This window comes from Ruminococcus sp. AM42-11, from assembly GCF_003480145.1.
In the GTDB taxonomy this organism is placed as follows: domain Bacteria; phylum Bacillota; class Clostridia; order Lachnospirales; family Lachnospiraceae; genus Blautia_A; species Blautia_A faecis.
The window spans coordinates 1-97,759 of sequence record NZ_QUIO01000017.1; the positions used below are offsets into that span (position 1 = coordinate 1).

The following is a 97,759-nucleotide window of genomic DNA, read 5'->3' on the forward strand; positions in this document are numbered from 1 at the left end:
ACATTAGAAAAGTTAGGGGTAAATGTAATGATTCAGCCGAAATGAATCTCTTTAACTGTATAATTAAGAGAAGGAAATAAGCCCGCCAAAAGGCGAGCTTATTTAGAATACTTGTTTATAGGTTATCGCTGAACTACGTTTTCAGGACAGCTCCTTATTTTGGTTCTTCCAGATCTTCAAAAAATGCATCGAAGGAACAGTTATATAATTTTTTTAATTCTAATAGTACACTGATTTTTACATTGAGCTCTCCATTCTCATATTTGGCGTAAGTTGTGCGACCAATGTCACAGCCATTTCGCTGGAGTATGGCACATAACTTTTCCTGGGAGATTCCGTATTTGTTGCGGAGCTTCTGAAGGTTTGGACCAATGCTGATATCACATCTTAGTTTTTGTTCCATAAACATCCCCCCTTTTTGACCAGTATAGGTGTCAACGTTGATGTTTCTATTTTATGAAAAAAGAAAAATTATATTGTCCGTTATACTGGTCAAAGCAAAGAAAAAGTGATATAGTAATAAAAAATGTGGGAGGGATACAGATAAGTTATTTTACCTGTATATGGAAATGAAAAATGAAATTTGAAGCATTTTATAAGGAAGCATATGATGCAGAAATGGAAGAGCTATTTTCTGATAATGCATCAGAAACAGAAAATAAGCCATCAAAGGATTCCTGTGATTTGTTAATGAAAAAAGCAAATCTGGAATTTTCTCAGTATAAGTTAGTGAAAAGTGAAAAATGTTATGATTATTTGCTGGCAAATCTTTATCCAAAAGCTGCTGAGATTGCAAAGATGCAGGGCGGAAATCTGACATTAGACATTGATGAAGAGAGGCACACAGGAAAACTGGAATACTGGGGAGCTTTTTTGATGAGTACATCGGGAGACACACTTCTAAAGAATTTTCTTGTATCTGCAATGACAATGACAGATCAGTTTTCATTTGAGGTAAAAGACTCTCTTTTACATTTGGAGTTTTTCTTTGAATTATATAATCAGGTAAAGATGAAAGATTATTCCAAGGAGATTGAACAGCTGGGACTAAAAATCAAGGAGTTAAATACACGGTAGTGTTTTGCTATCCAAATGAAGCTATAATGCAACCGTTATGAAATTGACATATGATATCTTAACGAATAGAATAATACTATAAAGTTCTGTGCATGCGGAACCTGGTGCATGAGAGAGCCAGGAACTTTATGAAAGTATGAAAAGACAGCCATTAGAAAAGTGGTTGTCTTTTTTTTCGCCCGGATTGCACAGAAGGACCTTGTAAGAAGCTGATCTTCCGGAGTTTGGTTGAAGGGAGGAAATCTATGGAAAAACAGAAAGTAAAAGATGAAATTGCTGCATGTTTTGGAAAGAAAAACTGGCTTGTAAAAGCGCTTCCAATTGTATACTGTGTGACAGGTGTACTTCTTATGACCGCAGTACCCGTGTATGCGGATGACATTTTTGCAACTGCGAAAAACGCGATGCAGACGGTTTATACGGATGTAGCTGGAATTGCAACTGTGGCGGCGGTGGTTTGTGCGGCAGTATGCCTTTTTTTAATGAATTTTAGCAAATCTGGACGAACTGTGGATGAATCCAGATCCTGGTTAAAAAGGATTGTTATCTGCTGGGCGGCACTTATGACATTGGGTGCGATTGTAACGTATCTGGAAAAGATTATTCCACAAAGCATGTTTACGGGATGATCTGAAGAAAAGAAAAAGCCGGAGCTCTCCCGGCATAAAAGGAGGGTATCTATAATAGATATGAATGAAACATGAGCTGGCTGCTGGATCTTCTGGTAGATGCAGTCAAAGAAATGGTATCTCAGTTTATCATTGATATGATGGGACTGATTACGGATGTATTTACAGATTTACTATCCTGTAACCTCTCCCTGTTTGAAGAACTGTTTTCTGTAGTAGGAAGTTTGTACCAGAATGTGATCGTCCCTATGGGAATTGCGCTGTTGCTTATGATTCTAATCTGGCAGCTGTTCAAATCCATGTTCGGGAAGGTTGGAATAAATGCAGAAGAACCAATCGAGTTAATTGGACGTTCTTCCATCTGCTTGTTCTTTGTGGTTGCCTCAAAGCCTGTTATTAATTACATATTGAAAATTGCGGGAACCCCATATCAATGGGTGATTGGAACTGACATCAAGGTGCAAAGTTTTTCGGAGTATGTAACTGCCTTAGAGGGGATTACAGCACCGCTTGGGCTTGGAACAATCAGCATAGCAATCTTAATGCTCATTATGCAGTTTGTAGTTGCGTGGAATTATTTTAAAATGCTGTTTGTAATTGCGGAACGGTATGTCCTTCTGGGCGTGTTTTCTTATACAGCACCATTGGCATTTGCAACCGGTGGATCTAAGTCCACGAACAACATCCTTGCATCCTGGTCGAAAATGTTTGGTGGACAGGTAGTTCTGATCATCTTAAATGCCTGGTGTTTAAAGATGTTTTTGTCTGGTTATGGAAATATGATGGCAAGCGGTTATGGTTTCACGAAGTTTTTTGTAGCAACTTTGTGTCTGGTGGGCTTTTGTAAAATTACATTCAAGCTGGATTCTTATATGGCGGCGTTAGGTGTGAATCTTGGACGGCCTTCCCCTGGCATGGGAGCACTTGGAGCAGCTATGGCGGCACAGCGTATTTTTTCACAGGCAGGAAGGGTATTTTCTGGAACGGATGGAAGTGGAAACGGTACAGGAAGATCTACGAACATGGGAAACACAGACCCCACAAATGGCTTTACCGGACCGGCGGGGCCTATCCCTATGAATCCCTCTGGTGGAAATGAAGTGGATATCGAATCTTTGTTTTGGGGTGGGGATTTTGATACGGAATATCCAGAAAAGCATGGGAATGCTGCTGGAAGTGTCAAGAGTGTGAATCATTCAAATACTGCTTCAGCAAATGTGCTGGACGAACTGGGAATTCATGCAAATGGAACGGAGTCTTCTGGTACATCTTATGTGTCTGGGACAGCCGCAACTGCTGTAACATCTGCAAGTGAAATTGAACCTGGGATGGAATCCGATGATTTCGTAGAACCGGAAGGGACTGTAATGGATCTGAATACGGGAAGCTTACCAGAATATCAGGAAGCTTCAGGCAGAGAGGCTGTTTCTTCAGAAGGTGTTACTACAAACGAAACTATGGAAGATGGATTCTCCGAAACATTATCAAGTGTAAATGGACTGGGTGAAATGGAGAATCCAGGAGAACCTGATTTCCCGGATGGAAAAACCACAGCCCGGAGTGATTCTATGTCTTTTGAAGCGCAGCCATTTGAAGGAGCATCTGCATTTAGCAGTGATAATGGCATTATGGCAGAACTTGGTGAATATCCAGCTTCGGAGACAGGCATGGGGACTTCGGATTATGCAATGGAAACGGATCTTGGAGGAGGCATTGGTAACAAAAGGCAGGAAGAAGGCAGAAATATTCCTTCTGATGGAAAAGGAGAACGATCTTATTCTGCCAGTGGTTTTGAAGCGGATGTATCTGGCCACTTAAATAGCAAGTATTTAGGTTCAGATAAAAATACTGCTGGTGAAAACGGATTTTCTTTTGATTCCAGAGCGGATTTTGGAATCCTGGACGCTGTGTCTGGAAATGAGAGTGTTCATGCAAGTCCAGATACGGAGGTAAGCTGCGCGAATAGTTTTTCAGAAGAGGTTGGAAATGCTTCTGGTAACGTGTCGGATGTTCCCAAAATGGAAACGCCTACATATTCGGATTCTGGTATTTCCGGGAATATAGAAAGTGAGCAGCAGGTTACAAACATGGGAGAGTCTTCTGCACAATCAGCAGAATCTGGTGACCTTGGAAATTATTCTACAACTGGAGATTTCGCTATAGACGGTTTAAATGGCATAAATGAACCTGAAGAAAGTTATATTCAGGAACCAGACGAATACCTGGAACAGGATAATCTGGATCCAATCGAAGAGGCAAATGACAGCTTTACACTTTCAGAGGAAATAAATGGTATGGAAGAAATCCAGACGGAGGATGCACAAATGCCTATGAATATGGAACTGCTACGCAATCCTCATAGAATCCTGGAAATTCCAAAATCAAGAAGTGAGTTAAGAGGACAGAAACAGGGTACCAGAGATACCGGAAGCTTGGAGGATTAAGCTATGGATGACGAAAGACAAGAGAGTTCCCCTCTTGATGAGGGGAGTGAAATGATCGCTCATTCGGCACAGGCTGCTTATGCGGTATCGGCAGCTGTAAAAGCTGGTGGAACTGCTTCTGGTGTGGCAGCCGGGACTGCTATGGCAGGGCCGCTTGGAACATTAGTAGGAACCTTGGCTGGCAGCAAAACAGTTTGGAAGGTGTTTGGTGCTATATTTCTATTTCTTTTTTTGTGGATGTTTATTATTGCAAACATGATCGGAATTATATTCAACTATCTGGGGTTTGCAACCGCGGATTCCTATGCAAATGAGGCACAGTCCAACCAGCTTGCAAATATCAGGAACAGAGCGGAGCAAATTCTGCAAAACGCAGATTATCAGAATGAGATTTTGCAGATCATAGGACAGCAGAGGGATTTACATTTGCAGGAAATCCAGGCAGACCAGATGAAAAAATATGCGCATGCTACTTTGGTTGTGGTGGATGAGTTTGAGACAAAACTAAAAAGAAGCTTATCCTATTATCTGTCTGTTATGCTCATGGATAAATGCGACAACAGCACCATATCTTCTTTCCTTGGATATTCAAATGTTCTGGGACTTGATATGGACACCAACCTTTCCAGCCCTTATGATGCCTATTTTCAGGAAGCTGCCAGGACCTATAATGTGCCAGTGGCGCTGCTTCTTGCAATCTGTAAAACGGAGTCTGATTTTAATCCGAATGTGGTATCAGGTGCTGGGGCAATAGGCTTAATGCAGCTTATGCCGGAAACGGCGGCTTCCCTTGGAGTATCCAATCCTTATGATCCGTACCAGAATATTATGGGCGGCGCCAAATTCATCAGCCAGCTGGTAGAGCAATTTAAAGGCTATTCCAATGGCTTAGAGCTTGCAGTCGCTGGATATAATGCAGGACCTTATGCAGTTATCAAATATGGTTATCAAGTACCGCCATATTCCGAAACCCAGGCCTATGTCAAGAAAGTGTTAGGGCTTGTCGAGATTCACGATAGTACATCCGGTACTTCCACAGAAATAAAAACAGATCAGGAGTCCCTGGAGAAATCATATCAGGTGTTAAAGGAGGCTGTCGCACAAAATGTGGACAGCTTTTTTTCGTGGACTGTAACAGATGAATGGGAAGGCCAAATGGAACAGAAAGTCTACTGTCTGGATGTGAATGGAAGCCGGGCAGAAACAGATGAACAGACTTATCGGCAGGTCCTGGAGCAGGGAGGCAATGTCTGGGAAGAAAAGAGGACAGTAACGACAAAGGTTGTAGAGTACACTCTGGCATTGATCTTGAACACACAGCTGACAGGAAGCAGCGGCTATCAATATAAATATGTGACAAATGAAAGCACATTCAATTTTGTATTAAAGCTGTTGGAATACCTGCAAGGCGGTGTAGAAGCTGTCAAAAATGCCCTTTACAATGTCTTTCACTGGACGGACTTTCTGACTGGCGGAACCAGTGGGAGTGATACCTATATCGGTAATATTGACGCGACCGGGGATATTATTACCTATGACACGGTGGGAAAGGGTGTCAAAAAAGTTGTGTACTATAACCAGGGAGAAGATCCCTGGGCTACCATGTCTTATGGAGCCAGTACGATCAAAGCCTCTGGATGCGGTCCAACATCCCTTGCTATTGTAATTTCAACCTTAACCGGGCAGACGGTGACTCCGGAGATGACCTGCGCGTTTTCCATTGCAAACGGGGAATATATCTATGGGCTTGGAACATGTCATTCCTTTCCGATGAATGCAGCCCATCACTGGGGACTTAACTGTGAAAGAGTGGGAAAAGACCGAATGGGAGATGTTGTAAATGCCTTGAAAGACGGAAAAATGGTGGTGGAAATTTGTGAGGCCTACACCATCACGGGTAGTGGAAGCGGGCATTTTATTGTTCTGACGGGTGTTACCAAAGATGGCTATATCACCATTGCCGATTGTGCCAGCAGGGAACGTACTGGAAAAGTGTACAGCGTGGAAACGATTGCTTCTTACGGCCGTGACCTGGCAGATGGAGCCTTTTGGATCATTGGGAAATGAGAGGTTTGAGTATGGACGGACACTTGAAATATGGATTGCTTATGGGCCTATATTCTTCTGCATTACTGGCAATGCCAACTACGGTACTTGCAAACACTGACACGCAGAATGCTACAGATCTTCCACAGATTGTATCCTGGGATGGCGGACATGGATATCTGGAAAGTGGAGAAATGCTTCGGAATGACTGGGGCTATGATACCGTCAATCCAGCTGGAAAATATGTGCTCTTTGATGAAGAGGGCGCTATCCTTAGACGCTCGGAATCCATGGAAGCAGGGTTGGAGGATAATTATACAGGTACCGAACAGGTTCCTGCCGTCATTGCATTTCGGGCACAGGTTTTTGATGGATTTACCGGTACGATAGAGGTTGCTTTAGAAGAACAAAATGGGATAATCCAAACTGTATTCCTAAATGCGGACAACTTCTATGAGTGGAATCTGTCCACTGGAAGTGGAACTTATCGGATTCAGTCTGTAAGTGCAACAGCAGGAGATCTGTCTTATGTAACAGAGTTTTCGAATATGTATCTGAATCTTCCAGAAGAAGGTCTCCTGGTGCAAAAGATTACAGTAACAGAAGTCGTTATAGAGAAAATCCCTGCAGCAGGGGAAGAATCTCAGGCTGCAGAGAAAAATGAAAATCCTATTGATGAAATGAATGTGCTTCCGGAGAAAGGACAGGAAGAGGAGACAGAGGGAATTTTAGAAAATCAAGCACAGGAGGTGAATATCGTGGATGCAGTAAAACAGAAGAATCTATTTATACTGCTCGGCGTAGGGGTGGCTCTAATTGCCGCAATCGGTGGCCTGATATGGTCTAAAAAGAGATAACAGGAAAGGAGCTTCACAAAAAATGACACAAAATGACCATTCAGACGTATATATCATTCCACCTAATTTTGTAAGAGATGGAACTTTGTTCTCTGGAAGGGCAGAAGCCCGAAATGTGGTAGAAGCAGCATTTTTGGCACTCGTTGGAATCCGCTTTTTAGTATTTTTAAATCTTGGAATAAAAGGGAAGATTTATGTCGGGATCATCCTGATTCTGCCGCTTGTGATATTGGCAGTAATCGGTGTCCAGGGCGAAAGTCTTTCCTCTTTTCTTATTCAGCTGTTTTCGTATATGGTGAAAAGGCGTGTTTTAACTGCACCAAGCGGTCAGTACCGTTTGAAACGAAACCGCCGTATCCGGAAACAGCAGAAGAAACGCTGCAGACGGGAACATAAAAAGAGAAAAAAGGAGGGTGGCAGAGATCGGAAGCGAAGTCGAAGAACTGAAGAGAAAACTGAAGGAGGCGAAGAAATCCGAGAAACTCGAAAAAAGGGAAAAACGGCAGCAGGAGCGTGAGCGAAAGAATACTGCCAGACTTCAAAAACGCCAGGATGTGCAGGAAGAAAAACTTCGGAAAAAAGAAGACAGATTACAGGCGCAAAAAGAAAAACGGGAAGCTGTCGCCCGGTTCCATGAACAGGAAGCAGAAGAACGCAGCCTCCGGAAAAATCTGGCTGTGCAGACAGAGGAAGAAACTGTAAAGGAAAAACAGCCTATTCCGGTGAAAGATACAGAACCGGTAGAAACAAAAGGCAGGGAAGAGAACGCCGGTGACCTGGATATTCTTCCAGTGACCTGGGCTTCGTCCTATTTGCCAATCAGTCAGATAAAAAATGGAGTGATTCAAACAAAAGATGAAAGGTACATTAAAATCATTGAGATTTTACCTATTAATTTTCTGTTGCGGTCGGCACCTGAGAAAAGAAATATCATCTATTCTTTTGCCTCGTATCTGAAAATTGCACCGCCCAATTTACAGTTCAAGATTTTATCCAAAAAGGCGGATATCAAGGATTACATAGAGAAGATACGAAGAGAAGCAGAACAGGAACCAGATGAACGATGTAGAATCTTACAGGAAGATTATGCAAAGCTCCTGACACAGCTGGGAACCAGGGAAGCCATCACACGGCGTTTCTTTCTCATTTTTGAATATCCGTTAAGCGGAACCAAATCTGTAAATGAAAGAGATATGTTTTTATACTTGCAATCGGCGGTACAGACTGCGAAGAAATATCTTGCCATGTGCGGAAATGTGGTCCTGGAGCATAAAAACGAAACCCGGTTTTGTGTGGAAGTGTTTTATCAGCTTTTAAATCGGGATACGAGCCTTAAAACAACGCTGGATGAGCGGATTGAAAAAGTACGGAATCATTATATTCTGGAAAATGGGAAAGAAAGTGTGGCAAAAATTCCGGTGACAGAGCTGATTGCACCAGATTCTTTGAATTTTAAAAGCTATAAATATGTGATTCTGGATGGCATTTATCATGCCTACCTCTATATTCCATCTGGCAGATATCGTTCCAGGGTGCCTGCTGGATGGCTTTCCCTTCTCATTAACGCTGGTGAGGGAATTGATATAGATTTGTTTTTCTTTCGCCAGGATAAAAATAAAAGCATGGAGCGGATCGGGCGGCGGATCCGTTTGAACCGCTCAAAAATAAAAGATACCTTTGATTCCAACAGTGATTTTGACAGTTTAAGTGAATCCATTCAGGCAGGTTATTACCTGAAACGTGGACTCTCTGGAAGCGAAGAATTTTACTATATGAGCACCTTAATTACCGTTACAGGGCATAGTGCGCGGGAAGTTGAATGGCGCTCAAAAGAGATGATAAAGCTCTTAAATTCGCAGGATATCGGGGTATCCAAGTGTCTATTCGGGGAAGAACAGGGATTTTTGTCCTCTCTTCCCCTGTTGTGCCTGGATAAGAAAATCTATGAAAGATCCAAACGAAATGTTCTAACATCAGGAGCTGCGGCCTGCTATCCATTTACTGCCTATGAAATGTCGGATAAAGATGGTATTTTGATGGGCGTGAATAAGGCAAACAGTTCCCTTGTTCTGGTGGATATTTTCAATACGTCTGTTTATAAAAATGCCAATATGGTTATTTTCGGGACTTCCGGTTCTGGCAAGACCTTCACCATGCAGCTTATGGCACTTCGTATGAGAAGAAAAAATATCCAGGTATTTATTATCGCCCCGGATAAGGGACACGAATTTGCCAGGGCCTGCAACAACATTGGTGGCACATTCATTCAGATTTCGCCAGCATCTTCCAATTGTATCAACGTTATGGAAATTAGGAAGTCTGATAAAGCAACCAGCGAGCTGTTGGATGGATATGTTTCGGAACGTTCAGAACTAGCTGTGAAGATCCAAAGCCTGCATATCTTTTTCAGCCTTCTGGTACCAGATATGACGCATGAGGAAAAGCAGCTTCTTGATGAGGCTATGGTGCTCTGTTACCAGGAAAAGGGAATCATCCATGATAACCAGAGTCTGTTTGATCCGACAAAGCCAGGGGGTTATAGAAAAATGCCAATCCTGGGAGATTTACACGAAGTCCTTCTTCGAAAGGAAGAGTGTAAGCGGCTTGCCAATATCTTAAACCGTCTGGTGAACGGTTCCGCAGCCAGCTTTAACCAGCAGACGAATGTGGATCTGAATAATAAATATGTGGTGCTTGACATTTCTGAATTATCAGGAGATCTGCTGATTGGAATGTTTGTAGCACTTGATTACGTATGGTCTCGGACGAAGGAAGACCGAACCAGAGAAAAAGCAATCTTCATTGATGAAGCCTGGAAGCTGTTGTCCTCTAATGAACTTGCAGCTGACTATATCCAGGAAATCTACAAAACCATTCGTGCTTATGGTGGAGCTGCAATCAGTGCCTCACAGGATCTTGTTGATTACTATGAGTTGAACGGAGGCAAGATTGGAAGAGGAATCTTAAGCAACGCGAAAACCAAAATCATTTTAAACCTGGAGGTGGCAGAGGCAGAGCTGATACAAAAGGAACTGGATTTATCAGAAGCGGAGTTTAATTCTATTGTTCACTTTGAGAGAGGTTGTGGACTTATTTCAACAAATAGCAATAACCTGGTTGTAGAGTTTAAGGCAAGTCAGTTAGAAAAGGATCTGATCACAACAGACCGGAAAGACCTGCAGAAATTAAAAGGCAAAATTCAAAAGTATGGGGAATCCGCTTATGGGAACACGGAATGACACATAAAGGACGTATAGAAAACGTATTGAATACAGCATTCATGACGTATTCGTGTTTGAAAAAAACAGTAAATGTTATTAATGACGTATAGAAAGACACTTATAAGACGTATTATCACAAAAAATGTGAATGTTGTTATAAATGACGTAAAGAAAACGTCCTTTATGCGTCATAGAGATAATTGAAAAGATTGGCTGGAGGTATTAAAAAATGGAGAATAAACAAAGACCTGTCATTGCTGAAACCAGAGAGCTTGTGCAGAAATACCATGTTTTGGAAAAGGCACAGATTTATGCTTATTTTGCATTAGATGGCAGGGATCATTTTGTTGGAAAAGCATTTAAGGCGTTGGAAAAAGAGCGGCAGGTTTTCATTCATCCAGAACTGGAAGTGGTGGCAGCAAGTGAGGAAGCAATTGCTGCTAAGGATCTGGGAACTATGAAGGCTGTCTGGGTACTGGTTGATGTGATGAAAAAGAAACAAGTGGAAGAACACTTTCCTGCTTCGAAGGAAGAGTATCCGGTACGGATCGTATTCTACGGAGAGGGAGAAATCTTTGATATTTTGTATATTTCAGAGGCGGAAGTTACGGTGGTAAACAATCTGTTTTCGCGGAAAAAAATTGACAGTTGCGGACATATTATTGTAGTCGAAAATCCCGATTATATATCGGCTATTCACATAGCGGATGTGATTGGGTATTGTGTTGTGAAAGAAGGTGGGGAAGTCGAGTATTACCAATATAGTCAAGGCGGATCAGAAGAATAGTACTGAGCCGTTTGGAAAAATTAAGGACCAGCTGGATGAGACTCAGGCTTTAAGCTGGCGGATGGAGCAATATATGGCGGAGTCGCGGAATGTTCTTACTTCGTGTGTCCGTTTAAAATCGGAACTTCAATATGATTATTTCACGGAGTTAGTCCTGGAAGCCGCAAAAACATCTGAAAAATTAACCGATAAGCTTCGAAGGCTTACCTTAGAAGTGACAGTTAACCCAGTTCAATACGAAAACTACAAGGCGGAGCTTGTGACCATTCATGGAATCGAGGTGGAATTTTCTGAGGGAATCCTAAAGGTGGCATTGCCACTTCTGGTGCCCCATAGAAAAGATTTTTACACGGATTTTTTATACAAGCCACTGCATACAGCACTTCAGAACTGGTGCTTGGAACGGGTAAAAAAGGCGCTGGAAATCCCATTTTTCGAAGAATGCCTTGTCTGTTTTGTGCATGTTTATAATAAAAATCTGCCTTTGGTAGGGCGTGTTCGGGATCACGATAACATTGAGGAAAAACATGTACTGGACATTGTTTCCAGTTTCTGTATGAAGTCAGATAGTGGTTTTTATGTGGATACTTTTCATACAACCAGGCTTGGAATGGAAGATGGCACATTATTATATGTGATGGAGGCTAAGAAATTTCCAGGCTGGATCCGTGAAAACAGCCAGCTTTTGGATATCGAAAAAGAAGCACTTTAAGATCAGAAAAATTCGATATATAGAATAGGCATTTAAGTGTTTGAAGAATAAGGCATTTTGGGATATGAGAATCCAGAAAAGATACCCAAGTATTCAACATATAGGGTACAGATTCTTATTGATTTTGAGTGGGAGGTGGAAATGAAAAAGGAGGATGTGTTGTTAAGACTGATTGCGATATCAGGGGAATTGCCAGCAGGCCTGGTAGGAGAAATTGTAGAATCAGAATCTTATGCAGCAGCTCTTATTACCAGGCTGAAAAAGGAAAATTATATCTCTGTGAGAAATGCAGGCGGATATAAGGGGTATGTGTTAAGGAGGAAAGGGAAAAGGTATCTTCTGGAGAGGTATGAAGATGACCTTTCCTTTTTTCTTTCTGGATCTGCACAGACCAATCATGTGAAAAGTGAACCGGAAAAGAGGCTGCGGCTTTATCGGATGAGCGAGGTATGGGTCTTTCTTTGGAAGATGGGTATTGAGATTTTTCAAAGCCAGAAGCCAGATCTTGGAAATGGGTTTGAAAAAAGTGGGAAAAAAGCAGTGTATTATGGCAGTCTGGAATACAAAGAGAGCGCAGAAGCAATCAAGGGTTCCAGAGCCTGCGGCGTGCTACTTACCGGGGATACAGCTTATGTCGTTTACAACACCATGGCAAAAAGAATGAAATGGGCGCAAAAGATGGAAATGGCAATGCGTACCTGGACCGAACGTATGCTGTTAATTGGTGGAGGATTACGACAGGCTGATTCGCTTATCTTGGGAAATACTATGGATTTCCTTCTTGAACTTTTAAATAGTGATGGCGGTGTTCGCAAAAATCTATATCAGGTAGATGATGTGTACGAACACTATTATTACATCCCGCGGACAGATAACGCAAAGGTTCAGATGGAGCTTCTATTAACTTCCTGGAAACGGGAGAAGATAAAAAATCTGTTAGCAACATTAGTAAAGTATCCAAGGCGTAAACAATACGCCTTAAGCGAGGGCTTTGATAAGGACATGCAGCTAATCTATTTCTGTCATGAATTGGATATGCGTCATTTGTGCCGCATAAAGCAGGAAATTGGCTGGAAGCAGAAAGGAACAATCATCTGCTTAGATTACCAGGCGAATGTGCTCAGAGCATATTTTGGAGAGGGGGTGAGGGTTCGTGAGCTGAATACAGATAAAATCATGGAATATCTGACTAAGGGCAGGGACGAATAAGCCCACAGTCTAAGTCAGGAGGTGTCTATGAGTAATCTATTTGACACTGGAAGTGAAACAGTAAACAGGATGTGCCGCCTGCAGTTTACGGGAAATGTCATTCCGTCCACCTGGTATCACACAATTAAAAAAGAAACCGGAAAACCAAACTTAAATGCGATTATTATTCTGGCGGACATTGTGTACTGGTATCGGCCTGTGGAAATCCGGGATGAGGCAACCGGGCAGTTGTGCGGATTCAAAAAGAAATTCCAGGCTGACATTCTACAGAGAAACTATCAGCAGTTGGCGGATCAGTTTGGTATCACGAAACGAGATGCGGTGAACGCTATCGTTGAACTGGAAAAGCTAGGAGTGGTAACAAGGGTATTTCGGACAGTCAACATCAAAGGGCAACTTTACTCCAATGTCATGTTCCTAAATCTGGATGTAGATGTATTAATTCAATTAACCTATCCGGAAACGTTGGAAAATGCATTCATAGGGATACCAGATACCCCCTATCACTCATTTGGGGGACAGCCCCCACCGAAAAAAGTGACAGGGGTCACTAATATAAGTGAGAGGGTATCCCCGAAAAAAGTGACAGCTGTCCCCGATTTGGGGGAGACATATACAAAGAATACATACAAAGACTTTAACAAAGATTTCTCCCTCTCTTCATATCGGGAAGTGGAAGATCAGATAAAACGGCAGATTGAGTATGAAAACCTGATATTGGATCATCCACATGATGACAGGGTAGGGGAAATATTGGGATTGATTGTGGATGTGATGACTTCATCCGCAGAGATAATCCGGGTGAACCGGGAAGAGAAGCCAGCAAATGTGGTAAAAGCCCAATTTGCCAAATTAACAAAAGAGCATGTGGATTTTGTTTTATTCAGAATGGATTCCAATACCACAAAGGCCAGGAATATCCGGGCGGTCCTTCTTACAGCACTATATAATGCTGTCAACACAATGAGCAGCTATTACGATAACCTATATCAATATCACATAGTAGAAGAAATGAGAGGTGATGAAAGGAAAAAGGATGTTTAAAAAATTTGATAAATGGAAGTTGATTCTTGTAATCATTGGGGCAGTATTGTTAGCAGGATACATGGGAGGATTTTTATACATTCTTCTTGGAGATGCAAATGTTGACCTTAACCCTATTCACTGTATGGCGGCAGGATGGACCAGCACCGGGGGCAGGATGTGGATCCTGTTCTCGGTTCTGGTACTTTTCTTTCTTACGGCACTCGTGATTTATCGTGGCAGTGAAAACCCATTACAGGATGAGCGTGGTTTTGAGTTGTCCGATCAGGGTACTTACGGAACTGCTGGCTTTATGAAAGAAGGGGAACAGGCAGAGATATTAAGGGCTGATAAAACAATAGACGGAGTAAATGGAATCATATTTGGCAGGGAGCTTGGAACAGGAAAGGTTCTAAGCCTTCCTGTAGATTCCAGGCTAAACCGGAACATTGCTGTCTGCGGCTCCCAGGGTTCTATGAAATCCAGGGCATTTGCAAGAGTCATGGCATTACAGTGCGTGCGCCGTGGGGAGAGCATGTACATTACGGATCCCAAATCCGAACTTTATGAGGACTTATGTGCGTATCTGAAAGATTCAGGATATGTGGTAAAACAATTGAACTTGATTCAGCTGACGCATTCGGATGCCTGGAACTGTTTGGCAGAAATTGATGAGGGAGAGCTGATCGATGTATTTTGTGATGTGGTAATTCGTAACACCACAGACAAATTTGATCATTTTTACGATAATGTGGAGATGGATTTATTAAAAGCTCTTTGCCTGTATGTGTATGAGGAATATCCGCCAGAGCAGCGTACCTTTGCGGAGGCCTATAAACTCTTGCTCAATAAAAGTGTCGATATGCTGGATTCGATTTTTGAAAGACTGCCAACGAACCATCCAGCAAAAGGGCCATATCAGCTCTTTGCAAAAGCGGAAAAGGTAAAAGGAAATGCGGTGCTTGGTCTTGGAACCAGGTTACAGATTTTGCAAAATAAACTGGTACAACAAATCACCAGTCATACGGATATCGATCTTTCACTTCCAGGAAAAGAAAAGTGTGCATATTTTTGTATCACATCCGATCAGGATTCTACGTTTGATATGTTGGCAACTCTTTTCACCTCATTTCTAATCATCAAATTGGTTCGTCTGGCTGATCGGACTGAAGAGCGCGTGCTGCCGGTTCCAGTAAGTTTCATCCTTGATGAGTTCCCCAACATCGGCGTGGTTCCTGACTTCAAAAAGAAGCTTGCAACAGCCAGATCCAGGCGAATTGGCATGAGTATCTTGTTCCAGAACATTCCACAGCTTCAGAACCGTTACCCGGACAATCAGTGGGAGGAAATTCTTGGAGGCTGTGATTTCTCCATTTTTCTTGGCTGTAATGACATGACAACCGCAACCTATTATAGTGACCGGACTGGAGAGATTACGGTGTCAGTAGCTTCTATCAGGAAAAACTATTATACCATACGTGCCACTGACTATGTACCGGAATATTCAGAGTCAAGATCCCTTGGAAAAAGGCAGCTCCTTCTTCCAGATGAGGTGCTTCGCTATCCACTAAACCAGGGAATCTTGATTATTCGTGGCCACAATGTGTTGAAGTTCCAGAAATTAGACTATACCGAACATGAAGATGCAAAGAAGCTCCGTCTGGAAAAAGTTGTGGAACACGTCCCAGAGTGGTACAAAGAATGGGAAAAGGAAAAAACACAGGAACAGCCTTTTTCATATATGGGGCAGGAAGATGATGTATCTACTCAACCTCAGTCAGAAGGTAGTATAAGTGAGACCTGGGAAGAACCTGTTGCACTTGATACAAAGCCCAAAAGAAAACCAGGCAAAAAAACGAATCCTGTTCAAAGCGTAACACGAGTGGAAGATTTATTTACTGGGAGGGAGGTGAAGCCGGATGACAATTGATCTGGCACAGATCAAAGACAATTCCATGGTACGGTATGGTTTTAAGATCCTTCTCATGCGGGAATTTGATATCCACATAAACGAGACGGATGTTAGCAGACTCATAAAAGCGGCAGGATGTATTGAAATATATGATTCTTTAGAAGAATTTCTGGAAAAGAGCAGTTGGAAAAAAGATAATCCAGAGCTGTGCGAAAAGAAGTATTTATTGGATAATCATATTTGCAGGTATATCCAGGGGAAAGTCTGGTATTTTTCCAGGCTTCGGTACGAGAATCAAATGTAGGAAATACAAAGTTGGAATATCTTATAAAGCTATTGATTTTTATAATAAATCATGCTAATATAAAGAAACATAATTTAGTTTTCACTTTTTAATACTTAGGTCTACGGACCGAAAATTCAGGGCTATTTTGCAGAAGAGATTATTCGGATTTTGCAAATAGCTCTGAATTTTTTTATAAAAAAGGCAGCAAAAAGGAGACTCCATAGAGGATAGAAGAGTCTCCTTTTTTGAGGTTCCTATTTTGGGACCAAAGGCCATACTTAAAGCAACAAATTGCAGCTGCAATTAGGGGCGCTGCTAAAAAACATTGTTCTTAAGTAGGAGAAAATGATGAAACAAATAATGAAAAAAAACTTTAAAAGAATATCATCTTTATAATAATTGAAAAATGAAAACAAGTCAATAGATTTTATGAAAATTATAAAAAAATCGAAAACCGGAACCAAAAATCAGAAAATTAAAACAAAATGCTTTAGGAAATATCGTGAGATCCTTTGAGCCAAAAATCTTGACACGGTTTCTCACACTCTCTATAATGAGGATATATTTCGGTTTAGAGTTATAGAAGTAAAGCGGGGGAAGTTTTTTGACAAAAGAGGCAATTTATCAGTATGTAAAAGAGCAATATGGAACAACACCGGAGCATCTTTGGAAGCGGGATCCTAAGTCAGCGGTGCTTCGGCATAAAAACGGAAAATGGTATGCAGTTTTTATGAATGTAGATAAGAATAAATTAGGAATTCCGGAAGAGGGAAGCGTAGACATTATGAATGTGAAATGCAATCCGGAGTTAAATGGGTTTATTGCACGAACCTATGGGATTAGGCCAGGGTACCACATGAATAAGGAGCATTGGATATCTGTAGTATTGGATGGCTCTGTTGGAGATGGTAAAACACTGGATTTTTTGGATATGAGTTATGATTTAATTGATACGGGAAGAAAATAATTTTTTTAAATACCCTTTAGGAATAGAAATAAACCTAAAGGGTATTTTCCTCTTAAGCGATGTACAAGGGAGGATGTATTATTCTTTATCTTAAGAGGGAAGCTTCCTGGTTGCAGTAAATACATCTATATTTTCCACTGGAGGACAGTTTGAAGATGTGCTCACAGTTTGCTTCCGTACTGGTAATGCAGCGGGGATTTTTGCATTTGATTACATTCTTTAACGTTTTTGGCGGAACAGGGTGGTATTTTTTTACCACTTTTCCATCACGGATCACGATCAGCGTGACACCCTCATTTAAGTAACCAAGGACTTCCAGACGCTCAGGCTCTGTAAGCCCCTCTATTTTAATCAGGTCTTTACAGCCGTATTTTTCACTTCTTACAGACTGCAAAAGGGCAACGGACTGTTTCTGGGAGTCCAGTTCCAGAAGCTTGTAAATATCCATTCCTTTTCCAGCCGGGATATGATCGATCACAATTCCGTTTTGGATAGATTCAATCTTTAACATTACAGCACCGTCCTTCCTGTCAGCGGATCCGGGATTTCAAGCAGAGCCATGATCAATGCCATACGGATATATTTTCCGTTCTGCACCTGGTCAAAATAAGCGGCTCTTGGATCCTGGTCCACGTCTGTGGCAATTTCGTCCACCCTTGGGAGAGGATGGAGAACCGGCATATCCGGCTGTGCCAGATTTAATTTTTCCCGGTTTAAAATATAGGTATCCTTTAACCGGACATAATCTTCCTCGTTAAAGAAACGTTCTTTCTGAACTCTTGTCATATAGAGCACGTCCAGCTTGGGAAGGGTTTCCTCCAGGCTGGTGACTTCTTTGTAAAAAGAATGGTTTGGCTTTAAGGTCTCTTCCATCACGTAATCCGGGATCTTAAGTTCCTCCGGGGAGATGAAGTAAAACTCGTTTCCAGGATGACGTACCAGGCTGTTTACCAGGGAATGTACGGTGCGTCCAAATTTCAGATCCCCGCAAAAGCCAACTGTCAGATGATCCAGATGACCTTTCCTCTGACGGATAGTCATAAGGTCAATCAGTGTCTGGGTTGGATGGTTATGACCGCCATCCCCGGCATTAATTACTGGCACTGTGGCATACATGGAGGCACGAAGGGGAGCGCCTTCCTTGGGATGCCGCATTGCAATGATATCTGCATAGCAGCTTACCACCCGGGCGGTATCAGCTACCGTTTCTCCTTTTGTGGCACTGGACTGCTCAGCACCAGCAAAGCCAAGGGCCTTTCCTCCAAGGCTTAGCATGGCAGATTCAAAGGAAAGACGTGTTCTGGTACTTGGCTCGTAAAAAAGAGTAGCAATCTTTTTCCCATTCGCCACATGGCTGTACACTTCCGGATTTTCTGCAATGCGGTCTGCCAGATCCAGAACTTTTGTAGTTTCTTCAAGGGTAAAATCAAGTGGATCGATCAAATGTCTCATAACCAGGCTCCTTTTGTTAAAAACTGATCCCGTCTGGCTCCGACGGAAATAAACTGGATCTCATGGTTCAAAAGCTGCTCCAGGATACGGATGTAGGCTTTGGCATTCTCCGGAAGCTCTTCATACGTCCGGCAGCCGGAAATATCGCATTCCCAGCCCGGGAGCATTTCTACTACAGGGACAAAGCTGTCCAGTTCATCCATAGGGTCAAAATCCATGGTCACAACACCGTCACGTTTGTAGCCTGTGATCACGGGAATCTCTTTCATGGAACTTAAGACATCCATTTTGGTAAGTGCGATCTGATCTGCATTCTGGCATTTTAATCCATAACGGCTGGCTACGGCATCAAACGGTCCCACCCTGCGGGGACGGCCTGTGGCAGCACCATATTCACCGCCCGCTTTTCGAAGCTCTTCTTCCCAGGCATCGGACATTGCCTTTTCTGCTACAAAAGGACCGGCACCAACACAGGTAGAATATGCTTTTAAAACGCCCACCACATGATCCAGGGATTTTCCCGGAATTCCGGCACCGATCGGGCCATAGGCAGAAATGGTAGAGGAACTTGAGGTATAGGGGAAAATACCATAATCAATATCCCTCATGCGCCAAGCTGGGCTTCCAGCACTACCTTTTTGCCCTCTGACAGTGCCTGTTCCAGAAACTCACCCGTGTCTGCAATATAGGAGCCAAAGAGTTCTGCCTGTTCCTCACACCAGGTGAGAAGAGCAGGGTAAGACATTGGCTCCTGATGATAGCAGCCTGCAAGCTCCAGGTTTTTTGCCTCCAGCATGGTTTTTAATCTGGCTTTTACGGAATCCTCTTTTAAATGAAGCAGATCCCCAAGACGAAGGGTTTTCTTACGGTACTTGTCACTGTAGGCGTAGGCGATTCCACGGCGGGTAGAGCCAAAGGCGCTTCCGGTTTTTGCCAGCCGGTTTTCTTCTAACTCATCCTGTACCTTGTGCCATGGCATGGAGATCGTGGCACGCTTTGAAAGCTTCAGATGATCCGGTGTAACCCGGATTCCTTTTTTCTCTATTTCATGGATTTCCCGGGAAGATGTTCCAGATCGACTACCATTCCGTCCCCGAGGACACATACCACACCTGGATGTAAGATACCAGATGGGAGAAGATTTAAGACAAATTTACCCTGGTCGGTGACCACTGTGTGACCTGCGTTGTTGCCGCCCTGGTAGCGGACTACCACATCTGCCTGCTCCGCTAAAAGATCGATCACACGGCCTTTTCCTTCATCGCCCCAGTTTATACCGGTTACTGCTGTAAGCATTTGTTCCTCCTTTGAAAACACGTTCCTGTTTCCCTTTTTTATTCGGGTACATAATACGCTTGACGTAGGAATAAGTAAAAACTATAATTGATATAATTGGAATAAATATATGATATGCCAAAAGAAAAGGAAAAATATTATGGACGTAAATTTCGAGTATTACAAGATCTTTTATTATGTGGCAAAATACCACAACTTTACCAAGGCCGCCCAGGCGTTAAACAACAGCCAGCCTAACATCACCCGGGCCATGAACTGTCTGGAACAGCAGCTGAATACCACTTTATTTATCCGTACTAACCGCGGTGTACAGCTTACCCCGGAAGGAGAGCGGCTTTATACCCATGTGCTTGGTGCAATGGAGCAGTTTCAGGCTGCAGAAGAGGAGCTGGCGGACAGCTCCGGGCTTTCCCACGGAAGTATAGCAATTGGCGCCAGCGAAACTGCCTTGAATATTTTCCTGCTTGATAAATTAAAAAATTTCCATATGACTTATCCGGGAATCCGGCTGAAGCTTTATAACCATTCCACCCCGGAAGCCATTGAATCCGTAAAAAGCGGAAAGATCGATTTTGCAGTAGTTTCCACTCCGGCAGAGGTGGATTCCCCATTGAAACAGATCATGCTCATGCCCTTCCAGGAGATTCTGGTTGGTGGTACCACTTTTACAGCGCTTGGAAGCCAGGAGCTTTCCCTTCGGGAGGTAAAGAACTATCCGCTGATTTCTCTTGGACGGGAAACTATGACCTATAAATTTTACAACAGTGTATTTTTATCCCATGGCCTGGATCTTTCCCCGGATACGGAAGCTGCCACTGCGGACCAGATCCTGCCGCTTGTAAAATGCGAGCTTGGCCTTGCCTTTTTGCCCCAGCCAATGGCAGCGCCCTCCCTTCTGAAAAAAGAAATCGTACAGATCCCACTAAAAGACGAAATCCCGGAGCGTCAGATCTGTCTGGTGTATGACAGCCAGCATCCTATGGGCGCTGCGGCAAGGGAATTAAAAAACACAATTGTAGCTGGGCGGGTTTAAAACCAGCGTATGGAGAAAATTTTAGTGAGTTGTAAAAAACTTGGAGGAGGTTTTCTATGGATTACATCAAAGAAGCAAAAAAACTTGGGTTTTCAAATGCGGCAATCATGGATACACAAAAACTTGTGTTCAAACCGGAATACCGAAAGTTTTGTGAAGAAAATCAGTGTGGATGTTACAACGTGAATCCCGCCTGTCCACCTGAATGCGGAACAGTAGAATCTATGAAACAAAGGGTATTCGCCTATGAAAAAGCGCTTATTCTCCAGACGATACAAAACAAGGATATGGACTACAAAATGGCGAAGCTTGCGCACAATAAACTCACCGAACAGCTGGCCTCTAAAATAATGGAATCTGGAAATACCGACCTGCTGATCATGTCCGCTGGTCCTTACAGGCACCATTCCTGCATGTCCGCCTACTGTGTTGATGCCCAGGAAATGGCAGATGCGGTGGGAATGATCTGCTGGGGGACCGATGATAAGATACGGTATTTTTCACAAATTTTATTTCATGGAAACTTGTAATGGAAAACACATACAACGGTCAATGATATGGCAGACATAAAAATATGATATGAAAGAGAAACCTTTCATCCTATTGCGGTATGACTATAACAATGCTATAATCCCTCCCGAAAAGAGACAAGTACAGCTCTCATCATGATCCAAACAGAAAAAGAGGCGTTTTAGTATGAAAACAGTTTTACCAAGAGAACAGGCTGTAGAAGATATTTTTTCCAAAATCCTGGCTTCCCCGGAGGCATCAAGAAGACTTCGTGAAGTGTTTTACCAGTATCTGGATGATGAACATATGCTGGTGGATGAGGATCCGGACCACTTTTTGCAGGTACTCTTTCACGCTTACCAGAACGGGGATGTAAGTGCCCTTCTTCTGGAATTGTGCGGAAAAAGTATGTTTGATCTGCTCCGCGAAGCCTATCTGATCCCAAGAAAATTCCATGGAAAGGCAGGAGAGAATCCGGTCCTTCTTACCAATGTGGAAGGGAAGCTTCTTAAAGATGTTGGAAAGATGGTTTCCGCCCATGACTATGGAAAATTTAAGGAAACCTTTGACCGGCATGAATGCGTACCAAGATCCAGACTTTATCTGGCAGATGGATATGACATTGTACGCTCTTACATGGATGGATTGGAAATTAAAGAGGAAAAAGAAGAGTGCCAGCGTGGGATTTTAATCCTCTATGCACTTCCGGATACCTGTAAGCTGGGGCTTACAGAAGCGCAGGCTTATGCGGTTGTATGGAAGACTTTCCAGGAGATCCAGCAGGCAGCACCCCGTGCAGTGGTCTTTTACGGACAGGAGACCGGTGTAAAAAAGGAAAATCCTGAGAAACCCTTTGATGAACTTGGCGTTCTGCTTCCCATCCATGAGTTTGAAAAGAAAATGCTCCAGCATATGGAGGAAATTGACGGGATCGTCCTTGCCTGCAGGGAGCGGATGATGGAACTAGCTGGAAATGACAGCCTGAAATTATAAAGGGACTTTTCGGAAGGAAGTGGGCTTATGCAGCCAGAAATGATCAGAAAAAATCACATGGACGTGGAGTGGCATGAATACACCGATGAAAATGGCCAAAATACTCCCGTTATAAATGCAAGCATCACCGAAAAGGCTTCCATTATCGGACGTGTGGGGATCATGTTTTTATCCTGTGGGACTGGAGCCTGGAGGGTCCGAAGCTCCATGAATGCCCTGGCCGAAGCAATGGGAATTACCTGTACCGCAGATATCGGACTGATGTCCATTGAGTACACCTGTTTTGATGGGGAAAATGGCTTTACCCAGTCTTTATGCCTTACCAATACAGGGGTGAATACGTCAAAGCTGAACCGGCTGGAGCATTTTATCCGCAATTTTGAAACAGAGGGAAAAAACATGTCCGGGGAAGAGCTTCACAGCTATCTGGATGAAATTGAAAGGATCCATGGCCTTTATTCCCCGGCTGCCCTGGGACTGGCTGCCGCCATTGCATGCTGTGGATTTACCTTTCTTTTAGGCGGAGGACCAGTAGAGATGTTTTGTGCTTTTATTGGAGCAGGACTTGGAAATTTCCTTCGCTGCAAGCTGACCAAGCATCATTTTACCCTGTTCCTTGGCATTGTTTCCTCTGTCTCCCTGGCATGCTTTGTATATGCAGGATTATTAAAATTAGGGGAAATCCTGTTTGGGATTTCCATTCAGCATGAAGCAGGATATATCTGTGCCATGCTTTTTATCATCCCTGGTTTTCCCTTTATTACCAGCGGAATCGACCTGGCAAAACTGGATATGCGTTCTGGTATGGAACGGCTTACTTATGCACTGATTATTGTTCTGGTAGCCACTATGTCTGCCTGGATCATGGCTATGCTTCTTCACTTACAGCCGGTGGATTTCATAAAGATCCATATGCCTGTTGCAATGTGGATCCTCACACGGCTTATTGCAAGCTTTTTCGGCGTGTTCGGTTTCTCCATCATGTTTAACAGTCCGGTAAGGCTTGCCTGTTCTGCAGCAGTGCTTGGGGCGGTTGCAAATACCCTGCGGCTGGAGCTTGTGGATCTTGCCGCCTTACCTCCGGCAGTGACCGCATTTATCGGAGCTCTGACAGCCGGGCTTCTGGCCTCCCTTCTGAAAAATAAGGTGGGCTACCCAAGGATTTCCGTTACCGTTCCTTCTATTGTGATCATGGTACCGGGGCTTTATTTATACCGTGGATTTTATAATCTTGGAATCATGTCCTTATCTGTGTCTGCCTCCTGGTTTGCAGCTGCACTTCTGATCATTGCAGCGCTTCCGCTTGGACTAATCTTTGCAAGGATTTTAACAGATAAGGCGTTTCGGTATTGTACCTGACAGGTGCAAAAAGCGAGTCACGGAGGGCCAACACCCCTGTTTATGCACCAATCTTAAAAAAAATTACTTTTCCAATCTACAGGGAGGATGCTATAATGGAGGAGACAAAAATAATTCTTTTCTTTTAATAGAGAAGAGTGGAATTTAGAGAAAACAAGAAGTTCTTTATATTGTAAAATGCAGGAGGGTGAAATATGGATTGGGATCTTAAAATAACAGATCTGGAAGGATCTACACCAGAGCACTCTGCTGTAATTGTAAATTTTGTTGCAGCGGTCAGGCACCAGTTAAAAAATAGTACTTGCTATGTATATTCGGATAATGTGCAATACCGTTTCAAAGATAACCAGGGCAATAACAAGATTGTGATTCCGGATGCTTCCATAAACTGCCGTACGAAATCAAGGCGTGGAAACACTTTTACAGATGCGCCACGTTTTGTTATGGAGGTTTTGTCACCATCAACAGAAAATTATGACCGGACAGAGAAAATGCAGCTGTATTGTGAGCAGGAGATTGAAGAGTATTGGATCGTTGACTGGCGTAAAAAAACAGTTGAAATCTATGAACTGGATTATGAGGGGGAGATTCCCAAATACTATCTTTTAAAAACAGTCACAGAAGAAAATAAGGATGAGTTACAACTGCTTCATTTTCCAAAGATAAAGATTACCTTTGACGAATTATTTGAAGAAATTGATTAGTGCTTGTAACCAAGACCGCAATAAATGTGATAGGTGAAATTGCGAAAAAAGGATATTTGATTATAAATAAGAATTGTAAAAGTGATTTGCAAAATAGTGAATCACTTTTTTATTTGAAAATATTTTTTTCAAAAATCCTATTGACACAGAAAAAATCAAATTGCTACATTGGAACTGCAACAGGAAATGGTTTCGAAAATGGAGGGTTTGCGATGAGAAAAGCAAAAAAATGTAACACAGGAAAGAAGAAATTCGTAGTTGTTTGGCTGGCATTGGTAGTTTTGTTCCTTGGAAGCTTTATAAGGCCAGTGGATGTCCAGGCTGCAAAAGTGAAACTGAACAAATCGGCGGTTACCATCTATCGGGGAGCTTCCACGTCGCTGAAAGTATCGGGAAGCAAAAAGAAAGTAAAATGGAGTTCTTCTAAAAAATCCGTTGCATCTGTTTCGGCTTCTGGAAAAGTAACTGGAAAAAAGGGTGGATCAGCATACATCTGTGCAAAAGTGGGAAAACGTACCCTGAAATGTAAAGTGACCGTAAAAGAGCCGAATAAATCCAAACGCCTTAATCTGGCCAAGAAAGAAGCAAAGAAAATCGTAAAAAAATATGTGGCTGCGGATCTGAATGCAAAGGAGCGGGCTTTTGTATTGTTCCGGTATCTGACCGAGCATTGTTCCTGGCAGTTAAACCAGTCTTCAGAAGCCTACCAGAAGAATTATGGAAATGAAGCTTATGCAGCTTTGGTAATGAAAAAAGCAGCCTGCTCAGGATATGCAAAAGCGTACACACTGCTTTGTGAGGCTGCGAATGTTCCGGTACGGCATGTGAATGCCGGCAGCTGGACACACCAGTGGAATGAAGTAAAGGTAAACGGTAAATGGATCAAGGTAGATGCTTATGGTGGAACTTTTGCAGATACCACCGGAATTCGAAAATCCTTAAGAACTTCATCGGAGGATCAGGAACAGTTAGTATTTCATTTTACGATTGAGAGATAATTTCAGAATGAAAATAGAGAAGCTGGGGCAGAAATGGAATATGCCTGTAATAGAAATGGAATATGCCTGTAATAGATGTTGACAAATATAGCATAATAAAATTATAATATGTATATAATATTACTATGAAAGCGAGAGGTGATCTTATGAACATTCGTCCATCAGCTGCTATTAGACAAAATTATAATGAGATTGCAGATCTTTGCCGTAAATCTTCAGAGCCTGTTTTTCTGACAAAAAATGGAGAAGGTGATCTTGTGGTGATGGATATTGAATCCTTTAACCGACGGGAGAAAATGTTGAAATTAAGAGAAGAACTGCTTGCTGTTGAAGAGGATCGTCTGGCAGGAAGAACAGGATGCAGTCTTGATGAATTGGAAAGTTATCTTGATAATATAATAGAAGAGGGCTGAAAATGTCAGAAAGAAGAAAATACAAAGTTATCGTATCGGACCGGGCGAAGCAAATGCTTGGAGTACATATTCGCTTTCTGGCACAGGTAGATAAGGATGCCGCAAGAAATAAGAAAAAAGAATTAATGGAAGCAATGCGTTCATTAGCGTATAGTCCAAATCGTTTTCCTTTTTTGAATGAACCTTATATTCCATGTAATAAATATCACAAAATGTTTGTGAAAAACTGGTATTTGATTTTATATCAAATTGAGGATGATACAGTTTATGTGGATTACATTTTAGACTGTAGAAAAGAGTATAATTGGCTCATCCGTTGAACCAGCAGTTGTACTTATTTGCAACTAAAATGTGACATGATTGCAACATATCTAAAAATGCAGAGATGTATCGCTGGAGGTGAGCATCCCTGCATTTTTTATGGGTACATTGTGATTCAATTGAAATAGTATGAAAGAACTATAAGGGGTATCGGTGGTTCACGGTAATTGCTTGTGTATTAACAAAAGCTTTATACAGATGAATGTAATCACTTAAAAAGGTGCAGGTTAATCAAAAAGATTGTGTTTATTCGCTCTTTTCTGAGCAATTTCATATACTTCTTCGTCTGCTCGGACGCCGATTACAATAATCATCATAGACGATTCGGTACGGCGAAGCTGATATACAACACGCAAACCAGCAGAGCGGAGTTTAATCTTCAGAAGTCCGGCAAGATTAGTACTGCTGTGATTACCAAGCGGTTTTCCATAACCTTGTTCTTCAACAGGCAGTGGATTTTGCTGAACTTTTTTGATGGCCTTCAGAACAAGAATACGCTGACTTCCATCTAGGTCTTTTAAGTCTTTTTCTGCTTCAGGAAGGTATTCTAGTTTCCAATTCATTCAATGTCTACCTCGTCAAAACCGGTAAGATCGTCTTCTGTAATACCAAGACGGCGGTTCATTTCTTCCTCAGAAATTAAAGTGGCAGGATTAAAGTGTGCCATACGTTCAGAAGCAACGGCAAGAAGACGAGCATCATTTACCTCATCCATTAGACGGACGTATTCTTCAGGGGAAATGAGAACACATTCTGCAACGTTGTTTTTCATTACGACTTTAGCACCACTCTGCTTCACATCTTCAAAAATTTTTCCAGCAAGGCCACGGTTAAATTGGCTGATCGGAACCGTATTTTTAATTGCACTCATAACAGATGCCATAATCGTCAACTCCTTTCTTTACTTGTATTATAGCAGATACCTGCAAAATATCAACTAATTAATCAATATATTTACTGACAAATATACGCGAAATGGAATCCTTTAGGTATTGCCTTTCGGGTGATGGTGATTTTATCTCCTAATGATTGAAATATCTTCTAAAAAATAGTGAAATTTAGGAGATAAATAATTACCTGGGAGATTGGTTATAAGAATTTACTGGAATAAAAAATTTATTAGGCTTGAACTTTTGAAGATTTTTGCAGCCAATATTAGCAAGTGTATTTATTTGCAACTAAAATGCGACACGATTGCAACATCCATAATATTGACTTCAGATTCTCTTTATAATAGAATGGTACTCGTAAAAAGAAGGCACGAAAAAGCAGTTTGTTTATGCAGGCTGCTTTTTTTGTGCCTTCTTGTCGTATAAATAATAGGAGGGCAACACATGGCGAACACAAAAAAAGCAATTGAAGAAGTAACGGAAAAAGAAATTCCACGCGCAGCCTATGAAGGTGTCTTAACAATCGACGTTGACGCACAGGTGGAGAGCGCACAGGAGCAGGAGGATACCAGATGGCACCAGCTACTTAATGCACACCGTACCAGAAAGGTACTCACAGGCCAGCTTGGTGGTATTGAGAAGCTGGAAAGCGGCTGGATGGTTGCAGTAACTTATTACAACGGTTTTCGTATTATCATCCCGATGAATGAAATGATGATTAACTTAAGCGGAGACGGCCGGGAGAACGCAGACACCTTAAACCGCCAGGTTCGTATTGCCAACAACATGCTTGGCTGTGACATTGATTTCATTATCAAGGATCTGGATACCAAAAGCCGGAGTGTGGTAGCCTCACGAAAGGATGCCATGCTGAAAAAGCGTCAGACTTTCTACATTGGAGAAGAAGGGGAGAAGCCGCTCCTGTATCCCGGAAGAATCGCAGAAGCCAGGGTGATCGCAGTAGCACCAAAAGCAGTACGCCTGGAGGTGTTTGGTGTGGAAGTATCCGTCCGGGCGCGTGATATGGCCTGGGAGTGGATGCTGGATGCCAGTGAAAAATTCCAGGTTGGTGACCTTGTCCAGGTTATGGTTAATAAAGTAGATGGTCAGGAACCAGAACAGATTAGCGTGGAAGTGGATGCCAAAACCCCGACGGCCAATCTCAATAAAGATAATCTTCGGAAATGCCACCGTCAGGGCAAGTACACAGGTGTGATCACAGAAGTTTATAAAGGCACGTATTTTATGAGGCTTGATATCGGGGTGAATGCCGTGGCACATTCGTGCAACATGCCAACCCTTCCGGGAAAGGGAGATAAAATCGGAATTGTAGTGACCAGAATTAACGATAATTACGAAGTCGCAGAAGGGATTATCACAAGGCTGATTAAAAGATATAAATAAAAATTAAAACTAACGAAAATCCTATTGACACAGAAAATGCGATTTTTTTAAAATCGGGACAAACAGGAAAGGAGACGAATGAAATGGCAAAAATGAAGAAAAAACAGCAGAATGAAAAACTGTATTGTCCCTACTGTGGCGGGCTGGCGGTGCTGCGTCCAGCAGAGTATGTTTATGGTGAGCGTAATTTAAATCCTGATAACTATTTGTATGTTTGCAGTGGTTACCCATCCTGTGATTCTTATATTGGAGTCCATAAAAAGAGTATGCGGCCTATGGGAACTCTGGCAAATGGGGATCTTCGCCATAAACGGATTGAAGCACACCGGGCGTTAAATAAGGTGGTACAGGCTGGCATCATGACCAAACATGGTGCTTATATCTGGCTGCAGAACCGCCTGTGCCTGCGGGAAAAGGACATGCACATTGGAATGTTCTCCGAGTACCGGTGTGAGGAAACTATCCGGGAGTGTAATATACTTATGGAACAATATGCAAAGACGAACCGAATTTCTTCCTGTGAGAAGAAAACGCTGGCAGCATGAGAAATGGAAAAAATATCCTGCGTTTGCAGGCGGATGAGGAAGATGTCTACCACCTGATGGATCTAAGGGAACGGTATTTTGTACTGATCGGAGCAAGCTCCCTTATAGAGGGAATCGCGGCTTATTTTCTGTTTTTCCAGATCCGATGCTGGGATCTCATATATCTGTGTGCGGCACTTTTCCTTGGGATTTTTCTTCTTCTAAGGCAGTCAAACAAAATCAGTAAAAGAATCATGGAAGCGGAAGTCTGTTACATGGAGCTGGATGAATTCAGTCTGGCAGTCTGCCAGCCGGAAAAAAACGGGCATTATGAGTGCTGCCGGATCTTTTATGAGGAGATTGATAGAATCGTAGAAGGCAGTCGCAGAGGAATCCCGGAATTTTACATTGTGTTGGACGAAAACGAAAACCGGGAGAGCTTTTTCCTTCTGGACGAGGAAGAGCAGGACCGGACGATCTTCCTTGTCCGCTCGTTTGGATTTAATCATCAGAGGTTTACGGAGTTTTATAGGAAGCTCCGCTGGAATGTTCCCGGAAAAACCCGGATCATTGGAACGAAGAACCAGGAGGTATGGAACCTTCGAAAACCAAATATCGAAGTCTGCATTGTGGCAGGAATGATTGCCTGTTATGTGATTCCGAAACTCCTGGAAGTTATGAAGCTACACTAGGAGGAACTGGATTATGAAATGGTACACAGCCATTGGATGCAAAATGGAAGATGATGAGGGCAGGCTTCTGGTAAAGATTGGCGGTCAGGAAAAGGTGCTCACAGAGATGGAAGCTATGCTGTGGGCGGCCCTTACCTGGAGCCTCTGTGCGGAAAATAAAATTTATTCCCAGATGTACCGTGTCTTATGTATTACATTTGGGGAAGCACATGCAACTGAGTGGGCGGATGAAGAGGATTTTTTGTTTTGCTTAAGGCGCCTGAAAAAACGTGGTCTGGTAGCGGAGTGTGATGGCGAGAGTAAGGAGGAAGCTTTGTGGCTCCTTCTTAGTAAATCTGTGGTATCGCCTGTCACGGATTCGTTTTCAGAGCGGTTAGGCGCATTTGCAGACGATCTGGCACTTGGAAAAGGACTGAAAATCGCATTGCGGGCTTTTAAAAGGCCCGTGTTTACCTATGAAGAGCGAATGGTTCTACAGCAGCTTGCAGGTGGTGGCTATATTCCTTATCATCTGGCAGAGTTAACCAGACAGGCGGGTGCCGTTCCCCTGTCTGTGGAAGAACGAAAGATCGTTCAGAAACAGGTCTTGCAGGAATTCATGCAGATCCTGGTTTCCCTATTTAAGAAGAAACAGTTTGTAATCAGCTGCATCCAAGAAGGAGGTCTCCTTGAAGAAAAAGAAGAAATGGAAAACATGGCTGTCTGAGCAGTACCTAAAATACAGAGAACATTATACCGGGATACCGGGCTTTTTTAAAAAGAGAATTGTGAATACCTTACTGTTATCGTTTCTCTTATTGTATGGAGGCTGTGCCCTTGGTCTGGCGCAAAAATCAGCTGGATTTGTGGGATGGACAGTTTTTTTGGCAGTCTGTGGAGTTGGGTATGCGGGGTATATTTATTACCTGGCAGTTACAAAATCCTATGAGGTGGTGGAAGGAACTGTGACAGAGATCCATGCGGAACTTCTTTTTGATGGTTTTAAGAGGGTTCTGGTGCAAGGGGATGATGGGATTACCACAGAGCTGCTGTTAAATAAAGAGACAGTTGTCATGTATGGAAAAGCCTACCGCTTTTATTTTAACCAGAATGCACATGCATTCTCAGGAATTCGAAGGTTGGATGCAGCTTTTGATTTTGGAAATTTTTTTGGAGTGGAGGAAGTAAAAGAGTAATCCGGGGCAGGGAGTACCAGGCATGGTTCGAGTCCATGCCGCCCTGTTTCCATGTAAACGCATGGAAAATATGTATAAAGGAGAGCTATGCAATATGGCGGAAACAAAATGTGGAACCGTGAAATGGTTCAGCGCAAAAAAAGGTTACGGATTTGTAACCGGGGAGGATGGCGAGGATTACTTCGCACATTTCTCCCAGATCAAGATGGAAGGCTTTAAAATGCTTTCTGGCAAGCAGCCTGTACAGTTTGAAGTTGGAACGGACGAAAATGGAAGGGCACTTGCAATGAATATCCTTCCCATTTCGGTAGAGGAAGAGGCATAAAAGAAAACAAATTTTGAAACACAAAATATATAAAAAATGTGTTTGACAGCCACAACATGTTGTGGTAACCTTTAAATGAAATCATATTTTATCAGTCATCTATGGCTGATCTTATATTTTAGATCCGGACATTCCGGATGAATCTCTTTTGGGCGGTTCGCCCTAAACTCAGCAAATAAGTTAGAACATTGGAAGATACGAAAAGATAGGAATTCTTTTGGTGTCTTTTTTTGTTGCAAAATGAAGAAAAGGAGGAAGCAGAATGAGAAAAATCAAAGAGACCGTACTGGTCAAAATGGAAAAAAGGAATGCCAGATAACAGAAAAAGAAAGAAGAGGAGAACATTTTATGCAGGAAGTAAATTGGGATGCTGTAAATTTGTTAGAACTGGGAATGCTGCTTGATATGGCAAAAGATGGATATGAATTCCAGATTGCGGATGGAAGAATTAAGTCCATTGAAGTAAAGCTCCTGTCCTGAATGCAAAAGGAGGGGCTATGTACTATAAGGATGATTTTAATGTAACGTTTGAAGAGGAATCCGCTTTTTACAAGTATCTGGATGATGTGGAAAAACGGGCCGAATGGTTCCGGGCACAAAGCAAGGATCTGACAGTGGAAGCGGTTACGAAGGACAGTACCTGCACCCCGATTGGGAATATCAATCTGGAATATTTAAAAGAGGATACCATAAATAATTCCGGGCTGCTGATTAAAACCCCAGACCGCAGCTGTTTTCTTGGCATATCTGCCATCAAAAGCTTAAAAGGCAGGGCCAGGATAGACGGAAAGGCGCTTGCAGAATTAGACAAAGAAACACTTGCCTATATCCTGAACAAATGTCTGAAGGTCTCCAGGGGAAAATCCCTGCTCCGCTTTTGTGAAGGCAAGGTGCGGGCAGTCCTGTCTGGCGACGAAAAAGACTATTCTATCTTGTCCATGCCAGAGGTCTATGAAATTGCAGGGGCTTATATCTACAGCGATTTTGAATACGCGTCTTTTAAATCCGGATGTGCGGACCATAATCTGGTAAATGCGACCTGGGAGCTAAGAGACCGGCGACTGACCGAAGCCTACAAGGAACTGCTGGAACGCTATGGGAAGACTTTTAACGGAGAGCTGTATGCTTCGGTCCGGATCACCACCTCCGATGTGGGAAGTTCAGGAGCCAATATCTTCTATACGGTGTCCGTTCAGAACCAATATATTGTATTGGGAGAAAACTTGAAAGTGCGTCACAAAAACTGCAAGGGTACCGAAGACTTCAACCAGAACATGGCTTCTATTTTTGAATACTATAAGGAAGCTCTGCAGGAGGTCCTGCGGCTTAGTGAAATCTGGGTGAACCATCCTGCCAATGCCATGATCGGCGTTATGAAGCAGGCTGGTTTTTCCAAAAAGCTGATTGCAGAAACGGTAGAGCGTTTTCGGGCGGCAGCAGGGGATGTCCCCTGTAGTGCCTACGAAATCTATTGCGGGATCTGTGATGTGATTTCCATTGCAAGGCAGCAGGAAACGAATGCGAGAGGACTACTTCTTTTGGAGGAAAAAGTGGCAGCCTGTGTAAGCAAACGCTGGCATGAGCTTGATATGCCAGGTGAAATTAAATATTAAATAATGACAAAGGCAGGAACCCCTGTCTTTTTGTATGAAGGAGGAACATATGCAGTATCCGGACTGGGTTATGGAAGCAAAAAAATCCAGGGAATTACTTTCGTGGATACAGGATCCGGTACACAGTATTAAAAAGTTTCATAGCCAGCTATTCATAAAGTGCCAGGAAGAAAACTGCATGTTATTTTATGCAGCTTCTCCTTGGAGGGATTGTTTACAGCTTCGGAAACCAAAGCTTTGCAGCATACTTTATCTGCCGGATTATTCTTTGTATGAGGCAGATTCTGTATTCTATCAGGCGGTCGGGATACCTGCCGATTTTCTTTTTCCGACGAAAGAAAGTCTGAAGAAAGAGGTGGAAATGAAGGTTACCCATTTGGTGAAAAACATGATGGATACAAACTGGGATCAGCTTTTGCTTAAGTACCAGCACCAGAGGAGTAGCCTTGTTCCAAATATAAACCGGATACAGGTAGAGGAAACTTCCAAGAGATTCCTGGAGGCTGGAATAAAGCCTGAGGAGCTGTTTTACAGTCCAAGCTTTACCTTTGAAAAAGCGCAGATGGAATATACGGATGTGATGTTTCTTTACACCTTGAACCATGCGAAGAAGGCTGTAAAAATGATCGCAGATAAGTGGCTTTCGGAATCTTTTTGGGAGATTTCGCAAAAAAGAATCTACATTGGCTGTGTGCGGGAAGAAATGAAAGAGCTGCAAAAAGGTGCAGCATAAAATAAGGAGGAACTGAATTTATGGGTAAATATGCGTATCTGAACCTGACTCAGAAAATGATCAAAATAAGAAAGATGGTGCCAAAGCTGTTAAGAAAACGTTACAGCGAAGAGGTGCCCTATGATTTTGTGAGATTGGATGATGTCTATGAATACCTCACCCCTGCCTTAAATAAATACGGCGTGGATTTTGAGGTCCTTGGTGAAGTATCTACGCAGTTGGATGCTTCTGGAAATCCAGCCTATCTGACACCGTTTGGCAATATGTGGCGGTATGAAGCGGATTTAAAGCTTTGCTGGACAAATGCAGATCATCCAGAAGAAAAAAATTACAGTGATATTCATGTAGTCGGAACCAATGAGGTTCCAGACAAGGCCAAAGGTGCAGCCTGGAGCTACGGACTGAAGTATTATTTATTAAATAAATTCAACATCGTCCAGGCGACCACCGAGGATCCGGATATGCGAGGCCCTGCTCCGGATGGCGATAAAACAAAAAAAGAAAAAAGTGAGGAACCAAAGAAACCTGCAAAAAAACAGAACCAAAATGCGGTGCAGACAGAGCCAAAGAAGAAGGAAGCCAAAGAAGAGTCTGAAAATCCCCCGAAATCTGACTCTGCTTTCACTTCTACAAAAGAAACCGGGCAGTCTTTGAAGCAAAAAGAAACTACCTTGAAGACCGTTCGTAATGGAAACAGCAGAAGCAGTAAAAAGGCTGTTCCGGTTTCGGATGATTCTTTTGATCTTGAAATCAGTCCTGACGAGATCCGGGATGCACGCAAAGAGGAGGATGAAAATTTGCCTGGCAGATGCAGTTTGGCATGGAAGAAAAAGATCTGGAAGAGAGTTTTCTGGAGGAAAACGAGTCTGAAGAAGAAACGCTTGGTACAAGTGAGGAACCCTTAGAGGAAACAGCAGATGAGATGCCAGACGAAGTGCCCGAGGATACAGAGCGTTTTGAAGCAGAAGCGGAAGAAATTTCTGGTGAAACCGAGGAAGAAGAGTTTCATTTTGTTCGTGCAGAAGACGAAAACCCCTTTGCAGATGACAGCGAAGAGGAAACAGACGAAGGCTTCGGTATGGAATCTGAGGAAGAAGAGCTGGAACGTGCCAGAAAGGTAATGTGCAATTTTGGTCTTTTTAGTGGAAAGACGCTCGGTGAGATGATGGAAAACCCAAAAGGGGCAGACACAGTCAGATGGATGGCAACCGGTTATTACGGCAGCAACATGGAAATGGTAAATGCTGCAAAGATTATTGTGGCACATGAAAAACAGAACAGACTTGCAGCATAAACGTATTGTGGCTCCGGGAGAACGGAGCCACATTTTTTAGGAGGGATTATGTACGAACATCCATTTACCATAAAAGAAGTGGCGTGGTTACTGTCCATACGGTGCCTTGAAGGAGGATCAGATCAGGAGTTTCCGGTGGAATGCCCCTATTGTGGCGATACCAGAGGAAAATGCAGCTTTTGCATTAGCAAAAATGGGGAAATCAAAAACGTTTTCCATTGTTTCCACTGCGGGCAGGGCGGAAATATGCTTACCCTGTATGCAGACATTATGGGGCTTTATGGAGAAGACCGGTGCAAAACAGCTTATCAGGAAATCATAAACCGCTTGGAAAATGGCGGTCAGGTGACAGGAAGTACCTATAAAAAGATAACTTGCCGTTACAAGGCCAAAACGGACGAGGTTAAAAGATCCCCAGAATACGTGGACCTTGTGTACCGTCAGATGCTTTCCCTTTTGCAGCTTCACACCCTGCATAAACAGGACTTGAAAAGACGTGGTGTGACAGATCCGGAAATAAAGGAACTGGAACGAAAGGGCTATAAAAGCATTGAACCCAAAAAGGCAGGGACTATTGCGAAAAAACTATTGGAAAAAGGATTTAGGCTGGACGGAATCCCAGGTTTTTTTCGGAATCGGGACGGCATGTGGGAAGCTTCGTTTTATGAGGGAAACAGAGGCTACCTGTGCCCTGTGTATTCCCTGAATCATAAAATAAAGGGCTTTCAGATCCGGGTTGACCATCCGGTGAACAAAAGAAAATATATCTGGTTTACAAGCAGTGGGTTTGATGGAGGGACTTCAAGTGGCAGCCCGGCCGGGGTGTCCGGCTATATAAGCCCGGTACAAAGGAGCATCCATGTAACAGAAGGAATTTTAAAGGCAGAGCTTGCCAGCCTAAGAAGCGGATATCCTTATATTGGAATCCCAGGGGTTGGAAACTATAAAAGTCTGTTGCCTGTGCTTGCAGATTTAAAAAGCAGGGGGTTACAGACCGTGTACGAATGTATGGATATGGACAAAATGATGGATCTTACCTGCCGTTGTGACTGTATGGAAAAGTGCATCGTATGTGGGACACCAGAACGGTTGTTGAGAAAGCAGGAGTGCCCACAAAAAAGGAGAAAGCGTGATACCATCCGGAAAGGATGCCTTAAACTGTACGACATGTGCGAAAAGCTTGGGTTAAACTGCCAGAGAATCAGCTGGGACACGGATACAGACGGTTTGTGGCTCGGCAATTACAAGGGCGTGGATGACTGGATTTACAGCAAGCCACCAGAAGAAAAAGAGAGTTTTTATTGATTTAGTCAAATAAAAGGGGATCTGAAATCTGTATTCAGGTCTCTTTTTATCTGGCTAAACAGGCCAGTAGAAAGGAGAAAAAGATGGAAATCAGGGACAGACCATGCCTGGTAAAAACCAGGGACAGACCATTATCTAGGAGAGGAGAAAAACATTGGGTAAATTTAAGGGAAAAAGGTGGCTTGCAGGTGCAATGGCGGTTATGCTGTGCTGCAGCAGCTTCCTTCAGACAGGTGTTTTTACAGTATCCGCTGAAGCGGAGGCAGAAGTGGCACAGGAAGCTATGCAGGAACCTGCGGTCGTAGAAAAAACAGAAGAGGAACTGATTACAGAAACCGTTACGGATCCGGCTTTTGCCATCACAATTGAACAGGGAACCGACTTTGAAGTAGAGAAGGATTTTACAGGGTTAGGCTTAAAAGATGGTGACAGGGCAGAACTGAAAAAGGCTGCCATGGAGGACGGAACCACATTTGATTCTGGAAGACCGGGGATCTATAAATGTGTTTACCGGATCACACCCAAAGAAGGTGATTCTTATCTGGTTGCAAGAACCATTACCGTAACTGAAAAAGAACCAGAAACCCAGGCTGCTGGAAATTCCGGTTCTGAGGAGTCTGGGGACAGCGAAGATCCTGACCCTTTGCCGGAACAGCCAGCAGTTGCTGTGGAAGTTCCGGCAGAAGAGGAAAAAAAGGATGCAGATCTGGCAGAGATACCAGTAGAAGGTGAAGAAGCAGATGTGTCTATAGAAACGGAAGTGGATACAGAAGTGGATACAGAAGAGAAACCGGAGAACACAACAGAGACAGTTATTCAAGAGGATGATGGTTTTGGTTCCGAGATTCTGCCAGAGGAAGAGTTTGACTCTGAACTGGAACGCGCTGAGGAAGAGAACACTGTGGATCCGGAGACCGGCTTGACGCTTGGCGAAGTGTTGGAGCAGGCAGAGGAACAGGAAATTGATTTTTTAAGCCTGGAAGAGGGCGAAACGGTTTCTTTTATTGCTACCTATGCCAGCACCAGAACCGATGTGGATGTGACAAGGGGAACCTGCTATTACTACAGTGATTATGGGCTTGGCAGTTATCTGACCTATAAATATACGGTCAAATTTGACAATGTCAGTGCAACCGCTTATTGTATTCAGCCCTCGAAAAACAGCCCTGGGGATGGTGTGTATAAGATCACCAAACTTGGGGATGGCAAAAAGCTTGCAAAAGTGTGCTACTACGGAACCAAAGCTTCTGGTGTAAATGGCTTTTTCAAACAGGAACATCCGGATTTTTCTGCAGGGAAACAGTTTGTTATCACTCATTTGGCCGTGTCTTATGCAAGCGGAGGTGACGATGCTTTTTCCGGGGCAAACTCTACCGGACAGGCTCTTGCCATGGAACTTTATGAATACTGCATGGCACAGCCGGATATCCCGGATGTTGCCATGGAGTTTTCCAATGACAACGTAACTGCTTATATAGATGGAAATGAGCAGCGTACCGAAGAAATCAAGTTTAAAGCGGATTCCTTACAGAACATTACCATGAAGCTTCCATCTGGCGTGGTTTTCCATAACGTGGATACAGGAGAAGCAAGTGCTGCCGGAGTCAGTATAAAATTATATGGTGGAACTACTTTTTACTTATCCGCACCGCTTGACCAGGCGGCAAAGGTAGCGGGAGCCTGGAAGTCTACGATGAAAGGTTACATTACGAAAGACTTTTCGGCGTATAAAGTAACGACCGGTACCGATACCCAGAACCTTGCCCTGGTATTTGGTGAGGGCGTCGACGATGAAAAATTCATAGATTTTTCCGTCACCTGGCTTCAGCAGGCTACTATCGAGATTATCAAAAAAGATAGGGGCTCCAATGCCCTGTTAGCAGGTGCGGTCTATGGTGTCTATAGCGACGAGGCATGCCAGAACCTGATTACAGAAATGCCGCCAACGGATGCAAATGGCGTTTCTTCTGTGACAATTGACAAAACCCAGGATGTGGTTTACTTAAAAGAGATCACAGGTCCCTCTGGCTACCTTGTGGATGCTACCGCCCACGGCGTGTCACTTGTGATGGGAAGCAAAGTTACACAGGAGCTGTTTGACGATGAGAAAAAGGCTTCCCTTACCGTTTACAAAGAGGGTGAGGTATTAACAGGGGCAGATGTAACGGATGAAAAGGTAACCTTCCGTTATGAAACAAGAAGGCAAAAAGGTGCGGTATATAATGTCTATGCAGGAGAGGACATTGTGGCTGCAGATGGATCTACTATTTATCAGAATGGTGCCCTTGTAAAAGAAGGTCTGACAACCGGTGAAGACGGAAGTGCAACCCTTGATAACTTAAACATAGGAACCTACGTGGTAACCGAGACACAGGCACCGGATAAGCTGGTCTGCACAGGCGAATCCCAAACCGTAACCTTATCAGCTGCCGGTGAAAATGAAGAAGTTTCTTTTAGCACGGTTACCTTTACCAACGACAGACAAAAAGCCTCCGTATCTTTGGTAAAACAGGATGGGGAAACCAGACAGCCGCTTACAGGTGCTGTTTTTGGAATGTATGCAGGGAATGATATTGTATCTGCAGACGGGAATGTGATCGTCAGAAAAGACACCCTGATTGAAAAGGTAGCTACTGGTACGGATGGAAAAGCAGGTTATACCGCAGACCTTCCGGTTAACAATTCCTACTATATCAAAGAACTTCAGGCACCCCAGATGTACGTGTTAAATACTTCTGATGTTTATTCCTTTGCATTTAATTATGCAGGGGATAAAGAGAAAAAAGTAGAATTTACACATACTTTTACAGATGAGCGCGTCCGTGTGAATATCCATCTTACAAAGGAAGACAGTGAGACGGGAAAGAACGCACAGGGAGATGCAACTTTAGAAGGTGCTGTTTATGGCCTATATGCAAGGGAAGCAATTGGTTACCCGGATGGCAGCAGCGGTGTCCTTTATCCAAAAGACGCCCAGGTTGCTACACTTACCACCGACAAAGCTGGAAATGCAAGTGTATCCGGTCTCTATCCTGGAAAATACTATGTAAAAGAGATTACTCCGCCTGCAGGTTATGTCCTGGATGAAGAAGAGCATGATGTGGAAGGCGGTTATGAAGGTGACCAGTTGAAAGAAATCGATTGTACCATTACAGTTGCCGAGAATGTGAAAAAACAGCCGTTCCAGCTGATTAAGGCTGCAAATAACGGAAAAACAGATGCCGATCTGTTAAAAGGCGCCGGATTTTCCGCTTATCTCGTAAGCAGCTTAAGTACAAAAGAGGATGGTTCCTATGATTTTGCAAATGCCGTTCCTGTAGTACTGACAGAAGATGGAAAGACCGAGATCTTTACAGACGAAAAAGGCTATGCCTGCACAATCCCCCTTCCATATGGAACTTATGTGGTAAGGGAAACCACAACACCGCATAATTTTAAACCGGTTGCTGATTTTACGGTTATAATCAGCGAAAATAAGTCAGAGCCACAGGTTTGGCGGGTCCTTTTAGACGGAGAATTTTCTGCAAAACTAAAAATCATTAAACAGGATGATGAAACCAAGAAGCCGGTCCTGGTTGCAAACACCGAGTTTAAGATTTACAACCTGGATGAAGGAAAATACGTGGAGCAGACCACAACTTATCCAAGTACCGTTACCCATAAATCTTATTTTACGGATGAAAATGGTTATCTGATTCTGCCAAGTGCCTTAAAATGTGGCAACTACCGCATTGAAGAAGTGACTGCCCCGGACGGCTATACCCAGAATACCAATTTCGTTGAGATTAAAGTAGACAGCAACACTGCTTACCAGATGGATTCCACAACTGGGGATGCGATCATCACGGTTGTCTATGAGAACCATCCGGCAAAAGGAAAGCTCATCATCCATAAATCTGGGGAAACCTTAAAATCTTTCAAAAAAGATTTTATCTACGAGGAAACTTCCCTTTCTGGTGCTGAGTTTGCGGTTTATGCCGCAGAGGATATTTATACCCCGGATCACCAGGTGGATGAAGCGGGCAACCGCACTGTCATTTACCCAAAAGATACGCTGATCCAGAAGGTTACCACAGATGAAAAAGGAGAGGCCATTCTAAATGATCTGCCCCTTGGTACCTACCGTGTTGTGGAAACCAAAGCACCAACCGGGTTTGTCATTAACTCGGACAGCCAGGAGCTTACCTTCCTGTATAAAGATCAGAACACTCCAGTTGTGGAAGAAACCGTGGAATTTTCCAATAAGCGCCAGAAGGTAGAACTTAAAGTGGTGAAAGAGGATGCCGAAACTGGTAAAAAGCTGGAAGGTGCCGAGTTTGGAATTTATAACAATAATGACATTTATTTCGGCGATAAGGTAATTGTAAAGGCAGATACCCTGCTTCAGAAGGTAAAGAGTGACAAAAATGGGCTGGCACAGATTACCCTGGACCTGCCGCTTGGCAAGTATTATGTGAAAGAGCTTCAGGCACCGGATGGCTATGTTTCCTCGGATGAAATCCTGGAATTTGATGCCAGCTACCAGGGACAGGATGTAAAAGTAATCAAATTAAAAGCCACCAAGAAAAACCAGCCAACCACCGTGGAAATCACAAAGGCAGATGTAACGACCGGCGTGGAACTGGACGGAGCTTCCTTAATTATCCTAAATAAAAAAGGCGAAGTGGTAGATTTCTGGACATCTGTAAAAGACAAGCCGCATGTAATCAAAGGCTTAAAGGTTGGAGAAATCTATACTCTCAGGGAACAGATCGCACCATACGGCTATTTACGCACCACTGATATCAGCTTTCAGATTTCCGATACCGCAGAGGTACAGAAGGTAAAGATGGAAGATGATGTGCCGATTGCACGCCTGCTGGTAAATAAAAAAGGGGAGTTCATAGATGATGTTACCCTACTTGACAATGCAAAAGGTGTGGTAGAGCATTTCTTTAGTTATGTAACCGGAAGCCTGATGGATGTTTCCTTTAACGTGTACGCAGCTGAGGATATTAAAGCAGCGGATGGTGTCAGTGAAAATTACTATACAAAAGATCAGCTGGTGGGTACCATCACAACCGACGGAACAGGTATCGCAGAGCTTGACAATCTGCCTCTTGGTAAATATTACATTATCGAAAAAGAAACCTCCTATGGATATGTATTGGATGATGAGCCAAGATATGTAGACCTTACCTACCGTGACCAGGATACCCCGGTGGTAACCTATAGTGCAGACTGGCAGAACCGCCGCCAGAAGGTGCAGGTAAATGTTCTGAAAAAAGAAAAGGACAGCGACAAGGTTCTCTCCGGAGCCATCTTTGGACTGTATGCAGCGGAAGATATTGTATCGGCAAGCGGCAAAGTTCTGATTGAGAAGGATACTATCATTGAATTGAAGACCACAGATGAAAGCGGATGGATTCACTTTATGGCGGACCTTCCGATCAATGCAAAGTATTACCTCAAAGAAATCTATGCACCAAACGGGTATGTGCGTGGAACCGAAATTCAGGAATTTACCTTCGAATATCAGGGCGACAAAACCACCCAGGCTGTTTATGAGTTTATTTTTGAGGATATGCAGACCTCTGTGGAACTTTCCAAAGCGGACTTAACAGATGGAAAAGAGCTTCCTGGTGCATCCCTGCAGGTATTGGATTCCAATGGAACTGTTGTGGATGAATGGATTTCTACCGAAGAACCACATATGATCCGTGGCCTGTTAGTGGGGGAAACCTATACGATGGTGGAAACCAAACCAGCAGACGGCTATACCACTGCAGAGAGCATTGAGTTTAAAGTGGAAGATACAGCCGAAGTTCAGAAGCACCAGATGCTAGATGATGTAACAAAAGTGGAAATCAATAAAACCGATGTGACAGATTCCAAAGAAATCCCAGGTGCGAAGCTGACCATCCTGGATAAAGATGGAAAAGTAGTAGAAAGCTGGGTATCGAAAAAAGATCCGCATATGGTGGAAAAACTTCCGGTTGGAACCTATACCCTTCGAGAAGAACAGGCCCCGGATGGTTACCTGGTTGCAGAAGAGGTATCTTTCGAGGTTAAAGATTCCGGAGAAGTCCAAAAGGTTGAGATGAAAGATGCCCGCCCGGTTGGAAAACTGGTTCTTAAGAAAACCGATGCAGAAGATGGCTCCCCTCTTGCCGGAGCAGAGTTTGAGCTTCGGATCAAGAAATCTGGAAAAGTTGTGGCAACCCTTGTCACAGATGAAGAGGGCGTTGCTACAAGCGGAGATATTCCAATCGCTTCTTATAAAGATGGAAAGATGAAAAAAGAAATCGAGTATATCCTGGTTGAAACCAAAGCGCCGGATGGCTATGTGAGAAGCGAAAAAGAGGAATCCATTGTATTTACCTACCAGGATGATAAGACAAAAGAGATCGAGATCACAAAAGAGCTTACCAATGAGCGGATCCCGACTGGTGACTATGTAAAATCCCCGAAAACTGGGGATGATACCAATATCTGGCTGCCAATCCTTCTTCTTGTTTTATCCGTTGGAGGAATAGCCGGAATCTTCTGGTACACCAAAAAGAAAAATCACGAGGAATAAGAAAACTGGACTGTCACGTTTGTGGCGGTCCTTTTTTCTTGCAAAAACATTGGAAATGGAGGAAGTTATGAAGCAGGTAAAAGAAATGGGGATTGTAGCGGTGTGCCTTTTGCTGCTTGGCTTTGGTATCTGTATGGGAATCGGAACTTATCTTATGTACCGGGATGGAGAAGAGGAATATGACAACCTGCGGGAATACGTTGCCGTGGAAGAACCAAAAGAAAGGAAAGATGGAGAAACACCAGAGGAAAACCAGGAAGAAACGGTTACCGTGGATTTTGAAGCTCTAAAGAAAATAAATCCAGAGATCATTGCCTGGATACGGATCCCGGACACCAGGATTGATTATCCGGTTGTGCAGGGAACTGACAATGAATATTATCTGAAGCATACCTTTAAAAAGACGGAACATGTGGCAGGAAGTATTTTTCTGGATAAAGATAATAGTCCGGATTTTACCAACCGTAAAACTATTCTATACGGGCATAATATGAAAGATGGCAGCATGTTTCAGGGGCTGCATAAATATGAAAGTGAATCGTATTTACAGGAGCATAATAAGGTATATCTGTATTTACCAGATGGGGAAGCCTTAACCTATACCGTCATAAAATGTGGCTATGTAAAAGCGGATAGTGATACCTTCTGGCTGGGAGAACAGGTGGAGACCAGGACACTTTTGTTATCCACCTGCGGCTCTGATTCTTCAAAACGGCTAGTGCTTTTTTGTGAACTGCCAGAGAAAGGTGAAGAGTCAGAGACAAATGGTGAGGATATAAGTATAGAAGTCTTTTAATTGCAGGAAGTTAAAATGCCATCTTTGATAGCAAAATTATCAAAGATGGCATTGTTTAGAAAGTGAAACTTAATTCGAGTTATTATGGCGTTTCCATATTTGCAGAAAAGGAAGTTATGGTCTCTGATTGCTTTGTGTGAAATTTTAACTGATTTTCAATATCACGTCCAGCGTACATTACTCTAAGAATTGTTACGACTTTCTTATTGGAATCAGGAATATAAAATATCACATAATTATCTACAGGTAATACACGAAGTCCACGACTTTTCCATGGTTCATTTTCATATTTTCGATACCGTTCTGGCATAATATCCAGACTTAAAATCTGTTCTTCAAGACGATCAAGCTGTCCGCTTGCATTTTCAGGGGATTGCAATTCAAATGCAATATATTCAAAAATCCCTCTTAAATCGTTGTCAGCCTGTTCAGATAATTCAACCTCATAGATCATATGCCATAATCATTGCGGATATCTGCAAAGGCTTTTTTCGCATTTTTAGCCCGTCCAGCTTGCATATCCGAATATCCTTTCTCCAATTCTTCATTGAATTCTGTTTCAGATAATGTATGAATGTCAACTGGTCTTGAAGATGGTAATTTCACTTCAAATGGAAGTCCCCTCTGTAAAATAATCTGTTTATAAAACATATTAATAGCACTGGAAGCTGGAATTCCAAGCGTAGACAAAATGTTTTCTGCTTTTTCTTTTACATCTGGTTCGATTCGTGCATATAAATTTGCTGATTTTGCAGCCATATAGATCCGCTCCTTTCAAGAGAAATAAGATATCTATAGTTATTATACACAAATGTCAGTACAATAGCAATACAATCTTGGGATTGAATCAGGTATAAATGGTGAATAGCTACTGTTCTGGAGACGATAAGATATATAGCAGAATATCTTCTTGACTATGATATATATCGCGATATGTACTAAACATAGAAAAGGAGCTTTGCTATGATGACAGCAAAATTGTTTGAAGATGCAGTGCAGAGTGCAACGGTGGAATCTGTTCATGCAGATTATATCATTACAAGAAATTTGAAAGATTTTACCAAAAGTAAAGTTATGGCATTTACACCAACCGAACTTTGGGCAAGAATTTGACTCTTGTGGTAAAAATGAAAAACATATTGTTTATAACACAAAATACAGAAAATGAATTATAACACAAAATACAGAAAATGAATTGTTGACGCATACTATATCTTGTGTTATTATGATTTTGAGATTTGTATTTGTGCCTGTAAAACAGGTAAAAAAATTTGGTTTCGGAGAAGCCCGAAAGAAAAATATGAGGAACATGGTTCCTGCCTTTTGTGAGAAATTAGGTCATTTAGAATGAAACGTTCTAAGTGGCCTTTTTTTATTGCAAAAAAACAAATACGAATCAACATCTTGAAAGGAGGAAAAATAAAAAATCCAAAAGAAAGGAGATCGGAAGAACTGGTAAAAGAAGGAAAATGATAACGGACATTTGGGATTCATTCTGAATGTTTTTTGTTATCGAATCAAAAACAACAAGGAGTGTGCACATGAATAAGTCTATATTTATCGGACGGATGGCAACGGATCCAAAGGTGATGTCTTCAGCGGGAAAAAAGACAGTCGCGTATTTTCGGATTGCGGTTGAGCGAAATTTCAAGCAGGAAGGAGCTCCGAATGCTGATTACTTTAGCTGTGTCACATTTGGGGAAAGAGCTGAGTTTGTAGCAAAGTATTTTTATAAGGGCAAAAAAATCGCTTTAGAGGGCGAGATGCATAATGATAACTATACAGGTAATAGTGGCGAAAAAGTATATGGTATGAGACTGCTTGTAAACGACATTGAGTTTGTAGACAGTAAGGACGAAAGTGAAAATGTGAGCCAGAACGGACGTACCAATCGGAATTCCTCACAGCCCTCACGAAATAGTGGATCAAATTCCAATGGACGATCCAGCCAGAATCCAGGAAATTCCTATCAAAATTCGCCATACTACAAAAACACGAACCAGGGGAAAACAAACCGTACAGGAAGTAAACCACAAAGAGCCCAGTCTTCACGCCAGACTTCACAAAACCGCTACAACGTAGACGAGGAATTTATGAATATGGGAAATGAAGAGATGGGAGATTTTTGCTGATAACAAAGGAGAAAAAATGGAACGAGTAAAAAAATGGTGCCAGGCACACCAAAAAGCCTGCCTGATAACTGGAATTATAGGAATGCTTCTGTCACCCTTTTTATGGCCGCTGTTTTTAGCAGTGATTGTACAGAGTCTGACACTGGGGCTTCCAATTGCAGCAGGTATCTATTGTTACAAATATCTAAATGAAAAAAAGGAGAATCCGAATGAGAATGATGAACAAAAACACAGCCACCCTGAAACCAAGAAACCAGCTCCCGGTAAAGTACGCGGTCATGCTGAAGCGCCCGGTGGCGTTCAAAAGAGTCCGGATGAAACGCGGTCAGAACCGGTAAAACAGAGGAGAAAGCAAGGAAGAAAACAGGGAAGAAAAAGAGGTGTTTCCGGAGGTGATGGACCAAAATGAAATGTAAAGCAGTCCGGTGTATCTATTACAATGCAGGAAATGGATACACCGTTGCCTCCTATGTAACGGAAGAAACACTTCCCAAGGAAGTAAGCAGCCAGAAAAATGGCAGATATGGCATGTTTATGGCAATTGGAAATGAGCTTCCGACTGAGGATGGCCTTGAAGTAGAACTGAACGGAACCTGGAAAGACGGAAAATTTGGAATGCAGTATAAGGTTTCTTCTTTTCAGATTGCATTACCCACGAGCACAGAAGGAATCAAGGTATACCTGGCCTCTGACCTTATTAAGGGAATCGGGCCAGTACTTGCCGAGCGGATTGTAGACCGTTACCAGGAAAATACGTTTGAAGTTCTTGAAAAAAATCCTGAGAAGTTACTGGAAATCAAAGGCATTACCCGAAAAAAGCTCTCAGAGATTCTGGAAGGATACCGTGGCAGCGAGACTTTGCGGCAGTTAATTGTGACCTTATCTCCCTTTGGGGTGACACCAAGGAAGGTGGCGCAGATCCAGGAACACTTTGGAAATGCAGCCCCACTCATTATTCAGAACACGCCATTTCGTTTGTGCGAGATTCCTGGGTTTGGATTTCTAACGGTGGATCCGATTGCGGTAAAAGCAAAGAATTTTAAGCCAGATGAGCCTATGCGGATTAAAGCAGCGATTCTTCATATTATGTCGGAAGCAGAAGGCGAAGGCCATCTATACCTGACTTGTGAGGAAATCTTAAAGCGGACAGCCCTGCTTTTAAATCATAAAAAGGAAACCGGACTGGTGCCAGAAAGAGCCATCCGGGATGCCGGAAATGAAATGATCCGTAAGGATGGTACCCTGGTGTGTAGTGATGGCGGATTTTATTTAAAGAATAGTTTTCGTGCAGAGCTTGGAGCGGCCGCTTCCTTAGTCAAACTGATCCTGCGAGGTGGGACGCAAAGTTATCAGGTGGACTCCATTATAAGCAGCATTCAGAAAAAAGAGAAGATTCTACTAAATGCCAGGCAAAAAGAAGGAATTTTAAAAGCATTTCAATATCCGGTTACCATCATTACCGGAGGACCTGGACGTGGAAAGACGACAGATATCAGCTTTATCATTGAGGTAGAGAAAATTCTTCATAAGAACGCGGAGATACTGTTATGTGCTCCAACTGGTCGTGCCAGACGAAGGATGAGTGACTGTACTGCCTGCCCCGCCCTGACGATTCATAAAGCAATTGGGTTAAAAGGAGAAGCGGGTGAGGAAGAATGGGACGAAGAGAGTATGCTGGAGGCATCTCTTATCATTGTGGATGAGTGCAGTATGATCGACATGCCACTTATGGATAAGTTTTTGTCTCGGGTTCCTATTGGAACCCGCCTGGTATTCTTAGGCGATAAAGACCAGCTGGAATCAGTGGGACCGGGAAACGTATTTAAAGAGATGATCGAATCTGGTGTGATCCCAGTTACGATACTAACAGAGAGCTTCCGGCAGGAGGAAAATCCACAATTATTCAGAATGCGGATAAGATAAACGAAAGGAAAACCAATCTGGTTTTTGATGATACATTCCAGTTTTATCCGGCAAAAGATGATGAAGAAGCTGCTGAAATTATCCAGAAACTCTACCGGGAAGAACTTCAAAAAAACGAAAACCGGGTAGAAGGGGTTCAGGTGCTCTCCCCGCTTCGAAAGGATACGAAGGTAGGTGCAGATGCATTAAATCCTGTCCTTCGGGATATCGTGAATCCGAAGCGGTATGGTTATCCGGAAATTAAGAATGGATCGACTACATATCGGGAGCGAGATCTCGTTATGCAGCTGAAAAATGAGGAAGATGTGGCAAACGGTGACGTTGGAGAAGTCCTAAATATCTATAAAGCAGACGGGAAAAGCAGGATGCGTGTAGATTTTGGGGATGGAAAAATCATGGAATATACCGAAGGGGATATATGGCCGCTAAATCTGGCTTATTGTATCACAGTCCATAAGGCACAGGGTTCGGAATATCCAGTAGTGATCCTGCCGATGCTCACCTGTTTTTATCGGATGCTGCGGAAAAATCTTTTCTATACCGCAGTCACAAGAGCAAGGCGTGGGGTGAAAATAGTAGGAAGTAAAAAGGCAATGGTAATCGCAATCAATAACGATACGGTGAGCAAACGAAATACCATGTTTGGTTACCGGATCAAAAAGATTTACAAAGCCTACCTGGAACAGGAAAAGAAATCAGCATAACAAAGATCAGCAGGATATGAGACGCGAAATGCTCATACCCTGCTTTTCCATATGGAGGAATCAAAATGCCAGAAATCTGTTTTTATGAACCATGGACCTATCAATTGGCATTGCCGGAAAAAATTGAGGCATATTTAAAGTTTGCAAAGAAAAAAAGAATCAGCTATGAAGCGGAAGACTGCTCCAGATATAATACGCGGACAAATGGAAAATCTGCCAAGCTTCATCCGCCCACTTTGGCTGCTATTTTTAAGCTTTTTGGAATGAAAGAGAAAGAAGAAGGTGCTGCCGGAATTCAGCTGGCAGAAAAGTCTGTTCGTTATTTTTGCCTGGAGTACCCGGTGGAGCAGGAACTTTGTGTCATGACGTACAATTATCAAAACGGAAGATTCTGTGGAATTAGAAAGAAAAAGGATCCCGCAGGAGAAACAACAAAGATGCCTGGCGTTTTAAAGGGAAAATCTACCGGGGAAGAGTATCTTGCAATGCTTGTCTATGCAAGTATAGTTCCCGAAAGCCAGTATTACGACGATGAGTTTCATACCTGCTTTGACGAACTGAAACGTGCTGTAAAAGCAGGACTGGCGGGGCAGGCACTTAAAATGTCCTTTCGCTGCTGCGATAACCTGTATCTGCGGATGACTGCCACAACGGAGGACGCCATTTCTTTTGACCGGAACCAGTTTGCGGAAGGAAAACTGAAGGATAGTTTTCATCCCTTTGACCTTAACTCCGGAATTTATGCGCCAAATGCCTGTATAATTGGTACTTTTAAGGTGCTGGGAGTAAAAGGGAGGAAGAAAGGTGCTGCTATTTCGGAGTTAAAGATGGAGTATGCAGGACATTTTAACTGCCAGCATAGTGAAAAAGAGAGGATCCCCACGCTTCCAGAGGATTACATTGTGAGCCAGGAGGTGGAAGAAATCCTGGAAATGGTCGTTCATACCCCGGCAAGGCTTTTTATGATGACGGGGGAAGCTGGAACTGGAAAAACCACAGATGCCAGGATGATCGCACAGATATTAGGCCTTCCCTATTATGTATTTACCTGTGGCCCTGGTACAGATGAGCTGGAGCTTCTTGCAAGTACGGTACCAAACATGGGAACGAAAAAGAAAACGCTTCCAGTGCTTCCAGCCTTTTACGACCTTCAGATGGATCCAGCTTCCGCACTTTGTGTACTTAGCGGAACCTATGAAGAGGGCATTTCAGAAGAAGCTGCATTTGAAAAACTTTTGCGCCTTGCTTATGAAAAAGGATATGAAAGTGCAAGGGCAGAGAAGGATTTTTTGTTGCGGGAATCAGAGATCATAAAAGCGTGCCGTCTTCCTTCCGTTTTGGAAATTCAGGAGCCGTCCATGATTGAAAAACCAGGGACGCTTACAAGACTGAACTCTCTTTTTGATGATGGAGCGGTGACAGATCTGATTAATGGGGAAAAAATAAAGAGAAATAAAGATACCATTGTGATTATGACTACAAACCTGGATTATGTGGGCTGCGGAAATTTTAACCAGTCGGTCTTATCCCGTATGAGCCTGATCCAGCCCAAGCAAAATCTCACAGAAGAGGAAATGAAGCGGCGGGTTATTGCACGTACCGGATATGGGGATGAGAAATTCTTAAACTTTATGGTTTCGGCCATTCAAAAAATCCATGCTTATCTGAAGGAAGAAGATCTTCAGGATGGTGTGTGCGGCTATCGGGAACTGGAAAACTGGGTGCGTACCTTTCAGGCAATTAAAGATGTCAGGCGCGCGGCACAGGTTGCGGTTATCAGTAAAGCCACAATGGATCCGGAGGAACAGGAACATCTGATGAAGACCTATGTGGAACCGTATTGTTAGAAACGGGAGAATCGAAATGAAGGATACTTATAGAGAGCGGATCAAGGAAGAACAAAAAAAGTTAAGCCCCAGTCAGGTCTTTTTTTCAGAAGGTTACCGGAAACTTTTTCGGGACCTTGCAAATGAAGTGGCAGGGGAAAAGCTGGAGCAGCTGCTTTTGTACCAGAGTACAGAAGACGGACTGGCAGGCTGGAATGATGGGAAACGAATCGGCATCAACATTGGCAATCTCATCACAGGCAGCTTTTTAGAACTGGAACAAAAAAGTGACAGCCTGATCGGGATATTAGGACATGAATGCGGCCATGCCAGATTTACGGATTCTGCACTTCGGAAAGTCTATGTGCAGAATATGCTGGCAGGTGTCTGGTATCCGGATGCACCAGAGCCGGAAAACGAGGACGAAGAAAAAGCCCTGAATGAGATGGATACCTGTCTGGCCGGGAAAAATCCAGTGGTGGTTCCCCTTCTGACAGAATGTGCGTCTTATATCAGCAACCTTTTAAATGATGTGTACATAGAGGAAAAGATGTGCAGCCTGTTTCCTGGAAGTATCAAAAAAGGAATTCTGATCAACCGGAGACGAAACGTGGAATGGATTCCCCCGTTAAAAGAACTGCTAGAGGGAAATTCAGATCCGGTTTCTGTTTTTTTAAAGGTACTTGTACAGTATGCCCTCCGGGGATATGCCAATTCCTGGAATATGGAAAGCTGTGAGATGCTGGATACCTTAAATGAAGTGAAGCAGTTTGTGGATCTGTCGGTGACAGCGGACAGTGATCTGATCCGTTACCAGGCCACCAACCAGATTCTGCTTAAGATGTGGAAGTATTTTCGGAATCTTTTGGAAGAACTGAAGCAGGAATGCAAGGAACCAGAAGAAAACGAGGAAGAGCCACCGCAGGAGGAAGAACCGTCGGAAGCAGAAATGTCTCAGGAAGAACCGTCGGAAAAAGAACCGGCAGAAGTGGACGAGCCACCGGAGGAACCGTCGCAGAAAGAACCACCGCAGGAAGAACCGGCAGAAGAAAAATCAGCAGGGGAAGAAAATTCTACAGAGGAAGATAGAAAAGAGGCATCCCAGGGAAATGGAAAATCCATGGGAGAAGAGGAAGAAGAATCCTCCACAGAAGAAACGGAATCCAAAGGGGAAGAAGAACCTGTAAAAAAAAGTGATACTTCTGGAGATAACAACCGGGAAGCTTCTAAGCAGACCGGGGAGGAGTCTCCAAATTCTTCAGAGAAGGAAAATAAATCAGAAACGGTATCTGAGAAAGCTTCTTCAGAAGAGAAATCTAAGGAAGCTGTAGGCGGTAAAGAAGGTCCAAAAGATTTTTCTTCGGATTCCTCCGATGAGGATCTTCCGACAGATGTATCCGGAAATGGAAAGGACGAGGCGAAAACCGGGAAACAAACAGAAGAACTGACGGAAGAACAACTAAAAAAGCTGGAGGCAGCTATGGGGGAGTATCTAAAAGAACTGACCGAAGATCTTCCCAAATTTATTCAGGAATCGGAAGTGGATGAGACTGCCTTACCGGAACTTGAAAATGCCACGGTGGTCCAGGTTTCGAAAGAGGATAAGGAAGAACGGGAAGGCGCAGATGAAAAATCTGACCTGATACTGCAAAAAATCCTTTTGGATTTAGTATCAGAAACCGTGGATCAGGATATGGGAGTAGAAGCCCAAAACCGTCTGCAGGAGGAACTGGATGGGATGGAATTTGAAGCAGCCCATAACATGGTAAAAAAAGAGGTTCTGTATAAGAACACCTTCACAGAAACAGAAAAAAGCTGGCTGTCTGCATATGAAGCTTCGGCAAGAAAGGTAGAAAAAAGGCTTCGGACCAGGCTTCTTCCAATCCTGGAAAACCAGAAGGAACGGACGGAACGTCGGATGTATCTTGGAAAAAAGCTGGATATGCGTGCCATTGCAGATCCAGGCGGTGCCGTATATAAGCGGACATTTCCAGGAAAGAAAACAGATGCGGTGGTCTGCGTGTTGGTAGATAATTCTGGCTCCATGATAGGTCATCGTATAGAAGCAGCCAAGGTAGCAGCCCTCACCTTATACGATTTTTGCAGGAAAGCCGGAATCCCCATTCTGGTTTACGGGCACCATACGGATGGTTACGATCATCGTGATCCAAGTGAGGAAACCGTTTATTTTCACAGTTATGCAGAGTTCGAGGAAGACAGAAACGACCGTTTGCGGATCATCACTATGGAAAACGATGGCAGTAACCGGGACGGGGCAGCCCTTCTATTTATGGCAAATAAGCTTTTAAAACGTCCGGAAAAACAAAAACTGTTGTTCCTTATCAGTGACGGACTGCCAAATGCAACCCGTTATTTTGGAAGCTATGCCACAGCAGACTTAAAAAAGATTAAGGAAAAACTTGGAAAGAAAGGAATTTTGTTTCAGGCAGCAGCGATTGGCTGGGATAAAGAAGCTATCCGGAAGATTTATGGAAATGCCTATCTTGATATATCAAGCTTAGAGCAGCTTCCCATCCGACTGACAAAGCAGCTGGCAAAATTACTTCGAAGAGTAAACTAAAAGGAGGAGCATGATGCAGCATAAAAAAAGAAAAAAGATTTATTCCGAACAGTTGTTACAGATCCATGAGGATTCAAAAAAGATACATCCGGGAAAGGAAATCTACGCAACCGGGTATGTGATCGAGCTGAAAAAAGATTGTTATTTTGCAGGCTTTCAGGATGGAAAAATTCTGTGCCGCTCATTTGAGTATGCCCGTTATTTTTCTAACACCCACAGTGCGGAACAGTTTGTAAAAGAATATCTTGGATATGCAGGATTAAGATGCAATCTTTGCAAGGTGGCCTGGGGGCTTGCCGTTCACGGATTAGAGCCCGGATGGAAGGAAAACCTGAAGCCCTATAAAAACCAGGGGCAGATCCTTCAGTTCTCGTCTTATCACGATGGCGTAAAATATCAAAAAGAAAACCATCTGGAACAGACAACCTATGTTCTGCCTCTTGTGGACAGGGAAAAAGAACTTTATATTGCAGCGTAACTTTTTGGGGGACAAGTCGTCCCCCTTAATTAATAGGAAGAAATAATTTTAAATGGAGGCAATAACATGACCGTAAGGAAAGCTGGAAAAGGAATCGTAAGAAGCGGAGGCGGAACTTACCAGATTGGATATACCGACCTGTATGGAATGGAACAGGAAACGGAACTTAGTGCATTCGGGATGAAGGATCTGGAAGAATTGTGGAGTTCCTTGTGCCCGGAATTTGAATGCCGAAAAAACAGTATCCGCTATATAGAAAGAGCGTGAAAAGAATAAGGTAGGACTTTGTACCTGCAGAAATGGAGTGAAAAATATGGGAATGTATCATAAAAATCACCTGGTGGGACCTGGATTTAAAAGAATGGCAAAACGCCAGACTTCAAAAGGCATGAGAAGGGCAGCGAAAAAAAGCTGTCAGGAACTTTTTGAGGACAGTATTACACTGACCAGAAAAAGCCATAACCTGCATGGAATTGATGCATTTAAGTTTAGTTGAAAAAGGAGAGGCAAAGAATGGAATGGAACATCTATAAAGACTGGCTGGATCCCGTCTTGTACCGGCAGATGGTATCCATGATCTATCAGCTGTCCTCAAATGCGGACAAAGAAGCATTTTTAAAACAGGAGAGAGAAAACAGCCTGTTTTATGGAATCTGTGAGCACAGCATGGAGGAAGAATATAATCTTCACTATCCCGGAGAAGTATTAGAGCGTATGAAAGAGCGGAGAACCATGACAAAACCGGTTTACCGGGCTCTTGGGCTTGCGCTTGCAGGGACATCCTGCATTCAGGAGACCTGTATGTTTAATGGTACCCAAAAAAGCGGCTTCTGGAAACAGTTTGGCAAGGTACTTGGAGAAAAGGATTTGTGTTACCTTGCAGTCCGGTGTCTGCTTGCAACAAAAGATCGCAAGCTCTGGGTGGATGCCCTGCACCAGTATCCATATGAAAAAGTGGAGGAAATGATCTTTATCCTTTCCGTTTTTCCAGAGTCGGATACGTTATGGCAGAAATTAAAGGGAAAGATCGCGGCCTGCTTTGGAAGGGAACGCAGGCTGTCTGTTTACGAAGACTGGCATTTTTATGCCTGGATTGCCATGAAATATGAGAAACGGCTGAAAAATGACCGGACCAAAGAAACTGCGGTGTTAAAACAGGTGGTAAAACTTTCCCAGACAAATGCGGCGAATGCAAACGGGGCGTTGGAGGAACAGCTTATAAAAAATGGATATAAAAAGGAAGAGGTCATTTTTTTAAATGGCATATTGACAGGGGCACGAAGATACCTGGATCCGAACTCATTGACTGCGGAGAAGATTGCAGTAAAGGTATTGAAAACCTTTCTGCCAGGAGAAAAGATGTATCCGGATGTGGTGTATGAGTTATGTGAAACTTTTTTAAGAAAATACGACTGTTTTCCAGTGCGTCTTGGTGGACAGGAAAAAATCCAAAATTGCCTGTATGGAATGAAGGTGGAAAATGTCCGGACTTTCTTAACGCTGTTTCCTTTTCGAAAAAATGGGATGAAAGAGTGGCATTATATTAATTTAAACCAGGAAAAATGGCACTGCATGGCCACGCAGCTTAAGGAGGAAGAGTTTGAAAAGTGCGTAAATGACACCCTGCGAAATGGGACATTTGAAAAACCAGAGCTGGAATCCTATCTTGCAGCCTATCAAAAGCTGACCGGACGGGAGTATGTGGAAATCTTCTGGAAGAAAATAGATTACGATCTTCGTCATGTCTTTCATCTGTTAAGCGAAAATGAGATCCTGGATGCCGTCGGTCTTATGAAACAATTTTTAAAGGAATACCGGGAAATGAGAAACAAAGAACCGGATCCGGATGCTTTTGAACCGATCCCTTTTATCGGAGAGGCTGATACCGGGGAGGATCAGACCGGGGAGGCAGAAAAAGTATTTGGGGAGAAATGGGATAGCATGTTGTATTACCTGAAAGCAGATATGGAAGATATAAATACCATGACCAGTTTTTCCATGTTAAAGCTCGTCATTACCCAAATTGGAATAGAGGGAATCCCGGGAATTCTGGAACCATGGAGCATGATCCAGAGAACCTTTTCATTGTATCCGTATGGAATTAGTCGTGGAGAATGCGAGATCTGCCGCCCGCTGTTGGAAAGAGGTGTACATCAGGAATTATTTATGTGGATCGAGGAACATCTGTTTTTAACAGATGTTGGAAACTACATCAGCTTTTTGAGGAGCATCCTGTTAAAAGACAGTACAGGACTTTGGATGGAACCAAAGGAAGCTATGCAGATGGCAAAAGAAATCCTTCCCTATCTGGAGGACAGTAGTGGGAAAGAAACGCTGCGAAGAAAATACATGTCAGAGGAAGAACTGCGAAGCCTTGAAATGGAAAAAGAGTGGAAACAGATACAGGAAACAAGGATGCGAAAGCTGGAAGAGGAAAAGAAGATCAAAAAGGAATTTAATCTTCTGCTTCGGAAAAATAAGGGGACAAATCAGCTTTTCGAACAGATCTATGACTTTTATTACTATGGAAGATATGCGGAAGATTCCTTACGTGCCAGGATCATTCTTTCCTATATGCGGGATTATCTGGACAGAAGAGGAAAAATTGTAACCAGCAAAGAGGAAATAAAATATCTGCTGTTGCTGTTTCAGAACCTGTATAAAAATGAAAAGATAGAGTTAGAGGGCATCAGGCAGATGGTAGATTTGATGGAGGTTGCATAATGATTGAAGTGATAAAAAGACATTTAGCGGAACGAAATATGCTAAAAACGGCGGGCCTGTCTCTTTGTTACCTGGCAAAAAAGGGAGAAGAAAAATGTGTACGGGCAGCAGAAGCCATCATTCAAAATGAAGTTATGGATGTGATCCCGTTCTTGGGGGAACAGGTATGTTTGTACATGATGGAAGATCCGGAAACGATTACCTATCTTGGAATCCTGAAAAAAGAGGGATGTGAGCTGAATGCATACCGGTTCCAGCGGATCCTATTGGATGCGGGGACAGATAAAGTTTCGGATTTTTCTTATGAACAGGTAAAAGCCGTGTATTTTGATCCGCTGGTAACCGATGGAACCGCTTATTCTTATATGAAATATTATGGAGAGCAGAATGTAAGCAAAGAAGAAAAAGAACAGCTGGTAAAAAGCATTGCCATGTGTATGGATGTGCTGGACTTTGAGAAGGCAGGGGAAAAAGACCGTATGCTGCTTGTGAATCCGGTATTTTCCTCAGAGCTGCTGCTTAACCTATTGGAAAATGTAAACAACCTTAAAATTCTTCAAGATCAAGATCTGATGGAGCTTGTCAATACGCTTGCCGGGTATGAAGCCGAGATCCGATCTCTAAATCAGAAACAATTCGATCAGATGAAGGAAAGACCTGTTGAGATACTGGAAAAGTTAAGGATTGTGACCAGGTACATTGAAAAAGAGAATCTGACAGATGGATTAAACTTATGGCTGTGGAATGAAGCTCTGTATGAGGATTTGTGTAAGCTGGAACGGGCATTTACAGATGGCGCGGATCCAGCCGAAGTATTTTCCAGTAAAGTGTCCTATGTGAATACCCTGTACCAGAATCCGTTATCAAAAATTTCTCTATCCAGTCTAAGTGAAGAAAAATCCGAGATTCTATTATATGCTATCACACAGAAAAAGAAGGCATTCTTAAATCTCATCAATGAGGAAGCGGAACTTTTTTATGATCTTCCAAATGCTTCCATGCTGTTAAAGAAAGAGGTGTACCAGGAGTATATAAACTTAAATACCCTCAATCGGAAGAATTTAAAAGATAGTGCGGATCTGATTTTATCGCGTGACAGATTTGAACTTTTGGCAAAACGGGAGCATACATTTGAAGAGTTAAAGCTTCTTTGTACTGCAAAAGAGGCAGTAATCGAGCTGTATGAACATCTGACCTGCAAAAGTGATGAAAGACTTCTGGTTCTTCGGGAACTGATAAAACGGGAGTGTGTGCCGCATTCCTTTTGGGAAGGTCAGATAGAACCACTTGCAGCTGCATTATCCAAAAAGCCGTTATCCAGATGGATCCGGGAGGACTTTTGGAACATTCCGGATTTAAGCTATGGAACGGCACTGTGGCTTTTGGTGTACCGCGAGCAGCTAAAAGGCATGGAAAAGGAGATCACCATGGAACAACAGGCTCTCTATCTGTTAAAAGATCTGGCACTGGTAAAAGAGTGTGATTCGTTAAGTGAATTAAAAGAAAAGCTGATCTTAGGGGATGTTTCCTGGAGGCTGCTAAAAGAAAAACTGTCGTTTTCAGAAGAATTTGTACAAAATAATGCTGCTCGGATTGGCAACTTTCTATTTGTAGGTGGGGCTGAGATCATGGAAACTTTTCTGGAACGGCAGCCCTCCAAAATCGAAGAAATCCGGAGACTGGTTACAGCAGAGCTTCTTGGAAAATTTGACGAACTGAAATATCCATCTGGGGATCTCATGCGTGAGATTGATTTTGAGGTATCCGAAGAAGCGGAAAAAGAATGGAAAATAGATCGGACTTTTACCAGCAAAAACTTGGTATTAAAAGAGGAAACCGGTCTTCTTCCAGTTATGCAGATCGGAGAGGTCCCAAGCTATTCCTGCCTCTCCTACCGCTCAGGGTTAAACAGCGATTGCCTGTTATCCTGCTTTGATTCGAATAAAAAGTTTTTCTTTATCCGAAAAAATGGACAGGTGGTATTTCGGGCCATGATACGATTGACAAAGGGCTCCTATGTGGGTGACAGAATGCGAAAAAAGATCCAGTTTGCAGATCTGTCAGGAGCTGGGAAACCAAAAGAAGAGGAAGGGGAGGAATCGGTATTGTTCTTGGAGCGCTATTACGAGAAGAATCTGACAAATGAGGAAATGGACCAGGCCGTATACCTTGTATTTGTGGCTGCAAAAGAAAAAGCCAAAAAGCTGGGAGCCAGGTTGGTTCTTAGCTGTTACTACCAGGATGATGTGAAAACAAAGGAATATATAAAGAGTAACTACTATTTATATATTTCCAAATCCAAAAACGGCAGCCAATACCTGGATAGCCTATACGGGGAAGCGTCAGTATCGGATTCCGGAGACTATAGCAGCAATATCTTTTTGCTGGAAAATAAAGAACAGGAGGTGGCTGCGTGAGCATTCAGGAACTAAGAAAAGAACAGGCAAGAAATTTAAGGTACAAGAAGCCCATTGCAAAAGGTCTGAACTGGCAGGATATTTGGGATGACCTGTATGAAATGTACGAAGGGTGTACCCTTGTGATCTGGTTCATGGATGATGATAAGGAAACTCTTTTAGAGTCTTTAAATGATGATGAATCCGAAGCTGAGGAATATAAAATCGCATTTTCTACCTTAGAAGCAGACTGTGATCAGCTGATGGCAGCGCTTCAGGAAGAGTGGATTCCGGAGTGCTTTAATTTGTTTTTTGTGGCTGCACAAGCTGGGGAGTATCTTGGCTATGATATTTTCGAGCGGGATTATTTTGGAATCGACGGGGAAGAGACCTGGGCGGAGGATGTGGCAAAAGAAAAGCTCATGCGTCTTACTAAAGAGGAACTGATCGCATCAGTACGCCAGTGCTTTAATGTTTACCGTTCCTACGTCGGGCTTCGGTACCGGTATGACAATCTGACTGCAGCCATGAGCTTCATAAAAGGTGAGCATACAGACTATCTGGGAATCGTAAAGCGAATTGAAGATTTATATGAAGGAGCTTGTAAGGAAAAGGGGGCTTATGCGAAGGATACCAAAGCCTGGCGTGATTTTGACCGCTTTGCAAAAAAAGTTCCAAATGAAGTGTGGATCATATAAAAGAAAAAGGAGAATTGTATGGCTAGTGCATTATATAATTTATGTAGAAAGGACGGAACGGTGATGGTTTATTCCATCACCGGACCGGAAGTGGCAGCAGCAATCGGCTGTAAGCTGCAGGATGTTTATAATTCTGCGTGTTATGGACAATTGATCCAGCATACCTATTATGCGGAAGTGATTGACCGTCCGCTTAGCAGGCGAAAGGATATTACCCTCTTAACGGAATATGATCGTGTCCGCAAGGAATTTCTAAAGAGACACAAAAACAGAAGAAAATTGTTTGTTGAATAGGAGAAAGTAAGGGGCTGGAAACAGTCCCTTACAAAAATACTGAGAATTGTGACGTGAAGTGTGTTGTTGGGAATGGCAATTCTTTTGGAAAATCGATCGGGTATTTTATGCATTGGTTTTGACAAAAAATATATTTTACAGTACTGTGATAGAAAAAGGAGTATTGGAAATGAAGCTACAGGATAGATTGGAACATTATTTAGAATATTGTATTTACAGAAAAGAACTGGACTCAAAAACGGTAAAAGCGTACCGGATCGACTTGAATCAGTTCTTTTCTTTTGTATGCTGTGATGTGCCAGAAAGAGAAACGATTGAGCGGTATATTACGGAGCTACATAAAAAATATAAGCAGAAAACGGTGAAAAGAAAAATTGCATCGGTAAAAGCCTTTTATAGTTACCTGGAAGAAGAGGAACTGTTAGAACAGAATCCGTTTCGAAAAATAAAAGTTAAATTTAAAGAAACAATAGTTCTGCCTCGGATTATCCCAAGAGATGAGATAGAGCAGCTCTTAAATTATATGTATACTTACCTGAATGGTCTTTCTGGCATTGGATATAAATATGGTTTGCGTGATGTAGCGGTTGTGGAGCTGTTTTTTGCCACTGGAGCCAGAGTATATGAAATATCAAATATTCGAAATGAGAGTATGGATTTGAATTCTGGGCGTATACGAATTATGGGAAAGGGAGGAAAAGAACGGTATATCCAAATCAGCAATAAAACAGTTTTAGAAATTCTGCGGAAATACTATGTAGAAAATGAGAGGGAAATAAAGAAGTGTGGATATTTTTTTGTGAATAATAGAGGAAACAGATACACAGAACAATCTATTCGTTTTATGTTAAAGAAATACACGAAGAATGCTGGGATTGAAACAAAAATTACACCCCACATGTTCCGACATTCCTTTGCTACATATTTGATTGAGGAAGGCGTAGACGTGAGCTGTGTGCAGCAGATTTTGGGGCATTCCTCAATAAAAACAACTCAGATCTATATTCACGTAGCAGCCAAAAAGCAAGCGGATATTTTGCGAGAACGACATCCGAGAAATAATATGAAAATTATGGATGCTGCGTGATATTAATATTTAGAATATTGGAGCAGTAGGCCAGCTGAAAGCAGGTGGCCTTTTTCATGTGCATAAATGTGAAATGCTGGAAATCATGTAATAGCATTTTTCAAAAAATAATTATATAGTATTAAAATATGGAAAATTTGTATGAAATTTGATATAATCTTTATAGATAATTCTTAATTATCTGCTATAATTATACGAGAGAGGACTCATATGAAAAAAATGAATTCATCAACAAAACAATTGATTCTGTTGATATTTAATTCGGTTTTGACTATTGCAACTTTTGTAATAACTTATTATATCGATCCATTAAAATACACTTCGCAATCATCATTAGCAGCTGTGCCAGCATTTTTACTTTCTATAATTGTGTTGATTATTGGGCAAAATATAACTACTCACAATGAAGTGCAAAAAGTATCTGAGGATTCTGAACTTATTTGTGAAACCGTAAAAAACTATTTACATGTAACAAAAATGGGAACCCCAAAATACGCTTGGGAATATATTATTAATAGATTGCCTGTTTTAGATTATGTACAAAATACTTCTTTTAATTTCGAAGATGAAGAGATTCAAACGAATGAACGCTTATATGATGGTACTTCTTATCAACAATCATTTGCTAAAATTGCCAAAAATGTAAATCAAGGTCTAACTTGGAAAGATATTGGAGATAAATCCGCACTTGAACGATTCAAAAAAATAGACAGTCAAGTATCTGAAAAGCATAAAGGCAATTACCAATATAAACTGATTGCACAATCAGAACCCCAAATCGGTTTTGTTATTCTGACATATAAAGATGGTACTAAAGAAGTTTTATTTAACTGGGATTTTAGAGATATACCACAAGACCCAGTTGTATTGCTATCTAGAGATACTGAAATACTTAATATGTTTGCTGCGCAATACAAAGGTCTGTGGCGTGTTGCGGTCGAAGATTATGACAGTAGAGCAACTAAATCAACTTCATAAAAATAGCGATTTTTCATAAGCGCGTCAGCTTCCATCCATTTTTTTAGATTATTTGCAGATACTTCAGATAAATGCTGAATGGTCCAGATGAGCGTGCCTTGATAATAGGGAATAAAGTTTTCATCAAACGGACTCACTCGTTCAAATAATTCGAAACTATATTCAAAATTATTATAGTTGGATTTATGCAAAGCTGAAAATGTCCTGTCCATATCATAATGGTGAAATTTTTGACTATTTTCAGTTGCTATTCTTAAATCCAACTCCATCTTTTGTCTTATAGCTGTATCCATTGGACCAAAACGAATTGAAGCACCATCGTACTGCCGTACTGCAAGAACTCCATGTGGAGATCTATTCCATAACGCCTTTATAAAGGAATCCAGATCGTCAATATATGGAAAAATATTAAAGGCTAAAGTTATATCACTGGGAGGTATTTTGTCAACTTCCTTTTCCAAATCTAAATGAAGAAATTTAACTTTTCTGTCCCATAATTTGCTTCGTTCAGTTGCTAATTTTAGAGATTCTTTATCACTATCTATGCCGATAAATTCACAATCGGACGGGAGTATATCATTCAAAAGCTCAAGCCATAAACCAGTTGCACAGCCTAAGTCAACAATATTTTTCGGATTCAATTTTGCTAATTTCTTAGCAAAAGCAGTTCTTTCAGGTAGTTTTGCACGATGGTGATTTTCTAACCATTTTGCATCTGCCAATGGTCTACCTGTCGAATTTTCTTGTGAAATCATTTCACTGCCTCCTAATGTCTTATTTATTAAGATAATTAAGAATTATCCTGTATTCAGTTCCAAAATATAAAGTATTATGAATTTTGAGGAGAAGTAGACGAAAAAAAGATCAAAAAAGTCAGAAGGTGAATTATAAAAAAACAGCACAAATTTTCATTTCTCCATATAAACTACATAATATTGTCAGGGAAATCCTGGAGCAGCATAATGCCTAGTATGAAATGACGAATACAAAGGAGGGCGTTTTGTTCCAGTTTAAAATAGAAAACGGAACCTGCACTTTATAAAAAGCAGAATTTGATAAATTGTTTTATATCATCAGAAAAATACGGAAATTATAGGATAACCGGTTTGATAAAATGGTGGATAAGCCCCCGATCGTATGGATCTATGGAATGTGCTGTCGGGGCTTTTATAGTTGCGGATGTATATAAGACATCAAGATATAGATTATATACTATTTTATCAGAGATTCAAAAGGTTACTTATAATTACAGGATCTAAGAAGATTACGAAAAAAGTGAATCAATAGGTTAATTAAACACGAAAGAGATTTTCATTTATATGTAAATAATTACTGAAAAAATAATTTAGAAGAGTTATAAATATAATAAATTTTCAAAAAATCTTTTAGAATGATTGACAAATTTATAGATAAATGTTATGATTTCATTAACAAAAGAATAATAATGTGGTCGGCTCCTAAAGAGCCTGTTTAAGACAATCCAGTGGAATTCTGGAACTAAACCTTTGTGTTTACCTGTGTATAGCATTTCATATCAGAAGTGTTTAAGTCAGACCATACTACACGTTGGCGGAGACTCCTATATTTATGAAAGGAGACTTCGCTTTTGTTATCTAAATGTGATTTTTCATAGCCGGGATTTCATCAATAGGAGAATCTGGTTTGGAGAATAAATAAACAGGGAGGAGGCGGCCATAGGCCGGAGAAAAAGAAACTTTATTAATGGTAACAAAAATATCAAAAAACAATTTATCGTATTTAAGAGAGGAGAACAAAAAAGTATGATGAACAAAATGTTTAAAAAAGTTTCCGCAGTAGCACTCGCAGCAGCAATGACACTTGGTTCAAGTGTAGCAGCACAGGCAGCAACCGTAAAAATCTATTTTAGAGAGTGGCATCAGAATAGCACCAGCAATTCTTATCTTGGAACTCCAGATACTTCAACATTTGGAAGAGAACCTGTGTTTACAGTAAATAATGTAAAGAAAGGTACAACTTATAAAGCTGTGTTAGATGAAGCCGTTAAAAATTCAGATGATGATTATGTATTAACATGGACTGGTACTGATGGAGACTATTTAAAAACTATTACCATTGGAAATAAACCGTGGGATAATACCGGTAAAAACACTGAACCAGATTATGATGGTGACACAATGATTGGCGCTATCTGGGTAGGCAGTGCTTGGATGTGGTATGAAGGTGATAATATTGATCTTGCAGACACACATTCATACCCAGAGACTACTCTTGGAAAAACTTATGTTCCAGTTGTATCAAATGGAGATGAAAACGAAGTATATTCTTTGTTTTAAGCTATGATGAAACTAAGTTTGGATGGGGAACAAAAGAATGAGAAAGCGATTTTATTTAGTGACAGCCCTTTCTTTGATCCTGGTTGCTTCTGCACCGCTTAATGCGAGTGCGGAAGCTCTAAATGATTCATTTTATAGCGCACAGGAAGTGGACGAGAATGTAGAAATAGAGGATTTTGGAGAAATAGAGGATGAGTTTATATCTGATGATATAACAGAGGGCGATTTGTTTTCTTCGCAGGCAGAAGAGTATTCCACTGGGGAAAGCAATGATTCAGCTGATGATGGTTGGACACAATTAGAAAATGAGTCTAAAATTTCTTTTAAATACGATAGTGAGAGCAAAACCCTTTCATTTAGGGCTTCAGAGCCGGCTGCATTACCTGATAATAATCAAGATGGAAGTTGCAGCGAATGGTATTTAAAAAATAAAGAAGTCAAAAATGCAACAAAAGTTGTAATTGGTGATAATATTACAAGAATTGGAGCTTTCAATTTTGACAATCATTTAAGTGCTTATCCAAATCTTAATACTGTTGAATTATCTGCATCTGTAAAAGAAATTGGAGCATCTGCTTTTAGTAATGTTGCCACATTATTAAGCATTAATCTTGAATCGGTTGAGAATATAGGAAATAGTGCATTTGGACATACTGGTATAGAGAGCGTTACATTTGATAAAAGTTTAGTTTCTATTGGAAATTATGCTTTTTATTATTGTGGAGCTTTAAAACAAGTAAATGCTAAAGGAACTGTTAGTATTGGTGAGTCTTCTTTTGAACAATGTAGGCAGTTAGCTTCTTTTCTATGTGATTCAAGTATTTCAATAACGGGTAGTAGTGCATTTTATTATTGCAGTGCATTGAGCGTGTTTAAATCTACATCTATAGTAGAAATTGGAAAATATGCTTTTGGACGTTGCACAAGTTTAAATGAGCTTGATTTTTCTGAAACACAAAAAATAGGTGATTATGCATTTTCAAGATCTGGTATCACAAAAGCTAACTTTGCAATGTTAAATGAAATTGGAAACAAAGCGTTTTTTAAATGTTCCAGTTTAACATCTATTTGTTATCATGGAAGTAAAACAGAATGGGATACAATTTCGAAAGATGCCAGTTGTCCAGCATCTGCAGTAATTCACTACAAAGCGGATACAGAAGAAGCAAAAGATCCGACTTGTACCGAACCAGGTCGTAAGGGTACTAACGTTTGCGATGTTTGTGGTAAGAGCTATTCCGATAAAGATGATACGGAAAGTGTTATTCCTGCATTAGGTCACAGCTATTCTGATGAGTATACCGTGGATAAACCAGCAACTTGTACAGAGAATGGCGAGAAGAGCAAGCATTGTACACGGGAAGGCTGCGAAGCGAAAGATGATATTCAAAAGATAGAGGCTCTCGGACATGATTATGTGGAAACAACAGTAGCACCTACCTGTACTGAAAAAGGAACTCTTACCAAAACCTGTAGCAGATGTAACGATGTTGTTACAGAAGAGATTCCGGCACTTGGTCATGATTTCGCAAAAGACTACACTGTAGATGTGAAAGCTACCTGCACAACTGACGGTAAGCAGAGCAAGCATTGCTCCAGATGTGATGCGAAAACAGATGAGCAGAAAATTCCAGCTCTTGGACATGATTTTACATCTAAAGTTACCAAGGAAGCTACTTGTACAGTTGATGGCGTGATTACCAAAACCTGCAGCAGATGTGATGCAACTGAAACAGAAGCAATCAAAGCACTTGGACATAAGTTCGGTGATTGGAAAGTAACAGCGGAAGCAACTGTACTTGCACCAGAGCAGCAGGAAAGAATCTGTGAGACCTGCGGAGCAAAAGAGACAAAAGCCGAAGGCACTGCATTAAAAGCAACAGCTACAGTCAATGCAACCACAGTAAAACTGAAAGTAAAACAGTCCACCTCTGGCCTGAAAGTTACAGGTCTTGCGAAAGGTGATTCCGTAAAATCCTGGAAGTCTACTAACACCAAGATCTTTACCGTAAAAGGAAAAGAGAATGGTACCTGCAAGCTCACAGCAAAGAAAGCTGGTACAGCGAAACTTCAGATTACTCTTGCCAGTGGACTGAAAAAGACAGTTACTGTAAAAGTCCAGAAAACAGCAGTAAAAACTACGAAGGTTACTGTGGCTAATACAAAGGTAACTGTTAAGAAGGGCAAAAAAGTGGCTCTGAAACCGGTTGTGAAACCGTTCACTTCCAAGCAGAAAGTTACTTATACAAGTTCCAATAAGAAAGTTGCAACCGTTTCCTCTAAGGGTGTTGTAACCGGAAAGAAAAAAGGAACAGCGAAAATTACTGTAAAATCTGGAAGTAAATCTGTAAAGGTAACTGTAAAGGTTAAATAAGCACCAATAATGGAGGCTCTTCTTCCGTAAGGAAGAGGGGCCTTTTTTAAAGGAAAGGAGCCTGGAATAAATGAAAAAAATAGGACTATGGAAAAAATTAGCCAGTTGGCTGCTTGTTTTTCTGTTAGTGCTGCAAATTCCGACAGACGTGTTTGCGGAGGAATGGATCAGCGGAACCGATATTTCTGTAGATAGCGATTTTGCAGAAGAAGACGCTGGTTATGTTGAAGAGGAAGAAAATACCGATTTTATCGATGATGAGAAAATAGAAGTACCGGAGAGCGATGGCTTTACCGATTCGGAAAACCTGTCAGAAGAAGAGACGGCTCTTTTTAGTGACGGAACCGATCAGGAAGAATCTAACGAAGAAACCCAGGAAGTACAGGTTACGGTAAGCGTCAGCAAAGATGGAAAGTTCCTGAATGATAAAGATGGTAATCCGATGGCTGGGCGGTCCATTACGCTTACCGGCAAAAATACATATAATATGGATGATGCCTTAAAGCTGGCCCATGATCTTTATTATCCGGGAGGAGCAGAAGCTGGATATGATTACCACGAAGATGAAAATGGGATATATGATGGCATAATATATAAATTGTGGGGATACAACAAAAATGATGTTCCCAATATTAAATCTATATTGAATCACGATACCCGAAATCTGGGATCGGCCCTTAGCCGTACCGTACAAAACGGCGATGAACTGCATTTTTTTATACAGGCACAAAACGGCAAGGATAAGTTTGCGTTTTTCACAGAAACTGAAGCAACCTATACCCAGGGACAGGAAATAACACTAAAGCTGAGACAGCGCAATGACTTTGGGGGATGTTTTTCAAATTGCACAGGGGCAAGCATTTATATTAATGGTGTCAAACAGGAAGAATTACTCACAGACTCAGAGGGAAATGTAACACTGCCAAAATTAGAAGCTGGCCAGAGTTATTTAATCACTGCGGAGAAATTGATCAATACCTCTGATGGGACGGAGGTAACGGACATTTCGGCTGCATATACAACCGTTACAGTTGTTCCTGCCAGTGAGCAGCCTGGAGATTATATCAGTAAAGTACATTTGCGTGTGGAAAAGGGAGAGACAACAAAAGAGGTCGAAACCGCCACATTAGATGGGGAAGACGCTTTATGGATTCCTTCGGAACTAAGTGATGGAAATTTCTATGTCAAAGCTGAGCTTACGGATGATATCCCAGAAGGTGCGGCAGTATATGCGGTTTATTCCAATCCACAGGATGGAAGCATCTATCGGGTAAAGCTGACAGATGGAAAAGAGACATTCTTAAAAAATACAACGGTTTTCCAGTGTGCAAATGTAACTTCTTCCATAAGATTTGAGGTACGGAAAAACGGAAATGTCTTACAATCTGTTAAGGTTCCAATATACTATCGGTCACATCTGACGAGCATGGAATTTTTGGATTCCTGGGGACATGAGATAGAAACTGGTTTGCAGGACACCCTGGAAGACCAGGTACTTGAAATAAAAGTTCCCCAGAATGCAAAATATTTTGACCTAAATTGCGGGACTTATTATGGTGGTATAAAGGAGCTCTTTTACTATAACAATAAACTGAATGTCACAGGGGCAACGGTCCAAAGCATCCCTGTAGGGCTTCGCTTTTTCCCGGATTGGGAAAAAAATGATGAATGCCGGATTTCATTTATTTTAGAAAAGAATGAAACTTATCATAATTCTAAAGATACAAAATATACCTTTGTCATAACACCGGGGGATATTGATTACACACCGGAAGTAACCGTAAACATCACTGGAAAATATGGGGCTGTTTATGAAAATTCAGAATCCCCCGTTCTCTCGGCTGGTGCAGAAGTGTTGCGTCCGGAAGAGGGAAAACTGACTTATCAATGGTATTATCTGGTCTTGCCTGATAATGTTTATGTGCCGGATTATGTAGCTCTTGATAAGTATGTAAAATTGGAGGGAGCCACCGAAGAAGCATATAGGGTTCCTACAGATTCCGTTTTTGACACAAGATATTATTGCTGTATCGTCAATTATGAAATCGATGGAAAAATATATCCTGCCAAAAGTGACTTTACCAAAATTGCGGTTGTGTCGGAAAAACTTGAAAAACCGGAGATAGAAACCCAGCCACAGCCTATTTCCTGGATACAAGGGAAGCCATTAACGGAAAAACTGGAAGTCAGTCTTAAGAAAGTTACTGGACAAGGCATTGCACAGTATCAATGGTATAAAAATACAGAGAATAGTAATGAAAACGGACAGGCTCTTGTAAATGAAACAAAAAGCTCTTATACACCTCCGGTTTCAGAACTTGGAACCACCTACTATTATTGTGAAGTCTGGTATGAGCGTACTGACCGGTCTTATGAACAGGGCAAAGATACAGAAAGAAATACTTTGACCAGCGAAAAAGTGGTTTCAAATCCGGTTGCTGTTACGGTTACGGAAGAACCGCTTCCATGGGAAGGAAACGGATCAGAAGAATCTCCATACCTTATTAAGTCAGTTTCGGATCTGGAAGCGCTGCGTGAAAAAGTAAATAAAGACGGATTTACTTTTTCAGATGCTTACTTCAGACTGGATGCGGATATTACCCTTCCGGATGGCTGGAAGCCGATCGGTGCAACAAAGAATGGCAAAGTTAATCTGGAAAATGGAGCAAACTTAAATGCATTTAGCGGCATCCTGGATGGCGCTGGACATACCATCACAGTGCCGGAAGGTGGGCTTCCACTGTTTGGCTATGTCAGAAATACCAGGATCCGGAACCTGAACATTTATGGAAAGAAAATCGCAGGTTACGGGCTTATCAATAACTTTGAAGGTGTCGGTCTTTCTGGAAGTGCAGTTGAGATTGATAATGTAACTTTAAAGAGTGGCTCCAGTACCTTAAAGTCCGGTCTTATTGGAGCAAATAAGACTACCAATCCTTATGCTGGTTGTTCTGCCGCATTTGTAGCAACGATTAAAAATTGCACCATCGAAAAGGGTGTTGTCATTGGGTATGACAAAAAACAGAGTCAGATCGGTGCCATCGCAGGGCGTATGCAGGGAACTATAAAGAACTGCGTGAGTTATGCAGATGTTTATGGAACGGATTATGTAGGTGGTATCATTGGAACCCGTGATAATGCCATGGGAACCTGTGAAGTCATCGGATCTGAATTCTATGGAACAGTAACTGCTTCCGGACAGCATGCCGGAGGTATTGTTGGTGGCGGATATGATGATTCTTCAGCTCCAAATGGAACAAAGGTTACCATTAATAACTGTGTGTCGGAGGGAACTGTTACAGGTGCAGATAAGGTTGGGGGTATTCTAGGTGGAGATACCTATGTGGCACAGACTTGGGACAACTGTCAGTATTCCCTTAGAAATAATTCCTTCACAGGAAAAGTCCAGGCTACTGGTGAAAATGCTTCCTATATAGGTGGAATCATTGGTTTCTATGACAGTCTGAACCGGATCGATGCGATTTCGAATAATTATTATTCAAAGGATTGCGGAGCTACAAATGGTATTGGATTCGTAAAATATATTGATACCAGCTGTGCTTCCCATGAGACATCAAGCGGATCTACCTATTTTAATACAGAAAATGGTACTACAGACTGTCCGGATGTAAACGGATGTGGTTGGAAAACTAGGTATAACCGTACGGACGATCCTCTTGGAGCAGATATGGACAAATTGTTCTCCACAGAAGGCCTGCGGATTACGGTAGATTCCCTGGAGCTTAGCGGTGATTATCGTACAGCGTTTGACATTGGGGAAGACCTTGATTTTACAGGAATGCAGGTAAAAGCCCTTATCAGTGATGGTACTGAACAGGAAATCCCGTGGACAGATCTTACTATTGAGGGATATAACAAAAATCAGCGTGGAGAGCAGACCTTAAAGCTTTCTTATAAAGAAGCTTTTACCCAGCTGACCGTAACTGTGCTGAAGAAAAATGCAGGAACGATCACTGTTAGCCTTACCCTTCTTGGAGACAGTGTACATAACAGTGATACAGACGGAACCTGCCATACTTTATATAACGGTAACCTGGAAACCTGGATCAAAAAGACAGATTACAAGGTAGATGGTAATGCAAATGTGCTTGCAGTATTAAAGACTGCTTTTGCAGAAAATAACATGACCTATCGTTCTGCAAAAGAAGAAAATTATATTGCCGGAATTACCCGGGCAGGAGAACCAGAACTTGCTGAATTTACAAACGGGGATTATAGCGGCTGGATGTACACTTTAAATGGTATCCATTCTGATCTTGGCGTAAAAGAGCAGTATCTGGAAGATGGAGACGAGATCGTTTTCCATTATACAGATGACTACCGGAAGGAACACGAACATGAGTGGTCGGAAAGCTGGTCTTATGACTCTGGATCCCATTGGCATGAATGTGTGTCCAGATATGGAACCTGTGATATTACTGATAATACGAAAAAGGGCGGCTATCAGAAGCATACCTATGGAGAAGGCAGGGTAGTAAACGCAGCTACCTGCAAAGCAGAAGGAAAGAAGGAATTTACCTGTCTGGTGTGCGGTTATACGAAGACGGAAACCATTCCAAAAACCAGCCAGCATACCTATGACGCTGGAACCATCACTAAACAGGCAACCTACACCGCAGCCGGGGAAAAGGTTTATACCTGTACTGTATGCGGGGCAACCAAAACAGAAGTGATCCCGATGCTTACTCACGACCATAACTTCACCTGGACAGTGATTTCCAAAGCGACTGTTTTTTCACCGGAAAAACAGGAGGGAATCTGCTCCATCTGCGGTGCAAAACAGAGCCGTGATAACGGAAGCAAGCTCACCGCAACCATGAAGTTAAATGTAACCTCCATCAAGCTTCAGAAGAAACAGGCTACGACAAAAGTAAAGGTTACCGGTCTGGCAAATGGGGATTCCGTGAAGTCCTGGACTTCCAGCAACAAAAAGATTGTGACCGTGGATAAAAACGGCAAGATCAAGGCTGGTAAGAAAACTGGAAGTGCGAAGATCACCATCACCTTAAAGAGTGGCAAGAAAGCAACCTTGAAGGTAAAGGTACAAAGCGCGAAGGTAAAAACAACTAAGATTACCGGATTAAAGACGAAGCTCACCCTGAAAAAGGGTAAGAGCCTTACCTTAAAGCCTGTTATTTCTCCAATCACCTCCCAGGAGAAGGTGACTTACACCACCTCTAATAAGAAGGTGGCAACTGTTACGAAAAAGGGTGTGATAAAAGCGAAGAAAAAAGGCACAGTACCATTACGGTAAAATCCGGAAAGGTTACCAAGAAGGTCAAAGTAACCGTAAAATAAGAATCGGAACATCCACCAATGTCGGAGAAAAGTTCTCTGGCGTGGTGGATGTTTTTTCTGGTTAAAAGAAAATGGGGAAAATAAAAGAAACCAGGAAAGGACCAGAAACTATAAATCCAGATGACAGTCCCCTCAAACAATGCTACAATACCTGTAGAGAAAGAATAAAAAGAAAGGGAAGCGTATGAACCAAAAACGAAAAAAGTGGTTGACCTTGTTATTAAGTCTGTTACTGCTTCTATGTGCCAGCGTGTTTACAGGCTGTGGGGGAGAGTCCTCTTCCGGGGAGCCTGCGACCTGTACGATCGAGATCTCCTGTGCGACGGTCCTGGATCACATGGAGGAGTTAAAGGAAACCAAAAAAGAGTTTGTCCCGGAGGATGGACAGATCCTAAAAAAGACAACGGTCTCATTTACCACAGGGGAGAGCGTCTTTGATATTTTAAAAACCATCTGTGGGGAAAAGGGGATTCAGATTTCTTCGAAGTACACCCCACTCTATGACAGCTACTATGTGGAAGGAATTAACCAGCTCTATGAGCTGGACTGCGGAAAAAATTCCGGCTGGATGTACAGTGTCAATGGGACATTTCCCAATTATGGGGCATCTGCGTACAAGCCAAAAGACGGGGATGTGATCTTGTGGGTGTACACCTGTGACCTTGGAAACGATGTGGGAAATCCCTATCAGGGAGACGAAAAATAGCCGGGTAAGCCCAACCGGTTCTAAACCACTGATCCTGCAAAAAGATTCATAGATTGCCAAAATTTGACAGATGCCATTTCAAATGCTATAATACTAATATTTGATATAGGTAGAAATATCAGAGAACGAAAAATTAAATAACCAGACATGGTTCAGCCAGATAAGGCTGATTTAGGAAAATTCGGTGCGATTCCGGAACCATAATCACTGTATGAAATCAGCGGTACATAACAGCGCATTTTAAGTCAGCATATTCCACTTGTCGTAAAGGACGGAGGCTCATCGAAGTAATGGGGCTCTGTTTTTGTTACCCTAAAAAGCGGAGGAAAGAAAAGAATGCGTGTTTATAAAGATGAAGAAATGCGCTGGAGTATGTTGCGGTATGACAGCCGGACATTTACAGCACAGCAGGCAAAAATGTTAAAGGGGGATGTTACAAGGAAGGAGATCCCGGAAAAATATATCTACATTGACGATGGCTGTTTTCGGGCAGATGGACGGATGCGGGAAGTCATTCTCCCACCAAATTGTAAGATTATTGGACGGGAAGCCTTTTTCCAGTGCCAGATCCGAAAGGAAGTTGTTCTTCCTAAGACATTGACGGAAATTAAACGGCGGGCGTTTTCAGAAAACCACAGCCTGCGTGCAGTCCATTTTCCAGCGTCCTTAAAAACCTTAGGACCAAAAGCTTACCGTGATTGTACCAATCTATTAAGAGCCGTGTTTGCAAAAGACTCAGAGTGCCGGGAAATCCAGGAGGGGGCATTTGATTCCTGTTCCAAGCTAAAAAGACTGGTGCTGCCAGACCACGTTGAAGTGATTGGAAGTAAAGCGTTCTTTCGGTGTAAGGAGTTAAAAAAGGTGATTTTCCCAGATACCTTGAAGGTAATCGAGGCAGAGGCGTTTCGGTTTACCGGCCTTGAGGAATTAAACCTTCCGGAAGGCTTAGTAGAGCTTGGCGAGAGTGCCTTTTTCAAATGCAACAACTAAAACATGTTGTGATCCCGGAGAGTGTGGATGTGATCGAACGCTGGGTATTCCATGGCTGCAACCGTCTGGAAACCGTAGAAATCCGTCACGATCCGGAGTATGTCGGTCCGTGGATCGTGAATAAGAGCTGTACCATTCGCTGTTATAAGGGCAGCAAGATGGATGCCTATTGTGATGAGTATGAACTGAAGAGGGAGTATATCGGTGCCGAAAGCGTTGTCAATGAATAAAGAAAAAAACAACAGAACGTGTGCAAACCTTACGGTAATGGATACCTTTTCTGCCTGTCATCCTTTTTTGAATTTTTTCTATTTTACAGTGGTACTTTTTTTTACCATGTTCAATCAACACCCGGTGTTCATCGGGATCTCTTATATTGGAGCATTTTCCTATTCGTTTTTATTAAACGGATGGGAAAAGACTCTGAAACAAAGCTTTCTTCTTACTCTGCCAGGTCTTCTCATTGTGGCACTATTAAATCCCATGTTTAATCATTACGGGGTTACCATGCTGTATTATGTAAAAAGCAGCGGCAACTGGATCACCCTGGAAGCACTTGTGTACGGTGTGGTGCTTGGCGCTGTGATGTTCGTAGTCATCCAGTGGTTTTCCTGTTACAATAAAGTGATGACAACGGATAAATTTATCTATCTGTTTGGGCGGATCATTCCGGCGCTTTCCCTGATCTTATCTATGGCGCTTCGGTTTGTGCCAAGGTTTACTGCACAGTTAAAAGTAATCCGAAGCGGGCAGAAAGCCATGGGACGGGATGTATCAGAAGGAAGCCTTTTTGCGCGTATCCGCCATGGGCTTAACATGCTCTCCATCCTGGTTACCTGGCGCTGGAAAACGCCATTGAGACCTCTGATTCCATGCGAAGCAGGGGATATGGTCTGAAGGGAAGGACTGCGTTTTCCATTTACCATTTTACAAGAAAAGATAAGTATGTCCTGGGAATGATGATCGGACTGTCTGCTATATTTACAGGGGGCTGTATCAAAGGGGCTGCCTATGCAAGTTATGATCCCAGAATCCTGTTAGCTGGCTTTACCATCCAGGGATACGCGGCACCCATTTCGGTTTCCCCGTTACTTGCCCTGCTTACTTATCTTTGTTTTGCAGCCTTTTGTTTTCTTCCAGTGCTGCTGGATGTGACAGAAACCATCCGCTTTTCCTATAGCAGGAGAAAAGAAACGGCGGACCTTGAAATGACGTATCAAAAAATTTACCAGACTCTGGAACAGGAAGGAACAGACAGATGAATCTTGTAGAAATAAAGGATTTCGGGTTTTCCTATCCGGAAAGTTCCAGAAAAGTTCTGGAGCATGTAAACCTGAACATAAAAGAAGGAACCTTAAATGTTATCATGGGAAGGAGCGGTTGTGGAAAAAGCACCCTGCTTCGCCAGTTAAAAAGCGTGCTTGCACCAGCTGGAGAAAAAGAGGGAGAGATCCTCTATCGGAATATTCCGCTTAGGGATACCGACCACCGCACACAGAGCCAGGAGATCGGGTTTGTGATGCAAAATCCGGACAACCAGATCGTGACCGATAAGGTATGGCATGAGCTGGCGTTTGGACTGGAAAGCCTTGGGTATGACAATGCCACCATCCGGCTTCGGGTGGCAGAGATGGCAAGTTATTTTGGTATCCAGAAGTGGTTTTATAAAAATGTATCGGAATTGTCAGGCGGGCAAAAACAGCTTCTAAACCTGGCTTCCGTGATGGCCATGCACCCGTCTTTACTGATCCTGGACGAGCCAACCTCCCAGTTGGATCCCATTGCAGCCTCCGATTTTCTGGAGACCGTGAAGAAGATTAATCGTGATATTGGGACTACTGTACTGCTCACCGAACACCGCCTGCAGGATATCATTCCGTATGCCGACCAGGTGTTTGTCATGGATGAGGGTACCCTGTTTATGGAAGGGACACCCCGGGAGATTGGAACCAAATTAAAGGAACAGCACCACGGCATGTTTTTATCCATGCCGGTTCCCATGCAGATTTATGCAGGGACAGAGAGCACCCTTACCTGTCCCCTTACCGTAAGTGAGGGCAGACAGTGGATCCGGGAATATATAGAAGAAAAAGGAATAAAAAAAGAACAGATCCAGCAGGCCAACCAAAGGTTGGAAAGACAGGGGGAGAAAAACAAAAACGAAACGGCAGGGCTTTTTGGGCATTTCAAGCGCCAGAAAGAAAATACGCCCCCAGCCATCCAGATGAAGGATGTCTGGTTTCGGTATGAAAAGGACAGCCCCGATGTCATTCAGGATCTGTCACTGGAAGTAAAAAAGGGAGAATTCTATGCCCTGGTAGGGGGAAACGGAACCGGAAAGAGTACCACCTTATCTTTACTTGGACGAGTACACCAGCCGTACAGCGGCAGAATCTACCTGGATGGAAAGGATCTTCGTTCCTTTTCCGACCGGGAGTTATACGGTGGGTATCTTGGTGTTATGCCACAGAATCCCCAGAGCATCTTTTTAAAAAAGACGGTACTAGAAGACCTCTATAGCGTGATCGGCGGAAAAAAAGAAAAGCCGTCCAGCGAGTACCCCATTTCCATGAAAAAGGAAAAAGCCATCGAGGGGATTGTAAGCCTTACCCATTTGGAAGGGTTGCTTAACCGCCATCCCTATGATTTAAGCGGCGGGGAGCAGCAGCGGCTTGCCCTTGCAAAAGTGCTTCTTCTTCGCCCGAAGATCCTTCTCATGGATGAACCGACCAAGGGAATGGATGCGGAATACAAAGAAGAGCTTGGAAGTATTTTAAAGAAGCTGCAATCCCATGGAATGACGATTTTCATGATTTCCCATGACGTGGAATTTGTAGCCGAGTATGCGGATACGACAGGCCTGTTTTTTGAGGGAAATGTGGTGACAAGCAAAAAGACAAGAGACTTTTTCGCTGGAAATAATTTTTATACCACTGCGGCAAACCGTATGGCAAGAGGTCTGTTTCCAGAGGCAGTTACCGGAAAGGATGTGGTGTCATGCTTGACGAATCCCAGTTAGATGAATTTCTGGATGAATTCTTTGGGGAAGAAAAACCAGCTTCGGATGCCGCCCGTTTAAAGAATTCGGGAAAACAAAATCCTTTCCATCGAAAAGAAGTTCCTTCTGAAGAACTGGAAGAATATACCCTTCCGTCCGACGGAATGATTATCCGCCAGATGGAGCGCCAGGGAAAGGTAAGCCGCCGCACCTGGTTTGCATTTGCGGTCATGCTGATCGTGGTACCAATCCTTCTATTCTTCTCGGTGAAGATATGGGGAGGGCGAAAATACCTGCTCTGCAGCCTGATCGTGGTAATGGCAGCCATGCTTCCCTTTTTTATGATGTTTGAGGGCAGGAAGCCAAAGGCAAGGGAGATCATGGTGATCTCCGTATTAGCTGCCATTGGCGTAGCAGGACGCGCCGCCTTTTTCATGGTGCCAAGCTTCAAGCCTGTGGCTGCCATCGTGATCTTAACCGGGATTTCCTTTGGCGGCGAGGCTGGATTTTTAGTTGGCAGCCTTACCATGCTGATCTCCAACATGTTTATGGGGCAGGGCCCCTGGACACCCTGGCAGATGTTTGCCTTTGGCATGATCGGATTTCTGGCAGGGATCCTGTACCAGAAGGGGATTTTAAAAGCCAGGAAGTTCTATCTTTGTATCTACGGATTTTTAAGTGTCTTTTTAATTTATGGAGGCATTATGAATCCTGCCAGCATCCTGATGTCCTACGGATATATTACAAAAAGCAGCCTGATCGCCTACTACATTTCAGGCGCCCCCGTGGATCTGGTACATGCAGCTTCCACCGTGATCTTCCTATGGCTGCTTAGCCGCCCGCTTCTGGAAAAGCTGGAGCGGATCAAGGTGAAATATGGGCTGATACAGGAATCAGAGAACCGGTAATAGAAAATAGATGTAAGTGGAATTTGATTTTTAAAAGAAGGAGAAACGAAAAATGTTAAATCCCAAAAAGAAAAGGACTGGATGCTATCTTGCCGGAATTCTGGCGGCGGCAGCAGCCATCAGCCTGTTATCTGGCTGCGGTGGTGGGACACCGTCCTTAGAGGAAGCATTAAAGAAAACTGCTTCCTATGAACAGACAAGTATTCCCTCCCCAGCTTCCGATTCCCTCGGCGGAGAGTGGACGGTGATCGCACTGGCACGCTCCGGGAAAGCGGCAGAGGACGGCTATTACGAAAAATACAGGGCAAACTTAGAAAAGCGCGTCAAGGAGCAGGAAGGGGTATTAAGTGAAAACCGCTATACCGAGTATGCAAGGGCTGTCCTGGCTTGTAAGGCCATCGGGATCGATCCTTCCGATATTGGAGGGTATGACCTTATAAAGTCCCTGGAAGATTTTGAGGCTGTAACCGCGCAGGGGTTAAATGGAGCCGTGTATGCCTTCTTGCCTTAAATGCGGACCGCTCGGACGTAGACGGGGAACTGGAACAAAAGTATCTGACCTACATTGTGGGACAGGAAAAGCCATCCGGTGGATTTTCCTTAGATGACAGTTCCGATACCGCAGATGTGGATCTGACTGCCATGACCTTACAGTGCTTAGAGCCCTATGCCACAGAGGAAGAAATCAGTGCCATCATTGACCGTGGCGTGGAATTTTTAGCGGATGCGCAGGCAGAGGATGGCGGTTATGAGGCGTATGGGGATAAAAGCTCCGAGTCCGTTTCCCAGGTAATCCTTGCGCTTAGCACGTATGGAATCGACTGTAACAAGGATGCACGTTTCCGGAAAAAGGAAAAAGGGCTTTACGACAACCTGATGGAGTATTATAAAAAAGATGGAAGCTTTTCCCATCTATTAGACGGGGACAGCGATCCCATGGCTACCGACCAGGCGTTTTGTGCAATGGCGGCATACAGCCGGTTTTTAAATTGCAAAACCAGTTTTTATGATATGAGCGATACCAATTGACACATAAGAAAAAGAACCTGGATCAGCCAGTAAAAAGGGCAGGAGGAAAGAAATGGCAGATAAGATCACACAGCTTCAGAAGGAGCTTGGAACCATTATAAAAGGAAAAAAAGAAGTTACGGATAAGATTATCATGGCAGTGCTGGCAAGAGGACATGTGCTTTTGGAAGACGTTCCTGGTGTTGGAAAGACAACCACAGCTTTGGCACTTTGCCGTCTTATGGGAATGGATTTTAACCGGATCCAGTTTACGCCGGATGTAGTTCCTTCCGATGTAACCGGATTTACCATGTACGAAAAACAGACGGGCAGATTCATCTACCGCCCAGGCGCGGTGATGTGCAACATGCTTCTGGCGGACGAGATCAACCGTACCTCCAGCAAAACCCAGGCAGCCCTTCTGGAAGTCATGGAAGAGGGAAAGGTAACGGTAGATAACGAGACACATCCGGTTCCGCAGCCCTTTGTAGTCATTGCTACAGAGAACCCTACCGGCTCTTCCGGAACCCAGATGCTGCCGGAATCCCAGTTAGACCGATTTATGATAAGCCTTTCCATGGGCTACCCGGATCACGAAAACCTGGTAGAGCTGCTTCGGGACCGGCAGACAAAAAATCCGTTGGAGAACGCGAAAGCTGTTATTACCAAAGAAGAAGTTGTTATGCTTCAGGATCAGGTACAAAAAGTATATATGGCAGATTCCATCCTGAACTATATTGCAACCCTTGCAGAGGCAACCAGAAACCATCCGATGATCACACTTGGTCTTAGCCCCCGTGGAACCCTGGCTTTATGCCGTATGACAAAGGCGGCAGCCTTCATGGAAGAACGGGATTATGTGATCCCGGAAGATGTAAAAAAAGTATTCACAGATGTAACCGCACACCGTATGATCCTGGATTCAAGAGCCAGATACCAGGAGCAGAGTGCGAAGGACATTCTGGAAGAAATTTTAAAAGATACATCGGCGCCGAAGGTAGAGGGAGAATGAAAAACAGGATTTTACTACTTATATGGTTCATATTGCTTGCCCTGGCTGCGGTTTTTACCGGAGTCTGGGTATATGCCGTCCTTTTGCTTTTGTCCGCCCTTGCGGTAGTGGCGTTTTTGCTGCTTGGTTTCTTTTGCGGAAAAAAGATCACTATGAAGCTAAAGCTCCCCAAAGCTGCGGAACAGGATGGAATCTGGAAGGGGGAGCTTCAGATCGCAAATGGCTCTGTCCTTCCGGTATTTCTAGGAAAAGGCAGCCTGCATTTGGAAAATCATTTTACTGGGGAGAAGATGGAGCTTCCGTTTTCGTTTTCCCTTAAAGGAAAGGGGAAAAAAGCCATTGACTTCCAGGGAAAAAGCCAGTGGTGCGGTTGTATTTACGCCACCTTACACACCTGGCGCTCCTATGATTTCTTTGGTCTGGCAGGGCAAAAGAGGAAGGCGGGGCTGTCCGCTTGTACGGTGGTGATGCCCTGTGAGCAAAAGGAAGATTTTCAGTTTCTCACAAAAGAGGGCTTTGACATGGAGAGCTTCCGCTATTCCGGAGCCCGTCCTGGGGATGATCCGGGGGAGACCTTTGATATCCGGGAATACCAGGAGGGGGACAGCATTCGTCAGATCCACTGGAAGTTGACCGGCAAGTTAGATAAAATGATGATCCGCCAGAGAAGTTTCCCGGTGGATGATACGGTCCTGATCCTGGCAGAGCCCTATTTAAAGGAAAAAGCTCCAGCCGTAGCACAGACGCTTGGTGAAGTGTTTGCCGCAGTTTTAAATAGTTTTATGGAACAGGGCATTTCCTGTCAGGCAGGCGTGTTTGACCACAGCACCGGACATTTTTACATTGAAAAAATACGCACCCGCGAGGATTATGAAACTATTCTCTATTTATTCCTCCGCCACGGAGGGGAGGGGGAAAAGCCCTGCACCATCACAGAATATCTTCACACTCCGGGACAACAAAGATTTGCAAATTATATTTATATTACAGGCACCCCAGAAGAGGAAGATCTTAGAAGCCTTCGAACCCGGGGCGAGGTAACCGTTGTAAGCTGTGGAACCACAGCAGATAAAGGAGAAACCATCACATGGAAGTATGGATCACAAGACAAGAAGAAAAACATAGAAGATACCTGCCCGGTATCCTGCTGGAAAGTTTCCTGATTTTTCTGGTAAATGGCGTTGGTACCTTTGCGCTTTTGCATACCCTGATTCCGTCTGTGAATGGGATTCCTTTTTTGGTGAGCGTCACTGTGACCGCCCTTCTCTGTGCCGTTCTTTTCAGGCTTCGGGAACATTTGGTTGCTGCGGTTTTCTCGTTAAGTGCAGCTGCCGGGATCTGCCTGTTTGCGTTCTCTGGCATGCTTTTAAACGGATTTCTTTCACTCTGGAACCAGCTTGCAGAAGTTCTTGGGAAAAAAGCAGGGATCTACCTTACCATCTACCAGCTGAAGGATTCTGGAAAAGCAAATGGGGAGCTGGCAGTTCTTATTTTCCTTGGCATTGCCTGTGGGCTGTTTGGCTTCTTAATCCTGAAGCTTCGGTGGTATGTGCTGCTCCTTCTTTTTGCGGCAGTCCTTCCGGTGGTTCTGGTAAAAACAGAACTGCTTCCAGATACCAGGCTTTGTCTTGGCTTTTACGCTGGAACCCTGTTAGAATTAAACTACATGACGAAAAATAAAGGGGGAAACTTAGGTAACGCTGCCGACGTGGCCGCTTTTATTGCCGGGGCATTTGGTCTTCTTCTGGTCTCCGTTTTCGGGGGCATGTTTCTTCAAAGCCTGGTGCCAAAGAATGAGTACCAGGACTCCCAGCTTGTGGCAAATGCCAAAGAAGAGGCATTAAGTGGACTTTCCAGGATCCGTTACAAAGGGCAGGGGGCAAATTCCCTTCCAAATGGAAAGCTAAAGCAGACCGGATCCTGGAGTGCATCATCGGATACAGCACTTGAAATTACCATGGAGCACCCGGCTTCTTTGTATCTGCGTGGCTTTGTGGGAAGTGTTTATGACGGCTCTTCCTGGACAGAGATTTCCACGGAAGAGGCCTATGAAGAAAAAGACTTGTATTATTGGCTTCACCAGGAGGGCTTTTATGGAGAAACCCAGCTTCTAAATGCAAGAAATCTGATCCAGGACGATTCTCTCTCCGGTGAGACGGGAACCATCTCCATAAAAAATAAAACGGCAAGCAGTAAATACCTTTATACCCCGTATGAGCTCTCTGGTCTGCCAGACGGCTACACAGGTGAAAATGCCCAGGCGGACAGCACCCTGTACGCCAGAGGCCTGTTTGGAGAAAGAACCTATCGTTTTTCCTCCCTTGGAAATCTGGTAAGTGATTTTACCACCCTTGGGGCAAAGGTCTATCAGACATTGACCGCTGGAAATAATGCAGGGAATGGCGGTGCGGATGCCGTCAATTCCTACCGAAGCCAGGAGAGTTATTACAATACCTTTGTTTATCAGGAAGATACCGCTCTTCCAGCGTCCTTAAAAACCCTGTTTCAAAAGGAACTTGGAGACGGCGGAAACCGTGATGAGGGACATACCGATTACTACACGGCAATCACCAGGATCCGTTCCTATCTGGAAAAGAACATGACCTACAGCTCCCAGACCGATGTGTTTTCAGAAGACGGGGATTTTACGGAGAACTTCTTAACCAGCTCCAAGATCGGACACAGCGTCCATTTTGCGACAGCGGCGGCTTTGATGTTCCGTTACTATGGCATTCCAGCCCGGTACGTGGAAGGGTACTTAATTACGCCACAGGATGTGGAGGGAAAACAGGCTGGGGATACCATTGAGATCCCAGGCACCAACGGACATGCCTGGACGGAGATCTATGTGGACGGGCTTGGCTGGATCCCTCTTGAAATGACACCTTCCTATTACGGGGTCATGGAGGAAGCCAACTTAAAAACCGGTCTGGAAGCCAAAGGAAAACTGGCAGCTTCGATTCCGGAGACAGAATCACAGCCTCCAGTGGAAGAGAACATCCGTACCAATTTCAGCCTGAAGCTGGCATTGTTTGGAATCGAAAAATTCCTCCTTCTGTTTTTAATCGTATTTGATACGTTTATGTTCCTGTTCATCCTGGCTGTGATATTCCTAAGAACATTTACAAACCGAAAGAGAAGAAAGTGCTTTGCCTCCCAGGATACCAAACTGGCAGTCCGGGCGATGGCGGGCTATGCCAGAGTGTTATACGAGCATGGCACACAGTATTCAGATGAGACCACATTACTCTATGAAAAAGTAAGAAAGATTGGACAAAAGGCAGCGTTTAGCCCCCATCCGGTATCGGCCTCCGAACGCCATGATACGGCAAGCTGTATCCGGCATTTAAAAAAGGAATTAAAAGCATCTGCAAGCTGGTATGACAGATGGATCATGAAATACATTGAAAGACTTTATTGACAGGAAAGGAGGCTGTTTATGAAAGAAAAAAAGAAGAAAAGAAAAATACTGGCAGCACTCATTCCTGTGGCAGTACTTTTTCTGGCTGTTGTCGTTTTTGCACAGGGCGTATTAAAAAGTGAGCCCGAGGCAGTACCAAACCCGGTGCAGGGAATCAGTGCAGACAGCTCCTTAAAAGGGTATCTGGGAACCGGTTTTGCCTATGCAGGATCTAAGACAGATGGAAACGGCGAGGAAGCGGAAGAGCAACAGGAACAGGCACAGCTTCTTCCGGAAGAGACACCGACTCCTACGATCACACCGGAGCCGACAAAGGAACCTGCGGCGCAGACGGTGACACCAACTCCTAAGCCGGAGGAGAGCGTAACGCCCACACCCCAGGCGACGGTGACGGAAGCGCCGCCAGAAAATAATAACAATACAAACCAAAATCAGGAAAATGAGAGTAACACGATTGAATATGATAACCAGGATGATCCCGACAATTCTGAGCAGCCATCGGAATCACCAGATACCGATGATAACCGGAACCAGGACGGGGCACAGACTCCGAACGAGGATCTGCCACCTGTTACCCCGGCACCGGAAGAGCCGCAGATCACTGCGACACCTGCCCCTACGGAAAGTCCAGAGGAACCGGTAGAAGATAATTACCCGAAGATTGCCACAGACCTTACCGATGGGGAGACCGTCAATGCTTCTTACCGTACCTTTTACATCCAGGCAACCGATCACTATGGAAACAGCCTGGGTGCAGCGTCTGTTTCTGTAACTGGAAACGGACAGCAGCTGAGCTGTCAGGGACAGCCGGCGGAAGGCATTTTGGCTTATCGCCTGGAACTGGCAGAGGGTGCCAACACCATAGAAATCAAGGCAACCGATGAAGAGGGATATACCACCACACTTCCTGCGTTTACCCTATATAAAGGGGAAGATGCAGGACCACAGGTGGCAGGCTCTATCACCATCAGCATTGAAGCTGGCACAGTAGGACTTGGAACCATCCTTCCGGCAACCTCTATTGAATATTACCAGGGAGAACAGTTATCCTCTGTGCTGCTTCGGCTTTTGCAGAACACAGGCTTTGACTGGAGAAACAATGGGGATGCCACCAGCGGCTTTTATTTAAAAGCAATCGGAAGGGGCGGCATTTCCGCAAATGCGGCTATTCCGGATGACCTGATGGCGCATTTGCAGGAAGTAAACTGTCAGTTATCCGATCACGATTCCAACTGGCTTGGAGAGTTTGATTTTACCATGGACTCTGGCTGGCTGTATTCTGTGAACGGTGAATACATGAGTGTTGGAATGTCTTCCTATTTCCCAGCGGACGGGGATGAGGTAAGGCTTCGATTTTCCCTTTATTCCGGTGCCGACGTAGGCGGCGGAGTAAACGGCGAGACATGGGGGGACTGGTAAATGAAAAAAAGATTGGTAATGGGAACCCTAACGGCAGCTCTGATTGCTGGAAGTGTTCCTTATGAGATACATGCACAGCAAGAAGTGATGATACAAAGCGAAGAAGGAGGACCAGAAGAGCCTTCGGAACCGGAACAGCCGGAGCCTGCTCCAAGTGAGGAACCACAGCCGACCATGGAGCCAGAGCCCACTGTGGCACCACAGCCGACCGTGGAGCCAGAGCCTACACAGGCACCAGCTCCAACTGAGACTCCACAAGAGCCGACTGCAACACCGGTTCCGGAGCCAACTACGGCACCAACAGAAACTCCGGCTCCAACCGAGATTCCACAGCCGACTGCGACTCCAACCCCGGCTTTGGTGAGCGTGGGACTTCAAATTGAGCCGGGAGATGCCAGTGTGGTGATCCTGGATGCAGAGGGAAACCCGGTTTCCGCAGAAGAAAATGGACGGTATTCTCTTTTACAGGGACAGGCGTATGAACTTTATGTCCGTAAAGAAGGGTACCAGGAATTCTACCAGAAGATCACGGCAGATCCTGCGGTGACGGAATATACCATCACCCTTCTTAGCGGCAACACAGCCTTAAAGGGCTTGTATGTTTCCAGTTCCGACAAGTACGGAAAAGGAATCTTAAAATTAAGCCCGGATCTGGCTCCAGATAAGGAAAAATTTGAGACTTCCTACGATGGCGAACGGCAGAGCCTGAACATCTGGCCAGAAGTAGAGGATGAAAAAGCTTCTGTTAAGGTTTATGCCATCAGCGGTATCAAGGCAGGAACTGTAGAAAAAGATGAGACCATCACGGGAACGAAAGACAACAAAGACCGCCTCTACTGGAAGATCTTTTTTGCCGACCAGGAAAAAGAGGCGAAGGTCCGCCTGGAGGTAAAAGCAGAGGACGGGACAACCAGAGACTATTATATTACCCTGAAACTTACCGATACGACAGCTCCGGTACTAAAAAAAATCAGTGCCAGCCGTATCTCCACGGACACTGCTTCTGCTGTCTATAAAACTTCCGAAAAGGGAACCTGTTATTACCAGGTGATTGAGGCAGGGGCAAAGGTACCCGCCCTAGATACAAGTGGGAAAGGAACAGAAGTATTAGCCGGAACCAATACCATTACCCTGACTGGATTATCCTCCGGGGAAAAAGACCTGGTGATCGTGGTAAAGGATGCAGCGGGAAATGTAAGTGATTCTTTAGTCATGGGGATCCCGGATATAAAAACAGCCGGTACCCCTGGAAACCTGGTACATGGCTCCGACCATGGCGGAAATAAGTCCCAGGCCACTATCCCAGGACAAAACGGCGAGGGTTCCTTATCCAATTTAAAACAGGTGGAGGGAAGCAAAGCTGGAGGCAAAGAGGGGGAGAAAACCACTGGGGAGATTAAGGCTTCCTTAAAGCTCCAGGGGGAGAAACAGACTTCTTTGTTTGGAAATATGAAGACAGCTGACACCAAAAAAAATGAGTCCCCGAAGTGGACAGACCGGACAGGGAAGAAATATGCAAAGGATTTAAAGCCTGGCTATACCATAGCAGGGGAGAAGGTGATGGAAAAAGCCACTCCCTCCCCGGTGGTAGAAGAAAAAAGTGAGGCGTCAGATGGTTTTACAGAAGAAACGAAAACCACAGTTACAAATACAACTGGAAAGAACCAGGCTCAGGAGGAATCTTTTGCAGGAAGTGTGACAAGAGGAATCCAAAAAGCAAGTCTGACAACAAAATTTCTTCTGGTGATTGCGGTATTGGAAACTGGTTTTGCTCTCTTTTTTGTAACGGCAAAGAAAAGGTTTAAAAAAGAAAGCAAGAAAAAGCCCAAAATAACGGCGTAAGCAAAGAAAAGAAGGGAGAACTGAATGAAACCAACAATGAAAAAATGGCTGACCGGACTTTTGTCTGCGGCCCTGTTAGCTGGAAATCTTCCGGTGTATGCGTTAAACACCGCTTATGCCGCAGAAGAGGATGGATTTTTTACAGATGAGACGGATTCTTTTGAGGGTGGTTCCCAGGAATCCGAAGACACACAAAGTGAGGATTCTTTTGCAAGCGTTTCTGAATTTACCGGGTTTACCTCCGGGGAAGCAGAAGAAGATTTTTCAGGAGAAGAGGACTTTGAAGCCTCTGATTCCCAGGAGGGATTTGAAGGGGAGACAGATCCTATCATCATGCCAGAAACCGATGCGCAGGATGAGGGTGGCTACCTTCAGAACTTGACCTTATATACCAGCCAGAGCGGTGCTTCTACCGTAGGATTAAAGCGTATGTCTGATCTTGACGCAGAGTTTGGCGGCAAGGTTTATGTGGCAGAATATGGTTCCAACATGGATTCCGCATCCTTCTGGATCACAGCGGATCTGGCAGGGAATGCACCGGAGGGATCCGTCCTTCAGCTGGAAACCACGGGACTGGACGGAGAAAAACAGAATGCGGAAATGTCAAAAAGCGGATACACAGATGGTACCCGTTACAATATAGCTGCCTCCGTTTTTGCAGCCGGAGAAAATGGCTCCAAAAGAGCACTTTATACTATCACCGCAGGAACAGAAGGGGACAAGCAGGTTTACCAGATCCTGGTAGAACGCCGTCTTGACCTTTCCGATCTCAAGGCCTGCCTGCCGGATGACAAGGACCTGGCAAAAAATATCCTTCCGAAATTTGACACGACAGGAACTACAAGGGACTACGAGGCAACGGTAGCAGTTTCTACTGCTTCTTTACAGGTGGTTCCAAAAGCGTTTTCCGGCAACTGGTATCAGCTTGCCATTTCCAGTGAAAATGTAACCACAGGCGAAGTAAAAGAGGTTCCGTTTTCTTCTACAGATACGGCTGTGAGCGTTCCACTGGCAGACACCGGTGATACCAAAGTGACGCTCTCCATGTCAGAGGCAAACACCTATGCGGATCCTACCCTGGCAGAGAAAACCTATACCTCCACCGGCACCTACACCATCCTGGTTCATAAAAGCACAAGTGACAAAGTAAGTTTCCAGGTAACCCCGGAGGATGCGGTCATCAGCGTATATGACAAGGATGGGGAGCGCCTTACCCCTTCCGCCGATTCCCTGATGGTTTATGAGAACATCCTTCAAGGAGAAGCCTATACGTGGAATATTTCTAAATATGGCTATATTTCCCAGCAGGGCAGTTTTACCGGCGGCGAGGTTTCCGACATTAGTGCAGAACTGGTAAAACAGGATGCTACGCAGCCGGAGATCACGGACAATGACTGGATCAATTTTCGAAACAGTGAAACAAATAACGGCATTACCGGAAGCAGCACCCCAACCAGTGCGGATTCCACCCTGTTAAAATGGACCAAAAGGATCGGAGTGGGCTGGGAGGCAGCCATCACACCACCACTGATCCTGGGCGGAGCAGTTTATGTAGCGTCTGGACAGTTTATCTATAAGCTGGATAAAAACACAGGGGAAATCCTTCAGACCAGCGAACAGCTCTCTGGAAATATGCAGTATGCCATGATCCCCCTTACCTATGCAGAGGGAATGCTCTTTGCACAGATCGGCGGCGGTCAGATCCAGGCGGTCAGTGCTACTTCCTTAAAGTCCTTATGGATCAGTGAGTCCCTGGGAGGTCAGACACTTTCCCCGATCACTTACAAGGATGGTTATATCTATACCGGAACCTGGAATTCTGAGACTACAGCAGGCTCTTATTTCTGTCTGTCTGTTACAGACGAGGATCCATCCACAGGAACGGAGATTAAACACTGCACTTGGAAATACAACCATAAGGGCGGCTTTTACTGGGCTGGTTCTTATGCCTCATCCGATTACCTGATATTTGGTTCCGACGACGGTTCTTCAGAAGGAACAGATACCAACTCCGCCATCCTGTATTCCGTAAACACACATACCGGATTGCTCATGGATAAGATGACAAGCCATGGAGATATTCGTTCTACTATCGTTTATAATAATGGTTATGTATATTTCACCACCAAAGGCGGGTATCTGTACCGCGTGCAGATGAATGCAGACGGCACCTTTGGAACTGCCTGCAGCTATAACCTTGGCGGCATGGTAACTGCTTCCCCGGTTGTATATAAGGGGAGGATCTATGTAGGTGTCTGCGGAAATGGCGAACAGTTTAGTTCCGATGGCGGTCATCATTTTGCAGTCTTAACTGAAACCGCTTCCGGGATCTCTCTGGCATATAACGTATCCATCCCAGGCTATCCCCAGGCAGCGCCTCTTTTGTCTACGGCCTACGAAAACCAGGATTATAATGGGGATGGACAGGCAGATGGAAGAGTCTATCTGTACTTTACCTACAATGCAAAACCAGGCGGTATTTATATGCTGTCCGATGAACCGGGACAGACCTCCGGAACAGCCGTAGAGCTTTTCCGCCCGGCAAGTGACCAGCAGGAATACTGCATCAGTACCATCTGTGCAGACCGTGAGGGCACCCTTTATTACAAAAACGATTCCAACTATCTGATGGCTCTGGAAACAAATGGAGCCTATCTGGACAGCGTGACAGTCACAGCAGATACTGGAAAAGTGACCTGGCCTTCTGCTTTCCGAAAAGATACCTTAAAATATAATTTAACGGTAGCAGAGAATACCGGCAAAGTGACCTTTGATTTTAAAGCACCGGAAGGCTGCACCATAACTGTAAATGGACAGGCGTATGCAGGAAGTTTTGTAGCGGATGTAAGCGGCGGCTCCACAGATGTGAAGGTAACTGTAAGCGGTATGGGAAAGAGCAGGGAATATACTTTCCATATTTCCCAGGATATTTCCACTCCGGTTCTTGCGAACATGGCACTTAGCACCAGCAATACCTACTCCAATACGGCAAACCGGATTTCGCTGTCCCCGGAATTTAGCAGTGTAACAACCAGCTACCGGGCAATCTATAAAGAGAGCCGGGAATTTTTAAATATCTTTGCAGAACCGGCAGACAGCAGCGCATCGGTTACCGCTGTGGGAGTCCGTGGCACCAGCAAGGTAACGGTTCTTGGAAAAGTAACCGGAAGTGGTGCAGCACACAGAATTGCCATGTATTTTGATAAAACAAATCCAGAGGCAGAAGCAGAGGTAAAGGTTACCGTTACCACCAAATCCGGAAAGACAACCGACTATACCATTGTGGTACAGCGTACCGATACCCCATCCCCGACACCGACTGTAACTCCGGTTCCGGCTACCCCGACACCCGTTCCGCCGACTCCGACACCGACGGAAGTTCCGGAGGTATTTGGTCCTTGGACAACCGTATCGGGAGCAACGGTATTTGCCCCCGAAACACAGAAACGCACCAGCAACAAGGGAAGAACGGAAACCCGCACTGTAGGAAGTAAACTTACCCCAACCATCAAAGTAAATGCCACCAGTATAAAGCTGAAGGTAAAACAGTCTACCACAAAGGTGAAGGTGAGCGGTCTTGCAAATGGAGATTCCGTAAAATCCTGGACAACCAGCAACAAAAAGATTGTAACAGTGACAAGCAAGGGTACTATAAAAGGACTGAAAGCTGGAAAAGCAAAAGTCACCATCACACTTGCAAGCGGCAAAAAACAGGTGGTCAACGTTACGGTACAAAAGAAGGCGGTGAAGACAACCAAGATCATAGGCATTGCTTCTAAGGCAACCCTGAAAAAGGGCAAGAAACTGACATTAAAGCCAGTCATCAGCCCGATCACCTCCCTGCAGAAGGTAACCTATACCACTTCCAATAAGAAGGTGGCAACTGTTACCGCAAAAGGTGTGATCACTGCAAAGAAAAAAGGAACTGCCACCATTACGGTAAAATCCGGTTCCAAATCGAAAAAAATTAAGATCACAGTAAAATAAAAAAGATAGAACAGGCAGCAAAGCCTTAAAGGGCTCCTGCCTGTTCTGCCATTTAAAAGAGGCAGGAGCAGCTTCGCAAAAAAAGTGAGGAAAAAAATGATATATATTAGCCATTTAGTTTTAGATGATGACATGAAGGCTTTGGTAAAAGAGTATGGAACTGGGATCGAGAGCATTGATTTTTCTATTTCGGATAACCTGGATCAGCTTTCGGATTCGATCAAAACGTACTGGGAGAAAATGAAAGAGATAGGAACCAGGGATCTGATCCTTCACGGTCCGTTTCTGGATGTGAACCCCTGTGCATATGACAGTATGGTGCGGGAAGCTACCATGACAAGATTCAACCAGTGCTATGAGGCGGGGCTTCACCTTGGCGCTAAGAAGATTGTCTTTCACTCTGGCATGAACCCGTATGTTTACTACAAAGAATATTGGGCGGAGCAGGTTGCCAAATTCTGGCAGGAATTTATGAAAAACAAAACAGAACTTGAAGTCGTGCTGGAAAATGTATTTGATGATGATTGGCGGCTTCTTTTGGATGTTTATGAGAGGGTGAACCAGCCAAACTTCAAGCTGTGCCTGGACATCGGACACGCGCACTGTTATTCTTCTTTGGATGTCAGGGAGTGGGCGAAAAATCTGGCTCCCTATGTAAGTCATGTCCACATCCACGACAACTGCGGAGACCGGGATTCCCACATCGGGCTTGGAAGCGGAAACCTTCCCTGGGAGGAAGTGCTTGGCTATCTGCCGGAAACAAAAGAACGTACCTGGACCATTGAGTGCATGCAAAAAGAGGACATAAAAAGATGCCTTGACAGCCTGGCTGAAAAATAAGTTGTGGAACAGCACTATTGATAAATTGCTTTATATCGTCAGGAGAATATGGAAATTATGATGAGATGAGGGATAAGCCCCCGATAGTATGGATCTTTGGAACTATGCTGCCGGGGGGCTTTTGATTTACGGCTACTTATAAAACGCCAAGACACAGATTATAAACGGATCCTGTTTGTGTGCCAAATTAGGGCTGGAGGTTTTGAGAATAAAATAAATTATTTTTAGCAAGGATGCAACGGATACCGAAATTTTACGTGATATATAGTGAAAAAGGAATAACGAAACTTTGAAGGGAGGGCTCTAAAAATTTTTATTTACAACTTATAGGGAAAAATTTAAGAAAACGAGGTAAAAAGGATGAGTGGATTAAAAAAGTGGATGGCAATTATTATGACAAGTGTTACAATTATGGGAAATATGGCAGGGCAGGGTATCTCTGTAATGGGTGCGGAAAATGAAGCGTAGGAAGTAATTTCCAGTGGAAACATTTATGTAACAGAAACTGGTGCTAAGGAAAGAATTGTCAGAGTAAATGAAGATGGATCTTTTGTAACAGAACCAATTGAAGCGATTTCTTCCTATGCGACAAATGCGCCATGTGAACATCCGGCGAGATATTTAGAAGCTGTTGGTAAAAAGACAGATTTTCGAACAGTTGGAACAGCTGGAATCTGTTACAAAGAACGGCTGATTATCTCAAACAAATGTAATAAATGCCATCGTAGGGGGATAAAAACTTACACTCCATGGACATATTACAGTAAACATAGTTATCCGTTTTTGAAGAAGACCTGTAGTATTTGTGGATATAAAAAATAATCACGGTTAAGAGAAAGGAGCAGCATGATGAAACGAAAAAAGTTTTGGATTGGAGCGGCAGCGTGTATGCTGATTGGAACAGCTTCAGTGGCTGCCAGTTCTGGAGTTGAATTACATGAATTTTTCAATGCAAATGGAGAGAGGGTAATGTACCCGCTGGCCACATTTGACGAAGATCCGGATTTAAGCACCAGCGGACCACAGGATCAGGTATCAGTGGGGCAGATTATTGAAACAGAAGACGGAAAAGAAATAGTTACTGCGGTAGATGGTCAGGGAGCTTATATGACAGAAGTAATTGACCAGTAAATGGAAATGCAGAAAAGGAATTAGGAACGAAATATATTTCATTTCCTTTTCTGCAAAAAAAATAAAAAAATTACATTTTTCATGCGACCAATTAAAATAAAATACGTGATATAAGGTGAAAAAGGAGGATAGCTTAGGATGGATGATGCACAGATCATTAATTTGTATTTTGCCAGAGATGAAAATGCAATTGTAGAGACCAAAAATAAATATCAAAATATGTGTTATATAGTTGCACACAATATTTTATACAGCAGGGAGGATTCTGAAGAGTGTGTAAATGATACATGGCTTTTTACCTGGAACAGCATTCCTCCAAGAAGACCATCTATTTTGTCTTCCTTTGTTTCAAAAATAACAAGAAATACAGCAATCGACCGTTATCGGAAAAGAAATGCGCAGAAACGGGTGGATTCACATATGGAAGATATTGCTGGGGAAGTGGAAAAAATTGGAAGTGCAATTTCTTCTGATATTGAAATTTATTTAAAAAAGAAAGAACTTGTAAAATTATTTGACCACTTTTTATCAACGCTTTCGGAACGTGACCGGGATATTTTTATTAGACGCTACTGGTATATGGATCCTGTAAAAGCGATAGCAGACCGACATGCCTGTGGGGAAAGTAAGATCAAGTCAGTTTTGGCTCGTAGCAGGAAAAAACTTTATGGTTTATTAAAGGAGGCTGGCTATGAGGGATAATAAAGGATGGGATTTTTTAACGGCATTTGAGGATATAGATGAGAAATACATTTATCAGGCGGCGAAACCGTGGAAAGAAAATAAAATCGTAAGAGTCAAGCGCTACATACGGGTTGCAGCAGCCTGTATCATATTAGTGGCTGCTATTGGTGGTGGACTTACACATCAGAATGAGGTAAAAGCAGCCTGGTATAAAATGACTTCTCTTATTGGCCGGATTTTGGGAATTGAGAAGGAAACAGATGAATATGTGAAAACAATTCAAAAGACAATCGAAAAAAATGGAATTGCGGTTTCGTTAGAGGAAGTTGCAGCGGATGCAAAAAGCCTTTGGATTGCATATTCTCTGACTGATGAAAATGGCGAAAATGACATTTCCATGAGCAGCATTCAGGTCGCAGTTGATGGCGAGTCATTAGCGTTAGAAAATCAATATTCGCTTGATAACAGTAGCGGATCAGAAAAAGTGACTTCCAAATACTTTGCAGCGAAATTTAATCGAAGTAGAGCTGATCATTCCCAGAAATTTGAAATTCAAATAGGAACCTTCCAAAATCAAAATGAGCAGGTTGAAGAAAGGGATGTATATAGTTTTTCATTTACAGCAGATCCAGAAGCACTGCAGGCAGACACAAAAGAAATTGACATTCAAGTGTCTATCCCAATTGAGAAGGATCAGACGTTTTTGATTTCAGAAATGAAATATAATATTTTCGGATGTACCATTTCTGGATCATATTCCGATATGACGGAGGACGACGAATTTTGGCTTCGCGGGAAGGACGATTTAGGAAATGAATATGTTTTTAATCTCACTTCCTATGATAAACCGAATCTAATTTTTGAATTACAAGATTTGGGAATTTTGGATCATGCAAAACAGTTAACGCTACAGCTCTATCACTATTCAGGAACTACAGGAAAAACGGTTTCCTATGAGCAGAAAGAATCTGAAGATACTTACATAGAAGAAATAGGAACGGTATATGATGAAGACCAGGCACCGGAAGACTTGGCGGTTCCAGTTGGAGATGGTATTACCGTCGATTTACAAAATTAAATCGGAAATGTAGTGGAAATGGGAAGGAGGGGAGAAAAGAATCCATTTCTCGATTTAAAAATAGGATAATTACAAAGGAGGCTCTTTATGAGAAAAATGAAAAGTTTGTTGTGTGTATTATTAACCATGATTATTTCCCTTGGTAGTATGGTGACGGTAAAGGCAGATACTGAAATCAAGCCATATGAAAATAAGGAAAATGCTGTTTTACTGAAAAGGGAATACATTGATCTTGATGAAGATACGGTGATTGAAATTGAGTCTTATGAAGAAAAAATTCCGTCTCTTGCAAGAGCTGGATGGAAAACCACATCAGCCACAAAGACTTACCGGGTAAAAGATAAAAATACGAATACGGTGTTTGTAAAATATATTTTGAAGGCTACTTTTAGATATAATGGAAAAAAGGCAGAGTGCACAAATGCAACTCCTGACTGCAAGATTCTTGTACCTAATGTTTATAAGGTGATTACAAAAGATGCTTCAAAAGCAGGTGATGTTGCGCTTGGATATTTTTATTGCCAGCACATAAAAACTGGAAAAGGTGCTGGAGGAACATTTTCAATTAAGTGTGCCGCAAACGGAGCGGTCACTATTAGTTGATGCAGGAGAAAATAAATTTTGTTTCGTTGCTATAGAAATATAATGAAACATATAACGGAGAGAAAGATGGTTGTCGTTAGCCATCTTTTTTTCTTTTATGATAAGAATGCTTTATGCAACTTCGGAAAAACACGAAGGCTACATTGCAATTACCACGCTGGATTCCAAATATCCATTAAAAAGTATTTTAACATTTATCCGTGAAGTGGTTGAAACAGATGAGAAACTGAAATGTGATAAATACTGCCATCTTGGAGTAAAGCTGGTGAATAAGAGAGAATTTGGAGATAACAGATATGGAATGATTTGTGAGAATCCGTAAACTTGTATGATATATTTTTCTATCAGCCATTGCCGAAATGACATAATTATGGTATGATAATCCCATCAAAGGAGGTGCCTTATATGCCACAGATTATTCCGATTAAAGACTTGAAAAACACAGCGGAGATATCCGAACTTTGCCATAGAAGTGAGGAACCAGTTTATATAACCAAGAATGGATATGGCGATATGGTGATTATGAGTATTGAAAATTATGAAAGAGCCATGAAGAAGCTAAGAATGTATCAGGCGCTGGAAACTTCCGAAAGGCAGATTAAAGAGGGAAGCGTAAAAGATGCCAGAGAATCGCTTAGCGCAATGAGGGGGAAATATGGTTTATAAACTAATTGTTACAGAGCGTGCGGAAGAACAATTAGATGAATGCCTATATTATCTTGTATATCGGCTGGGGAATAATATAGCGGCAGAACATTTACTGGCATGTATAGAAAAAGCATATGATCGCCTGGAAGAGAACCCATATCAATTTCCAGAATGTCGGGACGCATATCTAAAATCCTTAAAATACAGGGAAGTTATTCTTACGGATATGTCCTACTTGATGATTGTCAAAGTAGTAGATTTGGAGGTATATATTATGGGGATATTTCATCAACTGGAGGATTACGGGAATAAATTGTCATAAAGAAAACATGTTTCGTGAAAAAAACTGATTCGTATTGGAATATATAGCAAATTTTGGGAAGTGTTGAAGAGACAGCACTTCCCTTTTTGGTGGGACATCAGAGTAAGCACGTTATGAATTTTTTCCAGAATACATGTAAACCGGATGGAATTGATGGGAAACTTATGAAGGCAACTACTCTGGTTTATACGGCGGTGAAAGAAGTAATATGATTCCGTCCGAAAAATTGCAAGAAAGCCTTGCGCCATTATTGGTAGATTGATATTCTAATAGTAAGAGAAACAAATCTTCATAAAATAGACAGAACCGGAGGGCTGTTATGCAGGATTATAAAAGGGAAGAATACAAAGTATTTGAATTATTTGATAAGAAATGGGCGCTTGTGACAGCTGGGAATATACAGCATTATAACTGTTGTACGGTAAGCTGGGGAAGCCTTGGGAATATCTGGGGGACAGCTGGGAACAGCAGGTCTACGGTAACTGTATATGTTCACCCTGCCCGTTACACAAGTGAGGTATTAAAAGAAAGTGATATTTTTACTGTCAGTTTTTATCCGGAAACCAGCCGTAAGGCATTGGGATATCTCGGATCTCATTCCGGGCGGAATGAAAATAAAATAGAGACGGTTGGCTTTACACCTGTAAAAATGGGACAGGGTGTTACGTTTGGGGAAGCAGAGCTTACCTTCCTTTGCAAGAAACTGTATCAGCACCAGTTCTCACGGGAAGACTTAGCACCGGAAATCCAAGCATATTATGCGGCGAAACCAGAAGTCTATCCGGATTTTAAGGGTGGATGGCAGCCGCATTATGTATTTGTGGGTGAAATCATAGATGTAAGGAAAAAAGAAGAAAATCATGTTGAATAATGAGACATTTATGAAGTTGCCATTTTTTATATAAGGAAATGGGAAAACGGTTACTAAAAGACGATAGGTACAGGTTGAGAGGGAGAAAAGATGCTAAAGAAAATATTAATGCCAGTAACTGCTGCCATGTTGCTTTTGGTTTCACCAGTGACACTTTATGCTGCCGATAATACATCTGTTGGTGAAGTGCCAGCGAAATTTAACTTAGAAAGAGATTCCATCTTAGAGAAACCTAAGATGGATGGAATACAGCTTACCAGTGAGGATATAAAAGGGCATTGGCTGGCAGCAGAGGTAGAAGATTTTAATGCGGCAGATTTTGATTCGAATGGGGACTGCCATATTACGATCTTCCAGAATGGAAAAAACAACGATCTTTGCATTCATCCAGATGGATCTTATGAATCAGAAGAAATAGAGGATGAAAAAATTGATCAGTTTCAAGTCCTGAAATCAAATGATTTTATTTTTTACTATAGTTTGGTTGACGATTCTTATGGTGGATTTCTGTTTATGAATGGGGAACAGTCGGACCGGGCGTATGTGATTGAGGCGGAATCAGATTTGTATTTGTCTGAAGACAAATTTATATTGATTGAGAATCAGAAGGCCTACGATTATGAACTGATCGAGAATACCATTCTCTGCCTGGATGAGAATGAAATTATGGGACTGGAAGTAATTGCCTATTTACCAGATCTGGTTGTGTGTAGAGATATTCAAACGAAAACAAGTGGAGTTGGGGAAATGAGTGATCTTATAGTATTTGTTCGGGAAAACGCTCTGGAGGCAGAATAAAATGTGCGGCAGGTATTATATGGATGAGGAAACTTATTTGGATATCCAGAAAATTGTATCTGAAGTAGAGGTATCTTTTGGGCGAGAACTGATAACTGGCGACATTCATCCCACAGAAGCTGCACCTGTAATTGTAAGCCCCGCTCATAAAAAACTACAGTTGTGTAAAAAAGCCTGGGGGTATCCTGAATGGCAGAATAAAGGCGTCATTTTTAATGCCCGGGTGGAATCGGTGACAGAAAAAAGAATGTTTCAAAATGGAATCCATTATCACCGGACCGTGATTCCTGCTGCCGGATTTTATGAATGGAGTAGGTTAAAAGAAAAAAATACATTTTACCGGAAGGATAGAACCCCTCTTTATTTGGCTGGATTTTATGATCGGTTTGGTAAGGAAGATCGGTTTGTGATTTTGACCACTGCAGCGAATGCTTCCATGAGCCCTGTTCACGATCGGATGCCCCTGATTCTGGAAAAAGACCAGATTATCCCCTGGCTATGGGATGAAAAATGTGCAAAAGAAATTCTATCCCAGACACCGGCTCTGCTGGAACGGTATGTCCCCTATGAACAGCAGAGGTTATTTTAAATAAGAAAATACGATTTTAAAAGTGGCTGCTATGCGATAAAACCAGGATAATCAAAGTTCTTGAGGGTTTGCCAAACTTGTTGAGGGTCTTTCGTGAGGGTTTCACTATAAAAACCCTCAAGTTTGCCCCTCACGAAGAGAGACCCTCAACAAGTTTGATTATCCTAAAACCAACCTGGCATAGTAGCCTTTTTCTATGTATTCGTAACGATCGGAGCGAAAAAAGAAATTAACAGGTGTTGTTTAATAGGTTTTGTCCCGATATTCGGGGCTAAAGGGATTTTGGAGAAGATTACCACTTTACATTCTGCCTTGGAGTAGATATAATAAACAAAAAAAGAACAAACGTTCGAGAAAAAGAGGCGGGAAGTGTGGAACGTACCATCTTACACAGTGACGCAAATTGTTTTGTGTGACTTGAAAGTCACTACATTTATTGTCTTACCGTAAGGTGTAAGACCTGCTGTTCCGTCAGTTGAGTCTAATATCTACAAAGTAGCGGGTAACTGCTATGAG

The 97,759-nt window shown here is 42.9% G+C and carries 90 protein-coding genes and 1 pseudogene; 82 read left to right on the plus strand and 9 right to left on the minus strand.

Annotation, left to right across the window (positions count from 1 at the left end):
* Positions 1–154 precede the first annotated feature (154 nt).
* On the minus strand, positions 155–403 hold the full coding sequence (locus DW904_RS11175) for a helix-turn-helix transcriptional regulator (RefSeq protein ID WP_118580519.1): 249 nt from the start codon (positions 401–403) through the stop codon (positions 155–157).
* A gap of 173 nt (positions 404–576) precedes the next feature.
* On the opposite strand from DW904_RS11175, the gene DW904_RS11180 reads away from it, so the two are divergent.
* The 14 genes from DW904_RS11180 (at position 577) to DW904_RS11240 (ending at position 17,170) form a co-directional block, all read left to right on the plus strand.
* The gene (locus DW904_RS11180; protein WP_118580522.1) at positions 577–1,077 is read left to right on the plus strand and encodes a hypothetical protein; all 501 of its coding nucleotides are present in this window, start codon (positions 577–579) and stop codon (positions 1,075–1,077) included.
* Between the two features lie 245 nt (positions 1,078–1,322).
* Positions 1,323–1,706, plus strand: a complete 384-nt coding sequence (locus tag DW904_RS11185) for a hypothetical protein (protein ID WP_243110397.1) — start codon at positions 1,323–1,325, stop codon at positions 1,704–1,706.
* A 71-nt stretch (positions 1,707–1,777) separates the two neighbouring features.
* The gene (locus DW904_RS22885; RefSeq protein WP_195700039.1) at positions 1,778–4,150 is read left to right on the plus strand and encodes a hypothetical protein; all 2,373 of its coding nucleotides are present in this window, start codon (positions 1,778–1,780) and stop codon (positions 4,148–4,150) included.
* 3 nt (positions 4,151–4,153) lie between these two features.
* Positions 4,154–6,217, plus strand: coding sequence for a transglycosylase SLT domain-containing protein (locus tag DW904_RS24540; RefSeq protein ID WP_118580525.1), 2,064 nt, complete (start codon positions 4,154–4,156; stop codon positions 6,215–6,217).
* An 11-nt stretch (positions 6,218–6,228) separates the two neighbouring features.
* Entirely contained in the window at positions 6,229–7,053 is an 825-nt protein-coding gene (locus DW904_RS11200) for a hypothetical protein (protein WP_118580528.1), read from the plus strand.
* Between the two features lie 22 nt (positions 7,054–7,075).
* Positions 7,076–7,570 (plus strand): hypothetical protein, encoded by a 495-nt coding sequence (locus tag DW904_RS22890; protein ID WP_177968933.1) that lies wholly within the window; start codon positions 7,076–7,078, stop codon positions 7,568–7,570.
* The gene (locus DW904_RS11205) at positions 7,467–10,292 is read left to right on the plus strand and encodes a hypothetical protein (protein ID WP_226855590.1); all 2,826 of its coding nucleotides are present in this window, start codon (positions 7,467–7,469) and stop codon (positions 10,290–10,292) included. Before DW904_RS22890 ends, DW904_RS11205 begins: the two co-directional genes overlap by 104 nt.
* Before the next feature lie 211 nt (positions 10,293–10,503).
* Positions 10,504–11,061, plus strand: coding sequence for a DUF5697 family protein (locus DW904_RS11210; protein WP_118580531.1), 558 nt, complete (start codon positions 10,504–10,506; stop codon positions 11,059–11,061).
* Positions 11,012–11,773 carry a DUF6100 family protein gene (locus tag DW904_RS11215; protein ID WP_237925500.1) on the plus strand — a complete coding sequence of 254 codons (762 nt, stop codon included), beginning with the start codon at positions 11,012–11,014 and terminating at the stop codon, positions 11,771–11,773. The genes DW904_RS11210 and DW904_RS11215 overlap by 50 nt, the downstream gene beginning before the upstream one ends.
* 141 nt (positions 11,774–11,914) lie before the next feature.
* Positions 11,915–12,982 (plus strand): hypothetical protein, encoded by a 1,068-nt coding sequence (locus tag DW904_RS11220; RefSeq protein WP_207749349.1) that lies wholly within the window; start codon positions 11,915–11,917, stop codon positions 12,980–12,982.
* A gap of 27 nt (positions 12,983–13,009) precedes the next feature.
* On the plus strand, positions 13,010–14,026 hold the full coding sequence (locus DW904_RS11225) for a DUF6017 domain-containing protein (protein ID WP_118580534.1): 1,017 nt from the start codon (positions 13,010–13,012) through the stop codon (positions 14,024–14,026).
* Positions 14,019–15,935 (plus strand): VirD4-like conjugal transfer protein, CD1115 family, encoded by a 1,917-nt coding sequence (locus DW904_RS11230; protein ID WP_226855588.1) that lies wholly within the window; start codon positions 14,019–14,021, stop codon positions 15,933–15,935. Before DW904_RS11225 ends, DW904_RS11230 begins: the two co-directional genes overlap by 8 nt.
* Positions 15,925–16,221, plus strand: coding sequence for a hypothetical protein (locus DW904_RS11235; RefSeq protein ID WP_118580537.1), 297 nt, complete (start codon positions 15,925–15,927; stop codon positions 16,219–16,221). The genes DW904_RS11230 and DW904_RS11235 overlap by 11 nt, the downstream gene beginning before the upstream one ends.
* A 586-nt stretch (positions 16,222–16,807) precedes the next feature.
* Complete coding sequence (locus DW904_RS11240; protein ID WP_118580540.1) at positions 16,808–17,170, plus strand: MmcQ/YjbR family DNA-binding protein; 363 nt, start codon at positions 16,808–16,810, stop codon at positions 17,168–17,170.
* An 85-nt stretch (positions 17,171–17,255) separates the two neighbouring features.
* Here DW904_RS11240 and DW904_RS11245 read toward each other — a convergent pair whose 3' ends face one another.
* The 3 genes and pseudogenes from DW904_RS11245 to DW904_RS11255 form a co-directional block, all read right to left on the minus strand.
* Positions 17,256–17,681 (minus strand): aspartate carbamoyltransferase regulatory subunit, encoded by a 426-nt coding sequence (locus DW904_RS11245; RefSeq protein WP_118580543.1) that lies wholly within the window; start codon positions 17,679–17,681, stop codon positions 17,256–17,258.
* Positions 17,681–18,622 carry an aspartate carbamoyltransferase gene (gene pyrB / locus DW904_RS11250; RefSeq protein WP_118580546.1) on the minus strand — a complete coding sequence of 314 codons (942 nt, stop codon included), beginning with the start codon at positions 18,620–18,622 and terminating at the stop codon, positions 17,681–17,683. The genes DW904_RS11245 and pyrB overlap by 1 nt, the downstream gene beginning before the upstream one ends.
* A pseudogene (locus DW904_RS11255) lies at positions 18,619–19,918 on the minus strand (adenylosuccinate synthase). The gene pyrB and the pseudogene DW904_RS11255 overlap by 4 nt, the downstream one beginning before the upstream one ends.
* Before the next feature lie 139 nt (positions 19,919–20,057).
* Here DW904_RS11255 and DW904_RS11260 point away from each other — a divergent pair.
* From DW904_RS11260 to DW904_RS11295, 8 genes are all read left to right on the plus strand, one after another.
* Entirely contained in the window at positions 20,058–20,951 is an 894-nt protein-coding gene (locus DW904_RS11260) for a LysR family transcriptional regulator (protein WP_118580549.1), read from the plus strand.
* 56 nt (positions 20,952–21,007) lie between these two features.
* Positions 21,008–21,481, plus strand: coding sequence for a DUF2284 domain-containing protein (locus DW904_RS11265; protein ID WP_117849756.1), 474 nt, complete (start codon positions 21,008–21,010; stop codon positions 21,479–21,481).
* Between the two features lie 166 nt (positions 21,482–21,647).
* Positions 21,648–22,454, plus strand: coding sequence for a DUF4866 domain-containing protein (locus DW904_RS11270; protein ID WP_118580552.1), 807 nt, complete (start codon positions 21,648–21,650; stop codon positions 22,452–22,454).
* A 27-nt stretch (positions 22,455–22,481) separates the two neighbouring features.
* The gene (locus tag DW904_RS11275) at positions 22,482–23,813 is read left to right on the plus strand and encodes a threonine/serine exporter family protein (RefSeq protein WP_118580555.1); all 1,332 of its coding nucleotides are present in this window, start codon (positions 22,482–22,484) and stop codon (positions 23,811–23,813) included.
* A 194-nt stretch (positions 23,814–24,007) separates the two neighbouring features.
* On the plus strand, positions 24,008–24,517 hold the full coding sequence (locus DW904_RS11280; RefSeq protein WP_118580558.1) for a Uma2 family endonuclease: 510 nt from the start codon (positions 24,008–24,010) through the stop codon (positions 24,515–24,517).
* Between the two features lie 212 nt (positions 24,518–24,729).
* A complete protein-coding gene (locus DW904_RS11285; protein WP_147422314.1) occupies positions 24,730–25,515 on the plus strand; it encodes a transglutaminase-like domain-containing protein in 786 nt (261 codons plus the stop codon).
* A 146-nt stretch (positions 25,516–25,661) separates the two neighbouring features.
* The gene (locus DW904_RS11290) at positions 25,662–25,928 is read left to right on the plus strand and encodes a type II toxin-antitoxin system prevent-host-death family antitoxin (RefSeq protein ID WP_117853822.1); all 267 of its coding nucleotides are present in this window, start codon (positions 25,662–25,664) and stop codon (positions 25,926–25,928) included.
* A gap of 2 nt (positions 25,929–25,930) precedes the next feature.
* Entirely contained in the window at positions 25,931–26,248 is a 318-nt protein-coding gene (locus DW904_RS11295; protein ID WP_118580564.1) for a type II toxin-antitoxin system RelE/ParE family toxin, read from the plus strand.
* Between the two features lie 228 nt (positions 26,249–26,476).
* Here the strand turns inward: DW904_RS11295 and DW904_RS11300 are convergent, their stop codons facing one another.
* Both DW904_RS11300 and DW904_RS11305 read right to left on the minus strand, forming a co-directional pair.
* Positions 26,477–26,812: a type II toxin-antitoxin system RelE/ParE family toxin gene (locus tag DW904_RS11300; RefSeq protein ID WP_118580567.1), complete on the minus strand. Its 336-nt coding sequence runs from the start codon at positions 26,810–26,812 to the stop codon at positions 26,477–26,479.
* On the minus strand, positions 26,809–27,132 hold the full coding sequence (locus DW904_RS11305) for a type II toxin-antitoxin system Phd/YefM family antitoxin (RefSeq protein WP_118580570.1): 324 nt from the start codon (positions 27,130–27,132) through the stop codon (positions 26,809–26,811). The genes DW904_RS11300 and DW904_RS11305 overlap by 4 nt, the downstream gene beginning before the upstream one ends.
* A 451-nt stretch (positions 27,133–27,583) precedes the next feature.
* Here DW904_RS11305 and DW904_RS11310 point away from each other — a divergent pair, with 451 nt between their 5' ends.
* From DW904_RS11310 to srtB, 14 genes are all read left to right on the plus strand, one after another.
* Positions 27,584–28,543: a S1 RNA-binding domain-containing protein gene (locus DW904_RS11310; protein WP_118580573.1), complete on the plus strand. Its 960-nt coding sequence runs from the start codon at positions 27,584–27,586 to the stop codon at positions 28,541–28,543.
* Between the two features lie 83 nt (positions 28,544–28,626).
* Positions 28,627–29,088, plus strand: coding sequence for a zinc-finger-containing protein (locus tag DW904_RS11315; RefSeq protein ID WP_195991525.1), 462 nt, complete (start codon positions 28,627–28,629; stop codon positions 29,086–29,088).
* Positions 29,085–29,759 (plus strand): hypothetical protein, encoded by a 675-nt coding sequence (locus DW904_RS11320; protein WP_243110398.1) that lies wholly within the window; start codon positions 29,085–29,087, stop codon positions 29,757–29,759. Before DW904_RS11315 ends, DW904_RS11320 begins: the two co-directional genes overlap by 4 nt.
* A 13-nt stretch (positions 29,760–29,772) precedes the next feature.
* Complete coding sequence (locus DW904_RS11325; protein ID WP_118580576.1) at positions 29,773–30,465, plus strand: hypothetical protein; 693 nt, start codon at positions 29,773–29,775, stop codon at positions 30,463–30,465.
* Positions 30,428–30,934 (plus strand): hypothetical protein, encoded by a 507-nt coding sequence (locus DW904_RS11330; protein ID WP_118580579.1) that lies wholly within the window; start codon positions 30,428–30,430, stop codon positions 30,932–30,934. Before DW904_RS11325 ends, DW904_RS11330 begins: the two co-directional genes overlap by 38 nt.
* A 94-nt stretch (positions 30,935–31,028) precedes the next feature.
* Positions 31,029–31,259: a cold shock domain-containing protein gene (locus DW904_RS11335; RefSeq protein ID WP_118580582.1), complete on the plus strand. Its 231-nt coding sequence runs from the start codon at positions 31,029–31,031 to the stop codon at positions 31,257–31,259.
* 348 nt (positions 31,260–31,607) lie between these two features.
* A complete protein-coding gene (locus DW904_RS24545) occupies positions 31,608–31,739 on the plus strand; it encodes a hypothetical protein (protein ID WP_255610563.1) in 132 nt (43 codons plus the stop codon).
* A gap of 17 nt (positions 31,740–31,756) precedes the next feature.
* Positions 31,757–32,872 carry a hypothetical protein gene (locus DW904_RS11345; protein ID WP_118580588.1) on the plus strand — a complete coding sequence of 372 codons (1,116 nt, stop codon included), beginning with the start codon at positions 31,757–31,759 and terminating at the stop codon, positions 32,870–32,872.
* 49 nt (positions 32,873–32,921) lie between these two features.
* Positions 32,922–33,605, plus strand: a complete 684-nt coding sequence (locus DW904_RS11350) for a hypothetical protein (protein WP_147422315.1) — start codon at positions 32,922–32,924, stop codon at positions 33,603–33,605.
* A gap of 20 nt (positions 33,606–33,625) precedes the next feature.
* On the plus strand, positions 33,626–34,510 hold the full coding sequence (locus DW904_RS11355) for an ERF family protein (RefSeq protein WP_243110399.1): 885 nt from the start codon (positions 33,626–33,628) through the stop codon (positions 34,508–34,510).
* Positions 34,426–34,899, plus strand: a complete 474-nt coding sequence (locus DW904_RS23960) for a hypothetical protein (RefSeq protein ID WP_243110400.1) — start codon at positions 34,426–34,428, stop codon at positions 34,897–34,899. The genes DW904_RS11355 and DW904_RS23960 overlap by 85 nt, the downstream gene beginning before the upstream one ends.
* A 48-nt stretch (positions 34,900–34,947) precedes the next feature.
* Positions 34,948–36,204, plus strand: a complete 1,257-nt coding sequence (locus tag DW904_RS11360; RefSeq protein WP_118580594.1) for a hypothetical protein — start codon at positions 34,948–34,950, stop codon at positions 36,202–36,204.
* 154 nt (positions 36,205–36,358) lie between these two features.
* Positions 36,359–42,763 (plus strand): SpaA isopeptide-forming pilin-related protein, encoded by a 6,405-nt coding sequence (locus DW904_RS11365; RefSeq protein WP_347562127.1) that lies wholly within the window; start codon positions 36,359–36,361, stop codon positions 42,761–42,763.
* A gap of 67 nt (positions 42,764–42,830) precedes the next feature.
* Entirely contained in the window at positions 42,831–43,559 is a 729-nt protein-coding gene (gene srtB / locus DW904_RS11370) for a class B sortase (RefSeq protein ID WP_187565867.1), read from the plus strand.
* 82 nt (positions 43,560–43,641) lie between these two features.
* Here the strand turns inward: srtB and DW904_RS11375 are convergent, their stop codons facing one another.
* Entirely contained in the window at positions 43,642–44,013 is a 372-nt protein-coding gene (locus DW904_RS11375; RefSeq protein WP_118580600.1) for a type II toxin-antitoxin system RelE/ParE family toxin, read from the minus strand.
* Positions 44,010–44,318, minus strand: coding sequence for a type II toxin-antitoxin system RelB/DinJ family antitoxin (locus DW904_RS11380; RefSeq protein WP_118580603.1), 309 nt, complete (start codon positions 44,316–44,318; stop codon positions 44,010–44,012). The genes DW904_RS11375 and DW904_RS11380 overlap by 4 nt, the downstream gene beginning before the upstream one ends.
* Positions 44,319–44,522: 204 nt before the next feature.
* Between DW904_RS11380 and DW904_RS11385 the strand changes: the two genes are divergently transcribed.
* The 16 genes from DW904_RS11385 (at position 44,523) to DW904_RS11455 (ending at position 61,380) form a co-directional block, all read left to right on the plus strand.
* The gene (locus tag DW904_RS11385) at positions 44,523–44,672 is read left to right on the plus strand and encodes a hypothetical protein (protein ID WP_226855071.1); all 150 of its coding nucleotides are present in this window, start codon (positions 44,523–44,525) and stop codon (positions 44,670–44,672) included.
* A 428-nt stretch (positions 44,673–45,100) separates the two neighbouring features.
* The gene (locus DW904_RS11390; RefSeq protein WP_173718710.1) at positions 45,101–45,691 is read left to right on the plus strand and encodes a single-stranded DNA-binding protein; all 591 of its coding nucleotides are present in this window, start codon (positions 45,101–45,103) and stop codon (positions 45,689–45,691) included.
* A 16-nt stretch (positions 45,692–45,707) separates the two neighbouring features.
* Positions 45,708–46,100: a DUF4870 domain-containing protein gene (locus DW904_RS11395; protein WP_147422317.1), complete on the plus strand. Its 393-nt coding sequence runs from the start codon at positions 45,708–45,710 to the stop codon at positions 46,098–46,100.
* Positions 46,097–47,614 carry an AAA family ATPase gene (locus DW904_RS11400; RefSeq protein ID WP_243110401.1) on the plus strand — a complete coding sequence of 506 codons (1,518 nt, stop codon included), beginning with the start codon at positions 46,097–46,099 and terminating at the stop codon, positions 47,612–47,614. Before DW904_RS11395 ends, DW904_RS11400 begins: the two co-directional genes overlap by 4 nt.
* Before the next feature lie 140 nt (positions 47,615–47,754).
* A complete protein-coding gene (locus DW904_RS23965) occupies positions 47,755–48,318 on the plus strand; it encodes an ATP-binding domain-containing protein (RefSeq protein ID WP_243110402.1) in 564 nt (187 codons plus the stop codon).
* A gap of 65 nt (positions 48,319–48,383) precedes the next feature.
* Complete coding sequence (locus DW904_RS11405) at positions 48,384–50,165, plus strand: hypothetical protein (protein WP_118580612.1); 1,782 nt, start codon at positions 48,384–48,386, stop codon at positions 50,163–50,165.
* Between the two features lie 16 nt (positions 50,166–50,181).
* Complete coding sequence (locus DW904_RS11410) at positions 50,182–52,725, plus strand: hypothetical protein (protein WP_202187710.1); 2,544 nt, start codon at positions 50,182–50,184, stop codon at positions 52,723–52,725.
* A 13-nt stretch (positions 52,726–52,738) separates the two neighbouring features.
* A complete protein-coding gene (locus DW904_RS11415; RefSeq protein ID WP_118580618.1) occupies positions 52,739–53,203 on the plus strand; it encodes a hypothetical protein in 465 nt (154 codons plus the stop codon).
* A 66-nt stretch (positions 53,204–53,269) separates the two neighbouring features.
* Positions 53,270–53,470 (plus strand): hypothetical protein, encoded by a 201-nt coding sequence (locus DW904_RS11420; protein WP_118580621.1) that lies wholly within the window; start codon positions 53,270–53,272, stop codon positions 53,468–53,470.
* A 46-nt stretch (positions 53,471–53,516) separates the two neighbouring features.
* Positions 53,517–53,699, plus strand: coding sequence for a hypothetical protein (locus DW904_RS11425; protein ID WP_118580624.1), 183 nt, complete (start codon positions 53,517–53,519; stop codon positions 53,697–53,699).
* Between the two features lie 17 nt (positions 53,700–53,716).
* Positions 53,717–55,927, plus strand: a complete 2,211-nt coding sequence (locus DW904_RS11430; protein WP_118580627.1) for a hypothetical protein — start codon at positions 53,717–53,719, stop codon at positions 55,925–55,927.
* Entirely contained in the window at positions 55,927–58,344 is a 2,418-nt protein-coding gene (locus DW904_RS11435; RefSeq protein WP_118580630.1) for a hypothetical protein, read from the plus strand. The genes DW904_RS11430 and DW904_RS11435 overlap by 1 nt, the downstream gene beginning before the upstream one ends.
* A complete protein-coding gene (locus tag DW904_RS11440; protein ID WP_118580633.1) occupies positions 58,341–59,021 on the plus strand; it encodes a hypothetical protein in 681 nt (226 codons plus the stop codon). Before DW904_RS11435 ends, DW904_RS11440 begins: the two co-directional genes overlap by 4 nt.
* 18 nt (positions 59,022–59,039) lie before the next feature.
* Positions 59,040–59,315: a hypothetical protein gene (locus DW904_RS11445; protein WP_118580636.1), complete on the plus strand. Its 276-nt coding sequence runs from the start codon at positions 59,040–59,042 to the stop codon at positions 59,313–59,315.
* Between the two features lie 169 nt (positions 59,316–59,484).
* Positions 59,485–60,402 carry a tyrosine-type recombinase/integrase gene (locus DW904_RS11450; RefSeq protein ID WP_118580639.1) on the plus strand — a complete coding sequence of 306 codons (918 nt, stop codon included), beginning with the start codon at positions 59,485–59,487 and terminating at the stop codon, positions 60,400–60,402.
* Between the two features lie 210 nt (positions 60,403–60,612).
* Entirely contained in the window at positions 60,613–61,380 is a 768-nt protein-coding gene (locus DW904_RS11455; protein WP_118580642.1) for a hypothetical protein, read from the plus strand.
* Here DW904_RS11455 and DW904_RS11460 read toward each other — a convergent pair.
* Complete coding sequence (locus DW904_RS11460; protein WP_118580645.1) at positions 61,347–62,135, minus strand: class I SAM-dependent methyltransferase; 789 nt, start codon at positions 62,133–62,135, stop codon at positions 61,347–61,349. The genes DW904_RS11455 and DW904_RS11460 overlap by 34 nt on opposite strands.
* Before the next feature lie 1,026 nt (positions 62,136–63,161).
* Here DW904_RS11460 and DW904_RS11465 point away from each other — a divergent pair.
* The 30 genes from DW904_RS11465 (at position 63,162) to DW904_RS11595 (ending at position 97,243) form a co-directional block, all read left to right on the plus strand.
* Positions 63,162–63,695, plus strand: a complete 534-nt coding sequence (locus DW904_RS11465) for a hypothetical protein (protein WP_118580648.1) — start codon at positions 63,162–63,164, stop codon at positions 63,693–63,695.
* Positions 63,696–63,732: 37 nt separating this feature from the next.
* Positions 63,733–66,069 carry a leucine-rich repeat protein gene (locus tag DW904_RS11470; RefSeq protein ID WP_202187711.1) on the plus strand — a complete coding sequence of 779 codons (2,337 nt, stop codon included), beginning with the start codon at positions 63,733–63,735 and terminating at the stop codon, positions 66,067–66,069.
* A gap of 70 nt (positions 66,070–66,139) precedes the next feature.
* Positions 66,140–71,344 (plus strand): DUF4430 domain-containing protein, encoded by a 5,205-nt coding sequence (locus DW904_RS11475; RefSeq protein ID WP_118580654.1) that lies wholly within the window; start codon positions 66,140–66,142, stop codon positions 71,342–71,344.
* A 228-nt stretch (positions 71,345–71,572) separates the two neighbouring features.
* On the plus strand, positions 71,573–72,094 hold the full coding sequence (locus DW904_RS11480; RefSeq protein WP_118580657.1) for a DUF4430 domain-containing protein: 522 nt from the start codon (positions 71,573–71,575) through the stop codon (positions 72,092–72,094).
* 336 nt (positions 72,095–72,430) lie between these two features.
* Complete coding sequence (locus tag DW904_RS11485) at positions 72,431–73,084, plus strand: leucine-rich repeat domain-containing protein (protein ID WP_243110403.1); 654 nt, start codon at positions 72,431–72,433, stop codon at positions 73,082–73,084.
* Complete coding sequence (locus DW904_RS23970) at positions 73,072–73,314, plus strand: leucine-rich repeat domain-containing protein (protein WP_243110404.1); 243 nt, start codon at positions 73,072–73,074, stop codon at positions 73,312–73,314. Before DW904_RS11485 ends, DW904_RS23970 begins: the two co-directional genes overlap by 13 nt.
* A gap of 106 nt (positions 73,315–73,420) precedes the next feature.
* Complete coding sequence (locus tag DW904_RS23975; RefSeq protein ID WP_243110405.1) at positions 73,421–73,981, plus strand: energy-coupling factor transporter transmembrane component T; 561 nt, start codon at positions 73,421–73,423, stop codon at positions 73,979–73,981.
* Positions 73,957–74,346: a hypothetical protein gene (locus DW904_RS23980; protein ID WP_243110406.1), complete on the plus strand. Its 390-nt coding sequence runs from the start codon at positions 73,957–73,959 to the stop codon at positions 74,344–74,346. The genes DW904_RS23975 and DW904_RS23980 overlap by 25 nt, the downstream gene beginning before the upstream one ends.
* On the plus strand, positions 74,343–76,103 hold the full coding sequence (locus DW904_RS11495; protein ID WP_118580660.1) for an ABC transporter ATP-binding protein: 1,761 nt from the start codon (positions 74,343–74,345) through the stop codon (positions 76,101–76,103). The genes DW904_RS23980 and DW904_RS11495 overlap by 4 nt, the downstream gene beginning before the upstream one ends.
* Positions 76,082–76,990, plus strand: a complete 909-nt coding sequence (locus tag DW904_RS11500) for an ECF transporter S component (protein WP_243110407.1) — start codon at positions 76,082–76,084, stop codon at positions 76,988–76,990. The genes DW904_RS11495 and DW904_RS11500 overlap by 22 nt, the downstream gene beginning before the upstream one ends.
* Positions 76,991–77,042: 52 nt before the next feature.
* Positions 77,043–77,501, plus strand: coding sequence for a hypothetical protein (locus DW904_RS11505; protein ID WP_118580663.1), 459 nt, complete (start codon positions 77,043–77,045; stop codon positions 77,499–77,501).
* A gap of 56 nt (positions 77,502–77,557) precedes the next feature.
* On the plus strand, positions 77,558–78,019 hold the full coding sequence (locus DW904_RS11510) for a prenyltransferase/squalene oxidase repeat-containing protein (protein WP_118580666.1): 462 nt from the start codon (positions 77,558–77,560) through the stop codon (positions 78,017–78,019).
* 52 nt (positions 78,020–78,071) lie between these two features.
* Positions 78,072–79,010, plus strand: coding sequence for a MoxR family ATPase (locus DW904_RS11515; RefSeq protein WP_118580669.1), 939 nt, complete (start codon positions 78,072–78,074; stop codon positions 79,008–79,010).
* On the plus strand, positions 79,007–80,173 hold the full coding sequence (locus DW904_RS11520) for a DUF58 domain-containing protein (protein WP_118580672.1): 1,167 nt from the start codon (positions 79,007–79,009) through the stop codon (positions 80,171–80,173). The genes DW904_RS11515 and DW904_RS11520 overlap by 4 nt, the downstream gene beginning before the upstream one ends.
* The gene (locus tag DW904_RS11525; RefSeq protein WP_118580675.1) at positions 80,098–82,431 is read left to right on the plus strand and encodes a transglutaminase domain-containing protein; all 2,334 of its coding nucleotides are present in this window, start codon (positions 80,098–80,100) and stop codon (positions 82,429–82,431) included. Before DW904_RS11520 ends, DW904_RS11525 begins: the two co-directional genes overlap by 76 nt.
* A gap of 18 nt (positions 82,432–82,449) precedes the next feature.
* Positions 82,450–83,850, plus strand: coding sequence for a DUF4430 domain-containing protein (locus DW904_RS11530; protein ID WP_118580678.1), 1,401 nt, complete (start codon positions 82,450–82,452; stop codon positions 83,848–83,850).
* The gene (locus DW904_RS11535) at positions 83,851–85,692 is read left to right on the plus strand and encodes a hypothetical protein (RefSeq protein ID WP_118580681.1); all 1,842 of its coding nucleotides are present in this window, start codon (positions 83,851–83,853) and stop codon (positions 85,690–85,692) included.
* Positions 85,693–85,716: 24 nt separating this feature from the next.
* Entirely contained in the window at positions 85,717–89,679 is a 3,963-nt protein-coding gene (locus tag DW904_RS11540; RefSeq protein ID WP_118580684.1) for a cadherin-like beta sandwich domain-containing protein, read from the plus strand.
* A gap of 96 nt (positions 89,680–89,775) precedes the next feature.
* Positions 89,776–90,519, plus strand: coding sequence for a sugar phosphate isomerase/epimerase family protein (locus tag DW904_RS11545; RefSeq protein WP_118580687.1), 744 nt, complete (start codon positions 89,776–89,778; stop codon positions 90,517–90,519).
* Between the two features lie 846 nt (positions 90,520–91,365).
* Positions 91,366–91,650 carry a hypothetical protein gene (locus DW904_RS11550; RefSeq protein ID WP_147422319.1) on the plus strand — a complete coding sequence of 95 codons (285 nt, stop codon included), beginning with the start codon at positions 91,366–91,368 and terminating at the stop codon, positions 91,648–91,650.
* Between the two features lie 138 nt (positions 91,651–91,788).
* Complete coding sequence (locus DW904_RS11555; protein ID WP_118580693.1) at positions 91,789–92,352, plus strand: RNA polymerase sigma factor; 564 nt, start codon at positions 91,789–91,791, stop codon at positions 92,350–92,352.
* Positions 92,342–93,412, plus strand: a complete 1,071-nt coding sequence (locus tag DW904_RS11560) for a DUF4179 domain-containing protein (protein ID WP_118580696.1) — start codon at positions 92,342–92,344, stop codon at positions 93,410–93,412. Before DW904_RS11555 ends, DW904_RS11560 begins: the two co-directional genes overlap by 11 nt.
* 87 nt (positions 93,413–93,499) lie before the next feature.
* The gene (locus DW904_RS11565; RefSeq protein ID WP_118580699.1) at positions 93,500–94,015 is read left to right on the plus strand and encodes a hypothetical protein; all 516 of its coding nucleotides are present in this window, start codon (positions 93,500–93,502) and stop codon (positions 94,013–94,015) included.
* 70 nt (positions 94,016–94,085) lie between these two features.
* On the plus strand, positions 94,086–94,337 hold the full coding sequence (locus DW904_RS11570; RefSeq protein WP_118580702.1) for a hypothetical protein: 252 nt from the start codon (positions 94,086–94,088) through the stop codon (positions 94,335–94,337).
* An 83-nt stretch (positions 94,338–94,420) separates the two neighbouring features.
* Positions 94,421–94,681, plus strand: a complete 261-nt coding sequence (locus DW904_RS11575) for a type II toxin-antitoxin system prevent-host-death family antitoxin (protein WP_118580705.1) — start codon at positions 94,421–94,423, stop codon at positions 94,679–94,681.
* On the plus strand, positions 94,671–94,985 hold the full coding sequence (locus DW904_RS11580; RefSeq protein ID WP_118580708.1) for a type II toxin-antitoxin system RelE/ParE family toxin: 315 nt from the start codon (positions 94,671–94,673) through the stop codon (positions 94,983–94,985). The genes DW904_RS11575 and DW904_RS11580 overlap by 11 nt, the downstream gene beginning before the upstream one ends.
* A 53-nt stretch (positions 94,986–95,038) precedes the next feature.
* Positions 95,039–95,197, plus strand: a complete 159-nt coding sequence (locus DW904_RS22895) for a hypothetical protein (RefSeq protein ID WP_202187712.1) — start codon at positions 95,039–95,041, stop codon at positions 95,195–95,197.
* Positions 95,198–95,304: 107 nt separating this feature from the next.
* Entirely contained in the window at positions 95,305–95,856 is a 552-nt protein-coding gene (locus tag DW904_RS11585; protein ID WP_118580711.1) for a flavin reductase, read from the plus strand.
* A gap of 90 nt (positions 95,857–95,946) precedes the next feature.
* Positions 95,947–96,654, plus strand: a complete 708-nt coding sequence (locus DW904_RS11590; protein ID WP_147422320.1) for a hypothetical protein — start codon at positions 95,947–95,949, stop codon at positions 96,652–96,654.
* A 1-nt stretch (position 96,655) separates the two neighbouring features.
* Complete coding sequence (locus tag DW904_RS11595; RefSeq protein WP_118580718.1) at positions 96,656–97,243, plus strand: SOS response-associated peptidase family protein; 588 nt, start codon at positions 96,656–96,658, stop codon at positions 97,241–97,243.
* Positions 97,244–97,759 lie beyond the last annotated feature (516 nt).

Coding starts and splice junctions, on each gene's coding strand:
- DW904_RS11175 (WP_118580519.1), bottom strand. CDS start 403: ATGGAACAAAAACTAAGATGTGATATCAGCATTGGTCCAAACCTTCAG.
- DW904_RS11180 (WP_118580522.1), top strand. CDS start 577: ATGAAATTTGAAGCATTTTATAAGGAAGCATATGATGCAGAAATGGAA.
- DW904_RS11185 (WP_243110397.1), top strand. CDS start 1,323: ATGGAAAAACAGAAAGTAAAAGATGAAATTGCTGCATGTTTTGGAAAG.
- DW904_RS22885 (WP_195700039.1), top strand. CDS start 1,778: ATGAGCTGGCTGCTGGATCTTCTGGTAGATGCAGTCAAAGAAATGGTA.
- DW904_RS24540 (WP_118580525.1), top strand. CDS start 4,154: ATGGATGACGAAAGACAAGAGAGTTCCCCTCTTGATGAGGGGAGTGAA.
- DW904_RS11200 (WP_118580528.1), top strand. CDS start 6,229: ATGGACGGACACTTGAAATATGGATTGCTTATGGGCCTATATTCTTCT.
- DW904_RS22890 (WP_177968933.1), top strand. CDS start 7,076: ATGACACAAAATGACCATTCAGACGTATATATCATTCCACCTAATTTT.
- DW904_RS11210 (WP_118580531.1), top strand. CDS start 10,504: ATGGAGAATAAACAAAGACCTGTCATTGCTGAAACCAGAGAGCTTGTG.
- DW904_RS11220 (WP_207749349.1), top strand. CDS start 11,915: ATGAAAAAGGAGGATGTGTTGTTAAGACTGATTGCGATATCAGGGGAA.
- DW904_RS11225 (WP_118580534.1), top strand. CDS start 13,010: ATGAGTAATCTATTTGACACTGGAAGTGAAACAGTAAACAGGATGTGC.
- DW904_RS11230 (WP_226855588.1), top strand. CDS start 14,019: ATGTTTAAAAAATTTGATAAATGGAAGTTGATTCTTGTAATCATTGGG.
- DW904_RS11235 (WP_118580537.1), top strand. CDS start 15,925: ATGACAATTGATCTGGCACAGATCAAAGACAATTCCATGGTACGGTAT.
- DW904_RS11245 (WP_118580543.1), bottom strand. CDS start 17,681: ATGTTAAAGATTGAATCTATCCAAAACGGAATTGTGATCGATCATATC.
- pyrB (WP_118580546.1), bottom strand. CDS start 18,622: ATGAGACATTTGATCGATCCACTTGATTTTACCCTTGAAGAAACTACA.
- DW904_RS11260 (WP_118580549.1), top strand. CDS start 20,058: ATGGACGTAAATTTCGAGTATTACAAGATCTTTTATTATGTGGCAAAA.
- DW904_RS11265 (WP_117849756.1), top strand. CDS start 21,008: ATGGATTACATCAAAGAAGCAAAAAAACTTGGGTTTTCAAATGCGGCA.
- DW904_RS11270 (WP_118580552.1), top strand. CDS start 21,648: ATGAAAACAGTTTTACCAAGAGAACAGGCTGTAGAAGATATTTTTTCC.
- DW904_RS11275 (WP_118580555.1), top strand. CDS start 22,482: ATGCAGCCAGAAATGATCAGAAAAAATCACATGGACGTGGAGTGGCAT.
- DW904_RS11280 (WP_118580558.1), top strand. CDS start 24,008: ATGGATTGGGATCTTAAAATAACAGATCTGGAAGGATCTACACCAGAG.
- DW904_RS11285 (WP_147422314.1), top strand. CDS start 24,730: ATGAGAAAAGCAAAAAAATGTAACACAGGAAAGAAGAAATTCGTAGTT.
- DW904_RS11290 (WP_117853822.1), top strand. CDS start 25,662: ATGAACATTCGTCCATCAGCTGCTATTAGACAAAATTATAATGAGATT.
- DW904_RS11295 (WP_118580564.1), top strand. CDS start 25,931: ATGTCAGAAAGAAGAAAATACAAAGTTATCGTATCGGACCGGGCGAAG.
- DW904_RS11300 (WP_118580567.1), bottom strand. CDS start 26,812: ATGAATTGGAAACTAGAATACCTTCCTGAAGCAGAAAAAGACTTAAAA.
- DW904_RS11305 (WP_118580570.1), bottom strand. CDS start 27,132: ATGGCATCTGTTATGAGTGCAATTAAAAATACGGTTCCGATCAGCCAA.
- DW904_RS11310 (WP_118580573.1), top strand. CDS start 27,584: ATGGCGAACACAAAAAAAGCAATTGAAGAAGTAACGGAAAAAGAAATT.
- DW904_RS11315 (WP_195991525.1), top strand. CDS start 28,627: ATGGCAAAAATGAAGAAAAAACAGCAGAATGAAAAACTGTATTGTCCC.
- DW904_RS11320 (WP_243110398.1), top strand. CDS start 29,085: ATGAGAAATGGAAAAAATATCCTGCGTTTGCAGGCGGATGAGGAAGAT.
- DW904_RS11325 (WP_118580576.1), top strand. CDS start 29,773: ATGAAATGGTACACAGCCATTGGATGCAAAATGGAAGATGATGAGGGC.
- DW904_RS11335 (WP_118580582.1), top strand. CDS start 31,029: ATGGCGGAAACAAAATGTGGAACCGTGAAATGGTTCAGCGCAAAAAAA.
- DW904_RS24545 (WP_255610563.1), top strand. CDS start 31,608: ATGCAGGAAGTAAATTGGGATGCTGTAAATTTGTTAGAACTGGGAATG.
- DW904_RS11345 (WP_118580588.1), top strand. CDS start 31,757: ATGTACTATAAGGATGATTTTAATGTAACGTTTGAAGAGGAATCCGCT.
- DW904_RS11350 (WP_147422315.1), top strand. CDS start 32,922: ATGCAGTATCCGGACTGGGTTATGGAAGCAAAAAAATCCAGGGAATTA.
- DW904_RS11355 (WP_243110399.1), top strand. CDS start 33,626: ATGGGTAAATATGCGTATCTGAACCTGACTCAGAAAATGATCAAAATA.
- DW904_RS23960 (WP_243110400.1), top strand. CDS start 34,426: ATGGAAGAAAAAGATCTGGAAGAGAGTTTTCTGGAGGAAAACGAGTCT.
- DW904_RS11360 (WP_118580594.1), top strand. CDS start 34,948: ATGTACGAACATCCATTTACCATAAAAGAAGTGGCGTGGTTACTGTCC.
- srtB (WP_187565867.1), top strand. CDS start 42,831: ATGAAGCAGGTAAAAGAAATGGGGATTGTAGCGGTGTGCCTTTTGCTG.
- DW904_RS11375 (WP_118580600.1), bottom strand. CDS start 44,013: ATGATCTATGAGGTTGAATTATCTGAACAGGCTGACAACGATTTAAGA.
- DW904_RS11380 (WP_118580603.1), bottom strand. CDS start 44,318: ATGGCTGCAAAATCAGCAAATTTATATGCACGAATCGAACCAGATGTA.
- DW904_RS11385 (WP_226855071.1), top strand. CDS start 44,523: ATGATGACAGCAAAATTGTTTGAAGATGCAGTGCAGAGTGCAACGGTG.
- DW904_RS11390 (WP_173718710.1), top strand. CDS start 45,101: ATGAATAAGTCTATATTTATCGGACGGATGGCAACGGATCCAAAGGTG.
- DW904_RS11395 (WP_147422317.1), top strand. CDS start 45,708: ATGGAACGAGTAAAAAAATGGTGCCAGGCACACCAAAAAGCCTGCCTG.
- DW904_RS11400 (WP_243110401.1), top strand. CDS start 46,097: ATGAAATGTAAAGCAGTCCGGTGTATCTATTACAATGCAGGAAATGGA.
- DW904_RS11405 (WP_118580612.1), top strand. CDS start 48,384: ATGCCAGAAATCTGTTTTTATGAACCATGGACCTATCAATTGGCATTG.
- DW904_RS11410 (WP_202187710.1), top strand. CDS start 50,182: ATGAAGGATACTTATAGAGAGCGGATCAAGGAAGAACAAAAAAAGTTA.
- DW904_RS11415 (WP_118580618.1), top strand. CDS start 52,739: ATGCAGCATAAAAAAAGAAAAAAGATTTATTCCGAACAGTTGTTACAG.
- DW904_RS11420 (WP_118580621.1), top strand. CDS start 53,270: ATGACCGTAAGGAAAGCTGGAAAAGGAATCGTAAGAAGCGGAGGCGGA.
- DW904_RS11425 (WP_118580624.1), top strand. CDS start 53,517: ATGGGAATGTATCATAAAAATCACCTGGTGGGACCTGGATTTAAAAGA.
- DW904_RS11430 (WP_118580627.1), top strand. CDS start 53,717: ATGGAATGGAACATCTATAAAGACTGGCTGGATCCCGTCTTGTACCGG.
- DW904_RS11435 (WP_118580630.1), top strand. CDS start 55,927: ATGATTGAAGTGATAAAAAGACATTTAGCGGAACGAAATATGCTAAAA.
- DW904_RS11445 (WP_118580636.1), top strand. CDS start 59,040: ATGGCTAGTGCATTATATAATTTATGTAGAAAGGACGGAACGGTGATG.
- DW904_RS11450 (WP_118580639.1), top strand. CDS start 59,485: ATGAAGCTACAGGATAGATTGGAACATTATTTAGAATATTGTATTTAC.
- DW904_RS11455 (WP_118580642.1), top strand. CDS start 60,613: ATGAAAAAAATGAATTCATCAACAAAACAATTGATTCTGTTGATATTT.
- DW904_RS11460 (WP_118580645.1), bottom strand. CDS start 62,135: ATGATTTCACAAGAAAATTCGACAGGTAGACCATTGGCAGATGCAAAA.
- DW904_RS11465 (WP_118580648.1), top strand. CDS start 63,162: ATGATGAACAAAATGTTTAAAAAAGTTTCCGCAGTAGCACTCGCAGCA.
- DW904_RS11470 (WP_202187711.1), top strand. CDS start 63,733: ATGAGAAAGCGATTTTATTTAGTGACAGCCCTTTCTTTGATCCTGGTT.
- DW904_RS11475 (WP_118580654.1), top strand. CDS start 66,140: ATGAAAAAAATAGGACTATGGAAAAAATTAGCCAGTTGGCTGCTTGTT.
- DW904_RS11480 (WP_118580657.1), top strand. CDS start 71,573: ATGAACCAAAAACGAAAAAAGTGGTTGACCTTGTTATTAAGTCTGTTA.
- DW904_RS11485 (WP_243110403.1), top strand. CDS start 72,431: ATGCGTGTTTATAAAGATGAAGAAATGCGCTGGAGTATGTTGCGGTAT.
- DW904_RS23970 (WP_243110404.1), top strand. CDS start 73,072: ATGCAACAACTAAAACATGTTGTGATCCCGGAGAGTGTGGATGTGATC.
- DW904_RS23975 (WP_243110405.1), top strand. CDS start 73,421: ATGTTCAATCAACACCCGGTGTTCATCGGGATCTCTTATATTGGAGCA.
- DW904_RS23980 (WP_243110406.1), top strand. CDS start 73,957: ATGCGAAGCAGGGGATATGGTCTGAAGGGAAGGACTGCGTTTTCCATT.
- DW904_RS11495 (WP_118580660.1), top strand. CDS start 74,343: ATGAATCTTGTAGAAATAAAGGATTTCGGGTTTTCCTATCCGGAAAGT.
- DW904_RS11500 (WP_243110407.1), top strand. CDS start 76,082: ATGCTTGACGAATCCCAGTTAGATGAATTTCTGGATGAATTCTTTGGG.
- DW904_RS11505 (WP_118580663.1), top strand. CDS start 77,043: ATGTTAAATCCCAAAAAGAAAAGGACTGGATGCTATCTTGCCGGAATT.
- DW904_RS11515 (WP_118580669.1), top strand. CDS start 78,072: ATGGCAGATAAGATCACACAGCTTCAGAAGGAGCTTGGAACCATTATA.
- DW904_RS11520 (WP_118580672.1), top strand. CDS start 79,007: ATGAAAAACAGGATTTTACTACTTATATGGTTCATATTGCTTGCCCTG.
- DW904_RS11525 (WP_118580675.1), top strand. CDS start 80,098: ATGGAAGTATGGATCACAAGACAAGAAGAAAAACATAGAAGATACCTG.
- DW904_RS11530 (WP_118580678.1), top strand. CDS start 82,450: ATGAAAGAAAAAAAGAAGAAAAGAAAAATACTGGCAGCACTCATTCCT.
- DW904_RS11535 (WP_118580681.1), top strand. CDS start 83,851: ATGAAAAAAAGATTGGTAATGGGAACCCTAACGGCAGCTCTGATTGCT.
- DW904_RS11540 (WP_118580684.1), top strand. CDS start 85,717: ATGAAACCAACAATGAAAAAATGGCTGACCGGACTTTTGTCTGCGGCC.
- DW904_RS11545 (WP_118580687.1), top strand. CDS start 89,776: ATGATATATATTAGCCATTTAGTTTTAGATGATGACATGAAGGCTTTG.
- DW904_RS11550 (WP_147422319.1), top strand. CDS start 91,366: ATGATGAAACGAAAAAAGTTTTGGATTGGAGCGGCAGCGTGTATGCTG.
- DW904_RS11555 (WP_118580693.1), top strand. CDS start 91,789: ATGGATGATGCACAGATCATTAATTTGTATTTTGCCAGAGATGAAAAT.
- DW904_RS11560 (WP_118580696.1), top strand. CDS start 92,342: ATGAGGGATAATAAAGGATGGGATTTTTTAACGGCATTTGAGGATATA.
- DW904_RS11565 (WP_118580699.1), top strand. CDS start 93,500: ATGAGAAAAATGAAAAGTTTGTTGTGTGTATTATTAACCATGATTATT.
- DW904_RS11575 (WP_118580705.1), top strand. CDS start 94,421: ATGCCACAGATTATTCCGATTAAAGACTTGAAAAACACAGCGGAGATA.
- DW904_RS11580 (WP_118580708.1), top strand. CDS start 94,671: ATGGTTTATAAACTAATTGTTACAGAGCGTGCGGAAGAACAATTAGAT.
- DW904_RS11585 (WP_118580711.1), top strand. CDS start 95,305: ATGCAGGATTATAAAAGGGAAGAATACAAAGTATTTGAATTATTTGAT.
- DW904_RS11590 (WP_147422320.1), top strand. CDS start 95,947: ATGCTAAAGAAAATATTAATGCCAGTAACTGCTGCCATGTTGCTTTTG.
- DW904_RS11595 (WP_118580718.1), top strand. CDS start 96,656: ATGTGCGGCAGGTATTATATGGATGAGGAAACTTATTTGGATATCCAG.